The sequence below is a fragment of the Streptomyces flavofungini genome, assembly GCF_014650815.1.
Taxonomy (GTDB): Bacteria; Actinomycetota; Actinomycetes; order Streptomycetales; family Streptomycetaceae; genus Streptomyces; species Streptomyces flavofungini.
Genome location: NZ_BMVR01000024.1, coordinates 1 through 85,128, shown reverse-complemented (window position 1 = coordinate 85,128; position 85,128 = coordinate 1). Strand labels below are relative to the sequence as shown.

The following is an 85,128-nucleotide window of genomic DNA, read 5'->3' as shown; positions in this document are numbered from 1 at the left end:
CCAACACCACCACCACAACCACCTGCAACCCCAACCCCGCCCACGGACCAAACCGCGGATGTTCTTCCCGGGGAAAGGCGCTCCAGAAGGCAACGAAGACGTTGAGTGCGATGAGAGTGGCGACGAGGATGGTGTCCTGAAAGGCGCTGCGGCCCAACCATCGAATCGGCCCTGTCACGCGGTCACCCTACTGTCGCCCCCGCGCCCCCGAAGCGGACCTGGTCCATACGAAACAGCGGAGCGTACGAAAGTGGGTAGCGCGCTCCCGAAGTTGCAACCTTGGTCGCTTCCACTCCACACGAACCGCTCTGCCTCGTTCCCCGCCCGGCTTGTTTGGCTGGTGGGACAGCGACAGTCAAGGGGGCGGAGGAGCAGTGCCACAGCAGACGCGGCAGTCATCGTGGGACGGGGTGGAGGCGTCACAAACGGACGTCGATGCTCCGTTCTCGCTCGGTGCGCCGCGGCCCGCCCGCCGCCTGGACCGGCGTGCCGTCCACTGGTGGCTGACGCAGAACCTCCTGGTCGTGGTGCCGGTGCTGGCCGCCCTCGCGGCCGTGGCGCTGATCCCCGACGCCCCGTCCTGGCTGTGGCCCGTGTTCGCGGTGCTGTGCCCCCTCGGCGTGGGCTACGCGCTGCTCACCCCCTGGTACCGCTACCGCGTGCACCGCTGGGAGGCGGGCGGCGACGCGGTGTGCGCCACGTCGGGCTGGCTCACCCGGGAATGGCGGGTCGTGCCGTTCACCCGCATCCAGACCCTGGACACCAAGCGCGGCCCGCTGATGCAGCTCTTCGGGCTGTCCGCGGTGACCGTGACGACCGCGTCGGCGGCGGGCCCGGTCACCATCGTCGGCCTCGACCAGCGGCTCGCCGCCGCGATGGTCCAGGACCTCACCGAGCGCGTCCGCGCCCTGCGTGAGGACGGCACGTGACCGTGCGTACACCGGTACTGGACGTACCGAATCCGCAGCGGCCGACCACGGACCAGCCGTGGCAGCGCCTGCACCCCCGCATGATCGTGGTCAGCGTCAGCTGGCTCGTGGGCCCGGCCGTGCCCCTGCTCGGCACCATCCTCGTGGCCCGGGACCTGCTCAACTCCCACGGTCTGATCGTGCTCGGCTCCTACGTCGTGGTGGCGGGCGTGCAGGCGGGACACGAGTGGGTGCGCTACCGCACCACCCGCTTCCGCATCACCGACAGCCAGGTCGAGCTGCACTCCGGCCTCTTCTTCCGTACCGACAAGTCGATCCCCCGCGACCGCGTCCGCAGCGCCGATCTGACCGCGAACCCCGTGCACCGGCTGTTCGGGCTCGAGGCCGTGAAGGTCGGCACCGGGCAGCACACCGCCCGCAGCGAGGACGAGGAGCTCGTGCTCGACGGGATCTCGCGCGCGCAGGCCGTCCAGTTCCGGGCGCTGCTCCTGAGCCGCGGCGAGGGCAGCGACACCGGCGGCGAGGCCCCCGCGCTGCCGGTGCCGCTCGCCCGGATGCGCTGGTCGTGGGCCCGGTACGCGCCGCTGACCGTCACCACCTTCGCCGGGGTCCTGGCCGTGGTCACCGGCATCTCCAAGCTGTTGGACACCCTCGGGCTCGACCTCACCAGCAGCGGCACCGCGCGGGGCGTCTGGGACTGGCTGTCCGCCGTGCCGCTCGCCGTGGCCGTCGCCGTCGTGACGCTGGTCCTCGGCGCCATCGGCGTCGCGGGCTCCCTCGTCGCGTTCGCCGAGGCCTGGTACGGACACCGCCTCGAACGCGAGCCGGAAGGCTCCCTGCACATCAGCCGCGGCCTGCTCACGTCCCGGTCGGTGTCCGTGGCCGAGCGCCGGATCTGCGGCGTGGAACTGAGCCGCCCCCTGCCCCTGCGACTGCTCGCCGCCGGTCGCCTGAACCTCCTGGCCACCGGCCTCGGTGGCAGCAGCGCCCAGTTCTCCCACCCCGGGCAGCTCATTCCAGCCGCCCCCCTGAACGCCGCGCACCAGATCACGGCCGCCGTCCTCAACGAGGCGTCGTCGCCGATCACTGAGGCGGTGCTGCACGGTCACCCCCGGCCCGCGCTGCGCCGCCGTCTGGTGCGCGGTTGCCTGTGGGCCCCGGCCGGGGCCATCGCCCTGGCCGGGGCCGGCACGGCCGCCGGAGTACTGCCCTGGTGGGCCGCCCTCGTGGCCGCGCCCCTCACCGCCGTCTGCGGGGCGGCGCTTGCGCGCGACGCCTACCGCGGCCTCGGCCACGCGCTGTGCGGCGACTACCTCGTCGTACGCCAGGGCACGTTCGTCCGGCGGACCGTGGCGCTGCGGCGCGACCGCGTCGTCGGCTGGACCGGCAGACAGACGTACACGCAGCGCCGCGCCGGAATCTTCACGCTGACCGCCACCACCGCTGCCGGGAAGGGCGCCGTCCGCATACGCGACATCGGCGTCGCCGAAGGCCTGCGCTTCGCGGAGGCGGCGCTGCCCGGCCTCGTCGCCCCCTTCTGCGGCACGTCGGCCGACCGCGACTAGCCCCCCCACAAGCCGCACCACCCGCCCCTGGAAGACCAAGTACTCCGGTGTGATCCGGAGTGGAGGAAGGAACCGTGTTCAAAGCACTAGGACGTTTCGTCGTCGGCCACCGCTGGCTGGTGATCATCGGCTGGCTCATCGCCGGGGCGGCCGTGATCGGCTACGCCCCGTCGCTGACCACCACCACCGATCAGGCCGAGTTCCTTCCCAAGCACTACGAGTCGATCCAGGCGCAGAAGATCCAGGAGAAGGCGTTCCCCAAGGGCTTCAGCCCCTCGGCGATCGTGGTGTTCACGCGCGAGGACGGCAAGGCCCTGGACAAGGCCGACTCGGCCGAGGTCACCAAGATCGGCAAGGCCCTTCAGGCCAAGAAGTACGAGAAGGTCGAGCAGGTCGTCACCGCGCCGCCGTCACCGCACAAGAAGGTGCAGACGGTGATGGTGTCGATGGCCGACGTGAAGGCGGGCGACAAGAGCCAGCAGCACGCGGTCGAGGACATGCGGGACGACCTCAAGCCGCTGGTCGCCGACTCGGGACTGAAGGTGGGCGTCACGGGTGACGCCGCCACTCAGCTCGACAACGAGGAAGCCTCCAAGAAGGCCGACGGGCTGATCTTCATCGGCACCATCGTCCTCATCGTCGTCCTGATGACGATCATCTTCCGCAGTCCCACGATCACCGTCCTCACCATCGTCGGCATCACGCTCGTCTCCCAGATCGCCAACGGCCTGATCGCGATCTCCGCCAAGGAGTTCCACCTCAAGGCCGACAGTTCGGTGTCGTCCCTGCTGATCGTGGTGCTCTTCGGCGTCGGCACCGACTACATCCTGTTCCTGATGTTCCGCTACCGGGAGCGGCTGCGGCTGGGTGAGGACCCGAAGACCGCGATGATCTCCGCCGTCGCCCGGGTCGGCGAGGCCATCGCCTCGGCCGCCGGAGCCGTCATCGTCTGCTTCCTGGCGCTGCTGCTCTCCTCGCTCAGCTTCCTCGTCTCCATGGGCCCGGCCCTGGCCATCGCCATCGGCGTGACCCTGCTCGCCAGTCTCACCCTGATCCCGGCGATCATCTCGCTGATGGGCACCAAGGTGTTCTGGCCGTCCAAGTCGTGGCAGCGGGAGCCGCGCGCGGCCCGCTTCGAGGCCGTGGGCAAGTCGGTGGCCCGCCGCCCCGGCCTGTTCGTCATCGGCTCCGGGCTGCTCATGATCGTGCTCGCCCTCGGCTCGTTCGGCTACAAGCCGACGTTCGCGAGCCAGGAGGACGAGAACTCCAAGAAGGAGTCCCAGGTCGCGCTGCACGCCATGAGCAAGGACCTGCCGGCGGGCAGCACCAACCCGAGCACCGTCCTGATGCGCTCCACCAACGGCCAGAAGCTCAGCGACGCCGACATGAAGGCCTTCGTCACCGACCTCAAGCAGGTCAAGGGCGTGGGCAGCGCCTCGCGCACCCAGCTCAGCAAGGACGGCACGACTGCCGAGTTCAACGCCGTCCTGACGATGGACCCCAACGGCCGCGAGGCGATGGATGTCGTACGAGGACCGCTGCGCACCGCGGCCCACGAGGAGGCCCCGCCGGGCACCGAGACGAAGGTCGGCGGCGTCACGTCGGTGTTCGTCGACATCAACAAGGCCGTCAACCGGGACTTCTCCGTGGTCTTCCCGACGGCGGCCGCACTCATCATGCTCATCCTCGGCCTGCTGCTGCGCAGCATCGTCGCGCCGATCTATCTGATGGTGTCGGTCGCGCTCGGCTTCGGCGCCACGCTCGGCGCGAGCGTGCTCCTCTTCCAGCAGGTCCAGAACCAGTCGGGCCTGACCTTCTTCCTGCCCGTCATCATGTATTTGTTCGTCGTAGCCATCGGCACCGACTACAACATCCTGATGGTGGCGCGCCTGCGGGAAGAGGCCAAGGAAGGGCTCGGCCCGCGTGAGGCCACCGCCAAGAGCATCCAGCACGCGGGCCCGACGGTGGCCGCGGCCGGTGTGATCCTCGCGGGTTCGTTCGCGTCGATGATGCTCGCCAGCGATGTCTCGCTCGCCCAGATCGGGTTCGCGGTCGCCTTCGGCATCGTCATCGGTGCCTTCGTGATGGCGATGTTCTTCACGCCCGCGCTCACCGCCCTGCTCGGCCGGGCCGCCTGGTGGCCGCGCCGCATCCGGCAGGAGCCGCCGAGCCGGGGCACGCAGCCGGGCGCCGGACACCAGCAGCCGGTGCCCGCGCAGAGCGGCAGCCCGTACGCTTCCTATCCGCCGCAGGGCCGCGGCCACTGACCGGACCCCACGAGGAAGGGCTCCCCACCGCGCATGCGGTGGGGAGCCCTTCCTCGTGGGGGTTCTCGAAGTGCGTGACCCTGGCGGCGAGTTGTCCCTGGACTTTCCCCGGATTCCCGCGGACCGCTACTCGGCGATTTTCGTACGGCCGACCCAGCGCAGCTTCGGCGGCCCCGACACATCGTCGAGCGAAGCCGCCTCCAGCCGGACCGGAGCGTCAATGAACTCGTAGTGCTCATAGCCGTTCCCGTGCCGAATCTTGATCTTCTCGGCGGAGCAGATCACTTCGTTCAACTCGGCGAGGACGACATTCCCCGAAAGCGTGCTCGGACCGCCTTCGAGGTGGACGGAGTTCAACGTGATGGCGGAGATGGTGTTGTCGATTCCTCGCATGGGTCACCTCTCGTCTTGGCACCTCTGACCTGTGAGATTGTTCTGCGACCCCGCGCTGTTCGGATAGCCCCGCAGTACCCCTCAATAACCCCTATCGCGCTGGCGTCTCACTCCGTGGAAGTTCACGACCGCACAGCGACCGGCACCGGCTCGGGGTGCCCCTGCGGCTGCTGCCCGTCCGGCGCGCACACGGCCGGGGCGGACGCGAGCGCGCTGAACTTCTCGCCGAGCGGCTGGATGACGTTCCGCTCCACCTCGTAGTAGCTGGTGAGCGCCGACAGCGGCACCCGGCGCAGGTGCCAGCGGCCCGTCAGGTTGCAGCCGATCTCCGGGTCGGGCGTGAAGTGCCCGGTCAGCCAGCCCTGGTCCTCGCCGTCGAGGGTGTGTTCAAGGCGGAAGTGGTTGAACAGGCTCTGCGCGGTGGTGCGTACGGTCTCCCGCGGGTCCTGCGGCCGGGGTTCCGCGACGCCGAACCAACACTCCGGCTCCCCGGCGTCCTTGACGTAGGCGTCGTTGAAGCCGAGCCAGGGCCACACGAACGCGATGTGGCGGGCGTCGGCGGTGCGCACGTCGTCGGCCCCGCGGCCGTCCGGGATCCGGTCGGCGTCGATGTAGAACCGGCCGAGCCAGCTCGGCAGCCACAGGTAGTAGGGGTACGAACTGTCGTCGGACAGCAGATAGCTGTTGGCATTCGAGAACAGTTCGTTCCCGGCTATGGGGCGCAGCCGCACACCGTACTCGGGCAGACTGAAACGCACGCTGAGAACCTCGAAGAACGACCGTACGTCCTGGAAGTAGGCGGCCAACGAGTCGTAGGCGCCAGCGGTTTCGGCGACGACATCTTTGCGGAAGATCATGCGGTTTCTCCAGCGTTATCAGGCGTGCTCAGGTGTGCGGTCCCGGCCGAAAGGGAGGCCGGAACTGGAATGTGCTAAGACGGGTACGTGAGCGCGACTGTAGATCAACACGAGAGTGCGGTAAACCATGCAGTGGCAAACACGACCACGCCGTCGACGGCGCGAACTCGCCAGCCATTACCGGCCGTTCCGCCACTCGACACGGCGATAGTCGGAGCCGGAATCGGCGGCTGTCTCCTCGCCGCCCGACTGGCCCGGCACCGGGAACGCGCCGGTGAATTCCACCCCGGCCAAGTGGCGCTCTTCGAGCGCGCCCACCGGGTGGGCGGACGCCTGTGGTCGGTCCCCATGGGCGACGGCCTGCACGCCGACCTCGGCGCGATGCGCCTGCACAGCGGACTGCGGCAGGTCCTCGACCTCGTCCACGAGGCGGGCCTCGCCGACGACCTCGTGCCCTTCGACTTCGGCCGCCCCGAGAACCCCACCCACGTACGCGGCGTGACGCTCCGTCAGCGTCACCTGGCCGACCCCGCGCGGATCCCGTACCACCTGACGGGCGGCCAACGCGGCCTGAGCCCCGACGACCTGGTCCCGCACGCGGCCGACGCGCTCGTCCCAGGCTTCACCGCACTGCGCCGGACCCACCACGAGGCCCTGGAGAAAGGCGACACGGAGCGCGCCGCCCGGTGCGCCACCGCGTTCCGGACCCGCCGCGCCCGCGCGACCGTCGGGGGGCGGCCCCTGCGCTGGACCACGTACGCCGACGCCCTGCGGGCCGTGCTCGGCGCGGAGGCCGTCGCGCTCCTCCACGACACCGGCGGCTACGACGTGGCCTGCAGCCGCGAGAACGCCGCCGAACAACTCGGCATCCTGTTCCGCACCCCGCCCCACGCCGCGTATCTGACGCTGCGCCGTGGCATGCAGAGCCTGCCCCTCGCCCTGCGCGACCGCTTCACGGCGGCGGGCGGCACGCTGCGCCTCGGGCACCGGCTCCTGCGCGTCGACCGCGCCGCGACCGACGCCGCCGCACCCCGAAGCCCCCGCTACCGGCTGACGTTCGCCCTGGAGGACCCCGCGGGCCGCCCCACCGGCGAGCACCTCCACGTCCACGCGCGCACCGTCGTCCTCGCCCTGCCCCAAGGCCCGCTGCTCCGGCTCGACGGGGACGGGCTGCCGTTCACACCCCGGCTGCGCGCCGACCTGGCGGCGGTCGAGGCCGTGCCCGCGCAGAAGCTCTTCCTGCGGTACCGGACGGCGTGGTGGCACGGCCTCGGCATGACCCGGGGACGCGCCACGACGGACCTGCCCCTGCGGCAGCTCTGGTACGGCGGCACCTGCCCGCCGCCCGCCGCTCCCCGTGCCGACGGCCCCGGGTTGCTGCTCGCCGCCTACCCGAGCGGTCCCGCCACGAAGACGTGGGACGCGCTGCGCGAACCCGGCGGCGCTCCCACCGACCCCGGCCCCGCTCCCCTCGACCCGGACGTTCCCGCCGACCCGGGCCCCGCCATGATCGAGCGGGCCCACCGCCTCCTGGAGCGCATGCACGGCCTGCCCCACCTCGAAGCCCCCCTGGCCGGGCACTGGCAGGACTGGAACCGGCCGCCGCACGACGGGGCCTGGCACGTATGGCGGCCCGGGCACGACCCCGACGAGGTCGAGCGCCGCGTCCGCCGGCCCCTGCCCGGCGAGGCGGTGCACATCGTCAGTGACTGCTGGACGCCCGACCCCGGCTCGATCGAGGGGACCGTCGCCAGCGCGGAAGCGGTGCTGCGGGAGCACCTGGGGCACGGGCGGCCGTCGCCTGCGTAGGCCGACAAGGTAGGTTCGGGATACAGATTCATTCGGTTGTGGGGGCTCACACAGGGTGATGCCCACCGTGTGGCGTGTGGTGAGGTGTGCTGGCATGGCTGTGCTGACAGCGGGGAAGGTCCTGCGGTTCGACGAGGTCCGCGGATACGGGTTCATCGCTCCCGAGGTGGGCGACGAGGACGTGTTCATGCACGCGAACGACCTGGTGGACGAGAAGTACCTGTACCAGGAGGGAAGTCAGGTCGAGTTCTTCCTGGAGATGGGGGAGAAGGGGCCCAAGGCGTCGAACATCCGCCTGGTCCACCAATCCAGCTCGCACCAGGTGCCCCGGGGCGGCCTCGCGGCCAGGCCCGCGGTGGCGGCTGCCGCTGTCGACGGCGAGCGGAGCGTCTCCCCGGCCGACGACTTCAGCCAGGAACTCACCGAGGCCCTGCTCGACTCGGTGGGCTCGCTCACGGGCGACCAGATCAAGCAGGTCCGCGCCTGCGTCGTCGACATCGCAGAGGCACGGGGCTGGGTCGCGCCGTAGGACGGACGCGGGCACCGTGGGTCGAAACACGGTTCCCGTCCGCAGGGCGGGCGGACACGGTTCCCGTGGGACGGACACGGCCCCCGTGGGGCGGACACGGCCCCCGTGGGGCGGACACGGCCCCCGTGGGGCGGACAGGCCCCCGTGGGGCGGACAGGCCCCCGTGGGGCGGACAGGCCCCCGTGGGGCGGACATGGTGAGGAGCGGCGATGAGTGACACCGGCGGAGCCATCCGCATCCACGACGACCGGGCCGACGGAGCCCTGCGGGCCCGCGAGGACGGCCAAGTCGTCGGCGAGATCGCCTACTTCACGCTGCCCGAGCCCGAGCCGGCCCTCGTGCCCGTGCACACGGAAGTGCCGTCCGCCCACGCGGGCCGGGGCATCGCGGGCGCCCTCGCCCGGGAGCTGTACGCGATCGCCGCCCGCGAGGGCCGCGCCGTCGTACCGCTGTGCCCGTACGTCGCCAAGTGGGCCGAGCGCCATCCCGGCGAGGCGCCGGTCCCGCCCGTCGCACTCGTCGAGGCGGCCCTGGCCAAGGCCAAGGAGGACCCGTCGGCGTGGTGACCCTGGCGCTCCTGCACACCTCGACCGCGCACATCCCGGTCTTCGACGCGCTGCGCGACGCCGACCACCCGGGCCTCGCGCTGCGCCACCTCGTCCACGAGGACCTGCTCGCGCGGGCCCGCGCCGAGGGGCCGGACGCGGTCGCCGACGACGTCCGGGCCGCGCTCGTCGAGGCCGCCGAGGGCGCCGACGCCGTGCTGTGCACCTGCTCGACCATCGGCGGCGTCGCCGAGTCCCACGCAGTCGCCGCGGGCGTGCCCGTGCTGCGCGTCGACCGCCCGATGGCGGCCGCCGCGGTGCGCGCGGGCCCGGTCGTCGCCGTCGTCGCCACGGTCGCCTCGACCCTGGAGCCGACGGCCGCCCTCGTCCGGGAGGAGGCCGCTCGCGCGGGTCGGCCCGTCGACATCCGTACCGTCCTGGTGGACGGCGCCTGGGAGCGGTTCGCGGCGGGGGACCGGGAGGGGCATCTGCGGCTCGTCGCCGGTGTCGTCGAGCGCGTCGCGGGGACGGTCGGCGCGGTCGTCCTCGCGCAGGCGTCCATGGCCGACGCGGCCGACCGCGCGCCCGCGGGAACGCCCGTGCTCAGCAGCCCCCGCACGGGCCTGAGCGCCGCCGCCCGCCTGTCCGGGCACCCCATGGAGGCACCGGCGACGGCACCGCCCGCCGACCCGGCGCCGTGATCGGCGGATCACCCCCGAGCAGGAGGCGTCCGCCAGGAACCCCCGCCTAGGGTTCGACCATGACCTCACCTGAAGAAGCCGTGATCAGTCCGACGGGCTGGGTGGCCCAACAGGCCCGCCTGTACGAGGAGTCGGGCGGAACGAAGGGCGCCGTCGTGCAGGGCGCTCCCTGTCTGCTCCTCGACTACCGGGGTCGTCGCACCGGGCAGTGGCGGCGCACCGTCCTCATCTACGGCCGCGACGGCGACGACTATCTGATCGTGGCGTCCAACGGCGGCGCCGACGAGCACCCGCTGTGGTACCTGAACCTGCGGGCCGAGCCCGACGTCCGTCTGCGCGTGGGCACCGAGCGGTTCGACGCCCGTGCGGAGACCCTCTCGGCCGAGGACAAGGAACGCGTCTGGCCGCACCTCGTCGACGTCTTCGCCCTGTACGCCGACTACCGGCGCAAGACCGAGCGGGACATCCCCGTCGTACGGCTCAGCCGCGTGCGGGACTGACCCGAGGCCGTCGTACGGCGATCGGGTGAGCCGGGTCCGCGGGGATCCGCGTGGCCCGGATCACCGGGGGCGGGGACGCGTGGACTCACCGGGCGTGGGCACGCGAGGCGGGAGAGAGTGGAAGCGCCCGCAGCCCGGCCCGCCAGGCCGACTCCGGCCCCGGGCGCGACCCGCCTCCGATCCGCTGGAGGAACCATGACCCACCCGTTCCCCGACCCCGTACCGCCCGGACCCACCCCCGGCCCCTACCCGGAGCCGACGCCGGGACCGGGCCCCGCACCCGACCCGGGCGAGCCCCCGCGCCCCGTCCCTGACCCCGTGCCGCTGCCGGAGCCGTCGCCGTCCCCGGTGCCCAGGCCCCCGGGCCCCGGCCCGGACCCCGTACCGCCGGAGCCCGAGCCGTCACCCGTGTGACCGAGCGCTACGCGGACACCTCGGAGCGGTCCCCGCCCCACAGCGTGTGGAACGACCCCTCCCGGTCCGTGCGCCGGTAGGTGTGCGCGCCGAAGTAGTCCCGCTGGCCCTGCGTGAGCGCGGCGGGCAGCCGGTCGGCGCGCAGCGCGTCGTAGTAGGCGAGGGCCGCTGCGAAGCCCGGCGCGGGCACGCCCTGCCGCGTGGCGGCGACGAGGACGGCCCGCCAGTCGTCCTGGGCCTCGCCGATCTCCCGGGCGAAGCTCTCGTCGGCGAGCAGGCTCGGCAGTTCGGCGCGCGCGTCGTAGGCGGCGCGGATGCGGTCGAGGAACGCGGCCCGGATGATGCAGCCGCCGCGCCAGATCGAGGCGACCCGGCCCAGGTCGATGTCCCAGTCGTACGCGTCGCTGCCCGCCGCGATCTCGTGGAAGCCCTGCGTGTACGACACGATCTTGGACGCGTACAGCGCCTGCTCGACCTGGTCGGCGAACGCGGCCGCCTCGGCCTTCCCGAGGGGCTCCGCCTTCGGGCCCGCGAGACCCCGCGAGGCGTCCCGCAGGTCCTGGTGGCCGGAGAGCGAACGGGCGAACACGGCCTCCGCGATGCCCGACACCGGCACGCCCAGGTCGAGGGCGATCTGCACGGTCCAGCGGCCGGTGCCCTTCTGCTCCGCCTGGTCCTGGACGACGTCCACGAACGGCTCGCCGGTCGCGGCGTCGACATGGGCGAGGACCTCGGCCGTGATGTCGATCAGATACGAGTCGAGGCGGCCGGTGTTCCAGGTGCGGAAGATGTCCGCGATCTCGGCAGGGGAGTATCCGGCGACGTCGCGCAGCAGCTGGTACGCCTCGGCGATCAGCTGCATGTCCGCGTACTCGATGCCGTTGTGCACCATCTTCACGAAGTGACCCGCGCCGTCCGGGCCGATGTGCGCCGTGCAGGGGCTGCCGTCCGCGGCCTTCGCGGAGATCTTCTCCAGCATCGGGCCGAGTGCTTCATAGGACTCCTTGGAACCGCCCGGCATGATGCTCGGGCCGTTCAGGGCGCCCTCCTCGCCGCCGGACACACCCGTGCCGACGAAGTGGATGCCCTGCTCGCGCAGTTCACGCTCGCGCCGCCGGGTGTCCGCGAAGTGCGCGTTGCCGCCGTCCACGATCATGTCGCCCGGCTCCAGGAGCGGCGCGAACTCCCTGATGACCGCGTCCGTCGGCTCGCCGGCCTTGACCATGACGACAAGGCGGCGCGGGCGCTCCAGGGCCGCGACGAAATCCTCGGCGGACTCGGTGCCGACGAACTCGCCCTCGTGGCCGAACTCCTCCACAAGGGCACGGGTCCTGGCGGCCGTGCGGTTGTGCACCGCGACCGTGTAGCCGTTGCGGGCGAAATTGCGGGCGAGGTTGCGCCCCATCACCGCGAGTCCCGTGACACCGATCTGCGCTGCAGCACTCATGCTCTGGCTCCTGAGTTCCTGGGTAATCCGTGGTATCGCATCCGGGCGCCAGTATCACCCGGCGGCGTAGCGTGACTTCCCGACACCGTGTCCGAAGGAGGAGCCGCCCGTGCCTCATTTCGACCTGCCTTTGCAGGAACTCCGCCGATACCGCCCGGAATTGCCCGAGCCGGACGACTTCGACGCGTTCTGGGAGAAGACCCTTTCGGCCGCGCGCGCACACGAGCTGAACGCCCGGTTCGAGCGCGTCGCGACGCCGCTCGCGACGGTCGACGTGTTCGACGTGACGTACGCGGGCTTCGGGGGCCAGCCGGTCAAGGGCTGGCTCCTGGTCCCGGCGGGAGCGGACGGGCCGCTGCCCACGGTCGTCGAGTACATCGGGTACGGGGGCGGGCGGGGGCTGCCGCACCAGCGGCTGCTGTGGTCGGCGGCCGGGTACGCGCACTTCGTGATGGACACCCGGGGACAGGCCGGCGACGGCTCGGTGGGGGAGACCCCGGACCCGGTGGGCAGCGGCCCCGCGCACCCCGGCTACCTGACCCGCGGCATCGACGACCCGCACGACTACTACTACCGGCGCGTGTTCACCGACGCCGTGCGCGCCGTCGAGGCCGCCCGCTCCCATCCGCTGGTGGACGCCGGACGCGTCGCCGCGATCGGCGGCAGCCAGGGCGGCGGCATCTCGATCGCCGTCGGCGCGCTGGTCGGCGACCTCGCGGCGATCGCCCCGGACGTGCCGTTCCTGTGCGATTTCCCCCGCGCCGTGACGCTGTCGGGGCGGCTGCCGTACCAGGAGATCGCCCAGTATCTGCGGACCCGGATCGGCCGGGACGAGCGGGTGTTCCGGACCCTTTCGTACTTCGACGGCGTGCACTTCGCGGCCCGTGGTCGTGCGCCGGCGCTTTTCTCCGCCGCCCTGGAGGACGAGACCTGCCCGCCATCCACTGTTTTCGCCGCTTTCAACTCCTATGCGGGAGTTGAGCGTTCGATCGAGGTGTACTCCTTCAACGACCACGAGGGCGGCGGAATCCATCAGGAGGACGTGCAACTCAGGTGGCTTCCGGGGCAATGGGGAAAGTGACTCGGAACCACCCGCTTCAACGCCCCCTCGGCGCCATACTCTTGTCACGCCCACGGCCGACCGGCTAACTTGCGGCCTGTCCTGTGGCTGACGTGTGTCCCGTAGTCCGACGTGTGTCTGAGGGGGCTTCCATGGCCTTACGAGGCCGGCATCGCCGGTACCAGCCGAGCCGGATCAACCGTGCCTCGCTCACGGTCACGGCGGGCGGGGCCGGCATCGCCCTGCCGCTGATGTCCGCGGGCACGGGCCACGCCGCGGACGTGGACACCTGGAACAAGGTCGCGGCCTGCGAGTCCACCAACAACTGGAGCATCAACACCGGCAACGGCTTCTACGGCGGCCTCCAGTTCACCCAGTCCACCTGGGAGGCCTACGGGGGCACGGCCTACGCCTCGCGCGCCGACCTGGCCGACAAGAGCCAGCAGATCGCCGTCGCCGAGAAGGTCCTCGACGGGCAGGGCCCCGGCGCCTGGCCGGTGTGCTCCCAGCGCGCGGGCCTCACCCGCGGCGGCGACAGCCCCGGCCTCCGGCCCGCCTCGGCCCCGCAGCAGCAGAAGGCGACCGGCGCGGCGAAGACCGACGGCGCCCCCAGGACCCCCGAGCGCACGGTCCGCGACGTCAAGCCCGAGGTGACGCCGCAGTCCACCGCGGGCACCGCCCGGATGTACACGGTCGTCCGCGGCGACACCCTCTCCGGCATCGCCGAGGAGCGCCGGGTCCGGGGCGGCTGGCCGCAGCTGTACGAGACCAACCGCCGTGCCATCGGCGCCGACCCGGACCTCATCACGCCCGGCCAGCGGCTCTCGCTGCGCGGCGCGGAGCGGGGCAAGGAACCCGCGCGCCCGCCGGAGCGCCGCACCCCGCCCGAGCGCCAGCAGCGCCCGGAGAAGCGGCCCGTGCAGCACGAGGAGAAGAAGCCGGAGAAGAAGCCCGAGCGGAAGCAGGAGACGAAGCCCGAGCGGAAGCAGGAGCGCAGGCCCGAGCGGGCGCGCCCGCCGGTCAAGGAGCACAAGCCCGCGCCCGAGCGGAAGCGCGACACCGCGCCCGCGGGACGGCAGAAGCCCGAGGCCGCCACGTCCTCGTCCGGCGCGATCGCACCCGTCGCCGGTTCCATCGGCACGCCGTACCACGCCTCGGGCAGCTCCTGGTCGAAGGGCTACCACACGGGCGTCGACTTCCCCGTGCCCACCGGCACGTCCGTGAAGGCCGTCGCCTCGGGCACGGTCGTCTCGTCCGGCTGGGGCGGCAGTTACGGCTACCAGGTCGTCATCCGGCACACCGACGGCAAGTACTCGCAGTACGCCCATCTGTCGGCGCTCACGGTGAAGGCCGGGCAGAAGGTCGGCCCCGGCCAGCGCATCGGCCGCTCCGGCGCGACCGGCAACGTCACGGGGCCGCACCTGCACTTCGAGATCAGGACCGGTCCCGGCTTCGGCGCGGACGTGGATCCGCTGGCGTATCTGCGGGCGCGCGGGGTGCGGATCTGACGAACGACAGCGGCTGAGGCCCCGGCCCCGGACCACGCGGAGTCCTGGGGCCCCGCCGCGCAGCCTCAGGACACGCTGTGCTGCTCCCGCGCGGGCCGCGGCAGCGACGTCCGCGGGAACGTCGTCGTCATCGACGCGGGTTGGAGCGGCATCGCGGTCAGGGGCTCGGGCACCAGGTGCTGTTCCGGAGCGGGCTGTTCGCCGGTCAGCGGGCGGCGGCCCGGCTCGGTCAGGGGGCGTTCGTCGTGGCCGGGTCTGCGCTGCTCGGTGACCTGGGTGTCGTCGGCCGTGCGGGCGGCGGCGGGCGACGGCGACGAGGTGTTGTCGGTGCTGTCCGCGCTGTCCGCGCCGTTCGTGCTGTCCAGGGGGCGGTCGAGGAGTTGCGTGCCCGTGCCGGTGCCCAGGGGGCGCTCGCTCGCCGCGGCGGGGGTCTCGCTCTGGTGCGGGGCGCCGATACGTTCCGTCGTCAGCAGGATCAGGCCGCCCGCCGCGACCACACCGCAGGCCAGGGCGACAGCCGTGCCCGCCGTGCCGTAGCGGAAGGATTCTCCGAACAGGGTGAGGCCGACCCCGGCCGCGATCACCGGGTTCACGACGGTCACCGCCGACAGCGGCGCCGCGAGGCCCGCACCCCGGTAGGAGGCCTGCGAGAGCAGCAGTCCGCTCACCGCGAGGACCGCGATGACCGCGAGGCTCGGCACCTGTCGCGTCAGCGGCTCGTGCGCGTCCCAGTCCACCGCGACCGTCTTGGTGAACACCGAGGAGATGCCGAACGCGATGCCCGCCGCCGTGGCGAGCAGCATGCCGCGCACCGCCGGGTGCCGGTGGACGGCGTGCGCGAGGAGCATCAGCGTCACGACCGCGCCGGCGGTGCCGAGCGCAAGGCCGATCCGCTCGGTGTCGGCGAGCGACTGCGAGGCGGTGGCCTGCGTCAGCGAGAGCAGGCCCACGAGGCCCACGGTCGCCATGATGGCGCCGCGCCACGCCGTGGACCCGGCCTTGCGGCGCACGAACAGCGCCGCCATCGGCAGCGCGAACACGATCGTCAGGGCGCCGAGCGGCTGCACCAGGCTCAGCGGACCGTAGGCGAGCGCCACCACGTGCAGCAGGCCGCCGAGGCCGTTGAGGACGACGGCGATCCACCAGGCGCCGTTGCGCAGCGGAGCGTACTGCTGCGCCGCGGACTTCGCCGCCACCTGCTCCTGGATGATCGCGCCGCCCGCATAGGCCACGGCGGAGATCAGGGAGAGCACGATGGACAGCGCGAGGGCGCTCATGACGTGCTCCGCGGCGCGCGGCACGACCGGGCGTCACGGTCGGCGGGGTCCCTGTGCATCCGGTGTGCCCGGTGCGGCGAGCGGTCGGCTTCCATGTTCACCACAATGTCGCGCGCAGCGCGCCAAGTCGTCGTCCCTGAGCAGTCAATGTGTCCTACTACCGATGGAGTACGACCCCCTCCATGTCCTCCCCAGGTCTGGTTACCGGGGGGAATCGGTGGCCTGCTGTACTGCTCGGGTGACTACTCAGGAGTATCGGGAGCGCGGGATCGACTGGGCCGTCGTCGGTTCCGTCGGGGGTTTCTTCTCTCTCAGGATGGCGGAGCGCCCCGGCGGGCGCCATGTGGCGCTGGCCCGTTGCTACGAGGGTGACGGGACGGTCACGGAGGGCGACCCGCTGACCTTCCGGGTCACCAAGGTCGCCGCCCGCCTCGCCGCCCCCGAGGACCGCGTCGCCGCCTCCGTGGCGCAGCTCGGCCTCGCCGCCCGGCTGTGGTCCCTCGCGCTCGGCCCGGCCGCGCTGTACGGGCGCGTGCCCGACCTGGACCCGGCGCGGCTGCTGTGGGACGCCGACGGCAGCTCGCCGGACGACCTGTGGCTCACCGGGGGCCGCACGTTTCCGGCCGGCGCCGCCCGCATCGTCGAGGTCGTCCACGACGGGCACCTCGCACCGCTCGCCCGCGCCCTGCGCGCCCGCTTCCGGATCTCCCCGGCCCTGCTGCGCGGCAACGCCGGTTCGGCCCTCGCCGGAGCGGCCCGCGAACTGCACGCCTGGGCCGCCCGCGCGGGCCGACCGGAGGTGGGGGAGCGGGCCCTGACCCTCGCCGCCGAACTCTTCGCCCACCCCTCCCTGTCGGCAACCGGAACCCTCGACGGGACCGCTTTCCGGCGCCGGAGCTGCTGCCTCTACTACCGTTGTCCGAACGGCGGCCTGTGCGGCGACTGCTGCTTCGACCGGCCCCCGCAGCGGTCTTCCCACGACGCGGCGTCTGGGTGACGATGAGGGAGCCGGCCGACGAGGGGGGCTCCGCTCGTGAAAGTGGGACTGCTCACCCGGGAGTACCCGCCGGACGTCTACGGCGGCGCGGGTGTCCATGTCGAGTTCCTGGCGCGGGAGTTACGGAACCTCACCGACCTGGACGTGCACTGCTGGGGCGAGGGCTCGGGCGACGGCGTCGTACGCCACCGCGCCTGGGGGGACCTCGACACCGCCAACGACGCGCTGCGCACCCTCTCCGTGGACTTGTCGATGGCGGCCGCGCTCGCGGGCCGCGACCTCGTCCACTCCCACACCTGGTACGCCAACCTCGCCGGGCACGTCGGCAAGCTCCTGCACGGCATCCCGCACGTCGTGACCACGCACTCCCTGGAGCCCCAGCGCCCCTGGAAGGCCGAGCAGCTCGGCGGCGGCTACGCCCTCTCCAGCTGGGCCGAGCGCACCGCCATCGAGGGCGCCGACGCCGTCATCGCGGTCTCCCGGGGCATGCGCGAGGACATCCTCGGCTGCTACCCGGCCGTCGATCCGGCGAAGGTCCACGTCGTCCACAACGGCATCGACACCGACGTGTACCGGCCCGACCCGGGCACCAGCGCCCTGCACCGGCACGGCATCGACTCCGCCCGCCCCTATGTGCTGTTCGTCGGCCGCATCACCCGTCAGAAGGGCGTGCCCCACCTGCTGCGGGCTGCCCGGCACCTGGACGCCGGCGTCCAGGTCGTGCTGTGCGCGGGCGCCCCCGACACCCCGGAGATCGACCGGGAGTTCCGGGTCCTCTTCGAGGAGCTCGGCCGCACCCGCGACGGCGTCACCTGGATCCCGCGCATGCTGCCGCGGCCCGAGATCGTCCAACTCCTCACCCACGCGGCGGTGTTCGTGTGCCCGTCGGTGTACGAGCCGCTCGGCATCGTGAACCTGGAGGCGATGGCGTGCGGCACCGCCGTCGTGGCCTCGCGCGTCGGCGGCATCCCGGAGGTCGTCTCGGACGGTACGACGGGACTCCTCGCGCCCTACGACGCGCGCGAGCCGGAACGTTTCGAGCACGACCTGGCCGTGCTTCTGAACCACCTCGCCGCCGACCCGCGCCGGGCCGGAGCGATGGGCGCGGCCGGACGCCACCGCGCGGAGCGCGAGTTCGGCTGGGGCACGGTGGCGCGGCGCACGCTCGATGTGTACGAGGGAGTCACGGGGTTACTCAAGTCGGAATAGCGGCAGGGGGCGGCCATGCGCGGTGGACCTTCGGTGCTGGGGATCGTGCTCGCGGGCGGTGAGGGCAAGCGGTTGATGCCGCTCACGGCCGACCGGGCGAAACCGGCGGTGACCTTCGGCGGGACGTACCGCCTCGTCGACTTCGTGCTCTCCAACCTCGTCAACGGCGACATCCTGCGCATCTGCGTCCTGACCCAGTACAAGTCGCACTCCCTGGACCGGCACGTCTCCACCACCTGGCGGATGTCGAGCCTGCTCGGCAACTACGTCACCCCCGTCCCGGCCCAGCAGCGCCTGGGCCCCCGCTGGTACCTGGGCAGCGCCGACGCCATCCTGCAGTCCCTGAACCTGGTCCACGACGAACAGCCCGACTACATCGCGGTGTTCGGCGCCGACCACGTCTACCGCATGGACCCGCGCCACATGCTGAACCGGCACATCGAGTCCGGCGCGGGCGTCACGGTCGCCGGGATCCGGGTGCTGCGCGCGGACGCCTCGCAGTTCGGGATCATCACCCCCGCCGGGGACGGCACCCGCGTGGAGGGCTTCCTGGAGAAGCCGACCAGCCCGCCAGGGCTGCCGGGCTCGCCGCACCAGGTGCTCGCCTCCATGGGCAACTACATCTTCACGACCAAGGCCCTGGTCGACGCGTTGCAACGGGACGCCGAGAACCCGGACTCCGTGCACGACATGGGCGGCTCGATCCTGCCGTCCCTCACCGAGCGCGGCGTGGCGCAGGTCTACGACTTCGGCGACAACCACGTCCCCGGCGAGACCCCCCGCGACCACGGCTACTGGCGCGACGTCGGCACCCTGGACGCGTACTACGAAGCCCACATGGACCTGATCTCCGACCGCCCCGCCTTCAACCTCGACAACCGCCGCTGGCCCATCTACACCCACTCCGGCCAGCTCCCGCCCGCCAAGTTCTGCGCGGGCGGCATCGCGAGCGAGTCCGTCGTCAGCCCCGGCTGCGTCATCCGCGGCCAGGTCACCCGCTCCGTCCTGTCGCCCGGTGTGAGCATCGGCGAGGGCGCCGTGGTGCAGGGCTCGGTGCTGCACGACAACGTCCGCGTCGGCCGGGGCGCGGTGGTGCGCGGCGCCGTCCTCGACAAGAACGTCGACGTCCCGCCCGGCGCCACCATCGGCGTGAACCCGGAGCGGGACGAGGAGCTGTACACGGTGTCGGAGGGCGGGGTGATCGCCCTGGGCAAGGGGCAGCGGGTGCTGATCGAGGGCACGTCACCCACGTACCCCTAGGCGCGCGTGAGTCCGGACCCGCAGGCCCTAGAGCACCCGCCTCCTGCGTCCCAGCCACGTCTGCGCGATGACGACCACGGCCAGGAAGCCGCCGCTGACGACCTGCTGGTAGGCGGAGTCCAGGGAGCCGATCTGGTTGATGACGTTCTGGATGACCTTCAACAGGAGTACGCCGACGAGCGAGCCGCTGATGAAGCCGAAGCCGCCGGACAGCAGGGTGCCGCCGATGACGACCGCGGAGATCGCCTCCAGCTCCATGCCGGAGCCGAGGATCGTCACGCCCGACACCAGCCAGGCCGCGTTGAGCGCGCCCGCGAGGCCCGCGCACAGGCCGGACAGGGTGTAGACGGCCGTCTTCGTACGCGCCACGGGGGCGCCCATGAGTGCCGCCGCGTCCTCGTTGCCGCCGACCGCGTACACGTACTGCCCGAAGCGGCTGCGCCGCAGCACGACGGCGCCCGCCACGAACAGTCCCACCGTGATCCACACCGGCGCGCCGATGCCGAGCACCTTGCCCTGCCCGAGCGTCGCGAAGAACGAGTCCTTGTCGACGAGGTACGTCTTGGAGCCCTCGTCGGTGACGGCGAGCAGGATGCCGCGCGCGCCGAGCATCGCGGCCAGCGTCACGATGAACGGGGCGAGCCGGGAGCGGGCGATCAGCAGGCCGTTGACGAAGCCGATGAGGCCGCACACCGCGAGCGGCAGGAGCAGGGCCACGGCCGTGCCGTACTGCGAGCCCCACGCCGCGAGCACGCCGCCGAGCGCGAACAGCGAGCCCACCGACAGGTCGATGCCGCCCGTGATGATCACGAACGTCATGCCGAGCGCGACCACGGCGAGGAACGCCGAGGACACCGCCATGTTCTGGGTGTTGTCGACCGTCATGAACGTGTCGAAGCTCAGCCAGGCCGCGAGCACCGCGAGCACCAGCGTGACCAGGGCGCCGTGCTGCTGCGCGAACGCGCTCAGGCGCTCGGAACGCGACGCTCCCAGGGGCTCGCCCTCGGTGACCTTGTCCACGGGCCGCACCGGGCTGGGTGTGTCGATCGTCATCGCCTGCCCCTTTCGCGGGCCGCGTACACGGCCAGGATGATCACCACGGCCTGCGCGATCTGCGTCCACGACGGCGGCAGGTCGTGCTTGATGAGCGTGGCCGTGAGCAGCTGGATCAGGACGGCGCCCGCGACGGTGCCGCCGACCCGGACCCGGCCGCCGCTGAGCGGGGTGCCGCCGACGACGACCGCGGTGATCGCGGACAGCTCCATCAGGTTGCCGAGCGAGGTGGGGTCGCTCGCGGTCAGGCGCGCCGTCGCGAGGACGCCCGCGATCGCGGCGAGGGCGCCGGAGCACACGTACACGAGGATCAGCACGCGCCGTACGGGAAGACCGGCGAGCTTGGCCGCCGGGCGGCTGTCGCCGATGGCGAGGAGCTGACGGCCGAAGGTCGTGCGGCGCACGACGAACGCGACGAGCAGCGCGAGCGCCACGGCGATCAGGACGAGATAGGGGACGCCGAGGAGGTCGCCGGAGCCGAGCGACGCCATGGTCGGGTCGCGGACGTCCTTGAGCTGGGGGAGCAGGACCTGGGCGAGACCGCGGCCCGCGACCATCAGGGCGAGCGTGGCGACGATGGGCTGGACCCCGATGAAGGCGACGAGCGCCCCGTTCGTGACGCCGACGGCGACCCCGCCGAGCACGGCGATGAGCAGCGCGATCCACATGCCGTAGCCGAGGTACAGCGAGAGCAGGGACGTCGACAGGGCCATCACCGAGCCGACCGACAGGTCCACGCCCTCGCTGCCGATGGCGAGGGCCATGCCGAGCGCCACGACGAGGACCGGGGCGACCTGCACGGCTTGGGTGCGGAAGTTCTCGGCGGACAGGAAGTGCGGGGTGATGGCGATGTTCACCAGGAGGAGCACGGCGACGCCCAGGTGGACGCCGTAGTTCTGGAGGAGGTGCAGGAGGCGGTCGCGGTCCACGCGGGTGCGGCCGCCGAGGCTCAGGTCAGTCATCGTCACCTCCGCGGGTGCGGGGATCGGCGGTCGTGGCGGGCGCGGCGGCGATGGCGCGCAGCAGGCGGTCCTCCGTGACGGCGTCGCCGGTGAGTTCCTCGACGACCGCGCCGTCCTTGAGGACCACCACGCGGTCGCTGCCCTCGATCAGCTCCTCCACGTCCGAGGAGATGAGCAGCACGCCGAGCCCGTCGTCGGCCAACTCGTCGATGAGCTTCTGCACCTCGGCCTTGGCGCCGACGTCGATGCCGCGCGTCGGCTCGTCCAGGAGCAGCACCTTGGGGTTCATGGCGAGCCAGCGGGCGAGGAGGACCTTCTGCTGGTTGCCGCCGGAGAGTTCACCGACCCGCTGGTGCGGCCCGGACGCCTTGATGCGCAGGCGCTTCATGAAGGTGTCCACGACCCGGTCGATGCGGGCCTCGTCGACCAGGCCGAAGCGGGACAGGCCCGGCAGCGCGGCGAGCGCGATGTTCTCGCGCACCGACAGGCCCGGCACGATGCCCTCGGCCTTGCGGTCCTCGGGCAGCAGGCTCACCCCCGCCCGGATCGCGGCGGGCGTGGAGCCGGTGCGCACGGCCGCCCCGGCGACGACCACCCGGCCCGAGTCCGGCGGCAGCGCCCCCGCGATGGCCTTCGCGGTCTCGCTGCGCCCGGACCCGAGCAGCCCGCCGAGCCCGACGACCTCCCCGGGCCGGATCGCCAGGGACACCCCCCGCAGTTGGTGGTGGACCGTCAGCTCCTGTGCCTCCAGGATGGGTTGGGCCTCGGTGTCGTGGTTCCCGCTGAAATTCGTCAGGCCCTCGTCGCGTACGTCGCCGACCTCTCGGCCGAGCATCAGCGAGACGAGCCGCAGCCGGTCGAGCTCGGCGATCGGCCCGCTGTGCACCGACGTGCCGTCCCGCAGCACGGTCACGGTGTCGCACACCTCGTACAGCTCGTCCAGGCGATGGCTCACATAGATCACGGCGACGCCGCGTGCGCGCAGCATCCGGATCACGCCGAACAGCGTCGCCACCTCGCGCGGCTCCAGGGACGACGTCGGCTCGTCCATGATGACGACGCGCGCGTCGACCGCGACCGCGCGGGCGAGCGCCACCATCTGCTGTGCGCCGACGCCGAGTTCACGCAGCGGGCGGCGCACGTCGACGCGGACGCCGAGGTCGCGCAGGGCCTGTTCGGCCTCGCGGTGCATCCGGCGGAAGTCGATCAGGCCGAGGCGGCCGCGCGGCTCACGGCCGAGGAAGAGATTGCGGGCCACGCTCATCAGCGGGACCAGATTGACCTCTTGGTAGATGGTGGAGATGCCCGCGTGCTGGGCGGCCAGGGGCGTGGTGAACTCCACCTCGCTGCCGTCGTACGTGATGACGCCCGTGCCCGGCGTCGCGGCCGGGTCGGGCCGGTACACGCCGGTGAGGACCTTGATGAGCGTGGACTTGCCCGCGCCGTTCTCGCCGATCAGCGCGTGCACCTCACCGGCGTGGGCCGTGAAGTCGACGCCGTCCAGGGCGTGTACGCCCGGGAACGTCTTGCTGAGGCCCCGCACCGACAGCACGGCGGCCCCCATCACCGGCCGTGTGTCGTGCCCCGTGGTCGACGGCACGTCAGTACGCCTTGCCGAGGTCCGACTTCGCGTTGTCCTTGGTGTAGGCGCTGTCCTTGATAACGATGTCCTGAGCGACCTTGCCGCCCTTGGTGAAGGTGTCCAGGGTCTGGAAGGCCAGCGGTCCGAAGCGCGGGTTGGACTCGATGACGCCGTCGATCCAGCCGTCGACGATCCCGCGCACGGCGTTCTTCGTGCCGTCGATCGTCACGATCTTCACGTCGCCGGCCTTCTTGCCCGCGCCCTTGAGGGCGCCGACCGCGCCGAGGCCCATCTCGTCGTTCTCGGCGTAGATCCCGTCGATGCCGGGCTTGGACTGGATGAGCTGCTCCGTGACCTGCTGGCCCTTCTCGCGGGCGAACTCACCGGTCTGTTTGAAGACGACCTTCAGGTCCGGGGCCTTCTTCTTGAGCTGCTCCTGGAAGCCCTTGGTGCGGTCGGTGGTGACGTTGTTGCCCGCCGCGCCCAGCAGGATCGCGAGCTCGCCCTTGCCGCCCGTCGCCTCGATCATGCGGTCGGCGGCGCGCCTGCCCTGCTCGACGAAGTCCGAGCCGATGAAGCTCACATAGTCCTTGCAGGCGGCCGCGTTGATCTTGCGGTCGATGGTGACGATGGGGATGTGCTTGGCCTTGGCCTGGCGGAGCACCGGCTCCCAGCCGTCGGAGTTCAGCGGGGCGATGACCAGCAGGTCGGCGCCCTTGGCGATGAGGTCCTGGACGTCGCTGATCTGCTTGGAGAACTGCGACTGGGCGTTGGCCGTCAGGAGTTTCACGCCGCGCTTGCCGGCCTCGGCCTTGATGGAGGCGGTCTCGGCGATCCGGAAGGGGTTGGCCTCCTTCTCTGACTGGGAGAAGCCGACCGTCGCGGTCTTCAGGTCCAGCTTCTCGGCGCCGTAGTCGCCGATCACACAGGTCTCGGCGCCCGCGCCGGGGGAGGAGACGACCTGGCCCGCGTCGCCCTCGGACGCGGACGTGGAGTCGCCGGAGTCGGCGTCGTCGTCCTCCGACTTGGCGCATCCCGTGGCGGTGAGCGCGAGGCTCGCGGCGAGGCCGACGGCGAGCAGGGTGCTGGCCGACGCGCGGCCCGAACGGCCCGAGGTACGGCGAAGGAAGATGTTCGGCTTCATGGGAGTCCCCAAACGGCACGGCCCCGGCGCACACTGAGAGCGCTCACGGGAAGAACGGGTTTGCGGTCAACTCAGCGGTACGGGGAGCTTTTTACATCGTTGAAAGGAGGCTGTAAACCCTTCGCGCACGCACGCCCCCCGCGCCGGGCCCGCCCGCCGGCCCTGCGTGACTCACCGCCGTCCGAGCGTGCTTTCCCGCTCCACCAGCCGGAATTCGGCCGTGAGCGTCCGCCCGCGGGGCTCCCCGGCACCGGCGAGACTGCGCAGCAGCGAGGCCACCGCGAGCCGGGCGATGGCCTGTTTGTCCGGCGAGATCGTGGTCAGCGTGACCGCGCCGAACTGCCCCTCCGCGATGTCGTCGAAGCCGACCACCGCCACGTCCCACGGCACCCTGAGGCCCCGCTCGTGCAGCACCCGCATCGCCCCGATCGCGACCAGGTCGTTGTACGCGAACACCGCGTCGGGCCGCACCCCGGAGTCCAGCATCCGCGCCATCGCCTTCGCCCCGTCGTCGCGGTTCCAGCCGCCTACCGCCCCCACCAGCGACTCCGGCGCCGGGATCCCGGCCGCCCCCAACTCGGCGCGCCAGCCCTGAAGTCGCAGGTGGGCGGGGCGGTTCGCGGAGTCCGTGCGGGCGCCGAGGTAGGCGACGGTGCGCCGGCCGCGGCCGATGAGATGGCCGACGGCGGCGCGCGCGGCGGCGACGTTGTCGATGGCGATGTGGTCGTGCGGCAGGTCGTACTCGCGCTCGCCGAGCAGGACAAGCGGCACGTCGTCCTCGCGGCCCCGCAGGTCCTCGGCCTCCAGCTCCAGCGGGCTGAGGATCAGGCCGTCGATGACGCGGGCCCGGAAACCCTGGCTGACCAGGACCTCCTGCTCGCGGTCGCCGCGGGTGTGGTCGAGCAGGACGGTGAAGTCGTGCGCGGCGGCGGCGTCGATGACGGCTCCGGCCAGCTCGGCGAAGTAGGGGTTGCCGAGCTCGGGGACGGCGAGCGCGATGATGCCGGTGCGGCCCTTGCGGAGGTGCCGTGCCGTCAGGTTCGGGCGGTAGCCCAGCTCGTCGATCGCCTGCTGCACCCGGGCCCGCATCGCCGGGGTGACGTGCTGATACTTGTTCACCACGTTCGAAACGGTCTTGATCGAGACCCCCGCGCGTTCCGCGACATCCTTGAGGCTCACCCGCACGTGCCACTCCTCGCGTCGATGTGCGCCCCGGCCCCCGGGGCGTCCGGCAGCATCCGCCGCGGCCCTGGACAGCGCGCCCGGAGCCGTGCTGTCATGCCAACTGCCGTTCCTTCCAACGTTGTACAGACTCGTTGTACCGACTGGAGCGACGAGCCGCCACCCTTCCTCGACAAGGAGGATCCGTGCGCCCTAGACGATCCGGAAAGCTCCGGCACCCACTCGCCCTGCTGCTCACCGCCGCCCTGGTGTTCTCGGGGCTCATCGCCCAGGCCACCGCGAACGCGGCGGGCGACGAGGCACCCGAGGTCCACGGCCTGAAGGGCGAGTACTACACCCAGTCCGCCCCCGGTGCCTTCGACTTCCACGAGCTCAAGGCCACCGGCTTCGACCGGAACATCGACTTCGACACCCTCGAACCCCGGCTGAACCTCGCCACCGGCAAGTCCGACGACGCCACCGTCCGCTGGACCGGCAAGCTCGTCCCGGAGAGGTCCGGAGCCCACACCTTCGCCATGACCGGCGACAACGGCTTCCGGCTGTGGGTCGACGGCAAGATCGCCATCGACCACTGGGTCGATGACTGGGACCGCGAACAGACCTCCGAGCCCGTCGAGTTGAGTGCGGGGAAGGCCTACGACGTCAAGGTCGAGTACTTCGAGCACTACGGCGGCTCCAACCTCCACCTGCGCTGGACCGAGCCCGGCGGGACCAAGGAGGCCGTGCCGCAGTCCGCCTTCCGCCTCCCCGACGGCTGGGACTACGACGGCGCGACCGACGCCACCGTGCAGAAGGACGGCCGCGTCCTGAAGCTGCGGTTCGGCCAGGAACTCGGCGCACCCCCCGCCGGTCTCCTCGGCCACCTCGAAGCCGTCATCGGCGGCGCCAGGTGGCCCCTGGAATCGGTCGAGCGGGATCCGGCCGACCCGCGCACCCTGCTCGTCACCCTCAAGCAGCCCGTCGTCGGCAACAAGACCGGCACCGCCCGCGGCACCGCCGACCTGCGCTACGACGGCAAGGGCGGCCTGACCGGCGCCGACGGCAAGCAGGTCGGGGCGTTCTGGAGCAGCGGCGGCAACAAGTCGACGTACGAACTGCGCTCGAAGTGGGCGGACGAGGTCGGCCCCGGCAACGCGCTGCCCGAGTACCCGCGCCCGCAGCTCAAGCGCGCCGACTGGCGGAATCTGAACGGCAGGTGGCAGTTCGCCGCCGCCGAGGCGGGGGAGCGGCCGCCGGTCGGGAAGCAGCTCAAGGAGAAGATCCTCGTCCCGTACCCGGTCGAGTCCCAGCTCTCCGGCCTCCAGCGGCACGAGGACCGCATGTGGTACCGCCGCACGTTCACCGTCCCGGCCGGCTGGAAGGTCGGCGACCACCGCAACGACCAGCGGCTCAAGCTGAACTTCGGCGCCGTCGACTGGCACGCCAAGGTGTACGTCAACGGCACCGAGGTCGCCGAGCACAAGGGCGGCTACGACAAGTTCAGCGCCGACGTCACCGACGCCCTGAAGCCCGGCCGGACCCAGGAGCTGATCGTCGGCGTGCACGACCCGACGGACGCGCCCGGCGGCCCGAACCCGCCGGTCGGCAAGCAGCGCCTGGACCCGTCGGGCATCTGGTACACGCCGTCGTCCGGCATCTGGCAGACGGTGTGGATGGAGCCGGTCGCCCGCGACCACGCCGAGTCCCTGAAGATCACCCCCGACGTCCAGAGCAAGCAGGTCGCGGTCGAGGCCAAGGGCGTCCGCGACGGCGTGCCGGTCAAGGCGGTGGCGTACGAGGGCAAGAAGAAGGTCGCCGAGGCGAGCGGCCGCACCGGCAAGCCGCTGAAGCTCACCCTGAGGAAGCCGCACCTGTGGTCGCCCGACGACCCGTTCCTGTACGACCTCAAGGTCACCGTCGGCGGCGACAAGCGCACCGACCGGCTGCGGAGCTACTTCGGGATGCGCTCCATCGCCGTCGAGAAGATCGACGGCACCCCGCGCACGGTCCTGAACGGCAAGCCGATCTTCCTCATGGCCACCCTCGACCAGGGCTTCTGGCCCGACGGCCTGCACACCGCACCCACCGACGAAGCCCTCGCGTACGACCTGAGGATGCACAAGGAGATGGGCTTCAACTCCGTCCGCAAGCACATCAAGGTGGAGCCGGACCGGTGGTTCTACTGGGCCGACAAGCTGGGCCTGATGGTGTGGCAGGACATGCCGTCCATGCGGGCCGAGCGGAATCCGGACGCCGCCGCCCGCGCCCAGTACGAGCACGAGATGAAGCAGATGATCGACGAGCACGGGAACAGCCCGTCCATCGTCATGTGGGTCACCTTCAACGAGGGCTGGGGCCAGTACGACCAGGGCCGCATCGCCGAACAGGCCAAGGCCTGGGACCCGACGCGCCTGGTCAACGGCATGTCGGGCCTCAACCTGGGCGCCGACGGCGGCAAGGGCGACCTGATGGACGAGCACGGCTACCCGAGCCCGGCCCTGCCGCCCAGACCGGACGGCAGGCGGGCCCTGATCAACGGCGAGTACGGCGGCCTCGGCCTCGCGGTGCCGGGACATGCCTGGTCCGTGCAGCAGAGCTACGTCGACGTCGACCCCGCCAGGTACACGGAGGAGTACCTCACCAAGCTCGGCGAGGTGCGCGCTCTCGCCTGCAAGGGCGGCAACGGCGCCGTCTACACCCAGATCTCCGACGTGGAGGGGGAGTTGAACGGCCTGCTCACCTATGACCGCAAGGTCGTCAAGCCCGATGTGCCGCGCCTGCGCGCCGCGCACGAGGCCCTGATCAAGGACGCCTCGCAGGCGCCCGTGCGGGGCTGCGCCTGACGGACCGATGTGCTCCGGTCCGCCCCGGTGTGGGCGGACCGGAGCACAGCAGCGTGCGCGGAGCCGTCCCCGGAGCCGTGTCCGACTGCCCGGACGCCACACCCGCACCACCCTTGACGAGTACACGCACGCGCCCGAAGAATGAGCGCGCCCGATGCAGTGACAACGTTGTCCAAGGAGACGTTCCCACCCATGAGATGGACCCACCGGCTGCGCGGCGCGGGGACGGCGGCCGTGGCGGCCGCGCTCCTCGGCGGCGCCCTCGCCGTCCCGTCCGCCGGCGCGGCACCGTCCAGGGACCGGCTGACCGACCTGGTCAACCCGTTCATCGGCACCGAGAACGAGGGCAACACCTACCCGGGCGCCGCGGTGCCCTTCGGCATGGTGCAGCTCTCGCCCGACACCGGCCACAACACCGGGTACGACCACTCCGACACGCACATCCGGGGCTTCTCCGCCGTGCACCTGTCCGGCGTCGGCTGCGGCCTCGGCGGGGATCTGCCGGTGCTCCCGACGACCGGGGACGTGACGGAGACCGACTACGCCAAGTACGCCGCCGAGTTCAGCCACGACACGGAGACGGCGCGCCCCGGCTACTACCGGGTCGGCCTGAAGTCCGGCATCGGCGCCGAGCTGACCGCGACCGAGCGCACCGGCGTGCAGCGTTACACCTTCCCGGCCACCGACAAGGCCAACGTCCTCATCAACGCGGGACAGTCACTGCACAAGACCGTCGGCACCGACGTCGAGATCCTGGACCGCCGCACCGTCCGCACGAAGATCACCGGCAGCGGCTTCTGCCAGGACACCAAGCCGTACACGCTCTACACCATCACCCGCTTCGACCGGCCCTTCACGTCGGCGGGCACGTGGAAGGGCGGCACGGTCAGCGCGGGCTCGCGGACGTCCTCGGCCGACGCCGAGCGCAACGGCGCGTACGTCCGCTTCGACACCTCCAAGGACCGCACCGTCGAGGCGACGACCGCGCTGTCCTACGTCGACGCGAAGGGCGCCGCGCTCAACCTCCGTGCGGAGGGCGGGCGTTCGTTCGGCCACGTCGAGCACGCGGCGCGCGGGAAGTGGGAGGACCGGCTCGACGACGTACGGGCCCAGGGCGGCGACAAGACGCTGCGGCGCACCTTCTACTCGTCCCTGTACCGCTCGTTCCTCGCGCCGAACATCGGCAGCGACGTCGACGGCCGCTACACCGGCTGGGACCAGCGGACCCACCGTGCACGCGGGTTCACGTACTACCAGAACTGGTCCCTGTGGGACACCTACCGCACCCAGGCCCAGCTCCTCGCGCTGCTCGCCCCGCGCGAGTCCCGCGACATGGCCCTCTCCGTGCTCCGGATCGACAAGGAGAGCGGCTGGCTGCCCAAGTGGGGCTACGGCACCGTCGAGACGAACATCATGACCGGCGACCCGGTCACGCCGTTCCTCACCAACGCGTACCAGCAGGGCCTGTTCAAGGGGACCCCCGGGCTGGCGGAGGAGGCGTACCGGGCGCTGAAGAAGAACGCAGACGGGGTGCCGCCCGCCGACTCGGCGCCGGTGGGCCGCGAGGCCAACAAGGAGTACATCGCCGACGGCTTCGCCCCGTACGTCAAGGGCCGCCCGCACGCCAAGCCCGGTGACTCCGACTACGACCACGGCGCGTCGGCCACGCTGGAGTACGCCCTGTCGGACGCGATGCTCGCGCAGATGGCGCGCGAGCTGGGGCACAAGAAGGACGCGGAGCGCTATGCCGCGCGCGCCCAGAACTACCGGAAGATCTTCGACCCCTCGACCGGCTTCTTCCGGGCCCGGGACAAGGCCGGGGCGTTCACCGGGCCCGCCGATCCGGCCAAGAGCGAGGGCTTCCACGAGGGCACGTCGTGGCAGTACCAGTGGCTGGTGCCGCAGGACCTGCCCGGCATGGTGGACCTCATCGGCGGCAAGCAGGCCGCGAACGGCCGCCTGGACTCGTTCTTCGCCTACGACCAGCTCCTGAAGGACCCGGCGAAGACCGCCCGCGAGGTGTGGGTCAACGGCCCCTACGACTACTACAACGCGGACAAGTACAACCCGCAGAACGAGCCCGACCTGATCGCCCCGTACACGTACCTGTCCACGGGGCAGCCGTGGAAGACGACCGACGTGGTGCACGCCGCGCTGACGCTCTTCACGGACACCCCGACCGGCATGACCGGCAACGACGACCTCGGCACCATGTCCGCGTGGAACGTGCTCTCGTCCATCGGGATCTTCCCGGTGCAGCCGGGTACCGACACCTGGGGCCTGTCGACGCCGGTCTTCGAGCGGGTCGACCTCAGCCTGGACCGGCGCTACTACCCGCGCGGGCGGTTCACGGTGACGGCGCCCGGCACGTCGCCGGAGCGGCGGTACGTGCAGTCGGTGAGCGCCGACGGGGCGGACTACGGCCGGACGTATCTGCGCACCGGTGACATCCGTGAGCTGCGGGAGCTGTCGTTCACCGTCGGGGACAAGCCGTCGGAGTGGGGTACGGCACCCGAGGCGGCGCCGCCCGTGGTGAGGTGAGCTGCGCCCGTGGTGGCGCGAGCCGCATCCGTGGTGACGTGAGCCACGTCCATGGTGGGGTGACCGCGCGCTCGCGGTGACGAGGGGGCCACTGGTGTCCCGCGAGGCCCGTCCTTCCCGGCCGTTTCCGGGAAGGACGGGCCTTAATCTGTTGTTAACTGTACGTAGCTAGATCGTACTTGACCGTAATTGTCGGTGGGTGATTGGCTGCTGGCTCCGGCCATCGACGCGAGAGCGAGCCATGACCTCAGAGAGCTCGGACCTGCTCGCCCCCCTCGATCTCGCCTTCTGGAGCATCGAGTCCGCCGCGCACCCCATGCACCTCGGGGCCCTCGGCGTCTTCACCGCGGACTCGCCGTCCGCCGCCGCGCACGCCGCCGACCTGCTCGCCGCCCGCGCCCCCGCCGTCCCGGGCCTGCGCATGCGGATACGGCCCGTCCTGCTGCCCCCGGGCGGCGCCGAACGCCGGCCCGCGCCCGGCTTCGACCCGCTGGACCACGTCCACCTCGCCCCGCCCGCCGCGGACTTCCACGCGGTGGCGGGCGCGCTCATGGAGCGGCCGCTCGACCGGGACCGGCCGCCGTGGGAGGCGCACGTCCTGCCCGCCGCCGACGGGGCGTCGTTCGCCGTCCTGTTCAAGTTCCACCACGCCCTCGCCGACGGCCTGCGCGCCCTCACCCTGGCCGCCGGGGTCATGGACCCCGTGGAACTCCCGCCCGTGCGCGAGCCCCGCCCCGTCCCCGCGACACCGTGGTGGCACGCCCTCGACCCGCGGCGGCTGCCCGGCACCGTCGGCACCGCCCTCTCCGGGGCCCGCACCGCCGCCGCCGACGTCGGCCGGGCCCTCGACATCGGCGCGTCCGTGGCGCGCGCGACCTGGGGAGTACGGTCCTGCGACGCCCTCACCTCCCGGGCCACCGGCACCCGCAGCACCACCGGGGTCGAACTGGACCTGGACGACGTGCACCGCGTGCGCAAGACGGTCGGCGGCACCGTCAACGACGTCCTGATCGCCGTGGTCGCCGGGGCGCTGCGGCGCTGGCTCGACGAGCGGGGCGACGGCAGCGAAGGCGTCGCGCCGCGCGCCCTCGTCCCGGTCTCGCGCCGCCGCCCCCGCACCGCCCACCCGCAGGGCAACCGCCTCTCCGGCTATCTGGTCCGGCTGCCCGTCGACGACCCGGACCCGCTGGCCCGCCTCCGCGCCGTGCGCACCGCCATGGACCGCAACAAGGACGCGGGACCCACCCGCGGCGCGGGCGCCGTCGCGCTGCTCGCCGACCACGTGCCGTCGCTCGGCCACCGCGTCGGCGGCCCCGCCGTCGCCCACGCGGCCCGACTGCTCTTCGACATCCTCGTCACCAGCGTGCCGCTGCCCAGCCTCGGCCTGCGCCTCGGTGGCTGCCCGCTCACCGAGGTCTACCCCTTCGCCCCGCTGGCCCGCGGGCAGGCGCTCGCCGTCGCCGTCTCGACGTACCGCGGCCGGGTCCACTACGGGCTGGTCGCCGACGCCGCCGCGGTGCCCGACCTGGACCTCCTCGCGCGGTGCGTGCGCGCGGAGCTGGCCGTGCTCGTGGGCGCGTGCGAGAGCACACGGGGGGTGGCGGGCGACCGTTCGGGTTTGGTACCGGGCGCCCGGGCTACGTAAAGTTCCGCTTTTGGGAGCTTCCGCGGTCACCTCAGACGAGCCGCGGCACGAGTGCGGTGAGGAACGACAGCGGTCATGACGGTGACAGAGGACAGCCAGCAGCAGGGCGCCGGCGCCGCCGGGGACAGTGACTCGTACGGCCCGGGCATCGACCCCGAGCGGCTCGCCGTCTGCCTCAGCGTCCTCGACGAGCTGGACGAGCTGGACGTCGACCACCCCGACGCGATCACCGTGCGCCGCGCGACCGCCGGGATCTACCGTACCGTGAAGCAGCGCCGCCGCCAGGAGCGCAGGGCCGCCAAGACCGCCCACGACAAGGCCGTCACCGAGGCCACCGCCACCGGCTCCGCGCAGCGCATCGACGACGAGACCGAAGGCATCCTGCCGTCCTCCGTCACCGAGGCCGGCCAGATCGCGGGGATACTCCAGCGCCCCCGCTCCTGCTACACCTGCAAGACGCGGTACGTGGAAGTCGACTACTTCTACCACCAGCTCTGCCAGGAGTGCGCCGCCCTGAACCGAGGCAGGCGCGACGCCCGCGCCGACCTCACCGGCAAGCGCGCCCTGCTCACCGGCGGCCGCGCCAAGATCGGCATGTACATCGCCCTGCGGCTCCTTCGCGACGGCGCGCACACCACCATCACGACCCGCTTCCCCAAGGACGCCATCCGCCGCTTCAAGGCCATGGATGACTCCGCGGACTGGCTGCACCGCCTGGAGGTCGTCGGCATCGACCTGCGCGACCCCGGGCAGGTGGTCGGCCTCGCCGAGCAGGTCGCCGGGCAGGGCCCGCTCGACATCCTCATCAACAACGCGACGCAGACCGTACGCCGCCTGCCCTCCGCGTACGCCGCCCTCGTCGAGGGCGAGAGCGCGCCGCTGCCCGCCGGGGAACTGCCCGCCCACCAGGTGATCGGCGCCTTCAACTCCGGCGCCGTCGGCGAACTCGGCGCCTCCGCCGCGCTGCCCGCCGGCGTCAGCGGCCTGGACGCGCAGCAGGTCGCCGACCTCGCCCTGGTCGCGGGCAACGCCAGCGTCGAGCGGCACCTGGACGGCACCGCCATCGACGCGGGCGGCCTGGTGCCGGACGTCGTCGACACCAACACCTGGGTGCAGACCATCGAGCAGATCTCCCCGGTGGAGCTGCTCGAAACCCAGCTCTGCAACTACACGGCGCCGTTCATGCTGATCAGCCACCTGCGGCCGATGATGGCCGACGCCGCCAAGAAGGCCGCGAGCGGGCGCGCCTACGTCGTCAACGTCTCCGCCATGGAAGGCGTCTTCGGCCGCGGCTACAAGGGTGCCGGGCACCCGAACACCAACGCCGCGAAGGCCGCGATGAACATGGTGACGCGGACCAGCGGCCAGGAGATGTTCGAGGCCGACGGCATTCTCATGACCTCCGTCGACACCGGCTGGATCACCGACGAGCGCCCCCACCCGGACAAGCTGCGCCTCGCCGAGGAGGGCTTCCACGCCCCGCTCGACCTGGTCGACGGCGCGGCCCGGGTGTACGACCCGGTGGTGCGGGGCGAGGCGGGCGAGGACCTGTACGGGGTGTTCCTCAAGGACTACAGGCCCGGCAAGTGGTAGCGGCAGCCGGGATCTCCGCCGCCGGGATGCCGCGCGAATAAGGCATGTCCGGAATCCTCCCTTTGTTTTGGCGCTATCGAGCAGACTCGCGCTCATTTGGTTAACCTAGGGCGAACGGACGGCCACGAGGCGCACACCAGCGTCCCTACGCCGCCCCGGGACAGGCTGCGACCCGCTGCCGCGATCCCGCCCGGACACGGCGCCACCGCGACCGAGAAGACAGCGCAGTAAGCGCAGCCATCGTTCTTCCGTTACGCGACACAGAGGAGTGCGCGGTGACACCAGATCCGACCAAGCAGGAGCAGCGACCGGCCGATCGCGGCGGTGAGCTGGGCGGACGCCCCCAGCAGCTCCGCAACCTGGAGGTGTGGGCCCATGCGGCTCCTATCCGGCTCGCCGGATACGAGGACGACCTCGCGGAGCCGCACATCCTCCCCGGTATCGACTGAACCCTGCGCATGCGCGCCCCACGCCCCCCGTCGCGACTCGCGGCGGGGGGCGCGGCATGTCCGGGGGCGGGGTCCGCCCCGGGGTGCCCGGTGGGAGCGGCGGCCGTCCGAAGTTCCAAAAGAAATTCTGCAAAACTACTTTTGGAAAGTGGTCGAGGCGTCCTAGGCTCGTCGTATGGCGGACGAAGAGCGCCCGGCGGACGGCGCACGCGCGGCAGCGGACGAGCACGTGGCAGGCGGGGCCCGGCCCCCGGCCAGGAAGGACCACCTGCGGGTCCTCGACCCGGAGCGGGAGCCCGCCGCCATCAAGGCGCTGACGCACCCGCTGCGGGTCCGGCTGCTGGGACTGCTGCGCATGGACGGACCCGCCACCGCGAGCGAACTCGCGGCGCGGACCGGGGAGTCGTCCGCCGCCACCAGCTACCACCTGCGCGTCCTCGCGAAGTACGCGTTCGTCGCCGAGGCGGAGAACCGCGACAGTCGCGAGCGCCGGTGGCGCGCGGTGCACGCGGTGACCACCTGGGACCACGCGGCGATGGAGGCCTCGCCGGTCGGCCGGGAGTTCACGGGCAAGATGGCCCGGCGCCAGCTCGAGCACCTGCGGGAGTCGCTGGAGTGGTACGAGGCCGACCTGGCCGCCGGACGGACCGACCGGGAATGGCTCGAGCCGTCCGGCATCACGGACCTGCTGCCGGACCTGACCCCCGAGTCCCTGGCCGAGCTCAAGCAGGCGTTCGAGGCCAAGCTGGAGGAGCTGGCGGCACGCGACGCGGGGGACCCGCGGGCCGGGAAGGTCGTGGTCGCCTTCATGGGGCTGCCGGTCGCCGGTCGGCGGGCGGGGGAGGAAGGGGCCGGAGGGTCGGACGGGTCGGCGGGCGCGGGTGGTCCGGCGGCGGGTGGTCCGGCGGGTCCGGCGGCGGCGGAAGGCCCAGGCGAGGCGGGCAGTCCGCGCGAGGGGGCGGGCCGGACGGGGGCGGACAGCTCAGCTGGGGCAGGCCGTCCCGGCGACGGGCCCGGCGCGGACCAGGCAGGCAGCACGGCCGCCGGGCGCAACCCCGCCGAGGCGGGCGGCCCTTCCGAGGCGGGCGACCCCTCCGAGGCGGGCGCCCCCGCTCCGAGACGCGTGCGGGGTTACACCCATGACTGATTCCCGCGCGCCCATGGCCGACCCCCGCCCACCGGGCGCCGGGTTCCTCGACCCGCGTACCGCGCGCCGCCGCTACGTCACCGTCAGCGCGCTGTTCTGGCTGCCGCTCGGCCTGGCCATCGCGCCGATGGTGGCGCTCATGACCGAGCGCGGTCTCGGCCTCGCGGCCGTCGCCGGATGCGTCGCCGCGCACTCCCTCACCGCCGCCGCCCTCGAACTCCCCACCGGCGGGCTGTCCGACGTGCTCGGGCGCCGTGCCGTCCTGGCCGCGGCGGGCCTCTTCGACCTCGTCGCGCTGGTCCTCGGCGGGCTCGGCACCACCGCCTCGGTGCTCGCCCTCGGCATGGCGCTCAAGGGCGCGGGCCGGGCCCTGTCGAGCGGACCCGCCGAGGCCTGGTACGTCGACACGGTGCACGCGAGCGCGGGCCCCGACGCCGACCTGCGCACCGGCCTGGCCCGCGGCGCCGCCGCCAGCTCCGCCGCGCTCGCCGCCGGAGTCCTGATCGGCGGCGCCCTGCCCTGGCTCCTCGGCCTCGGCCCCGACCTCGGCGCCCGCCTCAGCGATGCCACGTCCGGCCTGGTCATTCCGCTGTCCGTACCGGCCCTGCTCGGCGCGGTCGTCGAGATCGGCTTCCTCGCGTACGTCCTGACCCGGCTGCCCGAGCCGCCCCGGCCGCGCGCCACCCTGCGCGGGGTGCTGCGCGACGTCCCCGCCACCGTCCTCGCCGGAGTGCGCCTCGGCAGCCGGGACGCCCTGGTGCGGCGGATCGTCCTCAGCGCCGGAGCCGCGGGCAGCGCACTGATCACCGTGGAGATCCTGACCCCCGGCCGGGCCGTCGACCTGACCGGCGCGCCGGAGTCGGGGGCGGTGCTGTTCGCGGGGCTCGCCTGCGGCGGATACCTCTGCTCGATGGCGGGCAGTCAGCTCGCCCCGCCCCTCGCCCGGCTCGCGGGCGGCAGCGAACGCGCGGTCCTCGTCGGCCTCGGCGGCGCGGCGGGCGGCCTGCTGCTGCTCGGCCTCACCGCGGTCGCCTCGGGCCCGGCCCCGCTCGCCCTCGCGGTGCTCGGGTACGCCCTCGTGTACGTGGGCCTCGGCGCCGCGGGCCCCAGCGAGAACGACCTCCTGCACCGGCGTGTCGACAGCGCGGGCCGCGCCACCGCCCTGTCCGTCCAGTCGCTTTCCCTCCAACTGGTGGGCGCCGGGGCCGGATTGGTGATCGGACACCTCCCGGAGGGCTCCCCGCGCTGGCTGCTCGGCGGCGCCGTCCTGCTCGCGGGCGCCCTCCTATGGGTACGCCGTCGTACGGTGCCGGAGGCCACCGAGGCCACCGAGGCCACCGAGGCCACCGAGGCCACCGAGGCCACCGAGGCCACCGAGGCCACCGAGGCCACCGAGGCCACCGTGCGTGGCGCAGCAGCCTCGCGTCCTTGAGCACGGCGAAGACCCGCGCACCCCTCCGTACGGACGAGAAAGGCACGCCCCGATGCGCACCATCCACGTCATCGCCCACCCCGAGGCGACGCACCACGTCGAGAAGGTGGTCGGCGGCTGGCACGACTCCGACCTCACGCCCGCCGGGCGGCACGCGGCGGACGCCATCGCGCGGGCGCTGCGCGCCGACATCCCCGACGGCGCCGACGTCGAGCTGATCTCCTCGGACCTGCGCCGCGCCGCGCGGACGGCCGACGCGGTGGGTGAACTGCTGGGCGTACGGCCGGTCCTGGACCGCAGGCTGCGGGAGAAGTCGTACGGCGAGGCGGAGGGCGGACCGCAGGAGTGGCTGGACCGGCGGTTCGTGCCGCCCCCGGCCGACGGGGACCGGATGGGGCACCACGAGGGCGTACCGGGCGCCGAGACCAGGGGCGCGTGCGCGCGCCGCGTCTACGACGCCATGGACGAACTCCTGCGGCGCCCGCGCGCGCACCAGATCGTCGTCACGCACGGCTTCGCCCTGACCTTCGTCGTGGCGGCCTGGATCAAGATGCCCTACGGGTCCCTCGGCTCCGTCAGCTTCCGGGCGCCGTCCGGCAGCATCACGGTCCTGCGCGAGGACGACTTCTTCCACAACCGGCAGGTCGTCAGCGTCGGGGACACCCGCCACCTCGCCGCGCGCTGACGCCGCATGTCCGCCCGGTGCGGTCGGGCGCCGTCCGGACCCGGAGCCGATGGTCCCGGCCGAGGTCGTGGCGGGCCCCCACGGTGAGCCCGGCCCGCTCCACCAGGGCGGTCAGCCCGGCCACGTCCCGCACGCCGGAGCCGAACGCGCACTTCAGGCGCAGGTGGTCGAGGGGAGCGTCGGCGTCGTCCGGGTCGGCCGCGGTGACCTGCTCGACCAGGAGCAGGGTGCACGGTGGCCACGAGGGCGGCCATGGCGAGCGTCGCGATGAGGGAGGCCCGGGTGCGGCGGGGCCCCGCGCGACGCCCTCCGGCCAGTGGCCACGGTGGTGTCACCGGCGGGGACGTAGGGGGCATGGGGGGTGTGCTCCTCACAGGTCGCACAAGAAGTTAGGTTACCCTTACCTTGCTTTCGGCGATCCAAGCCGGAGGCGCACAGCTCACACTCAGGGGCCAGTCCACGGGCCCCGAGGGCAGGGAGAATCGGTGAGGGTGAACGCGCGGTACGAAACGGTGTGGCCGGACGACGACTTCGTCACGCCGCAGGGCCACCCGACGCACGTCCGCGACACCCACCAGTTCCGCTACGTGCCGCTGGGGCGCATCGTTGTCACGGCCCTCGGCGTCGACTACGAACTGTCCCCGTCCGTCGCCCTGTGGCTGCCCGCCGGCCTGCCGCACAGCGCCCGCTTCGACCCCGGCGTGCTGGTGCTCAGCGAGACGTTCGACCCCGCACGGCACCCGCTTCCGTACCGGGGCGCGACGCTCGTGAACGTCAGCGCGGCACAGCAGCGCCTGCTCCTCGGGCGCATGCGGGACTCCGGCGGCCCCGGGGGCGCACCGGACGACGACGCGCTGTTCGCCGCCCTGACGGACGGCCAGGCGGACTGCCTGCCGCTGCCGCAGCCCATGAGCCAGGCCGCCCGGGCGGTGGCCGGGGCGCTGCTGCGGCGGCCCGACGACCCGCGGACCGCGTCGGAGTGGGCGGAGCGGCTGTTCACCAGCTCGACGAGCCTGCGCCGCGCCTTCCGCACGGAGACGGGCCTCGCCTTCTCCGAGTGGCGCACCAGGCTGCGCCTCAACCAGTCGCTGACGCTCCTCGCGCAGGGGCAGCAGGTGGGCACGGTCGCGGCGCGGGTGGGCTTCGTCAGCACGAACGGCTACATCCTCGCGTTCCGCAAGCACTTCGGGCGTACGCCGGGTGCGTACGCGCGGGCGCGGGCTGCCGGGGTCGGCACCGGAACCGGAGCTTCCATGGCTGCCCGGGGGAGCGCTCAGGGGTGACCCCGGGATGGCCTCCGCGGTGATTCGGGGGCGCCTTGCGCGGCGATTCAGGGGTGCCGTTTGTGTCGATTCGGGTGCCCACGGCCCGACTTGACTCCGGACGCGAATCCATCATTGGGTAAGGCTCGCCTTGTTGCGTGCGCGGTCCTCGTCTCGGCGACAAGCGGCTGGGGCACACGGGCTGCCCGCCCGGGCTGCCTGCTCCTTGCCGCCGCGTTCACCGGCGGCCTCGCGACCATCGGGTTCGGGCTCAGCGGCCAGGTGGCAGTCGCCGTCGTGATGCTCGCGATCGGCGGCGCGGCGGGCACGGTCTACGAGATCCTGGAGTACGCCCTCGTCCAGCACAGCACCCCCGACCGGCTGCGCGGGCGTGTCGTCGGCGTCATCACCACCCAGGGCACCACGGGCGATGTGGTCGGCGACGCGGAAGTCGCCGTGGTGGCACGGTGGTTCAGCCCGGCGGGCGCGGCGGTGGTCAACGGCGCGGTGTGCGCTGGGGCGGCGGTGCTGGTGGCGGTGTGCGTGCCTGGGCTGCGGCGGGCGTGGCTGCTCGTACCGGGAGTTCCCGAGCCGGGAGTTCCCGTACCGGCCGCTCCCGAGCAGGACGCTCCCGTACCGGAAGTCCCCGTACCAGCAGTTCTCGAAGCGGCTGCGCCCGGCCATGACGGGCCCGCCACGGAGCCGCGCCCCTGAACCGGGATCGCCGGCGGGCGACCTACCCCGGACGGGAGCCGCCGGAAAACCCTTCGGCCGCGCCCGTCACCCCCGGATACCTTCTCCCGCATGACAGCCGACCACTTCCAGGACCCCCGCCTGGCCGCGCTCTACGACCCGCTCGACCCCGACCGCGGCGACCTCGGCCCGTACCTGCGCCTCGCGGCGGAGTTCGGGGCGCGGCAGGTCCTGGACATCGGCTGCGGCACCGGCGTGTTCGCGCTGCTCCTCGCCGAGCGGGGCATCGACGTCGTCGGCGTCGATCCGGCCGGGGCCTCCCTCGACGTGGCCAGGGCCAAGGCGGGCGGCGAGCGGGTGCGGTGGATCCACGGCGACGCGACGGCGCTGCCGCCGCTGCGGGCCGACCTCGCGACGATGACGGCGAACGTCGCCCAGGCGATCGCCGATCCGGGGGAGTGGCGGGCGACCCTGAAGGGAGCCCGCGCGGCGCTGCGTCCGGGCGGGCACCTCGTGTTCGAGACCCGCGTTCCGGCGCGGCGCGCCTGGGCGGAGTGGCACCGCGAGGCCTCGTACAGCGTGACGGACGTGCCCGGCGTCGGCGCGGTCGAGAGCTGGTTCGACCTGATCGAGGTCGACGGGCCGCTCGTGACGTTCCGGGGGAGCTGTGTGCTCGCCGACGGGCAGGTCCTGACGGCGGACTCGACGCTGCGGTTCCGCGAGCGGGAGGAGGTCGAGGCGGACCTGGTCGCCGAGGGCTACGTGGTGGTGGACGTACGGGACGCACCCGACCGGCCGGGCCGGGAGTTCGTGTTCCTCGCGCGCAGGCCCGCGACATGAGCCAGGCCGCCCGCGCCCGTCCAGAAATCGGGCCCTCGCCTGGAACCGGGCCCTCGCCTGGAACCGGGCCCCGCACCTGAACCGGGCCCTCACGTGAACGGCCGCACCACCCACCGCCGGACCACCTCGGCCGCCGCGTCCGCGACCTCGTGCCCCTCCGGCCGTGTCACCAGGTCGCTGAGGGCGAACAGGTCGAGGACCCGGCCCAGGTACTCCCAGTCCGCGTCGAGGGGATGGACGCGCTCTCCCGTACGAAACCCTTCGCGGAAGCCGTCGAGGAACCCGTCGGGGTAGGCGTCCCCGAAGCGCAGCATGTTCGCCGCGTCCCCGTACGGACAGCCGGAGTAGGCGAACTCCCAGTCCAGGACGGCGTCGACGCGCCAGCCGGGACCCGCGCGGGACACCAGGATGTTCTTGGGGTTGAAGTCGGCGTGCACGAGGCACGCCAGGTGGTCCACGCGCTCCAGGGCGGGCGCGTGGGTCTCGCACAGCTTCACCCAGGCCCGCCGCACGGCCGGGTCGAGCCGGCCCGCGGGCGCGGCGGCCACGCACGCCTCGGCGACCTCCGGCAACTGCCGGGACCACGGCTGCTCGTCCTGTCCGACGGCGAGCCGGCCGTCCGTGAAGAAGCCGGTCCTGTCGAACGTCACGGTCCCGACGCGGGCGGCGACACGGCCGACCTCGGTGCCGAGTGCGATGAGGGAGTTCCGGTCGACCCCGCCGCCGCCGAGGACGTGACTGAGCGGTGTGCCCGGTACGTACTCCAGGACCATCGCGGCGCGGGCCTCGTCCGGCTCCACCACGGCGGGCAGCACGAACAGCACCTCGGGCACCGGGACCTGCGGGCGGGCCGCCGCCATGACCGCGGCCTCCACGGCGGGGGCGGGCCCGCCGAGCCGGGCCACCACGGGGCCGTCGGCGAGCGTGAGCAGCGCCGTCTCGTGGGAGAACCCGCCCGCGAGGGGCCGGGCCCCGAGCACGGGGCGCCCCAGCGCCGCACCGATCCGCTCCGTCTCACGCTGCTCCATGGCCCCAGTCTGGCCGACCCCACCGACACCACCGACACCACCGACAACCCCGCCGACGGCGGCCACCGTGAGCCTCACATGTCCCGCACCGCCCCCGTGCTCTCCCGCTCGATCAGCCGGGGCAGCGGCACCTGCACCGTCTCCGAAGGCCCGTCGTCCAGGAGCCCGAGGAGTTCCCGTGCCGCCGTCCGCCCGAAGGACACCGTGTCGCGGGACAGGGCGGTGAGCCACGGGTGCACCATCCGGCACAGCGCCGAGTCCTCCCAGGCCACCACGGACACGTCGTCCGGTACGCCGAAGCCGAGGGAGGCCGCCGCGGCCACCCCGGCGACGGCCATCACGTCGTTGTCGTACACGAGAGCCGTCGGCGGTGTCTCCGAGCTCAGGACGCGGCGGGTGACCGCCGCACCCTCGGAGTCCGAGTAGTCCGTGGTCACCGACCGCACCTCGGTCAGGCCGCGGCGGTCGGCCTCCGCCCGCAGGGTGCGGATGCGGCGCTCGGTGTGCGCGAGGCCGGGCAGCCCGGCGATGTGCACGACGCGGCGGTGGCCGAGGGTGTGCAGATGGCCGACGACGGACGCCATCGCGCCCGCGTCGTCGGCCCAGACGGTGGAAAGACCCGGGGGCGGCCCGCTCTCGGGATCGGGCACTCCGCCGGTGACGACCGCCGGAATGCCCAGTTCCGAGAGCAGCCCCGGCCGGGGGTCGTCGGTGCGCGGGTCCACGACGAGGACGCCGTCGACGCGGTGCTCGGCCCACCACCGCCGGTACACCGCGCACTCCGCGTCGACGTCCTCCACGACCTGGAACAGCAGGCCGAGCTGGCGCTCGGCCAGGACCTCCTGGACGCCGGAGATCAACTGCAGGAAGAACGAGTCGACGCCGAGCGTGGCCGCGGGCCGCGCCACCACCAGGCCGACCGTCGCCGCGCCCTCGCCCGACAGGGCGCGCGCCGCGGTGCTCGGGCGCCAGCCCAGTTGCTCGGCGACCCTGCGCACCCGGTCGCGGGTGATGTCGGAGACTCCGGGACGGTCGTTGAGCGCGAAGGAGACGGCGCTCTCGGAGACCCCGGCGCGCCGTGCGATGTCCTTCATGGTCGGCCGGCGTGCCGGTGACCGCTTGCCTTGCACGCGTTGCCCCTTTCCGCCTGCGGCGCCGCGCAGGGTCCCGGCCGCGGTACGCGCAGGTCTTGCCGGGTACGCACGGCGGCTCGACCTCGTACGTACTAATGCGCTTGAGCCGGGTCAGCCTAAAGCGCATTAGCTATTCCTGGCAAGGGATTCAACAAACGCCTCTGAACAGGGAGTTCGTACCCGCGAACAGGATCCGAAGAAGCAAATCGGCACCAATCCATTGACTTTTTACTTCCGCGCCATGCAGGGTCTGCCTCGGCACGATTCGCCGCGGCCGGCGCCGCGGGACGAGGTCGTGTCCGCCCACGCCGGGCCGAGCAAAGGAGCCGTTCACCGTGCGTCATTCCCGGATATCCAGAAGCCCCCGCAGGGCGGTCGCCGCCGCCGCGCTCGCCGCCGTCATGCTGCCGCTGAGCGCGTGCGGCGGCGGTGACGAGGGCGGCTCGTCCGACGCCTCCGGCAAGGTCGAGGGCGAGATCACCTTCCAGACCTGGAACCTGAAGGCCAACTTCAAGTCGTACTTCGAGGGTCTGATCGACGACTTCGAGAAGAAGTACCCGGACGCGAAGGTGAAGTGGGTCGACCAGCCCGGCGAGGGCTACGCCGACAAGATCAGCGCCGACGCCGCCGGTGGCACCCTGCCCGACGTCGTGAACGTCTCGCCCGACCTGGTGGCCCCGCTCGCGAAGGCCGGTATCGCCCTGGACCTGGACAAGTCGGCGGGCAAGTACGAGAAGGAGTACCTGCCGGGCGCCTGGAAGAGCCACCAGGTGCCGGGCCTCGAGGGGACGTACGCCTTCCCCTGGTACCTGAACACCGGGCCGCTGTTCTACAACAAGCGCCTGTTCAAGGACGCGGGCCTGGACGCGGACAAGCCGCCGAAGACCTACGACGAGCTGTTCGCCGACGCCGAGGAGCTGGCCGACAAGAGCAAGGGCAAGGTCGCCACCCTCGCCAACGTGCCCACGGTCGAGGACTTCGGCCGCTACGGCGTGCCCCTGATGAACAAGGAGGGCACCGGCTTCACCTTCAACGACAAGAAGGGCGTCGAACTCCTCACCAAGTACAAGAAGTTGTACGACGTCAAGGCTCTGGACGGGCAGGCGCTCACGGCCACGCCGGAGTCGACCGGCAAGAAGTTCCTCACCGAGGCCGTCGCCATGAACCCGGGCAGCGCCCTGGACCTGGAGAAGTTCAAGAAGGACGCGCCCCGGCTCTACCAGAACATCGGGATCACGCCGCAGATCAGCAGCACCGGCAAGGACAACATGTACGTGATGGGCGTGATGGTGAACACCCGCACCAAGCGGACGCCCGCCGCCGTCGCCTTCGCGCACTTCGTCACCGACGCGCAGCGCCAGATGTCCTTCGCCAAGAAGGTCGCCATCTTCCCCAGCACCAAGGGCTCCCTGGACGACCCGTACTTCACCAAGGCGGACGGCTCCGACGTGGCCCGGGTGCGGATCGCCGCCGCCAAGTCCCTGAAGACGGCCGTGAACTACACGCCCGTGCTGTTCAGCGAGCAGATGAAGATCGAGCTGCGCAACGCCGTCGCCCGCGCGCTGCAGGGCAAGCAGAGCCCCAAGGAAGCGCTTGACAACGCTGTCAAGGCCTGTGACCGGCTGCTGAAGCAGAGCTGAGTCCGGTGCCGAGCCACCCCATCACCAGGGAACGTACGCCATGAAGAGTCCAGCAGCAGCCGCGGCGCGCACCGCGGGGCGGGCCGCCGAGGGCCCGGCGCCGCAGAAGTCCGGGACCGGCCCGCGGGCGGCCGCCGGGCGGCGCCCCGCCCGCCGCATCCGCCGCCAACTCGTCACCAGCCCCTGGCTGTTCGCCGCCCCCGGCCTCGTGATCGTCGGCGTCTTCATCCTCTATCCGTTCGTCAGCACCATCATCAACTCCTTCACGGACAAACGGCAGTTGGTCGAGGGCAAGTACGTCGGGCTCGCGAACTTCCGCGAGCTGCTGCACGACGACATGTTCTGGATCGGCCTGCGCAACAGCACGCTGTACGTCCTGGTGGTGGTGCCCGCGCTCGTCGTGCTTCCGCTGCTGCTCGCCCTGCTCGTGCAGAAGCAGATCCCCGGCATCACGTTCTTCCGGTCGGCCTTCTACACCCCGGTGGTCGCCTCCATCGTCGTGGTCGGCCTGATCTGGGTGTGGATGCTCGACGAACGCGGCCTGGTGAACGCCGTCCTGGAGGCCGTCGGAGCGGGGAAGGTCGGCTTCCTCAGCGACCAGTGGCTGCTGCTGTTCTCCGCCATGGGCGTCACGGTCTGGAAGGGCCTCGGCTACTACATGATCATTTATCTAGCGGCGCTCGCCAACGTGCCCCGCGAACTGCACGAGGCCGCCGCCGTGGACGGGGCCGGACCGGTGCGCCGCTTCCTCTCCGTCACCGTCCCGGCCGTCCGCTCCACCATGGTCCTGGTCGCCGCCCTGTCCTCCGTGGCCGCCTTCAAGGTGTTCTCCGAGGTCTATCTGATGGCGGGACCGACCGGCGGCCCCGCGGGTGAGGACACCACCCTCGTCATGCTGGTCCAGCGCACCGGCACCGGCCTCACCGGCCGCGTCGGCTACGCCTCCGCGATCTCCGTGGTCATCTTCGTCGTCACCGTCGCGCTGATGCTGCTCGTGCTGCGCGCGGACCGGAAGGAGGACGCGTGATGCGTACGCAGCCGACGGACGATGCCGCATCCGCCGCGGTCGCGGCGCGGGAAGAGACGCCCCGCAAGAGCCGGACGAAGCCCGCCGCGCGCTCGCGCCGCGGCCGGGTCGCCGACGAGAACGGCCGCCGCATGCCGCTGTGGGAGCTGGCCCTGCGCTACACCCTGCTCCTCGTCATGCTCGCCCTGATGATCGGGCCGTTCCTCTGGCAGCTCTCGACCTCCCTGAAGGGCCCGCACGAGAACATCTTCAGCTCCCCGCCGAGCTTCCTGCCCTCCGACCCGACCCTGCACAACTACGAACGCGTCGCCGACACCATCCCCGTCTGGGACTACGCCCTCAACTCCCTGAAGGTCGCCGCGGCCAACGTCTTCACCAACTGCGTGGGCGCCGCCCTCGCCGGCTACGCCCTGGCCCGGCTGCGCTACCGCGGCCGCAAGGCCGCGACCCTCGTGTTCATCCTCGCGATGCTGGTGCCCGTCGAAGGCATCATCATCGCCCAGTTCACGACCATGCGGGACCTCGAACTCAACAACACCCTCATCGGCGTCCTGCTGCCCGGCTGCATCTCCGCGCTCAACGTCCTGCTGATGCGCAACGCCTTCCTCAACCTGCCCTACGAGGTCGAGGAGGCCGCCTTCGTCGACGGCGCGAACGTCTGGCAGCGGTTCTTCCGCATCGCCCTGCCCGCCGTGAAGGGCACCCTCGCGGTCGTCGCCATCTTCGCCTTCATGGGCGCCTGGGACGACTTCCTGTGGCCCCTCATCGTGCTCAGCGACCCCGACAAGTTCACGCTCACCATCGGCCTCAACTACCTGCACGGCACCTTCGCCAACGACGAACGCCTCGTCGCCGCGGGCACCGTGATCGCCGTGCTGCCGTTGATCGTGCTCTTCGCCTGCCTCCAGCGGTACTTCTTCCGCGGCGTCGGAGAGGGCGCGGTCAAGGGCTGACCCGCGCAGCCCCGCCCGCCGCCCCGCCCCGCCGCAGTGCCGCCCGCACCGCCCCCGCTCCCAGAACCAGGATCCGCATTGAGCTCTGACGACCTGCCCGGCGCGGCACCCGCCGCCGCGCCCCGCTTCGGCGCCAACTACACCCCCAGCCAAGGGTGGTTCCACCACTGGCTCGACTTCGACCTCGACGCCGTACGCCGCGACCTCGACGCCGTCGCCGCCCTCGGGCTCGACCACGTCCGGGTGTTCCCGATCTGGCCGTACTTCCAGCCCAACCGCACCCTCATCCGGCCGCGCGCCGTCGAGCAGCTCGTCGCCCTCGCCGACGCCGCCGCCGAGCGGGGGCTCGACGTCAACGTCGACGGGCTGCAGGGTCATCTGTCGAGCTTCGACTTCCTGCCCGCCTGGACGCAGACCTGGCACCGGCGCAACCTCTTCACCGACCCGGACGTGCTCTCCGGCCAGCGCGACTACCTGCGCACCCTCGCCGCCGCGCTCGCCGACCGGCCCAACTTCATCGGCATGACCATCGGCAACGAGATCAACCAGTTCGCCGCCGGGCCGCACCCCGACCCCGACCGCATCACCCAGGAACAGGCCGACGCCTGGCTCGCCCAGGTCCTCGCCGCCTGCGAGGAGGGCGCCCCCGGGCGGCTGCACCTGCACGCCGAGTACGACGCCGCCTGGTACCAGGACGACCAGCCCTTCACGCCCGCCCAGGCCGCGCGCCGCGGCGCCGTCACCGCCGTCCACTCCTGGGTCTTCAACGGCACCGCCCAGCGGCACGGGCGCGACGGCGTCGCCACCGGGCAGCATGCCGCGTACATGATCGAGCTGTCCAAGGCGTGGGCCCTCGCGCCGGGGCGGCCGGTGTGGCTCCAGGAGGTCGGCGCGCCCGCGCCGCTCATCCCGGCGGCGGACGCCGCCGCCTTCACCGAGGCCACGGTGACCGCCGCGCTCGACTGCGCCGATGTGTGGGGGGTGACGTGGTGGTGCTCCCACGACGTCTCCCGCTCCCTCGCCGACTTCCCCGAACTCGAGTACAGCCTCGGTCTTCTCACCAACGACGGGCGGGTCAAGCCCGCGGGGGAGTCCCTCGCGCGGCTCGCCAAGGAGTGGCGCGACGGGCGTCCGGCACCCGCCCCCCGGACCACCGCGCTCGTCGTCGACGTCGGCCCCGACTTCTCGCGGCGGTCCGCGTGCGCGCCCGGCGGCGCCGTGTTCGAGGCCTTCGCCCGGCTTGCCGCGGACGGGGTGCGGCCCACGTTCGTCCTCGCGGAGCGGGCGGAGGAGGCGGCGCATCTCGCCGCGCGGGGGATCGGGGAGGTGGTGCGGCCGTCCGAGGTCCTGGGCTGAGGCGGGCCCTGCGGGGCGCCCCGGTCCCGCCCCTTCCCGAACCGGGGGCTGCGCCCCCGGACCCCCGCTGATCGGCGCTCCGCGCCTCGTCCTCAAACTCCCCCAAACTCTTAAGGAGCAGGGGGGACCCCACGACGGGCTGAAGTCAGCCCCTCCGGCGTTTGAGGAGCGGGGTCCGGGGCGGAGCCCCAGTTTCGGGAAAGGGGCGGGACTGGGGAGCTCCCAGCAGGCCCCACCCACCCCACCACCCACACCAGCCACCCCGAACAACACGGAGAACCCCACATGCACGACGACCGTCGTCTCGTCGAGGGCCGCCTCAAGCGCGTCCTCGACGAGCGCATCCGCCCCGCCGTCTACCCCCACTCCGTCCCGCTGGACATCGCCGTCTGGAACGCCCCGGACGAACCGGTCCCCGTGGCCGAAGGCCTGGCAGCCACCCCCGAGCCGACGCGGGCGGGCGCCCGCTGGGGCAAGCCGTGGGGCACGAGCTGGTTCCGGGTGACGGGCACGGTCCCGCAGGAGTGGGCGGGGAAGACGGTCGAGGCCGTACTGGACCTCGGCTTCGACGAGAACATGCCGGGCTTCCAGTGCGAGGGCCTGGTGTACCGCCCCGACGGCACCCCCGTGAAGGGCCTCAACCCGCGCAACCAGTGGGTCCGCGTCGCGACCCCCGCCGAGGGCGGCGAGAAGGTCCACCTGCACATAGAGGCCGCCTCCAACCCGGTGATCCTCGACTACCACCCCTTCCTGCCGACGCAGCTGGGCGACAAGGAGACGGCGGGCAGTGAGCTCCAGTACCGCCTGGAGCGCATGGACCTCGCGGTGTTCGACGAGACGGTGTGGCAGCTCGTCATCGACCTGGAGGTCCTGGGCGAGCTGATGCAGGAGCTGCCGGAGGACTCGGGCCGCCGCTTCGAGATCCTGCGGGCGGTGGACCGGGCCCTGGACGCGGTGGACCTGCAGGACGTGAACGGCTCGGCGGCGGCGGCGCGCGCCGAGCTGGCGGACGTCCTGGCCGCACCGGCGAACGACTCCGCGCACCGCATCAGCGCGGTCGGCCACGCGCACATCGACTCGGCGTGGCTGTGGCCGCTGCGGGAGACGGTGCGGAAGGTCGCGCGGACGACGTCGAACATGACGGCGCTCCTCGAGGACGAGCCGGACTTCGTGTTCGCCATGTCGCAGGCCCAGCAGTGGGCGTGGATCAAGGAGCACCGGCCCGAGGTGTGGGCGAAGGTGAAGAAGGCCGTCGACGAGGGGCGGTTCGTGCCCACCGGTGGCATGTGGGTGGAGTCGGACACGAACATGCCGGGCTCGGAGGCGATGGCCCGGCAGTTCGTGCACGGCAAGCGCTTCTTCCTGGAGGAGTTCGGCGTCGAGAACGACGAGGCGTGGCTGCCGGACACCTTCGGGTTCGCGGCGGGCCTGCCGCAGATCATCAAGGCGGCGGGCGCCAAGTGGCTGCTGACGCAGAAGATCTCGTGGTCGCAGACCAACAAGTTCCCGCACCACACCTTCCAGTGGGAGGGCATCGACGGGACGCGGATCTTCACGCACTTCCCGCCCGTCGACACGTACAACTGCTCCATGAAGGGCAGTGAGATCGCCCACGCGGCACGGAACTTCAAGGACAAGGGCGTCGCCCGGCACTCGCTCGCGCCGACCGGCTGGGGCGACGGCGGCGGTGGCACCACCCGCGAGATGATCGCCAAGGCGGGGCGGCTGCGGAACCTGGAGGGTTCGGCCACCGTCCAGTGGGAGACCCCGGCCGCGTTCTTCGAGAAGGCCGAGGCCGAGTACCCGAACGCGCCGGTCTGGGTCGGCGAGCTGTACCTGGAGCTGCACCGCGCCACCCTCACCAGCCAGGCGGGCACCAAGCAGGGCAACCGCCGCAGCGAGCACCTGCTCCGGGAGGCCGAGCTGTGGGCGGCGACGGCCGCGGTGCGTGCCGGATTCCCGTACCCGTACGAGGAGTTGGACCGGATCTGGAAGACGGTGCTGCTGCACCAGTTCCACGACATCCTGCCCGGTTCGTCGATCGCCTGGGTGCACCGCGAGGCCCGCGCGACGTACGCGGCGGTGGCGGCCGACCTGAACGGCATCATCGCCGCGGCCCAGCGCGCCCTCGCGGGCGAGGGCGACAGCGCCCTCGTGTTCAACTCCGCGCCGCACACCCGCGACGGGGTCCCCGCGGGCGGCGCCGCCCTGCCCGTGGCCGCGGGCCAGTCCGCCATCGCCGCCCGCGCGGATGGCGGGTACGTCCTCGACAACGGCCTGCTGCGCGTCGAGATCGACGCCCGGGGGCTCGTCGTGTCCGCGTACGACATCGAGGCGGAACGTGAGACCGTCGCCCCGGGCCAGGCCGCCAACCTGCCGCAACTGCACGCCGACTTCCCGAACATGTGGGACGCCTGGGATGTCGACGAGTTCTATCGGAACTCCGTGAGCGATCTGACGGATGCTCAGGAGGTGGTGCCCGGCGAGGGTGCCTCGGTCCGTGTCGTGCGTGTCTTCGGCTCGTCCCGCATGACGCAGGTCCTGACCCTCGCGCCCGGTGAGCGGCGCCTGGACATCGACACCGAGGTCGACTGGCACGAGACGGAGAAGTTCCTCAAGCTGGCCTTCCCGCTCGACGTGCACGCCGAGCGGTACTCCTCGGAGACCCAGTTCGGGCACTTCTACCGGCCCACCCACACCAACACCAGCTGGGAGGCCGCCAAGTTCGAGGCCTGCAACCACCGCTTCGTGCACGTCGACGAGCCGGGCTGGGGCGTGGCGCTCGTCAACGACTCGACGTACGGCCACGACGTCACCCGCGCCGTGCGGGACACCGACGCCGGGACGACCACGACGGTGCGGGTTTCGCTGCTGCGGGCGCCCCGGTTCCCCGACCCCGAGACCGACCAGGGCGTGCACCGCTTCCGGCACGCGCTCGCGCCCGGCGCCACCGTCGGCGACGCCGTGCGCGAGGGCTACCGGATCAACCTGCCCGAGCGGACCCTCACCGGCGGCGCGCCCGTCGCCCCGCTGGTCGGCGTCGACAACGACGCCGTCGTGGTCACCGCGGTCAAGCTCGCCGACGACGGCAGCGGCGACGTGGTCGTCCGCTTCCACGAGTCCAGGGGCGGGCGCGCCAAGGCGACCCTGGCCGTGGGCTTCCCCGTCGGCTCGGTCGCGGTGACGGACCTCCTGGAGCGGCCGCTGGCCGGGGCGGCCGCCCCGGAGCTCGCGGACGGCGAAGTGGCCGTGTCACTGCGGGCGTTCGAGCTGGTCACGCTGAGGTTCACGCGCGGCTGAGCGGGTCAGGCGCCCACATAGGCGGCGAGGTGCTCGCCGGTCAGCGTGGAGCGGGCGGCGACGAGATCGGCGGGGGTGCCCTCGAAGACGATCTCGCCGCCGTCGTGGCCCGCGCCCGGGCCCAGGTCGATGATCCAGTCGGCGTGCGCCATGACCGCCTGGTGGTGCTCGACCACGATGACCGACTTGCCGGCGTCGACGAGCCGGTCGAGCAGGCCGAGCAACTGCTCGACGTCGGCGAGGTGCAGGCCGGCGGTCGGCTCGTCGAGGACGTACACGAGCCGGTCGCCGCCCTTTTCGGCCATGTGGGCCGCCAGCTTCAGGCGCTGCCGCTCGCCGCCCGACAGGGTGGTCAGCGGCTGGCCGAGGGTGAGGTAGCCGAGCCCGACGTCGGCGAGGCGGGCGAGGATCTTGTGCGCGGCGGGGGTGTGCGCCTCGCCGGAGCCGAAGAACTCCTCGGCCTCGGTCACCGACATCGCGAGCACCTCGCTGATGTCCCGGCCGCCGAGGTGGTAGTCGAGCACCGATGCCTGGTACCGCTTCCCCTCGCACTCCTCGCACGGGGTGGCGACCCCGGCCATCATCCCCAGGTCGGTGTAGACGACGCCCGCGCCGTTGCACGTGGGGCAGGCGCCCTCCGAGTTGGCGCTGAACAGCGCGGGCTTCACGCCGTTGGCCTTCGCGTACGCCTTGCGGATCGGTTCGAGCAGACCGGTGTACGTCGCCGGGTTGCTGCGCCGCGAGCCGCGGATCGGGGTCTGGTCGATCGACACCACGTCGGCGTCGGCCGGGATCGAGCCGTGCACGAGGGAGCTCTTGCCGGAGCCCGCGACGCCGGTGACGGCGACGAGCACCCCGAGCGGCACGTCGACGTCGACGTCCTTCAGGTTGTGCGCCGTCGCGCCGCGGATCTCCAGCGTGCCGGTCGGCTCGCGCACCGCGTCCTTGACGGCGGCCCGGTCGTCGAAGTGGCGGCCGGTGACGGTGTCGCTCGCCCGCAGTCCCGCGACGGTGCCCTCGAAGCAGACCGTGCCGCCGCCCGTGCCCGCGCCGGGGCCGAGGTCGACGACATGGTCGGCGATGGCGATGACCTCCGGCTTGTGCTCCACGACGAGCACCGTGTTGCCCTTGTTCCGCAGCCGCAGCAGCAGTTCGTTCATCCGCTGGATGTCGTGCGGGTGCAGGCCGATGGTGGGCTCGTCGAAGACGTAGGTGACGTCGGTGAGCGAGGAGCCGAGGTGGCGGATCATCTTGACGCGCTGCGCCTCACCGCCGGACAGCGTGCCCGCAGGCCGGTCCAGCGAGAGGTAGCCGAGCCCGAGTTCCACGAACGAGTCGAGCGTCTGCTGCAGCGCCGTGAGCAGCGGCGCCACCGACGGCTCCGTGAGACCGCGGACCCATGTGGCCAGGTCCCTGATCTCCATCGTGCAGGCGTCGGCGATGCTGATCCGCTTGATCTTCGACGACCTGGCGCCCTCACTGAGCCGCGTGCCGTCGCACTCGGGGCAGACGGTGAAGGTGACCGCCCGCTCCACGAACGCCCGGATGTGCGGCTGCATCGCTTCCTTGTCCTTGGACAGGAACGACTTGTGGATCTTGGGGATCAGGCCCTCGTAGGTGAGGTTGACGCCGTTGACCTTCACCTTGGTCGGCTCTCCGTAGAGGAAGGCCTGCATTTCCTTCTTGGTGAAGCGGCGGATCGGCTTGTCCGGGTCCACGAAGCCGGACTGGGCGTAGACCTGTACGGTCCACTGACTGTCCGACTTCCAGCCGGGAATGGTGAACGCGCCCTCGGCGAGCGACTTCGAGTCGTCGTAGAGCTGGGTGAGGTCGATGTCGGAGACCGCGCCGCGGCCCTCGCAGCGCGTGCACATGCCGCCCGTGCGCTGGAAGGTCGCCTTCTGCGCCTTGGTCTTGTCGCCGCGCTCGACGGTGATCGCGCCGCTCGCCTTCACCGTCGCGGTGTTGAAGGAGTACGCGCTGGGCGGGCCGATGTGCGGCTTGCCCAGGCGGCTGAAGAGGATGCGCAGCATCGCGTTGGCGTCGGTGGCGGTGCCGACCGTGGAGCGCGGGTCGGAGCCCATCCGCTGCTGGTCGACGGTGATCACGGTGGTGAGCCCGTCGAGCACGTCGACCTCGGGCCGCGCGAGGGTCGGCATGAAGCCCTGCACGAAGGCGCTGTACGTCTCGTTGATCAGCCGCTGGGACTCCGCGGCGATGGTGCCGAACACCAGCGAGCTCTTGCCCGAGCCCGAGACGCCGGTGAACACCGTCAGCCTGCGCTTGGGGATCTCGATCGTGACGTCTTTGAGGTTGTTCACGCGGGCGCCGTGCACGCGGATCATGTCGTGGCTGTCGGCTTCGTGCGGCGCGGGCGACCGCCGGTCCGTCTTGGTGGCCATGCTGCTCATGTCTCCATCTGCTGTGCCGTGCTGTGCCGTGCTGTGCCGTGCTGGGCCGGTGGGGACTACCGCTTGCCGGGCCGGTCGGGGCGCGGCGGGTGGCAGCAGGGTTCGCGGAGGGCGCAGGCGCGGACGGCGTCGATGTCCATGCCGGTCACGCTACGGGCGGGGGCGGTGTTTCGCTTCTCGATTCCTGACCGGTCCCGGCCCGGCCGCCGCTGGTCCGACCCGCCCTGATCGGGCGCGTGTGGATCTTGGCGATGCAGGCGGGGACGGCGGCGCCCTCGTCATGGGCGCGGGCCCGGTACGCGGACGGGCTCTCGCCGACCAGCTCCGTGAACCGCGAGCTGAACGACCCCAGCGACGTACAGCCCACCTCGAAGCAGACCTCCGTCACCGACAGGTCGCCGAGCCGCAGCAGGGCCTTGGCCCGCTCGATCCGGCGCGTCATGAGGTAGCTGTACGGCGTCTCGCCGAAGGCGGCGCGGAAGCTGCGGGAGAAGTGGCCCGGCGACATCAGCGCGAAGCGCGCCAGCTCCGGTACGTCGAGCGGCTGTGCGTACTCACGGTCCATCCGGTCGCGGGCGCGGCGCAGCCGGACGAGGTCCTCCAGGTTCACAGGCCCACCTTGCCACAGCGCCGGGCGCCTGCCCCCTGTCGCGCTCGGCTCAACCGCCCCACCTGCATCGGAGGCCTTGCCTCCGCCCCGTTTACCCCGTTTCTTCCGCGTCCCCGGCCGCGTCCCCGGTCCCACCCGCCGCACCTGCCCTGCCTACCTCTCCTGCCCCTCCGTCTGCATGTACATGTCCCCGAAGCCACTCCTCGACCTCTCCCACATGCGCCGCCGCCGCGGCCCGCGCGGCCTCCGGGTCCCGGGCGACCAGTGCCCGGTGGATGCGGGCGTGCTCCCGGCGGGTCCGCTCGAAGGCGCCCTCCTCCTGGTAGCCGCGCCACACGCGGGCCCGGAACGTGCGCGACGAGAGGCCTTCGAGGATCGCGGCCATCGTGTCGTTGCCCGCGGCGAGCGCGATCGTCCGGTGGAAGGCGAGGTCGTGGGAGAGGATCTCCTCGGGGTCGTCGGTGGCGTTCATGGCGGCGAGGTGTTTCTCCACGTCGGCCAGCCGGTCGGGGGAGATGCGGGCGGCGGCGAGCGCGGTCGCGGTGGACTCCAGGACCCGGCGCACTTCGAGCAGCTCGACCAGGCGCGGGCCGCGGGACAGGTCGGCGACCACGCCGAAGGTCTCCAGGAGGTCTCCGGCCTCGAGCTGGGTCACGTAGATGCCCGAGCCGTGCCGTGCCTCCAGGACGCCGAGCACCGTCAGGGCGCGGATGGCCTCCCGCATGGAGCTGCGCGAGATCCCGAGCCGGGTGGCCAAGTCCCGTTCCGTGGGCAGCCGCTGGCCGGGCTCGAGGCGGCCCTCGCCGATCATGGCCTTGATCTGCTCGATGGCCCGCTGTGTCACGGTGCCTTTCTGCGTGGGGGGCACGGCCTGCGCGGTGCCCTCCTGGGCGGGCGCGGTGCCCTTGCGCACGGGCGGGTCGCTCTGGGCGCTCTGGTCCACGGGCCGCTCCTTCACTTGCGGGGTGCCGCGCAGTCTAGCCACAGATGTGGTCGGACCACTATGGCTGGAATTCGGGAAAATTTGGCCTCTAGGGGTGTTGTGGCGAGCAAGTGGTCTGATAAATATTCGCCCAACGGTCACTCGACCCACTTTCCAGTCCGTGATCAGTCCCGCTTGATTCGCTCGATGAGGAGCCGTCAGATGGTCGGCAGTACAGTGCGGAACAGCCCCCGGAGGAAGCGGCGTGCGCAGGGCGTCCGCGTGGGAGCCGCGGCGGCCTGCGCCGCGCTCGCGCTCACCGCCTGCGGCAGTACGAAGGACACCGGGGGATCCGGTGACAAGGCGGGCGGCGAGGGCAAGGTCGGTGTGATCCTGCCGCTGCTCACCTCGCCGTTCTGGCAGTCGTACAACGACTACGTGCCGAAGATGGCGAAGTCCGAGGACGTCGACGCGCTCAAGACCGTCAACTCCAACAGCGACCCCTCGCAGCAGATCACCGACATCAACAACCAGCTCAACCAGGGCGTCAAGGGCCTCGTGGTCGCCCCGCTCGACAGCGCCGCGATCTCCGCGGGCCTCGACCAGGCCGAGCGCAAGGGCGTGCCCGTGGTGGCCGTCGACGTGGCGCCCGAGAAGGGCAAGGTCGCGATGGTCGTGCGCGCGAACAACGTCGCGTACGGACAGAAGGCCTGTGACTACCTGGGCAAGCAGGTCAAGACCGGGAAGGTCGTCCAGATCATGGGCGACCTGGCGTCCGTCAACGGGCGTGAGCGCTCCAAGGCCTTCCGTGACTGCGTCAAGGACAAGTACCCGAAGCTGAAGGTCCTGGAGATTCCGGCCAAGTGGGAGTCGGACACCGCCGCGTCCAAGCTCGACACCCTCCTGAACTCCAACCCGGACATCAAGGGCATCTACATGCAGGCGGGCGGCGTCTACCTCGCGCCCACCCTGCAGACCCTCAAGTCCAAGGGGATGCTGAAGAAGGCGGGCACGAAGGGGCACATCTCGATCGTGTCCAACGACGGCATCTCGCAGGAGTTCGACGCGATCCGCAAGGGCCAGATCGACGCGACCGTCTCGCAGCCCGCCGACGCGTACGCCAAGTACGGCATGTACTACATCAAGGCCGCCATGAACGGGAAGAAGTTCAAGCCCGGCCCCACCGACCACGACTCCACCATCGTGAAGCTGCCCAGCGGCATCCTGGAGGACCAGCTGCCCGCGCCGCTCGTCACCAAGGAGAACGTGGACGACGCCAAGCTCTGGGGCAACGCCGCCAAATGACGAAGTCAGCGATAGAGCCGGTCGCCGCGCACGGGGGCGTCCCCCTCGTCGAGGCGACCGGCATAGCCAAGCGGTACGGACCCACCGTGGCCCTCCAGGACGGCCGCCTCACCGTCCGGCCCGGCGAGTCCCACGCCCTCGTCGGCCGCAACGGCGCGGGCAAGTCCACCCTCGTCACCATCCTCACCGGCCTGCAGGCACCGGACGCCGGCACCGTCACCTTCGACGGCGAGCCCGCACCGCCGCTCGCCGACCGTGACGCCTGGCGCCGCAAGGTCGCCTGCGTCTACCAGCGGCCCACCGTCGTACCGGAACTGACGGTCGCCGAGAACCTGTTCATCAACCGCCAGCCCCAGGGCCGCGGCGGCCTCATCAGCTGGCGGCGCCTCAAGGCCGAGGCCGCCGAGGTCCTGCGCACCTGGGACGTCCACGTCGACCCCGACGCGCGCACCGCCGACCTCAAGGTCGAGGACCGCCAGATGGTCGAGATCGCCCGGGCGCTCAGCTTCGGCGCGCGCTTCATCGTCCTCGACGAGCCCACCGCGCAGCTCGACAACCGCGAGATCGAGCGGCTGTTCACGCGCATGCGGGCGCTCCAGGAATCCGGCGTGACCTTCCTGTTCATCTCGCACCACCTGCAAGAGGTGTACGAGGTGTGCCAGACCGTCACCGTGCTGCGCGACGCCCGCTGGATCACCACCGCCCCCGTCGCCGAACTTCCGCGCGCCGCCCTGGTGGAGGCCATGGCGGGCGAGGCCGTCGCGGAGAGCAAGGACAGCGCCCGGCCCGAGGTCCCCGCCGAGGCCCCCGTCCTGCTCGACGTGCGCGGGCTCACCAGCCCCTCGTACGAGAACGTCGATCTCACCGTGCGCCGGGGCGAGGTCGTCGGGCTCGCCGGATCCAGCGGCAGCGGCAAGATCAACCTCGCGGAGTCCTTCGCGGGCCTGCACACCCCGACCGCGGGCACCGCCCTCCTGGACGGTGAACCCCTCACGTTCGGAGACGTGCCCGCCGCGCTGCGCGCCGGAGTCGGCTGTGTACCGCGCGACCGGCACGGCGAGGGCCTCGTGTACGGCATGTCCATCGGCGACAACGCCACCATGACCGTCCTCGGCAGGCTCGGCCGGTACGGCTTCGTCGGCTCCGACCGCAAGCGCACCTTCGCGGGCGGGCTCATCAAGCGGCTCGACATCCACGCCGAGGGCCCCGACCAGCCCGTGTCCGACCTCTCCGGCGGCAACGCGCAGAAGGTCGTCATGGCACGCGCCCTCGCCTCCGACCCGCGGCTGCTCGTCCTCATCAACCCCACCGCGGGCGTCGACGTGAAGTCCAAGCAGTCCCTGCTCGCCCGCGTCGACCACGCCCGCGACGACGGCACCGCCGTGCTCGTCGTCTCCGACGAACTCGACGACCTGCGCCGCTGCGACCGGGTCCTGGTCCTGTTCCACGGCCGCGTGGTCGCGGAGCACGCGGCGGGCTGGCACGACCACGAGCTGATCGCGTCCATCGAGGGCGTCACGGTCCCCGGCGCCCACAGCGGGGCCGCGGACCGGCCGGGAGACGGCAGCCAAGTCCCCCCACAAGCACCTGGAACAGCACGAACTGAAGGAGTGGAACGTCGTGGCTGACACCAAGGCCCCGTCGGCCTCGCCCACCGCGGAGATCGCCGAAAGCGTCGCCAAGGCCCGCCCACAGGCCCGCGCCATGCTGCTGAACCGGGCCAGGGAACTCGCCCTCGTCCCCGCCCTGCTGCTGCTCATCGTGCTGGGCGCCTTCGTCAACGACTCGTTCCTCACCGAGCGGAACCTCATCTCCATCCTGGGCGCGTCCGCGGCCCTCGCGATGGTGGTCCTCGCCGAGTCGCTGGTACTGATCACCGGCAAGTTCGACCTGTCCCTGGAGTCGGTCGTCGGCATCGCGCCCGCGATCGGCGCGCTGCTGGTGCTGCCCGCCGCCCAGGCCGGGTTCGGCACCGACCTGCCCACGGCCGTAGGCCTGATCGCGATCGTCCTGGTGGGCGCGGTGATCGGCGCGTTCAACGGCGTCCTCGTCGTCAAGCTCAAGCTCAACGCGTTCATCGTCACGCTCGCCATGCTGATCGTGCTGCGCGGCGTCCTCGTCGGCGCCACCGAGGGCAAGACGCTGTTCGGCATGCCCGAGCCGTTCTTCACGCTCGCCACCTCCACGTTCCTGAGCGTGCCGCTCTCGGTGTGGATCGCGGCGGCCGCCTTCGGCATCGCGGGCCTCGTGCTCAAGTACCACCGGGTGGGCCGCGCCCTGTACGCCATCGGCGGCAACCCCGAGGCCGCGCGGGCCGCCGGCATCCGGGTCGACCGGGTCATGCTCGGCGTGTTCGTGGTCGCCGGGAGCCTCGCCGCCGTCGGCGGGCTCATGCAGACCGGCTACGTCGGCGCGATCAACGCCAACCAGGGCACCAACATGATCTTCACGGTGTTCGCGGCGGCGGTCATCGGCGGCATCAGCCTCGACGGCGGCAAGGGCACCATGTTCGGCGCGCTGACCGGCGTCCTGCTGCTCGGCGTCGTACAGAACCTGCTCACGCTCGCCCAGGTGCCGTCCTTCTGGATCCAGGCCATCTACGGCGGAATCATCCTGGTCGCCCTGATGATCGCGCGCGTCACCACGGGCCGCGCCCAGGACTGACGTCCCCGCCCGCCCCTGGCTCCCTGTTCCTTTCCGGAAAGGCCTCCTGTGTCCCCAACTCCCGGCCGCGTCACGGCGGTCGACACCTACGACATCCGCTTCCCGACCTCCCGGGAACTGGACGGGTCCGACGCCATGAACCCGGACCCGGACTACTCGGCGGCCTATGTGGTGCTGCGCACCGACGCCGGGGACGGACTCGAAGGCCACGGCTTCACCTTCACCATCGGGCGCGGCAACGACGTACAGGTCGCCGCCATCGACGCGCTGCGCCACCACGTCGTCGGCCGCTCCCTCGACGAGCTGTGCGGGGACCCGGGCACGCTCAACCGCGACCTCGTCGGCGACAGCCAACTGCGCTGGCTCGGGCCCGAGAAGGGCGTGATGCACATGGCGATCGGCGCCGTCGTCAACGCCGTCTGGGACCTGGCCGCCAAGCGCGCCCGCACCCCGCTGTGGAAGCTCCTCGCCGACGCCGACCCCGAGTGGCTGGTCTCCCAGATCGACTTCCGCTACATCGCCGACGCGCTCAGCCCGGCCGAGGCCCTGGAGCTGCTGCGGGCGGGCCGCACCGGCGCGGATGCCCGCGAGGCCGAGCTGCGCGACCGAGGCTTCCCCGGCTACACCACCTCGCCCGGCTGGCTCGGCTACAGCGACGACAAGCTCACCCGCCTGGCCCGGCAGGCCGTCGCCGACGGCTTCGCCCAGATCAAGCTGAAGGTCGGCGCGGACCTCGACGACGACATCCGCCGCTGCCGCACCGCCCGCGCGGCCATCGGCCCCGACATCCGCATGGCCATCGACGCCAACCAGCGCTGGAACGTCGACGAGGCCGTGCGCTGGACCCGCGCCCTCGCCGAGTTCGACCCGTACTGGGTGGAGGAGCCCACCAGCCCCGACGACGTCCTCGGGCACGCCACGATCCGCGCGGCCGTCGCCCCGGTGAAGGTGGCCACCGGCGAGCACGTGCAGAACCGCATCGTGTTCAAACAGCTCCTGCAGGCGGGCGCCATCGACGTCCTCCAGCTCGACGCGGCCCGCGTCGGCGGCGTCAACGAGAACCTCGCGATCCTGCTGCTCGCCGCCCGGTTCGGGGTGCCGGTGTGCCCGCACGCGGGCGGCGTCGGCCTGTGCGAGCTGGTCCAGCACCTGTCGATGTTCGACTTCGTCGCGCTGTCCGGCACCACGGAGAACCGCGTCATCGAGTACGTCGACCACCTCCACGAACACTTCGTGGACCCCGTCGTGATCCGCGACGGCCACTACACCGCACCCACCGCGCCCGGCTTCTCGGCGACGATGCGTCCCGAGTCCCTCGCGGAATTCACCTACCCCGGCGGCGGCTTCTGGGCCGCCGACCTCGCTCATCAGGCCGAACTCGCGGCCAAGACCGCCACCACGGCCACCACGGCCGACTCGGCAACCGCGGCAAAGAAGGGGGCAGCGGCATGACGGACTTCACCGGCCTCAGGGCTCTGGTCACCGGCGGCGCTTCCGGCATCGGCCGGGCCACGGCGGAACTCCTCGCCGCCCGGGGCGCCCAGGTGGCGGTGCTCGACCTCGACCCGAGCGGCGTGCGGAAACCGCTGCGCGGATACGCGGCCGACGTCACCGACGACACGGCGGTGCGGGGCGCCGTCGCGGCCGCGGTGGCCGACCTCGGCGGACTTGACGTCCTGGTCAACAACGCGGGCATCGGCGCCCAGGGCACCGTCGAGGACAACGACGACGACCGGTGGCACACCGTCCTCGACGTGAACGTCCTCGGCCTGGTCCGCACCACCCGCGCCGCCCTCCCGCACCTGCGGTCGTCCGCGCACGCGGCGATCGTCAACACCTGCTCCATCGCCGCGACCGCGGGCCTGCCGCAGCGCGCCCTGTACTCCGCGTCCAAGGGTGCCGTACTCTCCCTCACCCTCGCCATGGCCGCCGACCACGTACGGGAAGGAGTGCGCGTGAACTGCGTCAACCCCGGCACCGTGGACACCCCGTGGGTCGGCCGCCTCCTCGACGCCGCCGACGACCCGGCGGCCGAGCGCGCCGCCCTGGAGGCCCGCCAGCCCACCGGCCGCCTCGTCTCCGCCGACGAGGTCGCCGGGGCCATCGCCTATCTGGCGAGCCCCCTGTCCGGCGCCACCACCGGCACCGCGCTCGCCGTGGACGGCGGCATGCAGGGCCTGCGGCTGCGGCCGGTGGCCCAGTGAGCGGCATAGGCCAGCGGCCCCTCGGCCGCAGCGCCGTCCGCGTCAGCGAGCTGTCGTACGGCGGCGCGGGCATCGGCAACCTCTACTCGCCCGTCACCGACGAGGACGCGGCCGTCGCGCTCGACTCCGCCTGGGACGCGGGCCTGCGCTACTTCGACACCGCGCCGCACTACGGCCTCGGCCTGTCCGAGCGCAGGATCGGCGCGGCCCTGCGCGGGCGCCCCCGGGACGCGTACACGATCTCCACGAAGGTGGGGCGGATCCTGGAGCCGGTCAGCGGGCCGGTGACCGGCGACGACCTGGCCGACGGCGGCTTCGCCGTGCCCGCCGCGCACCGGCGCCGCTGGGACTTCAGCGCGGACGGCGTGCGCCGCTCGATCGAGGCCAGCCTGGAGCGGCTCGGCCTCGACCGGGTCGACATCGTCTACCTCCACGACCCGGACGACCACGGCGAAGAGGCCTTCCGCGAGGGCTATCCCGCCCTGGAACGGCTGCGCTCCGAGGGCGTCGTGGGCGCCATCGGGGCGGGCATGAACCAGGCCGAGATGCTGACCCGCTTCGTCCGGGACACCGACGTCGACGCCGTGCTGTGCGCGGGCCGCTACACGCTCCTCGACCACCAGGCCCTCGCCGAGCTGCTGCCCGCCGCGAGCGCACGCGGCGCGTCGATCGTCATCGGCGGCGTCTTCAACTCCGGGCTCCTCGCCGACCCGAAGGAGGGAGCGCGCTTCGACTACACCGAGGCGCCCGGCGAACTCCTCGACCGGGCCCGCTCGTTGGCGGCCCTCGCCGTCCGGCACGGCACCACCCTGCGGGCCGCCGCCCTCGCCTTCCCCTTCGGCCACCCGGCGGTGGCGAGCGTCCTGGTCGGCATCCACGCGCCCGGCCAAGTCGCCGATGCCGCCGCGCAGTTCACGGCCGACGTGCCCGCCGGCTTCTGGCAGGAGGCGCGGGCGGAGGGCCTGCTGCCGCCCGAGGTGCCCGTGCCCGGAGAGGGCTTCCCCGGAGAGGCTGACGCCCGATGAGAGTCGCCCTGCACACCAAGGTCCGCGCCGACCGCGTCGAGGAGTACGACGCCGCGCACCGCGAGGTCCCCGCCGAACTGACCACGGCGATCCGCGCCGCGGGCGCCACGTCCTGGACGATCTGGCGCAGCGGCACCGACCTGTTCCACGTCCTGGAGTGCGCGGACTACGCCCGCCTCCTCGCCGAGCTGGAGAAGCTGCCCGTGAACGTGGCCTGGCAGGCGCGCATGGCGGAGCTGCTCGACGTGGTCCACGACTACTCCGACGACGGCGCGGGCGCGGGCCTGCCCGTCGTATGGGAACTGCCGTGACACCGGCGATCGTTGACGCCCACCACCACGTGTGGGACCTCGCCGTGCGCGACCAGGACTGGATCACCGGGCCCGAACTGGCCCCGATCCGGCGGACCTTCACCGTCGACGACCTCGCGCCGCACGCCCGCGCCGCCGGGGTCGTCGCCACCGTCCTCGTGCAGACCGTCACCGTGGCCGAGGAGACCCCCGAGTTCCTGGCGCTCGCGGCGGACAGCGACCTGATCGCCGGGGTCGTCGGCTGGACCGACCTGACCCGGCCCGACGTCGCCGAAGCCCTGGCCGCCCTCGTCGAACTGCCTGGCGGCAAGCACCTGGTGGGCATCCGGCACCAGGTGCAGTCCGACCCCGACCCGCAGTGGCTGCTGCGCGCGGACGTGCGGCGCGGCCTCGCCGCCGTGGCGGACGCGGGCCTCGTGTACGACCTCGTGGTGCGCCCCGACCAACTGCCGCTGTGCGCCGAGGCCGCCGCGCGCCTGCCGCACGTCTCCTTCGTGCTCGACCACCTGGGCAAGCCGCCCATCGCGTCCGGCGCCCTCGAACCCTGGGCGACGTCCCTGCGCGTGCTCGCGTCCCTGCCGAACACCACCGCCAAGCTGTCCGGGCTCGTGACGGAGGCCGACTGGGCGACCTGGACGCCCTCGGACCTGCGCCCGTACACGGACACCGCCCTGGAGGCGTTGGGTCCCGGCCGGCTGATGTTCGGCTCGGACTGGCCGGTGTCGGGCCTCGCGGCCCCGTACGGTCACGTGGTCGACGCGGCACATGAGATGACGGCCGAGCTGAGTGACGCCGAGCGTACGGAGGTCTTCGCCGGCACGGCGCGGCGCGTCTACGGGCTGTCGGATCAGGGGCGGGGCCTGTGAACCTCACGAAGCACGCCGCGGCCGCCCGGCGAGGTCAGACGTCCGGTGACGGGTTCGTGTCGAGTCGCGTCGGCGGAAAGAACTCGCGTACGTAGCGGCGTTCCCAGCATGCGCCCGTCGCGCGCAGCTCCCGCCAGGTCGTGCAGCGGTAGCGGTACAGGCGGGCCCGTACGTAGCGCGGTGGCTGGTCGGGGAAGGGGCAGCGGCGCAGCAGCCGCAGCGTGTCCCGGTCCCCGGCCAGCAGCCGTTCCACCAGCGGCCCGAACCACGATCGCGCGTAGGCGGGCGAGAGCCCCGCGAACCACATCATCCAGTCGAGCCGCAGATGGTACGGCGCGAACTGACGCGGCCAGCGCCGTACGTCCCCGGGCTTGCCCTTGAACTCGTACTCCCGCCACTCCGCATCCGGCCGAGGGTCCGTGTCCGACGTCCCCTCGATCACGACCTCGTGCCGCACCCGGCTGACGCTGCCGAACGCGCCGTAGGCGTTGACCAGATGCAGCGGGTCGAAGGAGTGGTTCATGACCTGCCGCCGGGAGAACAGATTGCGGGCCGGGCGGCAGCTCAGGGCGAGGAGCCCCGCCGTGACGGCGATGACCAGGACCTCGTACCAGAGCGGGGGAGCGCCGAGAGCCGCGGGCGGGGCCGCCGCGTCGCCGAGCAGGCGGTGGCAGTCGACGGCGCTGAGGGCGAGCGCGATCGTCAGCCAGTTGAGCCAGGAGAAGTTGCCGGACAGGACCAGCCAGAGCTGGGTGGCGGCCATCAGGAGGGCCGCGCCCGTCGCGACCGGCTGCGGGGTGAAGAGGAGGAAGGGCACGGCGAGTTGGGTGACGTGGTTGGCCGCCGCCTCGACGCGGTGCAGGCGCCGGGGGAGGCGGTGGAAGAACCAGCTCAGCGGCCCCGGCAGCGGCTGCGTCTCGTGGTGGAAGTACAGACAGGTCAGGGAGCGCCAGCACGGGTCGCCGCGCATCTTGATCAGGCCCGCGCCGAACTCGACCCGGAAGAGCACCCAGCGCAGCAGGAACAGCACAAGGACCGGCGGCCCGACGTCGTCCCCCGCGAGGAACACGGCGAGGAAGCCGACCTCCAGCAGCAGCGACTCCCAGCCGAAGCCGTACCAGGTCTGCCCCACGTTCACGATGGACAGGTACAGCGCCCACGGCACCAGCCACAGCAGCATCGCGCCCCACAGCGGCAGCAGCCCGTCGACGCCCGCGAGCAGCGCCACGGCCACCGCGCAGCCCGTCCAGGCCCACAGCGCGAAGAACCGGTCCGAGTAGTGGAAGTGGAAGACGCTCGGCGCCCGCCGGAACGGCACCGCCGCGACGAACCGGGGCACGGGCAGCATGCCGCGCGCGCCGATGAGCGCGCGGAACTGCAGCGCGGCGCCCAGGAAGGCGACGAGATAGACCGCGGCCAGGACCCGCTGGAACACCAGACGGCTCAGCCAGTAGGAGTCCGCCGTGAACCACTCCACCCCTTCATTGTGACGGGGAGCGATGCCGGGCGCCGCTCGGCGGCTCCCGTGGGCCGAGGGTGCCCCGCCGCCCGGTTCAGCGGGGTGGCCCCACCAGACCCGTCTCGTACGCGATGATCACGAGCTGCACCCGGTCGCGGGCCCCCAGCTTGGACAGCAGCCGCGTCACATACGTCTTGGCCGTGGCGACGCTGATGTGCAGCCGCTCGGCGATCTCGGGGTTGGACAGGCCGCCGCCGACGAGGGTCAGGACCTCGCGCTCGCGGTCGGTGATGCCCGCGACGTCCCGGGGTGGCGGGGCGGCGGCGGGGCGGTCGGCGAACTCCTTGATCAGGCGGCCGGTGACGCTCGGCGCGATCAGTCCGTCCCCGGCCGCGACGACGCGGACGGCGGCGAGGATCTCGTCGATCGCCATGTCCTTGACCAGGAACCCGGAGGCTCCGGCGCGCAGCGCCCCGTACACGTAATCGTCGTCGTCGAACGTCGTCAGGACGACGATGCGGGTGGCGTCCGTCGCCCCCGTGATCAGGCGGGTGGCCTCGATGCCGTCCATACCGGGCATCCGGATGTCCATGACCACGACGTCGGGGCCGAGCTCCGCGGTCAGGCGAACCGCCTCGGCGCCGTTCCCGGCCTCGCCGACGACTTCGAGGTCGTCGGCCTCGGAGATGACCATCTGCAGCGCCGTACGCACCAGCGGCTGGTCGTCGGCCAGGACGACGCTGACGGGCCGCCGGTCGTCGGCCGGGGCGGTGGGCGCCGTCATCGCACATCCGCGGGAACGGGCAGCCGTGCCGCCACGCGGAAGCCGCCCTCGGGACGCGGCCGCGCGCTGAACTCCCCGTGCAGCAGGCCGACCCGCTCACGCATGCCGAGCAGGCCGTAGCCGGGGGCGTCCACGGCCGTGCTCCGGACCGCCCCCGCCCCGCCGTCGGCCGCCGCCTCGTTGCCGGGTCCGCCGTCGAGGACCTCGATCGTCAGCTCGTCGTCACGGCGGTCGACGGTCACCCGGCAGGAGCGGGTGCCCGCGTGCCGCACCACATTGGTGACCGCCTCCTGGATGATGCGGTACGCCGACACGTCGATCTCCGGCGGCACCGGCCGGAGTTCGCCGAGCCAGCGCACGTCGACGCGCACACCCGCGGCCGTGGTGGTCTGCGCGAGCCGGTCCACGTCGGCGAGGCCGAGGCCCGGGTCGAGCGGGGCCGTCTCCCGCGCCCTGCCCGGTTCCGGGGTGCGCAGCGCGCCGAGCATGCGGCGCAGGCCGGAGAGCGTCTCGCGGCTCGCCGTCTCGATCTCGCCGAGGGCGCCGCGGGCCCGCTCGGGCTGCGTGCCGATGACGCGGCGCGCCGCGCCGGACTGGAGGGCGATGATGCCGATGCTGTGCGCGACCATGTCGTGCAACTCGCGTGCGATGCGGAGCCGTTCGGCGGTGACGGCCCGGGCGGCGGCCTGCTCGCGCAGCTGCTCGGCGTGGAGCCGGGACTGGTGGGACGCGTCGCCGAGAAGCCAGGCGACGACGGCCGTCAGCGCGACCGTCAGCTCCGCCGAGGTCCCGACGACCCAGCCGAACGCGAGGCGCGTGAGCAGATATCCGGTGAGCGTGCCGAGCGCCATGGCAAGGGCGGCGATCCCGGTCCGGCGCGGCCGTGTCGCGGCGATGACGTACACCGCGACGTCGGCCGCCACGAACTGCAGCAGTGGGATCTCGGCCACGCTCAGCGGCGTCGAGGCGCCCGCAGCGGCGAGCAGGATCAGGACGAGCCCGGCGAGCGGGCTCCGGTGCAGGCGGCGGCTGCCCTCGAAGGCCAGCGCGGTCGTCACGGCCAGCATCACCATGCCGTCCCAGCGGAAGAAGATGACTCCCTGCTGCGCGGGCTGGGCCTCACCCGGGAGCCGGAACCGGAAGAGGAACGTCAGGGCCGACCCCACCAGCCAGGCCAGCGCCGTCCACGTATGCGGCGGCACGCGCTTGAACGGGGGCTGCGGTGGTGTCACGGACATGTCGACATCGTAAGCGCGTGATCAACGGCGGGGATCGGCCCACGGGTGTACAACCAGGGTCGACACCGGGCGGCCCGGATTGTCGGCGGCGGGCCGATGCCCGACGGCCCCCGCTCCCGGCACCGTTGACGCATGATCGAAGTCAAGGACCTGACCAAGCGCTACGGCGCGACGACGGCCGTCAAGGACCTCACGTTCACGGTGCGGCCCGGATACGTCACGGGCTTCCTCGGGCCGAACGGCGCGGGCAAGTCCACCACCCTGCGCATGATCCTCGGCCTGAACCAGCCGACGGGCGGCACCGTCACCGTCGGCGGGCGCTCCTTCCGCGACCGACCGCGCGGCCTGCGCCATGTGGGCGCGCTGCTCGACGCGGGCGACATGCACGGCGGCCGCAGCGCCGCCGCGCACCTCGCCGTGCTCGCCCGCAGCAACCGCATCCCGCGCCGCCGCGTGGACGAGGTCCTCGCGGAGGTCGGGCTCGCCGGGGCGGCGGGACGGCGCCGCATCGGGGGGTTCTCGCTCGGCATGCGGCAGCGCCTCGGTATCGCCGCCGCGCTGCTCGGCGATCCGCCGGTGCTCCTCTTCGACGAGCCGCTCAACGGGCTCGACCCGGAAGGCGTGCTGTGGGTGCGCGGCCTGTTCCGGCGCCTGGCCGCCGAGGGCCGCACCGTCTTCGTGTCCAGCCATCTGATGTCCGAGATGGAGAACACGGCCGACGAGCTGATCGTCATCGGGCGCGGCGAGCTGATCGCCGCCGAGAGCCTCACCCGGTTCGCGGCCCGGGGCACCGGGGCGAACGTCACCGTGCGCACCCCGCGCGCCGCCGACCTGGCGGACGTCCTGACCGCCGCGGGCGCCGTGGTCCACCAGGACGGGCCGCTGCTCACCGTCACCGGCCTGGACGCGGCCCGCGTCGGCGACCTCGCCTGCCGCCACGCCCTGCCGCTGCACGAACTGGCCCCACGCTCGGCGTCCTTGGAGGAGGCCTTCATGGAACTCACCGCCCAAAGCGCCGACTACCTCGCGGGAGAAGCACGATGACCACAGGGACTGCCACCGGTACCGCCCCCTACGAGGCCGGGACGACCGGCGATCCTGCCGCCCGCTTCCGCGACCTCCTCGCCGCGGAGTGGCTGAAGCTCTGGTCGCTGCGGTCGACGCCGTGGGCGTACCTGATCACCGCGCTCGCCGTGATCGGCTTCAACGTGGGCCAGGCGTACGACACGTACCGCTACTGGACGGACGAGAACGCGGGTGACGCGGACAAGTTCATCCGCGACGGCATCCCCCTCGCCGAGGCCTTCACGTCCAACGCCGTCGTGATCCACCTCCTCGCGGCCGGGGCCATCGGCGCCGTGACGGTCGTGGGGGAGTACGGCACCGGGCTCATCCGGACGACGTTCGCGGCCGTCCCCGCCCGCCGCGCGGTGATGGCGGCCAAGGCCGCCGTGGTCGCGGTGGTGACCACCGCGTTCGGCGCCCTCGTCGCCTTCGTGTCCTTCTTCTCGACGCAGGCGATCCTGTCCGCCCGGGACATCGGCGTCTTTCTGGACCACCCCGGCGCGCTGCGCGTCGTCGCGGCGTCCGCGCTGCTCACGCCCGTCGCCGCGCTGGTGGGCATGGCGATCGGCACGCTCCTGCGCCACATGGGCAGCACCATGATCGTCACCGTCGCGACGCTTCTGGTGCTGCCCATGGTCGTCAGCCCGGACCGCTACTGGTCGGCCCTCATCGCCCACGCCCTGCCGTTCCCCGCCTGGCGGCGGCTGACCGAGCCCGGCGCGCACTTCGAGGCGTACCCCTGGTCGACGGGGGGCGCCTGGACCGTGTACGCGCTGTGGGCGCTGGCCGCCGTGGCGGTCACCGTGTTCAGCGTGGACCGAAGGGACCAGTGAGGGGGACCGAGGATCGGCTCAGTTCGTGTTGAGCGTCAGGCCGTAGTGCCGCAGCGTGTCGTCCAGCGGCTGGAAGTAGGACGAGCCCTGGTCGTTCACCCCGCCGCAGGACTGGTCCGTCGGGCCGCCCGAGGTCATGCCCTGGGCCTGGTTGCCCGCGATGTACGCGCCGCCGCTGTCGCCGCCCTCGACGCAGACCGTGGACCGGCCGAGACCGGTGACCACGGTGTCCGGGCCGCCGTTGCGGTCGGTGTAGGTGACGGTGACGTCGTACGCGTTGACCTTGCCGCAGGTCCAGCCCGTCGTCGAGCCGGACTTGCAGAGGCTCGCGCCGACCGCCGCGCGCTGGCTGCCGCGCACCGCGACCGAGGCGCCGTTGCCCCAGGTACCGACCGATGTCGTGATGGAGGAGCCCGCGTCGACCGTCGCCAGGCCCATGTCCACGCTGTCGCGGCCGAGTACGAAGCGGGTCGTCGAGCCGGAGGCGAACTTGGAGCCGTCGAAGTAGAGGCCCGGGTTGCCGGTCACGCAGTGGCCGGCGGTGACGAGGTACTGCCGACCCGCGGAGTTCTTTGCCCCGAAGCCGACCGAGCACCACGAGCCGGGATTGTTGTTGATGTTCATCCGGCTGCCCGGAGCGACGGCCGCCTTCGCCTGGAGCTCGCGGTCGCTCTTGACTATTCGGACGGCGTCCCCGTATCCACGGGCCTTCTTCAGGAAGGCACGCGCGGCCGGGGTCGCGGAGTCGGTCACGGTCACCTTGACCGTGTCGGAGGCCAGGTCGGCTTCCCAGGAGGCGACGCCGCTCGGGACGCGCTTGGCCGCCGCGGTGTCGAGGGCGGCGGTGATGCGTGTCAGTTCGGCCTCGCCGCGGCCGGGTATGCGGGCGGTCAGGCCGGTGGCCTTCACCTTCTTCGCCTCGCGGGCGGCACCGACGTTCACCGTCAGCGTGCCCTTCGCGTCGAAGAACGCGCCGTCCGTCCGCACGCCGTCCTGGCGCAGCCGGTTCAGTCTCCGCTGCTGGTCGGCCTGTTCGTCGAGGTGTCTCACGGCGGCGGAGTCGCTCACGCCGAGGGTGTCCGCCAGGGCCTCGATCATCTGCGGTTCGTAGCGCGGTGCGGGGGGAGCGTCGGCTTGGGCGCCGGTGGCGCCGGTGGTGGCCACCAGGGCTCCGGCCGCGGCGGCGGCGAGGAGGTAATGCCGAGCATGCGCCATCTGAATGCCTTTCAACTGAGTGGGGGCTCATGGCGGTTCGGTGCACCGGGGTGGGGTCATTCGGTGCACCGAACCGCCATCGGCGCGGAACGCGGGATTTCCCGGACCGGGCCGTGGGCGAAACCCTCCCGTTGGTCCGGGCGGTCACACAAGGCATCGCGGGGCACGGGGTCTTAAGGCGAAAGACGTAAACACTTAATGCGCGAACTCGGGGAAAGCGAAGGCACCGGAGAGCGACGCGGGCGCAACGATCGGTGCTCGTCCAGGGGTTGGCGCGGGCAGAAAGTGATGCGGAAGCGGCGTTCCGGATATTGACGTAAGCGGCCTCGGCGGGGTTTGGTAGCGGAGCCGTGGGTCGTCATCTGTCATGCCGGGAGGCGGAATTCGTGACGGATACATCCGGGCTGACGCCGAGCAAGCCGAACAACGGGGAAACCGATACGGAATCGGTCCTTTCACCGGCCTTGTCGGTGGCACGCCCCGCTCCGTTCGCCGCCGCTCTGCGCGAGGCGGTACGTCTGCGCGGGCTCCCCCTGGACCGTATCTGCGAGCGATTGTCCGCCCGCGGCATCCGGCTGACCCCCGCGACCCTCAGCTACTGGCAGCGCGACCGCACCCGGCCCGAGCGCTCCGACTCACTGCGCGCGGTGGTCGCCCTGGAGAGCATCCTCGACCTGCCGCCCGGCGGGCTCTCCGCGCTGCTGCCGCCCCAGCGCCCGCGCGGACGGCGTGCCGCCCGCACCGACGAGCACGCGACCCGCCGTTTGTACGGCCAGGAGTCCTGGCAGGAGCAGGCGCTCGGGGACGCCTTCGCGGACTTCAACCGGGACATCGTCGTGCTCCTCACCCGCGAGGTCCTGCACCTGGACCGGCGCGGCTGCGTCCGCCACCTGATCGTGAATCACCTGGTCCGCGCCGTCGCCGACGGACCGGAGCAGATGATGAATCTGCACTTTCTGGACGACCCCGACGGCGGGCTGCCCGAGGCGACCGTGCACTGCGGGCGGCTGGAGTCGCTGCGGCAGGACGCGGCCTCGGGCGGAGTGATGCTTCAGATCGGCTTCGGCCGTCCGCTGACGCTGGGCGAGACCATGGCCGTCGAGTACGAGATCCGTGCCGACCCCTACGACCGCCCGACGGGATTCCACGAGCGCGGCATACGCGGCAACCAGGACTGCTACCTCCTGCACGTGTACTTCCCGCACGACCGCCGCCCGGCGCTCTGCCAGTCGTACTACCGCGAGAACTCCTCCGCACCGCAGCGCAAGGTGCGCCCCCTGGCCGTGGACACCTCGGGCACGGCTCATCTGTACGCCGCGCAGTGCCGACAGGGCATCTACGGCATGAGCTGGCGGTGGCCGGACGACAGCTCTTCCCAGGGTCCGTCCCGTCTCCGTTTGCGGGGCACCGCTCCGCCCGCCAGACAATGAGGGACGAATGCCCCGGCAACAGGCGGGAGACCCCCCGTGCGCGCAGCCACCAGAACGTGGGCCACGGCCCTCGGGATATCCGCGGCGCTGACCGTCGCGGGATGCTCCGGGTCGGACAGCGGCGGCCAGGAGAAGAAGCAGGCCGACAGCGGCCGTGAGCTGTTCCTGGAACCCGTGGCCGCCCAGGGCCCGGACCCCTTCACGGACTCCACGGCACGGACCACCGCGACCCCGCCACCCGTCACCCGTTCGCCGCAACCGTCCCCCAGCGGCTCCTCCTCGCCCGCCGACCAGGGCCTGCGCGCCCTCGCGGGCGGTACCCCCGGCCTGTACGGCGGCACCCACCGGATCGGGAGCTGCGACGTCGGGCAGCAGATCCGCTTCCTGACCGCCGAACCGGCGCGGGCCCGCGCCTTCGCCGGGGCGGCCGGCGTCGCGCAGGACGGCATCCCCGCCTACCTGCGGGGCCTGACCCCCGTCGTGCTGCGCGCGGACACCCGCGTCACCAACCACGGCTACCGCGCCGGGCGCGCCACCGCCTTCCAGTCCGTCCTCCAGGCCGGTACCGCCGTCCTCGTCGACGATCGCGGCCTGCCCCGGGTGCGCTGCGCCTGCGGCAACCCGCTGCAGCCACCGGTCGCCTTCCGGCAGACCCCGACCCACAGCGGTCAGCAGTGGCAGGGCTACCGGCCCACCAAGGTCATCGTGGTGACGCCCGCGCCCCGGCCGATCAATGTCATCGTCATCGTGAACATCGTCAACAACACCTGGATCGAGCGGCGGACCGGCGACGAGCACGGCGAGGACGACCACCCCGTGCCGCCCCCGGAACCGTCGCCCACGGACCCGTCGGACTCCACCGACCCCTCGGATTCCACCGACCCCTCGGATTCCACCGACCCGTCGGACTCCACGGACCCCAGCGACTCCGGCGACCCGGACGGGACCCGCGACCCCGACGAACTGCAGGACCCGTCCGACGGCACGGACCCGTCAGACCCCTCAGATCCCTCGGATCCCTCCGGCCTCCTCGACCCGTCGGACCCCACGGACCCCTCCGGTCCGTCCGACCGCGACCCAGGCCCCAGCAGCCCCGACGAGGACGACGGCACGTCCCTCGCCTGCCCCACCCTCAAGCCGCCCACGGGCCCGGCTGACGTCCCCAGCGTCCCGATCCCGCCCGGCTGCCCCTCACCCGGCACCGGCGACGGCCTCGACCCCGGCACGCCGGGCAGCGGCCCGCACGCCGAGCCGCCGCCCGGGGGCGGCGCCCTCGACGGCTGACGACGGCCGCGCCGCAGCTCGGCCGCCGTCCACATGCGGCCGTCCGAGGGTCGGCCTAGCGTTGGCCCATGGACGCGGGCACGGGCGGTGTCGAGGCAGCGATGCGGCGCTGCGGCGGCAGCTCCGCATCCGCTCCCGCCTGCTGCTTCCTCGACACCTACGGTTCCGGGCTCGGGATGGGCAGCTTCGAGTGGGACCTCAGGAGCGGCGTGCTGCTCCTGGACGACGAGGGCCTCGCCCTGTTCGACCTGCGGCGCGACGAGTTCGACAACCGCCCGCAGAGCCTCGCCGTCCGGGTGCCGCCGGGGGAGGCCCACCGCCTCGACGTCCAGGTGTCGCAGGCCCTCAAGAGCGGCGACACCGGCTACGGCGCGTACTTCCGGGTCCGGCTGCGCGACGGCAGCCTGCACTGGCGGCACACCCAGGGCCACGTCCTGAGCGACGGCTCCGAGCGCCCGCAGCGCATCGTGGGCATCCTGCGCGACGCCACCAGGGAACTGAGCGACGGCACCGCGCACCGCGAGCGCGTGGAGGCGGAGGCGGACCGGCGCCGCCGCACCAGCGTCGTCCAGGGCACCACGGCCGCACTCGCGCACGCCCGGACCGTCGCCGACGTCATCGACGTCCTGAGCGACGCCCAGGGCCTCGCGCACCTCGGCGCCTCGCACCTCGTGATGGGCCTGGTCGAGGCCGGCCGGATCCGGCTCGTCGCGGAGGGCCCGCCGGAGGGCTACGTGCCCGGCACCCGCCTCACGCGCGTCGACGAGGCGTACCCCATGAGTGAGGCCGTGCGCACGCTCTCGCCGCGCTACATCGAGACGCCGGAGGAGTTCGCCGCCTCGTACCCGCTGCTCTGGCCGCACATCGAGCACCTGGGCATCGCCTCGGCCGCGTACCTGCCGCTGATCGCCCAGGCCAGGCCGCTCGGCGTGCTCGGCCTGCTCTACCAGGACCGCACCGGCTTCACCCAGGAGGAGCGCACCGTCCTGGTCGCGCTCGGCAGCAGCATCGCGCAGAGCCTGCAGCGGGCGATGTTCTACGAGCAGGAGAAGGACCTCGCCCAGGGCCTCCAGCAGGCGATGCTGCCCCGCTCCATCCCCGGCGTGCCCGGCGCCGACATCGCCGTGCGCTACCGCAGCGCGGCGGTCGGCCGGGACATCGGCGGCGACTGGTACGACGTGATCCCGCTGCCCGGCGGCCGCGTCGGCGCCGTCATCGGCGACGTCCAGGGCCACGACACGCACGCCGCCGCCGTCATGGGCCAACTGCGCATCGTGCTGCGCGCGTACGCCGCCGAGGGCCACACCCCCGCCACCGTCATGGCCCGCGCCTCCGGCTTCCTGCACGAACTCGACACCGAGCGCTTCGCCACCTGCCTGTACGCGGAGACCGACCTCAGCACCGGCGTGGTGCAGCTCGTGCGCGCCGGGCACATCGACCCGCTGCTCCGCCTCACCGACGGCACCTGCCGCCGCGTGCCCGTCGAGGGCGGCCTCCCGCTCGGCCTCTCCGCCGAGTTCGGACGCCTCGACTACCCCGTCACCACTCTCGAACTCGACCCCGGCCAGATGCTGCTGCTCTACACCGACGGCCTCGTCGAGGAGCCCGGCGCGGACCTCGACGACGGCACCCAGGCGCTCGCCGAGATGGTCTCCGTCGGCCCCGACGACCTGGAGGCGCTGGCCGACCTGCTGTGCGGGCGCCTGGACGACGGGCGGGGCGACGACGACGCCGCGCTGCTGTTGCTGCGCCGCCGCGTGATGGACGCGCCGCGCTCCGGCGGCCGCCTCCAGCAGCACGTCGCGCCGAACGACCCGGAGGCCCTAGCGGAGGCACGGCACATGATCCGGGCAGCCGTGCGCGCGTGGGGCGCCCGGGACCGGGCCGACGAGATCGAGCTGGCCGCCGACGAGCTGATCACCAACGCCCTGATGCACACCGAGGGCACCGCCATCGTGACGCTGCGGGTCGTCTCCGGCGCCGACCGGCGGCTGCGCGTGGACGTCGAGGACTCCTCCAGCGCGCTGCCCCGGCTGCGGGCGGCCTCGGACGACGGGGTGTCCGGGCGCGGGCTGCTGCTCGTGGACCGGCTCGCGGACGTGTGGGGTGTCGACTCACGCGGCGGCGGGAAGTGCGTGTGGTGCGAGTTCATCGTGCCCGCGCGCGACGGGACGGGCGAAGGGTGAGGCTGCCATGCCGGAACTGCCGGAGGTCGAGGCCCTGCGGGACTTCCTCGCCACGGAGCTGACAGGGCGTGAGATCGTCCGGGTGCTGCCGGTGGCCATCAGCGTCCTGAAGACGTACGACCCGCCGGTGACCGCCCTCGAAGGGCGCGAGGTGACGGGTGTGGCCCGGTACGGCAAGTTCCTCGCCGTCGACGCGGGCGGCCTGCACCTCGTCACGCACCTCGCCCGCGCGGGCTGGCTGCGGTGGCAGGACCCGCTGCCGAGCGGCCCGCCGAAGCCCGGCAAGGGGCCGCTGGCCCTGCGCGTGGCGCTCGCGACCGGCGCGGGCTTCGACCTCACGGAGGCCGGTACGCAAAAGCGCCTCGCCGTGTACGTCACCGACGCCCCCGCCGCGCTGCCCGGCATCGCTCGCCTCGGCCCCGACCCGCTGGCGGCGGACTTCACCCTGGAGCGGTTCGCCGGCCTCCTGGACGGTGAACGGCGCCGCATCAAGGGCGCGTTGCGCGACCAGAGCCTCATCGCGGGCATCGGCAACGCCTACAGCGACGAGATCCTGCACGCCGCCCGCATGTCGCCGTACAAGCTCGCGGGCAGCCTCTCCGAGGAGGAGACGGAGCAGTTGTACGGGGCACTGCGGTCGACGCTGGACGAGGCGGTGACGCGCTCGCACGGCCTCGCGGCGGCGCGGCTGAAGTCGGAGAAGAAGTCCGGCCTGCGCGTGCACGGGCGGGCGGGGTTGCCGTGCCCGGTCTGCGGCGACACGATCCGCGAGGTGTCCTTCGCGGACTCGTCCCTCCAGTACTGCCCCACCTGCCAGACCGGCGGCAAGCCGCTGGCGGACCGCCGGATGTCGCGCCTGCTCAAGTGACGCGCCCGCTCAAGGGGTACGCGGAGCCAAGGGGCACGCTTCCTGAACGGGCACGCCAGGTCGCGTAACACGCCTGCGCACGTGGCCCGCCGTTCGTGACTCGGTGCACCGGCCGCGCGGTCCGCCGCCGGTGCACGAGTGAGCAACCCCGCTCCCCTGTGCCGGGGTTGCCCACGGCTAGCGCGGCCGCAACGTGAGCAGCCGCTCCCCGCCGGCGTCCCGGACCTCGAACCGGTCGATCCGCTCCGGCGCGAGCGCGGTCCCGCCCCGGGTCTCCCACTCCCGCTCCGCCGCCTGCCCGGGCTGCACCCGCCCCGGCCCCCGCCAGGTCGTCACGACCTCCCGGGACCCGTCGTCCCCGACGGCGACCAGCTCGCACACCCGGCGGCCCCCGCCCCCGTCCCGCACCTGGATCCCGACCTCCGTGCCCCACGCCCGCTCCCGCGCGGTGAGCACGGCCGCCATCCCGCTGCGTCCGTCGTGCGCCGCGACCCGTACCGCCCCGTCGTCCCCGCCCGCGCTCATGACCGCCGCCGCGGGCCCGACGACGGCGAGCACCACGCCCGCGGCGACGGCGCCGAGCCACCGTCGGCGGCGGGTCCGGCGGACGCGTCCGGTCTCGTCGACGAGACGGCCGAGCAGCCGGGGTCCGGGCGCCGCCGCCGGGTCGAAGACGTACGCGACGGACCTGCCGTGGGCCTTCAACAGCCGCGCGGGCGCGGCGAGTTCGGACACCCGGTCCCGGCAGGGGACGCACTCCATGAGGTGATCCTCGAAGCGGAACGCGTCCGCCTCGTCCAGGACGCCGAGCGCGTAGGCGCCGGCGTCACGATGCCGCTCCAGGGGCCTCATGGTGTTCCTTGTCGGTGAGGGTGCTTCTTGCCCTCCCGTACGCAATCGGCCACCGAATCACTCAAGCGCCGACGAGATCGAGTGCCGCCCCGGAAGATTGCGGGGAGGCCGAGCCGGATGCCGAGGGGGAGCTGTCAGAAGAGCTGGATGGCCAGATGCCCGAGCGGCAGGCCGAGCCGCCACGCCGGGGTCCACACCTTGGGCCCGTCGTCCTCGCCGAAGGCCGACCCGCCGCCGGGCACCGCGTCCAGGTCCGGCGCGAGGAGTTCGGTCTCCTCCAGCCAGCGCCAGGCCGCCTCGGCGAGCACGAGGTCGGGCGCCGGGCCGCGGGCGGCCAGCGCGTCGGCGGTGACGCCGTCCATGCGCTCGCGGACCCACTCCTGCCAGGGCTCGTCGTGCGCGGTCAGGGAGAGCCAGGTCTCCAGCTGCGAGACCACGCGGATGCAGGACAGCTCGCCGCGGGTGTCCGACAGGAAGATGGTGAGGGCGAGCGCGTCCCGACCGGCCCGGTACTCGAAGGACGTGGGCGGCATCAGGTCGCCGGTGCGCAGCAACTCGTCCGCGATGTACTCGGCGTACAGCCAGGCCATCGGGACCGTCAGCTCGTCGCCGCCGGGGCCCTGGGTGCCGTCCGTGCTCTCGTGCAGCATCACGCTCCGCCTTCCTGTGCTCCGTGTACGCGTCACCGGCTTCTGGCCCCCCGACCCGGAACACGGATGAGGACAGCCGATTACCCAACGGGGGTGCTGAGCAAGGCGCTTTACGGAGCCTTGACCTTAGGCCCGGTTTCATCGCAGGTCGGGCCGGTTGTGTTCTTCGGGTCACATCACTCTGGGTTTAAGTCCGTTTCGGTGAATTGCACGGCATTGCTCCTTGACTCACCCTTGTATTCGTATGTGGATCGGTTTTACCGAAAACTCCTCATACGGAAGCCCGGTCGATGACACAGCGCACACGCCCCGCCCGGCCCGGCCGCCTCACTCTGAGCAACGGACGCACCCGGCACGCCCGCCGCACCCGCCAGGCCCTGGCCGTCCTCACGGCCGCCCTCGTCGGGGCCACGGCGGCCTGCGCCGCGCAGCAGCCGACCGCCGGGAACGAGCGGGAGCAGAAGCGCGCGCCCGCGCCCCGGCACCCCGCGCCCGCGCCGTCCGCGGCGGGGGGCGGCGCGGGCGCCGCGCGGTCCTTCACCCTCGTCGCCTCCGGCGACGTGCTGCCGCACTCCTCGATCATCCGCAAGGCGAACGCCGACGCGGGCGGCGACGGCTACGACTTCACGCCGATGCTCGCGGGCGCCCGCTCCGTGGTCGCCAAGGCGGACCTGGCGATCTGTCACATGGAGACGGTGTACGGCGCGAACGGCGACTACACGGGCTATCCGTCCTTCAAGTCGCCCCCGCAGGTGGCCACCGCGCTCCGCGCCACCGGCTACGACGCCTGCTCCACCGCGTCCAACCACACCCTCGACGACGGCGCGGAAGGCATCCACCGCACCCTGACCGCCCTCGACCGGGCGGGCGTCAGGCACGCGGGCTCCGGCCGCACGGCCACCGAGGGCCGCTCCCCGGCGTGGCTGCGCGCGGGCGCCGCGAAGGTCGCCCAGCTCGCGTACACGTACGGCACCAACGGCATCCCGCTGCCCAAGGGAAAGCCCTGGTCGGTCAACCTCATCGACAAGGACCGCATCCTGGCCGACGCCCGCGCGGCCCGGCAGGCGGGCGCGGACGTGGTGGTCGTCTCGCTGCACTGGGGCAGTGAGTGGCAGGACGCCCCGGACCGCCGGCAGCTGAGCCTCGGGCGGCGGCTGACGTCCGCGCGCACGGCCGGACGGCCGGACGTCGACCTGATCATCGGCACCCACGCGCACGTCCCGCAGGCCTACGAGAAGGTCAACGGGACCTGGATCGTCTACGGCATGGGCGACCAGATCGCCGGTGACATGATCAACCACGCGGGCGCCCAGGACCCGCGCGGCAATCAGGGCACCGCGGGCCGCTTCACCTTCGCCGCCCCCGAACGGCCGGGGGAGCGCTGGCAGGTGCGCAGGGCCGAGTTCGTGCCGTTCTGGTTCGACACGGACGCGGGCCGCGTCGTCAATCTCAACGCGGCCCTCGACCGCGGCGCGGACGTGGCCGACGTCCGCGACCGCATCCGCCGCATCACCCTCAGCCGCGGGGCGGCCAAGGACGGCCTGGTGATGGGCCGCTAGGGGAGGGGCGGCGGGCGATGGGGACGGCGGGGCCGCGGGGACGGCGGGGCTACGGTGCCTTCTTGTCCGTCGTCCCGGTCCCGGCCCCCGTCCCCGTGTCCGTCTTCGCCAGCTCCGACCTGCGGTAGGAGTACGCGAAGTACACGACCAGACCCAGCGCGAACCACACGGCGAACCGCACCCAGGTCTGCCACTCCAGGAAGGTGATGAGCCAGATGGAGAAGACGACGCCGATCGCGGGCACCACCGGCATGCCGGGGCAGCGGAACGTCCGCGGCAGGTCGGGCTGCTTGTAGCGGAGCACGATGACGGCGACGCACACGACGACGAACGCCAGCAGGATGCCGATGTTGGTGAGTTCGGCCGCCTCGCCGATCGGCAGGAACCCGGCGATGGCGGCGGAGGCGACGCCCACGATCCAGGTGACGCGCGTCGGCACGTGCCGGGTCTCGCTGGTCTTCGCGAACCACTTGGGCAGCAGCCCGTCGCGGCTCATCGAGAACCACACGCGCGTGCAGCCCAGCATGAACGTGAACATCACGGTGAGGATGCCGATGATCGCGCCGACGGCGATGACGTCCGCGAGCCCGCCGAGGCCCGCCGCCTTGAAGGCCGAGGAGAAGCCGCTCTCCGGGTCGATGTCCTTGTAGTCCTGCATGCCGGTGAGGACCAGGCAGGCGAGGACGTACAGGACCATCGAGACGGCGAGCGAGTACAGGATCGCCTTCGGCATGTGGCGCTGCGCGTCCTTGGACTCCTCGGCGGCCGTGCTCATCGCGTCGTACCCGAAGACCGCGAAGAACACCGTGGCCGCACCCGTGAAGGCGCCGCTGACGCCGAACGGGAAGAACGGCGAGTAGTTGCCGGTCTCGACGTGGAAGAAGCCCACGCCGATGACGAGCAGGACGACGAGGACCTTCAGGACGACGACGATCATCTCGAAGCGCGCCGCGTTCTTGATGCCAAGGGTGAGCATGTACGCGATGAACAGACACAGGACGGCGGCGAACAGGTCGACCTTGTGGCCGTCACCGGTGCCGGGCGCGCCCAGCATCCACGTCGGCAGCTCCGCGCCCATGTCGTTGAGCAGGAAGTTGAAGTAACCGGAGATGCCGATCGCGACCACCGCGACGATCGCCGTGTACTCCAGGATCAGGTCCCAGCCGATGAACCAGCCGACCAGCTCGCCGAGGACCGCGTACCCGTAGGTGTAGGCCGAGCCCGCCTTCGGGATGAGTCCCGCGAACTCCGCGTAGGAGAACGCGGCCGCGGCGCTCGCCACGCCCGCGATCAGGAACGAGATGAGGACCGCGGGGCCCGCCTTCTCGTTGGCGACGGTGCCCGCGAGCGTGAAGATGCCCGCCCCGATGATGCCGCCCACGCCGATCGCGGTGAGCTGCCACAGGCCGAGAGTGCGGGTGAGCTGGCCGCCCGCACCGCCCGTCTCGGTGTCGTCGATGCGGTCGATGGGCTTGCGGCGCAGGACGCCCTGCCCCGGTCGTAGTCCGGCCATGAGCCTCACCTCTTCGCTGGCGGCGGTCGGCTGATGGCCGATCATGATGGCCCAGCGGTCCGGGGCGGGGAAGACGCCACGCACCCGCCGCACGGGCGGGCGCGCGCCGGGGGCGAGGTTCGCCCGGTCGGCCTACGGCACCACGGTGACCGGCCAGCGCCCCGACTTCACCAGGCGCACCGCGACCGAGCCGACGATGCGGTGCCCGGCCTGCTCGGACGCGCCGACGACGACGGCGTCCGCCGTGAGCTCGTCGGCGGCGGTGACCAGGCCGTTGTAGGGGTCGCCGCGGAAGGTGTGGAACTCCCAGCGCACGTCGAATATCCCCTTCACGCGCTCCGTGGCGTCGCGGATCTCGGCGATCAGGTTCTCCGCGATGGCCTCGGTGGTGTCCGCGACCGGCGCGCCGAGCGCGGCGCCCGCGGCCATGACCGGCTGGACGTAGACGACGGCGAGCAGCGCCCGCTGCCGTCTGGCCAGGCCTCCGGCATATGCCGCAGCGCGCAGGGAGGAGTCCGATCCGTCGACGCCGACGACGATCACCTTCGGCCCGTCGGTGCCGCGTTCGAACTGGTGGGACTGCTCAGGGGCGTCTTCCGTCACTCCCCGAGGCTAGCCCAGGTCCCGGGGGCCCGGGTCCTGGGGTGGTGGGTGCGGCGCCCCGTGCGGGGTGCGATCCCGGCCCCGGGCGGGGTGGCCGACGGGCGCGGCGGGCCGCGGGTTCTTAGAGTCGGGAGCATGAGTGAGTCCGCGGACGAGCCGGGCGGCGCCACGCGCGGCTCCGGCAGCGCACGGGAGCGGGACGCCGTGGCGCCGCGCGAGCGGGAGGCCGGGGCACCCGGCACCCCCGGCGCCGGGCGGCGGCGCGTACTCGGCAGGGTCCCGGAGGGCTTCGCGGTCTTCTTCGGCACCCTCGGCCTGTTCTGCGCCGTCCTCGCCGTCATCGCGCCGCTGCGGCAGCTGATGCGGCCGGTGATCCGCTTCCTCGACCTGATCACCGTCCCCGTCAGCGCCAATCTCGCGTACGCCGTCTTCCTCTTCCTGCTCGCCGCCGCCATCGCCGCCCGCAAGAAGGTCGCGTGGTGGCTCGTCGTCATCTACCTGGGCCTGCTGCTCGCCTTCGACGTCCTCGGGATCGCCCTCGGCTACTGGAGCGAGTCGGTGCCGTCCCTGGTGGTGTGCGGGGTGGCGCTGGTCCTGCTGATCCTGGGGCGCGGCGAGTTCTACGCCGACTCGCGGCGCGGGGCCGTGCGGCGGGCCGTCGGCGTGCTCGCGGCGGGGCTCGGCGTCGCGGTGCTCCTCGGCTGGGGGCTCGTCGAGCTGTTCCCGGGGACGCTGCCGCGCGGGGAGCGGCTGCTGTGGGCGGCCAACCGGGTCTGCGGCGGGCTCATCCACGGCCACGACTACTTCGACGGCTCGCCGCCGCGCCCGCTGTTCTTCTTCCTCGGCCTGTTCGGCGCGCTCGCGCTGTTGAACGCCGCCGCGACGCTGTTCCGCTCGCAGCGCATGGAGGCGGCGCTGCACGGCGACGAGGAGCCCCGCATCCGCGCCCTGCTCGGCCGCTACGGCGACCAGGACTCCCTCGGCTACTTCGCGACCCGGCGCGACAAGGCCGTCGTCTTCTCACCCAGCGGCAAGGCGGCCGTGACCTACCGCGTCGAGGCGGGCGTCTGCCTGGCCAGCGGCGACCCCGTCGGCGACCGGGAGGCCTGGCCGCGCGCGATCGGCGCCTGGCTGGACGTGGCCCGGCGCTACGCCTGGGCGCCGGCCGTGATGGGCGCGTCCGAGGAGGGCGCCAAGGCCTTCGCCCGCGCTGGGCTCGGCGCACTGCAACTGGGTGACGAGGCGATCCTGCACGTGTCCGGCTTCGACCTGGACGGCCGCGACATGCGGGTCACGCGCCAGGCCGTGAACCGGGTCCGCCGCAGCGGCGCCACCGCCCGCGTGCGCCGCCACTCCACCCTCACCGACGAGGAGATGGAGGAGATCATCGACAAGGCCGACGCCTGGCGGGACACCGAGACCGAGCGCGGCTTCTCCATGGCCCTGGACCGGCTCGGCGACCCCGAGGACGGCGACTGCCTGCTCGTCGAGGCCCTGGACGCCGACGGGCGCCTGCTGGCCCTGCTCTCGCTGGTGCCCTGGGGCCGGGACGGCATCTCCCTGGACCTGATGCGCCGCGACCGCAGCGCGCCCAACGGCGTCATGGAGTTCATGGTCGCCGAACTGTGCGCGGTGGCACCGAAGTTCGGGGTGAAGCGGATCTCGCTGAACTTCGCCGTGTTCCGGTCGGTCTTCGAGGAGGGCGGCCGGATCGGCGCGGGCCCGGTGCTCAGGCTCTGGCGCAGGCTGCTGCTCTTCTTCTCCAAGTGGTGGCAGTTGGAGGCCCTGTACCGGTCCAACGCCAAGTACCACCCCGAGTGGTACCCGCGCTTCATCTGTTACGGCGACACCGGCTCCCTCGCCCGCATCAGCCTCGCGTCCGGCATCGCCGAGGGCTTTGTCTCCGTCCCGTCGCTGCGCCAGCTCTGGGGCAAGGGCCACACCAAGCCGCGCGGCGTCACCAAGCCCGCCACCACCGAGGGCCTGCCGTCCCTCACCGCGCTCGGCCTCGGCGCCACCGGCGACGACACCACCCGGGACCCCGTCGAGTCCCTGCCCGAACAGATCCGCATCCGGCACCGCAAACTCGACCGGCTGCGCGCCGACGGCATCGACCCCTACCCGGTCGGCACGCCGCCCCGTACCCACGAACTCGCCGCTATCCGCCCGGAGATGACGGGCGATCAGGTGACGGTCGCGGGCCGTGTCATGCTCGTACGCGACTTCGGCGGCGTCGTCTTCGCCGTGCTGCGGGACTGGTCGGGCGACCTCCAACTGGCCTTCACCCGCGACCGGTCGGAGCCGGACGTCCTGGACGCCTTCACCGCGGGCACCGACATCGGCGACCACATCACCGCCACCGGCGAGGTCGGCCGCAGCGACCGCGGCGAGCTGACCGTCTTCGCCACCTCCTGGCAGCTCACCGGCAAGTGCCTGCGCCCGCTGCCCGACAAGCGCCGCGGCCTCGCCGACCCCGAGGCCAAGGTCCGCCGCCGCTACCTCGACCTGGTCGCGAGCCCCGCCGCCCGCGACGCCGTGCGCGCCCGCTCCACCGCCGTCCAGGCGCTGCGCCAGGGCCTGCTCGACCGCGGCTACCTGGAGGTCGAGACGCCGATGCTCCAGCAGATCCACGGCGGCGCCAACGCCCGCCCCTTCACCACCCACATCAACGCCTACGACCTCGACCTCTATCTGCGCATCGCCCCCGAGCTGTATCTGAAGCGGCTCTGCGTCGGCGGCATGGAGAAGGTCTTCGAGATGGGCCGCACCTTCCGCAACGAAGGCATCTCCTACAAGCACAACCCCGAGTTCACGATGCTGGAGGCCTACCAGGCCTTCGCCGACTACGACGTGATGCTCGACCTGACCCGCGAGCTCATCCAGGGCGCCGCGACCGCCGCCTTCGGCACCCCGATCGCCCGCAAGACCGACGCCGACGGCACCGTCACCGAGTACGACATCTCCGGGGCCTGGCCGGTCAAGACCGTGTACGGGGCGCTCTCCGAGGCGCTCGGCGAGGAGGTCGACGCGGACACCCCGCTGCCCGGCCTGCACCGGCTCTGCGACCGTGCGCACGTCCCGTACACGATCGACGACGGGCGCGGCGACGTCGTCCTCGAAATGTACGAACGCCTCGTCGAGGAGCCGACGACGCTGCCCACCTTCTACAAGGACTTCCCCACCGACGTCTCCCCGCTCACCCGCCAGAACCGCGCCGACCCGCGCCTCGCCGAACGCTGGGACCTCGTCGCCTTCGGCACCGAACTGGGCACCGCTTACTCGGAGTTGACCGACCCCGTCGAACAGCGCCGCCGCCTCACCGCGCAGTCGCTGCTCGCCGCCGGAGGCGACCCCGAGGCGATGGAGCTCGACGAGGACTTCCTCGACGCCCTGGAGTACGCCATGCCGCCCACCGGCGGCCTCGGCATCGGCGTCGACCGGCTCGTCATGTTCCTCACCGGCCTGACCATCCGCGAGACGTTGCCGTTCCCCCTGGTCCGCCGCCGCTGACCGGCCGCCGCGCCCGGGCGCGGCACGGCTGGTCCCATCGGGTGCATTCACGCGCCGCGACAGTGTCGCGGAGGCGTCGCGGCCTTCGGCCATGCGACGGATTAATGATGAAAACCGATCAGATGCCTCCGGGGCGGCGGGCGCTGCTCCGCTGTGCCGCCGTGCTCGGCGTGGCCACCACGGCCCGGCTCCTGACCGCGGACACCGCCGGGACCCCCGGCCGGACCGCCGCCCGGACGGCGGCGGCCGGACCCGCCGCCGGGCCCCAGACCGGCCGCCCGGCCACGTCCCCGGTGCGGGCCTCCGCGTACCGGCTGCGGCCCATGACCGGGTACGGGCCGCAGCGCGGCGCCCCCGCGCGCCCGCCGGTGCGGCGCGCGCCGATCCTGCGCCTTCCGGGCCGCGTCCGCTCCATGGTCCTGAGCTTCGACGACGGGCCCGACCCGCGCTACACCACGGACATCCTGCGCACCCTGCGGCGGCACGACGCCCGCGCGATGTTCTTCGTGTGCGGCGAGATGGCGGCCGCCCACCCGGACCTGCTGCGCGAGATGGTCGACGACGGGCACGTGATCGGCAACCACACCTGGAGCCACCCGCTGCTGCCACGGCTCTCGCGCGCCTCGATCCGCCGTCAGATGGAGCGCACCTGCGACATCGTCGACGCCACGGTGGGGCGGCCGCCGGAATGGTTCCGCGCCCCCTACGGCGCCTGGAACCGGGCGGCCTTCGAACTCGGCGCGGAACTCGGCATGGAACCCCTCGCCTGGACCGTCGACACCCTCGACTGGCGCACCCCCGGCACCGGCACCATCGTGCGCCGCGTCCTCGGCGGCGCGGGCCCCGGTGTCGTGGTGCTCTCGCACGACGCGGGCGGCGACCGCTCGCAGAGCGTGCACGCGCTGCGGGCGTATCTGCCGGAGCTGCTGGACGCGGGGTACCGGCTCACGGTGCCGAGCCGGTACCGGAGCTAGGTGTATTGATCACGAGCGTTGTTAACGCTGGCGGGGCTTGATCATGGCGAA

At 72.4% G+C, this 85,128-nt stretch carries 66 protein-coding genes and 2 pseudogenes; 46 read left to right on the top strand and 22 right to left on the bottom strand.

The genetic code is table 11. The features are described 5' to 3' along the window. Nucleotides 1-410 precede the first annotated feature (410 nt). The 3 genes from IE274_RS37595 to IE274_RS37585 all read left to right on the top strand — a co-directional run bounded on the left by IE274_RS37595 (nucleotide 411) and on the right by IE274_RS37585 (nucleotide 4,761). Complete coding sequence (locus tag IE274_RS37595; RefSeq protein ID WP_229910081.1) at nucleotides 411-929, top strand: PH domain-containing protein; 519 nt, start codon at nucleotides 411-413, stop codon at nucleotides 927-929. Further along, nucleotides 926-2,494, top strand: a complete 1,569-nt coding sequence (locus tag IE274_RS37590; protein ID WP_190120432.1) for a PH domain-containing protein — start codon at nucleotides 926-928, stop codon at nucleotides 2,492-2,494. The genes IE274_RS37595 and IE274_RS37590 overlap by 4 nt, the downstream gene beginning before the upstream one ends. Before the next feature lie 74 nt (nucleotides 2,495-2,568). Continuing rightward, nucleotides 2,569-4,761: an MMPL family transporter gene (locus IE274_RS37585; protein WP_229910080.1), complete on the top strand. Its 2,193-nt coding sequence runs from the start codon at nucleotides 2,569-2,571 to the stop codon at nucleotides 4,759-4,761. Between the two features lie 126 nt (nucleotides 4,762-4,887). Here IE274_RS37585 and IE274_RS37580 read toward each other — a convergent pair whose 3' ends face one another. Both IE274_RS37580 and IE274_RS37575 read right to left on the bottom strand, forming a co-directional pair. Then, a complete protein-coding gene (locus IE274_RS37580) occupies nucleotides 4,888-5,154 on the bottom strand; it encodes a DUF5988 family protein (protein WP_190120431.1) in 267 nt (88 codons plus the stop codon). Between the two features lie 122 nt (nucleotides 5,155-5,276). Then, complete coding sequence (locus tag IE274_RS37575; RefSeq protein ID WP_190120430.1) at nucleotides 5,277-6,011, bottom strand: hypothetical protein; 735 nt, start codon at nucleotides 6,009-6,011, stop codon at nucleotides 5,277-5,279. Between the two features lie 87 nt (nucleotides 6,012-6,098). On the opposite strand from IE274_RS37575, the gene IE274_RS37570 reads away from it, so the two are divergent. The 5 genes from IE274_RS37570 (at nucleotide 6,099) to IE274_RS37550 (ending at nucleotide 10,095) form a co-directional block, all read left to right on the top strand. After that, nucleotides 6,099-7,820 carry a flavin monoamine oxidase family protein gene (locus tag IE274_RS37570; protein ID WP_307822201.1) on the top strand — a complete coding sequence of 574 codons (1,722 nt, stop codon included), beginning with the start codon at nucleotides 6,099-6,101 and terminating at the stop codon, nucleotides 7,818-7,820. 94 nt (nucleotides 7,821-7,914) lie between these two features. Then, complete coding sequence (locus tag IE274_RS37565) at nucleotides 7,915-8,349, top strand: cold-shock protein (RefSeq protein ID WP_190120428.1); 435 nt, start codon at nucleotides 7,915-7,917, stop codon at nucleotides 8,347-8,349. Nucleotides 8,350-8,558: 209 nt separating this feature from the next. Then, entirely contained in the window at nucleotides 8,559-8,915 is a 357-nt protein-coding gene (locus IE274_RS37560; protein WP_190120427.1) for a GNAT family N-acetyltransferase, read from the top strand. Continuing rightward, nucleotides 8,912-9,595, top strand: coding sequence for an aspartate/glutamate racemase family protein (locus IE274_RS37555; RefSeq protein WP_190120442.1), 684 nt, complete (start codon nucleotides 8,912-8,914; stop codon nucleotides 9,593-9,595). Before IE274_RS37560 ends, IE274_RS37555 begins: the two co-directional genes overlap by 4 nt. A gap of 59 nt (nucleotides 9,596-9,654) precedes the next feature. Continuing rightward, a complete protein-coding gene (locus tag IE274_RS37550; RefSeq protein WP_190120426.1) occupies nucleotides 9,655-10,095 on the top strand; it encodes a nitroreductase family deazaflavin-dependent oxidoreductase in 441 nt (146 codons plus the stop codon). A gap of 421 nt (nucleotides 10,096-10,516) precedes the next feature. Here the strand turns inward: IE274_RS37550 and gnd are convergent, their stop codons facing one another. Further along, complete coding sequence (gnd, locus tag IE274_RS37545) at nucleotides 10,517-11,956, bottom strand: NADP-dependent phosphogluconate dehydrogenase (protein ID WP_190120425.1); 1,440 nt, start codon at nucleotides 11,954-11,956, stop codon at nucleotides 10,517-10,519. Nucleotides 11,957-12,065: 109 nt separating this feature from the next. Between gnd and IE274_RS37540 the strand changes: the two genes are divergently transcribed. After that, nucleotides 12,066-13,037 (top strand): acetylxylan esterase, encoded by a 972-nt coding sequence (locus IE274_RS37540; RefSeq protein ID WP_190120424.1) that lies wholly within the window; start codon nucleotides 12,066-12,068, stop codon nucleotides 13,035-13,037. Nucleotides 13,038-13,168: 131 nt separating this feature from the next. Continuing rightward, on the top strand, nucleotides 13,169-14,524 hold the full coding sequence (locus IE274_RS37535) for a transglycosylase family protein (RefSeq protein ID WP_190120423.1): 1,356 nt from the start codon (nucleotides 13,169-13,171) through the stop codon (nucleotides 14,522-14,524). A gap of 65 nt (nucleotides 14,525-14,589) precedes the next feature. Here the strand turns inward: IE274_RS37535 and IE274_RS37530 are convergent, their stop codons facing one another. Beyond that, nucleotides 14,590-15,801: a DMT family transporter gene (locus IE274_RS37530; protein WP_190120422.1), complete on the bottom strand. Its 1,212-nt coding sequence runs from the start codon at nucleotides 15,799-15,801 to the stop codon at nucleotides 14,590-14,592. A gap of 268 nt (nucleotides 15,802-16,069) precedes the next feature. Here IE274_RS37530 and IE274_RS37525 point away from each other — a divergent pair, with 268 nt between their 5' ends. The 3 genes from IE274_RS37525 to glgC are packed head-to-tail and all read left to right on the top strand — an operon-like array spanning nucleotide 16,070 to nucleotide 19,267. Further along, the gene (locus tag IE274_RS37525) at nucleotides 16,070-16,798 is read left to right on the top strand and encodes a (2Fe-2S)-binding protein (protein ID WP_372447282.1); all 729 of its coding nucleotides are present in this window, start codon (nucleotides 16,070-16,072) and stop codon (nucleotides 16,796-16,798) included. 36 nt (nucleotides 16,799-16,834) lie between these two features. After that, nucleotides 16,835-18,007: a glycogen synthase gene (gene glgA, locus IE274_RS37520; RefSeq protein ID WP_190120421.1), complete on the top strand. Its 1,173-nt coding sequence runs from the start codon at nucleotides 16,835-16,837 to the stop codon at nucleotides 18,005-18,007. A 15-nt stretch (nucleotides 18,008-18,022) separates the two neighbouring features. After that, nucleotides 18,023-19,267 carry a glucose-1-phosphate adenylyltransferase gene (gene glgC, locus IE274_RS37515; RefSeq protein WP_190120420.1) on the top strand — a complete coding sequence of 415 codons (1,245 nt, stop codon included), beginning with the start codon at nucleotides 18,023-18,025 and terminating at the stop codon, nucleotides 19,265-19,267. Between the two features lie 27 nt (nucleotides 19,268-19,294). Here glgC and IE274_RS37510 read toward each other — a convergent pair whose 3' ends face one another. The 5 genes from IE274_RS37510 to IE274_RS37490 all read right to left on the bottom strand — a co-directional run bounded on the left by IE274_RS37510 (nucleotide 19,295) and on the right by IE274_RS37490 (nucleotide 25,193). Then, nucleotides 19,295-20,320, bottom strand: coding sequence for an ABC transporter permease (locus IE274_RS37510; protein WP_190120419.1), 1,026 nt, complete (start codon nucleotides 20,318-20,320; stop codon nucleotides 19,295-19,297). Next, nucleotides 20,317-21,282 carry an ABC transporter permease gene (locus IE274_RS37505; RefSeq protein WP_190120418.1) on the bottom strand — a complete coding sequence of 322 codons (966 nt, stop codon included), beginning with the start codon at nucleotides 21,280-21,282 and terminating at the stop codon, nucleotides 20,317-20,319. Before IE274_RS37505 ends, IE274_RS37510 begins: the two co-directional genes overlap by 4 nt. After that, nucleotides 21,275-22,834 carry a sugar ABC transporter ATP-binding protein gene (locus tag IE274_RS37500; RefSeq protein WP_190120440.1) on the bottom strand — a complete coding sequence of 520 codons (1,560 nt, stop codon included), beginning with the start codon at nucleotides 22,832-22,834 and terminating at the stop codon, nucleotides 21,275-21,277. Before IE274_RS37500 ends, IE274_RS37505 begins: the two co-directional genes overlap by 8 nt. 49 nt (nucleotides 22,835-22,883) lie before the next feature. Further along, the gene (locus IE274_RS37495; protein ID WP_229910078.1) at nucleotides 22,884-24,008 is read right to left on the bottom strand and encodes an ABC transporter substrate-binding protein; all 1,125 of its coding nucleotides are present in this window, start codon (nucleotides 24,006-24,008) and stop codon (nucleotides 22,884-22,886) included. A 171-nt stretch (nucleotides 24,009-24,179) separates the two neighbouring features. Then, nucleotides 24,180-25,193, bottom strand: coding sequence for a LacI family DNA-binding transcriptional regulator (locus tag IE274_RS37490; RefSeq protein WP_190120417.1), 1,014 nt, complete (start codon nucleotides 25,191-25,193; stop codon nucleotides 24,180-24,182). A 182-nt stretch (nucleotides 25,194-25,375) separates the two neighbouring features. Here IE274_RS37490 and IE274_RS37485 point away from each other — a divergent pair, with 182 nt between their 5' ends. The 11 genes and pseudogenes from IE274_RS37485 (at nucleotide 25,376) to IE274_RS37435 (ending at nucleotide 40,299) form a co-directional block, all read left to right on the top strand. Next, on the top strand, nucleotides 25,376-28,012 hold the full coding sequence (locus IE274_RS37485; RefSeq protein WP_190120416.1) for a PA14 domain-containing protein: 2,637 nt from the start codon (nucleotides 25,376-25,378) through the stop codon (nucleotides 28,010-28,012). Between the two features lie 192 nt (nucleotides 28,013-28,204). Next, nucleotides 28,205-30,553 (top strand): GH92 family glycosyl hydrolase, encoded by a 2,349-nt coding sequence (locus tag IE274_RS37480; RefSeq protein ID WP_190120415.1) that lies wholly within the window; start codon nucleotides 28,205-28,207, stop codon nucleotides 30,551-30,553. 241 nt (nucleotides 30,554-30,794) lie between these two features. Next, complete coding sequence (locus IE274_RS37475; RefSeq protein WP_190120414.1) at nucleotides 30,795-32,198, top strand: wax ester/triacylglycerol synthase family O-acyltransferase; 1,404 nt, start codon at nucleotides 30,795-30,797, stop codon at nucleotides 32,196-32,198. Between the two features lie 75 nt (nucleotides 32,199-32,273). Further along, the gene (locus tag IE274_RS37470; RefSeq protein WP_190120413.1) at nucleotides 32,274-33,791 is read left to right on the top strand and encodes an SDR family NAD(P)-dependent oxidoreductase; all 1,518 of its coding nucleotides are present in this window, start codon (nucleotides 32,274-32,276) and stop codon (nucleotides 33,789-33,791) included. A 275-nt stretch (nucleotides 33,792-34,066) separates the two neighbouring features. Further along, the gene (locus IE274_RS37465) at nucleotides 34,067-34,240 is read left to right on the top strand and encodes a hypothetical protein (protein WP_190120412.1); all 174 of its coding nucleotides are present in this window, start codon (nucleotides 34,067-34,069) and stop codon (nucleotides 34,238-34,240) included. A gap of 268 nt (nucleotides 34,241-34,508) precedes the next feature. Then, a pseudogene (locus IE274_RS39885) lies at nucleotides 34,509-35,165 on the top strand (helix-turn-helix domain-containing protein); the annotation flags it as partial. Nucleotides 35,166-35,379: 214 nt separating this feature from the next. Next, nucleotides 35,380-36,819, top strand: a complete 1,440-nt coding sequence (locus IE274_RS37455) for an MFS transporter (protein WP_229910077.1) — start codon at nucleotides 35,380-35,382, stop codon at nucleotides 36,817-36,819. Between the two features lie 52 nt (nucleotides 36,820-36,871). Further along, on the top strand, nucleotides 36,872-37,504 hold the full coding sequence (locus tag IE274_RS37450; RefSeq protein WP_190120410.1) for a histidine phosphatase family protein: 633 nt from the start codon (nucleotides 36,872-36,874) through the stop codon (nucleotides 37,502-37,504). 485 nt (nucleotides 37,505-37,989) lie between these two features. After that, nucleotides 37,990-38,787, top strand: coding sequence for a helix-turn-helix transcriptional regulator (locus IE274_RS37445; protein ID WP_190120409.1), 798 nt, complete (start codon nucleotides 37,990-37,992; stop codon nucleotides 38,785-38,787). A 114-nt stretch (nucleotides 38,788-38,901) separates the two neighbouring features. After that, on the top strand, nucleotides 38,902-39,480 hold the full coding sequence (locus tag IE274_RS37440; protein ID WP_229910076.1) for an MFS transporter: 579 nt from the start codon (nucleotides 38,902-38,904) through the stop codon (nucleotides 39,478-39,480). 90 nt (nucleotides 39,481-39,570) lie between these two features. After that, on the top strand, nucleotides 39,571-40,299 hold the full coding sequence (locus IE274_RS37435; RefSeq protein WP_190120408.1) for a class I SAM-dependent methyltransferase: 729 nt from the start codon (nucleotides 39,571-39,573) through the stop codon (nucleotides 40,297-40,299). Nucleotides 40,300-40,388: 89 nt separating this feature from the next. Here IE274_RS37435 and IE274_RS37430 read toward each other — a convergent pair whose 3' ends face one another. Together IE274_RS37430 and IE274_RS37425 are read right to left on the bottom strand one after the other, a co-directional pair. Further along, nucleotides 40,389-41,327: a phosphotransferase gene (locus IE274_RS37430; protein WP_190120407.1), complete on the bottom strand. Its 939-nt coding sequence runs from the start codon at nucleotides 41,325-41,327 to the stop codon at nucleotides 40,389-40,391. 74 nt (nucleotides 41,328-41,401) lie between these two features. Then, nucleotides 41,402-42,421: a LacI family DNA-binding transcriptional regulator gene (locus IE274_RS37425; RefSeq protein ID WP_229910075.1), complete on the bottom strand. Its 1,020-nt coding sequence runs from the start codon at nucleotides 42,419-42,421 to the stop codon at nucleotides 41,402-41,404. 440 nt (nucleotides 42,422-42,861) lie between these two features. Between IE274_RS37425 and IE274_RS37420 the strand changes: the two genes are divergently transcribed. The 5 genes from IE274_RS37420 to IE274_RS37400 all read left to right on the top strand — a co-directional run bounded on the left by IE274_RS37420 (nucleotide 42,862) and on the right by IE274_RS37400 (nucleotide 50,736). Beyond that, a complete protein-coding gene (locus IE274_RS37420; protein WP_190120438.1) occupies nucleotides 42,862-44,100 on the top strand; it encodes an extracellular solute-binding protein in 1,239 nt (412 codons plus the stop codon). Between the two features lie 40 nt (nucleotides 44,101-44,140). Then, nucleotides 44,141-45,127 carry a carbohydrate ABC transporter permease gene (locus IE274_RS37415; RefSeq protein ID WP_190120405.1) on the top strand — a complete coding sequence of 329 codons (987 nt, stop codon included), beginning with the start codon at nucleotides 44,141-44,143 and terminating at the stop codon, nucleotides 45,125-45,127. A 131-nt stretch (nucleotides 45,128-45,258) separates the two neighbouring features. Continuing rightward, nucleotides 45,259-46,080, top strand: a complete 822-nt coding sequence (locus IE274_RS37410; RefSeq protein ID WP_162501271.1) for a carbohydrate ABC transporter permease — start codon at nucleotides 45,259-45,261, stop codon at nucleotides 46,078-46,080. Between the two features lie 78 nt (nucleotides 46,081-46,158). Continuing rightward, on the top strand, nucleotides 46,159-47,436 hold the full coding sequence (locus IE274_RS37405; protein WP_190120404.1) for a glycoside hydrolase 5 family protein: 1,278 nt from the start codon (nucleotides 46,159-46,161) through the stop codon (nucleotides 47,434-47,436). A 285-nt stretch (nucleotides 47,437-47,721) separates the two neighbouring features. After that, nucleotides 47,722-50,736, top strand: coding sequence for an alpha-mannosidase (locus tag IE274_RS37400; protein ID WP_190120403.1), 3,015 nt, complete (start codon nucleotides 47,722-47,724; stop codon nucleotides 50,734-50,736). Nucleotides 50,737-50,741: 5 nt separating this feature from the next. On the opposite strand, the gene IE274_RS37395 is transcribed toward IE274_RS37400, so the two are convergent. The 3 genes and pseudogenes from IE274_RS37395 to IE274_RS37385 all read right to left on the bottom strand — a co-directional run. Next, on the bottom strand, nucleotides 50,742-53,138 hold the full coding sequence (locus IE274_RS37395; protein WP_190120402.1) for an ATP-binding cassette domain-containing protein: 2,397 nt from the start codon (nucleotides 53,136-53,138) through the stop codon (nucleotides 50,742-50,744). A gap of 154 nt (nucleotides 53,139-53,292) precedes the next feature. After that, a complete protein-coding gene (locus tag IE274_RS37390) occupies nucleotides 53,293-53,757 on the bottom strand; it encodes a helix-turn-helix domain-containing protein (RefSeq protein ID WP_229910074.1) in 465 nt (154 codons plus the stop codon). 175 nt (nucleotides 53,758-53,932) lie between these two features. Beyond that, nucleotides 53,933-54,670 (bottom strand): annotated as a pseudogene (locus IE274_RS37385) (FadR/GntR family transcriptional regulator); the annotation flags it as partial. A 231-nt stretch (nucleotides 54,671-54,901) separates the two neighbouring features. Here IE274_RS37385 and IE274_RS37380 point away from each other — a divergent pair. Genes IE274_RS37380 through IE274_RS37345 form a run of 8 tightly spaced genes read left to right on the top strand, consistent with a single transcriptional unit; the run spans nucleotide 54,902 to nucleotide 63,054 of the window. Next, entirely contained in the window at nucleotides 54,902-55,984 is a 1,083-nt protein-coding gene (locus tag IE274_RS37380) for a sugar ABC transporter substrate-binding protein (protein WP_190120401.1), read from the top strand. Continuing rightward, on the top strand, nucleotides 55,981-57,612 hold the full coding sequence (locus tag IE274_RS37375) for a sugar ABC transporter ATP-binding protein (RefSeq protein ID WP_229910073.1): 1,632 nt from the start codon (nucleotides 55,981-55,983) through the stop codon (nucleotides 57,610-57,612). Before IE274_RS37380 ends, IE274_RS37375 begins: the two co-directional genes overlap by 4 nt. Continuing rightward, the gene (locus IE274_RS37370) at nucleotides 57,605-58,648 is read left to right on the top strand and encodes an ABC transporter permease (RefSeq protein ID WP_372447281.1); all 1,044 of its coding nucleotides are present in this window, start codon (nucleotides 57,605-57,607) and stop codon (nucleotides 58,646-58,648) included. The genes IE274_RS37375 and IE274_RS37370 overlap by 8 nt, the downstream gene beginning before the upstream one ends. A 48-nt stretch (nucleotides 58,649-58,696) precedes the next feature. Further along, a complete protein-coding gene (locus tag IE274_RS37365; protein WP_229910072.1) occupies nucleotides 58,697-60,100 on the top strand; it encodes an L-fuconate dehydratase in 1,404 nt (467 codons plus the stop codon). Next, complete coding sequence (locus IE274_RS37360) at nucleotides 60,097-60,852, top strand: SDR family NAD(P)-dependent oxidoreductase (RefSeq protein WP_190120400.1); 756 nt, start codon at nucleotides 60,097-60,099, stop codon at nucleotides 60,850-60,852. The genes IE274_RS37365 and IE274_RS37360 overlap by 4 nt, the downstream gene beginning before the upstream one ends. Beyond that, complete coding sequence (locus tag IE274_RS37355) at nucleotides 60,849-61,877, top strand: aldo/keto reductase (RefSeq protein ID WP_190120399.1); 1,029 nt, start codon at nucleotides 60,849-60,851, stop codon at nucleotides 61,875-61,877. Before IE274_RS37360 ends, IE274_RS37355 begins: the two co-directional genes overlap by 4 nt. Then, nucleotides 61,874-62,188, top strand: a complete 315-nt coding sequence (locus IE274_RS37350) for an L-rhamnose mutarotase (RefSeq protein ID WP_190120398.1) — start codon at nucleotides 61,874-61,876, stop codon at nucleotides 62,186-62,188. The genes IE274_RS37355 and IE274_RS37350 overlap by 4 nt, the downstream gene beginning before the upstream one ends. After that, entirely contained in the window at nucleotides 62,173-63,054 is an 882-nt protein-coding gene (locus IE274_RS37345; protein ID WP_190120397.1) for an amidohydrolase family protein, read from the top strand. Before IE274_RS37350 ends, IE274_RS37345 begins: the two co-directional genes overlap by 16 nt. Before the next feature lie 34 nt (nucleotides 63,055-63,088). Here IE274_RS37345 and IE274_RS37340 read toward each other — a convergent pair whose 3' ends face one another. The 3 genes from IE274_RS37340 to IE274_RS37330 form a co-directional block, all read right to left on the bottom strand. Further along, on the bottom strand, nucleotides 63,089-64,531 hold the full coding sequence (locus tag IE274_RS37340) for a lipase maturation factor family protein (protein ID WP_190120396.1): 1,443 nt from the start codon (nucleotides 64,529-64,531) through the stop codon (nucleotides 63,089-63,091). A 76-nt stretch (nucleotides 64,532-64,607) separates the two neighbouring features. Beyond that, entirely contained in the window at nucleotides 64,608-65,297 is a 690-nt protein-coding gene (locus IE274_RS37335; RefSeq protein WP_190120395.1) for a response regulator, read from the bottom strand. Then, entirely contained in the window at nucleotides 65,294-66,535 is a 1,242-nt protein-coding gene (locus IE274_RS37330; protein ID WP_190120394.1) for a sensor histidine kinase, read from the bottom strand. Before IE274_RS37330 ends, IE274_RS37335 begins: the two co-directional genes overlap by 4 nt. A gap of 132 nt (nucleotides 66,536-66,667) precedes the next feature. Here IE274_RS37330 and IE274_RS37325 point away from each other — a divergent pair, with 132 nt between their 5' ends. Both IE274_RS37325 and IE274_RS37320 read left to right on the top strand, forming a co-directional pair. After that, nucleotides 66,668-67,579, top strand: a complete 912-nt coding sequence (locus tag IE274_RS37325; RefSeq protein ID WP_190120393.1) for an ABC transporter ATP-binding protein — start codon at nucleotides 66,668-66,670, stop codon at nucleotides 67,577-67,579. Beyond that, nucleotides 67,576-68,433 (top strand): ABC transporter permease, encoded by an 858-nt coding sequence (locus tag IE274_RS37320; RefSeq protein ID WP_190120392.1) that lies wholly within the window; start codon nucleotides 67,576-67,578, stop codon nucleotides 68,431-68,433. The genes IE274_RS37325 and IE274_RS37320 overlap by 4 nt, the downstream gene beginning before the upstream one ends. Before the next feature lie 18 nt (nucleotides 68,434-68,451). Here IE274_RS37320 and IE274_RS37315 read toward each other — a convergent pair whose 3' ends face one another. Beyond that, nucleotides 68,452-69,648: a S1 family peptidase gene (locus tag IE274_RS37315; RefSeq protein WP_190120391.1), complete on the bottom strand. Its 1,197-nt coding sequence runs from the start codon at nucleotides 69,646-69,648 to the stop codon at nucleotides 68,452-68,454. A gap of 386 nt (nucleotides 69,649-70,034) precedes the next feature. On the opposite strand from IE274_RS37315, the gene IE274_RS37310 reads away from it, so the two are divergent. The 4 genes from IE274_RS37310 (at nucleotide 70,035) to IE274_RS37295 (ending at nucleotide 75,416) form a co-directional block, all read left to right on the top strand. Further along, complete coding sequence (locus tag IE274_RS37310; protein ID WP_190120390.1) at nucleotides 70,035-71,078, top strand: hypothetical protein; 1,044 nt, start codon at nucleotides 70,035-70,037, stop codon at nucleotides 71,076-71,078. A 36-nt stretch (nucleotides 71,079-71,114) separates the two neighbouring features. Beyond that, on the top strand, nucleotides 71,115-72,362 hold the full coding sequence (locus IE274_RS37305; protein WP_190120389.1) for a DUF6777 domain-containing protein: 1,248 nt from the start codon (nucleotides 71,115-71,117) through the stop codon (nucleotides 72,360-72,362). A gap of 68 nt (nucleotides 72,363-72,430) precedes the next feature. Further along, nucleotides 72,431-74,548 (top strand): SpoIIE family protein phosphatase, encoded by a 2,118-nt coding sequence (locus IE274_RS37300; protein ID WP_190120388.1) that lies wholly within the window; start codon nucleotides 72,431-72,433, stop codon nucleotides 74,546-74,548. Between the two features lie 7 nt (nucleotides 74,549-74,555). Then, nucleotides 74,556-75,416, top strand: coding sequence for an Fpg/Nei family DNA glycosylase (locus tag IE274_RS37295; protein WP_190120387.1), 861 nt, complete (start codon nucleotides 74,556-74,558; stop codon nucleotides 75,414-75,416). A gap of 177 nt (nucleotides 75,417-75,593) precedes the next feature. Here IE274_RS37295 and IE274_RS37290 read toward each other — a convergent pair whose 3' ends face one another. After that, nucleotides 75,594-76,268 carry a zf-HC2 domain-containing protein gene (locus IE274_RS37290; protein ID WP_190120386.1) on the bottom strand — a complete coding sequence of 225 codons (675 nt, stop codon included), beginning with the start codon at nucleotides 76,266-76,268 and terminating at the stop codon, nucleotides 75,594-75,596. A gap of 134 nt (nucleotides 76,269-76,402) precedes the next feature. Beyond that, nucleotides 76,403-76,918 carry a hypothetical protein gene (locus tag IE274_RS37285; RefSeq protein WP_190120385.1) on the bottom strand — a complete coding sequence of 172 codons (516 nt, stop codon included), beginning with the start codon at nucleotides 76,916-76,918 and terminating at the stop codon, nucleotides 76,403-76,405. A 290-nt stretch (nucleotides 76,919-77,208) separates the two neighbouring features. Here IE274_RS37285 and IE274_RS37280 point away from each other — a divergent pair, with 290 nt between their 5' ends. Beyond that, the gene (locus IE274_RS37280) at nucleotides 77,209-78,477 is read left to right on the top strand and encodes a CapA family protein (RefSeq protein WP_229910071.1); all 1,269 of its coding nucleotides are present in this window, start codon (nucleotides 77,209-77,211) and stop codon (nucleotides 78,475-78,477) included. Between the two features lie 49 nt (nucleotides 78,478-78,526). Here IE274_RS37280 and IE274_RS37275 read toward each other — a convergent pair whose 3' ends face one another. Further along, the gene (locus IE274_RS37275) at nucleotides 78,527-79,990 is read right to left on the bottom strand and encodes an amino acid permease (protein WP_190120384.1); all 1,464 of its coding nucleotides are present in this window, start codon (nucleotides 79,988-79,990) and stop codon (nucleotides 78,527-78,529) included. 132 nt (nucleotides 79,991-80,122) lie between these two features. Beyond that, the gene (locus IE274_RS37270; protein ID WP_190120383.1) at nucleotides 80,123-80,593 is read right to left on the bottom strand and encodes a universal stress protein; all 471 of its coding nucleotides are present in this window, start codon (nucleotides 80,591-80,593) and stop codon (nucleotides 80,123-80,125) included. Between the two features lie 135 nt (nucleotides 80,594-80,728). On the opposite strand from IE274_RS37270, the gene lysX reads away from it, so the two are divergent. Together lysX and IE274_RS37260 are read left to right on the top strand one after the other, a co-directional pair. Further along, on the top strand, nucleotides 80,729-84,103 hold the full coding sequence (lysX, locus tag IE274_RS37265) for a bifunctional lysylphosphatidylglycerol synthetase/lysine--tRNA ligase LysX (protein ID WP_229910070.1): 3,375 nt from the start codon (nucleotides 80,729-80,731) through the stop codon (nucleotides 84,101-84,103). 107 nt (nucleotides 84,104-84,210) lie between these two features. Continuing rightward, a complete protein-coding gene (locus tag IE274_RS37260) occupies nucleotides 84,211-85,077 on the top strand; it encodes a polysaccharide deacetylase family protein (protein ID WP_190120434.1) in 867 nt (288 codons plus the stop codon). The last annotated feature ends 51 nt before the right edge of the window (nucleotides 85,078-85,128 follow it).

Excerpts from the sequence above, each read along its gene's own strand:
- IE274_RS37470 (WP_190120413.1), top strand. The coding sequence starts at position 32,274 with ATGACGGTGACAGAGGACAGCCAGCAGCAGGGCGCCGGCGCCGCCGGG.
- IE274_RS37580 (WP_190120431.1), bottom strand. The coding sequence starts at position 5,154 with ATGCGAGGAATCGACAACACCATCTCCGCCATCACGTTGAACTCCGTC.
- IE274_RS37330 (WP_190120394.1), bottom strand. The coding sequence starts at position 66,535 with ATGTCCGTGACACCACCGCAGCCCCCGTTCAAGCGCGTGCCGCCGCAT.
- IE274_RS37260 (WP_190120434.1), top strand. The coding sequence starts at position 84,211 with ATGAAAACCGATCAGATGCCTCCGGGGCGGCGGGCGCTGCTCCGCTGT.
- IE274_RS37560 (WP_190120427.1), top strand. The coding sequence starts at position 8,559 with ATGAGTGACACCGGCGGAGCCATCCGCATCCACGACGACCGGGCCGAC.
- lysX (WP_229910070.1), top strand. The coding sequence starts at position 80,729 with ATGAGTGAGTCCGCGGACGAGCCGGGCGGCGCCACGCGCGGCTCCGGC.
- IE274_RS37275 (WP_190120384.1), bottom strand. The coding sequence starts at position 79,990 with ATGGCCGGACTACGACCGGGGCAGGGCGTCCTGCGCCGCAAGCCCATC.
- IE274_RS37530 (WP_190120422.1), bottom strand. The coding sequence starts at position 15,801 with ATGAGCGCCCTCGCGCTGTCCATCGTGCTCTCCCTGATCTCCGCCGTG.
- IE274_RS37360 (WP_190120400.1), top strand. The coding sequence starts at position 60,097 with ATGACGGACTTCACCGGCCTCAGGGCTCTGGTCACCGGCGGCGCTTCC.
- IE274_RS37400 (WP_190120403.1), top strand. The coding sequence starts at position 47,722 with ATGCACGACGACCGTCGTCTCGTCGAGGGCCGCCTCAAGCGCGTCCTC.
- IE274_RS37475 (WP_190120414.1), top strand. The coding sequence starts at position 30,795 with ATGACCTCAGAGAGCTCGGACCTGCTCGCCCCCCTCGATCTCGCCTTC.
- IE274_RS37345 (WP_190120397.1), top strand. The coding sequence starts at position 62,173 with ATGGGAACTGCCGTGACACCGGCGATCGTTGACGCCCACCACCACGTG.
- IE274_RS37535 (WP_190120423.1), top strand. The coding sequence starts at position 13,169 with ATGGCCTTACGAGGCCGGCATCGCCGGTACCAGCCGAGCCGGATCAAC.
- IE274_RS37375 (WP_229910073.1), top strand. The coding sequence starts at position 55,981 with ATGACGAAGTCAGCGATAGAGCCGGTCGCCGCGCACGGGGGCGTCCCC.
- IE274_RS37285 (WP_190120385.1), bottom strand. The coding sequence starts at position 76,918 with ATGCTGCACGAGAGCACGGACGGCACCCAGGGCCCCGGCGGCGACGAG.
- IE274_RS37325 (WP_190120393.1), top strand. The coding sequence starts at position 66,668 with ATGATCGAAGTCAAGGACCTGACCAAGCGCTACGGCGCGACGACGGCC.
- IE274_RS37430 (WP_190120407.1), bottom strand. The coding sequence starts at position 41,327 with ATGGAGCAGCGTGAGACGGAGCGGATCGGTGCGGCGCTGGGGCGCCCC.
- IE274_RS37410 (WP_162501271.1), top strand. The coding sequence starts at position 45,259 with ATGCCGCTGTGGGAGCTGGCCCTGCGCTACACCCTGCTCCTCGTCATG.
- glgC (WP_190120420.1), top strand. The coding sequence starts at position 18,023 with ATGCGCGGTGGACCTTCGGTGCTGGGGATCGTGCTCGCGGGCGGTGAG.
- IE274_RS37565 (WP_190120428.1), top strand. The coding sequence starts at position 7,915 with ATGGCTGTGCTGACAGCGGGGAAGGTCCTGCGGTTCGACGAGGTCCGC.
- IE274_RS37395 (WP_190120402.1), bottom strand. The coding sequence starts at position 53,138 with ATGGCCACCAAGACGGACCGGCGGTCGCCCGCGCCGCACGAAGCCGAC.
- IE274_RS37550 (WP_190120426.1), top strand. The coding sequence starts at position 9,655 with ATGACCTCACCTGAAGAAGCCGTGATCAGTCCGACGGGCTGGGTGGCC.
- IE274_RS37420 (WP_190120438.1), top strand. The coding sequence starts at position 42,862 with ATGCTGCCGCTGAGCGCGTGCGGCGGCGGTGACGAGGGCGGCTCGTCC.
- IE274_RS37480 (WP_190120415.1), top strand. The coding sequence starts at position 28,205 with ATGAGATGGACCCACCGGCTGCGCGGCGCGGGGACGGCGGCCGTGGCG.
- IE274_RS37505 (WP_190120418.1), bottom strand. The coding sequence starts at position 21,282 with ATGACTGACCTGAGCCTCGGCGGCCGCACCCGCGTGGACCGCGACCGC.
- IE274_RS37510 (WP_190120419.1), bottom strand. The coding sequence starts at position 20,320 with ATGACGATCGACACACCCAGCCCGGTGCGGCCCGTGGACAAGGTCACC.
- IE274_RS37320 (WP_190120392.1), top strand. The coding sequence starts at position 67,576 with ATGACCACAGGGACTGCCACCGGTACCGCCCCCTACGAGGCCGGGACG.
- IE274_RS37290 (WP_190120386.1), bottom strand. The coding sequence starts at position 76,268 with ATGAGGCCCCTGGAGCGGCATCGTGACGCCGGCGCCTACGCGCTCGGC.
- IE274_RS37435 (WP_190120408.1), top strand. The coding sequence starts at position 39,571 with ATGACAGCCGACCACTTCCAGGACCCCCGCCTGGCCGCGCTCTACGAC.
- IE274_RS37350 (WP_190120398.1), top strand. The coding sequence starts at position 61,874 with ATGAGAGTCGCCCTGCACACCAAGGTCCGCGCCGACCGCGTCGAGGAG.
- gnd (WP_190120425.1), bottom strand. The coding sequence starts at position 11,956 with ATGAGTGCTGCAGCGCAGATCGGTGTCACGGGACTCGCGGTGATGGGG.
- IE274_RS37295 (WP_190120387.1), top strand. The coding sequence starts at position 74,556 with ATGCCGGAACTGCCGGAGGTCGAGGCCCTGCGGGACTTCCTCGCCACG.
- IE274_RS37455 (WP_229910077.1), top strand. The coding sequence starts at position 35,380 with ATGACTGATTCCCGCGCGCCCATGGCCGACCCCCGCCCACCGGGCGCC.
- IE274_RS37450 (WP_190120410.1), top strand. The coding sequence starts at position 36,872 with ATGCGCACCATCCACGTCATCGCCCACCCCGAGGCGACGCACCACGTC.
- IE274_RS37315 (WP_190120391.1), bottom strand. The coding sequence starts at position 69,648 with ATGGCGCATGCTCGGCATTACCTCCTCGCCGCCGCCGCGGCCGGAGCC.
- IE274_RS37415 (WP_190120405.1), top strand. The coding sequence starts at position 44,141 with ATGAAGAGTCCAGCAGCAGCCGCGGCGCGCACCGCGGGGCGGGCCGCC.
- IE274_RS37380 (WP_190120401.1), top strand. The coding sequence starts at position 54,902 with ATGGTCGGCAGTACAGTGCGGAACAGCCCCCGGAGGAAGCGGCGTGCG.
- IE274_RS37280 (WP_229910071.1), top strand. The coding sequence starts at position 77,209 with ATGACACAGCGCACACGCCCCGCCCGGCCCGGCCGCCTCACTCTGAGC.
- IE274_RS37575 (WP_190120430.1), bottom strand. The coding sequence starts at position 6,011 with ATGATCTTCCGCAAAGATGTCGTCGCCGAAACCGCTGGCGCCTACGAC.
- IE274_RS37335 (WP_190120395.1), bottom strand. The coding sequence starts at position 65,297 with ATGACGGCGCCCACCGCCCCGGCCGACGACCGGCGGCCCGTCAGCGTC.
- IE274_RS37425 (WP_229910075.1), bottom strand. The coding sequence starts at position 42,421 with ATGAAGGACATCGCACGGCGCGCCGGGGTCTCCGAGAGCGCCGTCTCC.
- IE274_RS37300 (WP_190120388.1), top strand. The coding sequence starts at position 72,431 with ATGGACGCGGGCACGGGCGGTGTCGAGGCAGCGATGCGGCGCTGCGGC.
- IE274_RS37495 (WP_229910078.1), bottom strand. The coding sequence starts at position 24,008 with ATGAAGCCGAACATCTTCCTTCGCCGTACCTCGGGCCGTTCGGGCCGC.